This is a genomic window from Nocardioides sp. CCNWLW239 (assembly GCF_037137035.1).
Taxonomy (GTDB): domain Bacteria; phylum Actinomycetota; class Actinomycetes; order Propionibacteriales; family Nocardioidaceae; genus Nocardioides.
This window is the reverse complement of sequence record NZ_JBBBNW010000001.1, coordinates 1-111,596: the sequence shown is the minus strand read 5'-3', so window position 1 is coordinate 111,596 and position 111,596 is coordinate 1. Positions and strand designations below refer to the sequence as shown.

Annotated in this window: 111 protein-coding genes, 1 tRNA gene and 1 riboswitch (1 of these 113 running past the window's edge); of the genes, 60 read left to right on the top strand and 52 right to left on the bottom strand. The window is 69.6% G+C overall.

Annotated elements, in window-relative coordinates:
- The 7 genes from WBG06_RS00565 to WBG06_RS00530 all read right to left on the bottom strand — a co-directional run.
- Nucleotides 1-666 carry the 5' portion of an NAD(P)/FAD-dependent oxidoreductase gene (locus WBG06_RS00565; RefSeq protein ID WP_336734061.1) on the bottom strand. 522 nt of this gene lie to the left of the window's left edge, so only the first 666 of its 1,188 coding nucleotides appear in the window; it begins with the start codon at nt 664-666; the stop codon falls past the left edge of the window.
- Between the two features lie 29 nt (nt 667-695).
- Nucleotides 696-890 carry a ferredoxin gene (locus WBG06_RS00560; RefSeq protein WP_336734059.1) on the bottom strand — a complete coding sequence of 65 codons (195 nt, stop codon included), beginning with the start codon at nt 888-890 and terminating at the stop codon, nt 696-698.
- Complete coding sequence (locus WBG06_RS26490; RefSeq protein ID WP_442945396.1) at nt 887-2,308, bottom strand: fatty acid desaturase; 1,422 nt, start codon at nt 2,306-2,308, stop codon at nt 887-889. Before WBG06_RS26490 ends, WBG06_RS00560 begins: the two co-directional genes overlap by 4 nt.
- Before the next feature lie 86 nt (nt 2,309-2,394).
- A complete protein-coding gene (locus WBG06_RS00545; protein WP_336734057.1) occupies nt 2,395-3,612 on the bottom strand; it encodes a helix-turn-helix domain-containing protein in 1,218 nt (405 codons plus the stop codon).
- 47 nt (nt 3,613-3,659) lie between these two features.
- A complete protein-coding gene (locus WBG06_RS00540) occupies nt 3,660-4,175 on the bottom strand; it encodes a GNAT family N-acetyltransferase (RefSeq protein WP_336734055.1) in 516 nt (171 codons plus the stop codon).
- Between the two features lie 74 nt (nt 4,176-4,249).
- A complete protein-coding gene (locus tag WBG06_RS00535; RefSeq protein ID WP_336734054.1) occupies nt 4,250-4,642 on the bottom strand; it encodes a DUF5615 family PIN-like protein in 393 nt (130 codons plus the stop codon).
- Nucleotides 4,639-4,887, bottom strand: coding sequence for a DUF433 domain-containing protein (locus WBG06_RS00530; protein WP_336734052.1), 249 nt, complete (start codon nt 4,885-4,887; stop codon nt 4,639-4,641). The genes WBG06_RS00535 and WBG06_RS00530 overlap by 4 nt, the downstream gene beginning before the upstream one ends.
- A gap of 240 nt (nt 4,888-5,127) precedes the next feature.
- Between WBG06_RS00530 and WBG06_RS00525 the strand changes: the two genes are divergently transcribed.
- The 3 genes from WBG06_RS00525 to WBG06_RS00515 all read left to right on the top strand — a co-directional run bounded on the left by WBG06_RS00525 (nt 5,128) and on the right by WBG06_RS00515 (nt 9,759).
- On the top strand, nt 5,128-6,804 hold the full coding sequence (locus WBG06_RS00525) for an ABC-F family ATP-binding cassette domain-containing protein (protein WP_336734050.1): 1,677 nt from the start codon (nt 5,128-5,130) through the stop codon (nt 6,802-6,804).
- Between the two features lie 116 nt (nt 6,805-6,920).
- Complete coding sequence (locus WBG06_RS00520; protein ID WP_336734048.1) at nt 6,921-9,254, top strand: molybdopterin cofactor-binding domain-containing protein; 2,334 nt, start codon at nt 6,921-6,923, stop codon at nt 9,252-9,254.
- Between the two features lie 10 nt (nt 9,255-9,264).
- The gene (locus WBG06_RS00515) at nt 9,265-9,759 is read left to right on the top strand and encodes a (2Fe-2S)-binding protein (protein ID WP_336734046.1); all 495 of its coding nucleotides are present in this window, start codon (nt 9,265-9,267) and stop codon (nt 9,757-9,759) included.
- A 14-nt stretch (nt 9,760-9,773) separates the two neighbouring features.
- Here WBG06_RS00515 and WBG06_RS00510 read toward each other — a convergent pair whose 3' ends face one another.
- From WBG06_RS00510 to WBG06_RS00495, 4 genes are read right to left on the bottom strand one after another with little or no spacing between them, the layout of a single operon-like run.
- Nucleotides 9,774-10,343: a TetR/AcrR family transcriptional regulator gene (locus WBG06_RS00510; protein WP_336734044.1), complete on the bottom strand. Its 570-nt coding sequence runs from the start codon at nt 10,341-10,343 to the stop codon at nt 9,774-9,776.
- A 29-nt stretch (nt 10,344-10,372) separates the two neighbouring features.
- Nucleotides 10,373-10,843: a GNAT family N-acetyltransferase gene (locus tag WBG06_RS00505; protein WP_336734042.1), complete on the bottom strand. Its 471-nt coding sequence runs from the start codon at nt 10,841-10,843 to the stop codon at nt 10,373-10,375.
- Entirely contained in the window at nt 10,840-11,289 is a 450-nt protein-coding gene (locus WBG06_RS00500) for a hypothetical protein (protein WP_336734040.1), read from the bottom strand. Before WBG06_RS00500 ends, WBG06_RS00505 begins: the two co-directional genes overlap by 4 nt.
- Nucleotides 11,286-12,716, bottom strand: a complete 1,431-nt coding sequence (locus WBG06_RS00495; protein ID WP_336734038.1) for an MFS transporter — start codon at nt 12,714-12,716, stop codon at nt 11,286-11,288. The genes WBG06_RS00500 and WBG06_RS00495 overlap by 4 nt, the downstream gene beginning before the upstream one ends.
- A gap of 204 nt (nt 12,717-12,920) precedes the next feature.
- Here WBG06_RS00495 and WBG06_RS00490 point away from each other — a divergent pair, with 204 nt between their 5' ends.
- Nucleotides 12,921-13,628: a hypothetical protein gene (locus tag WBG06_RS00490; protein WP_336734036.1), complete on the top strand. Its 708-nt coding sequence runs from the start codon at nt 12,921-12,923 to the stop codon at nt 13,626-13,628.
- Between the two features lie 89 nt (nt 13,629-13,717).
- On the opposite strand, the gene WBG06_RS00485 is transcribed toward WBG06_RS00490, so the two are convergent.
- Together WBG06_RS00485 and WBG06_RS00480 are read right to left on the bottom strand one after the other, a co-directional pair.
- A complete protein-coding gene (locus WBG06_RS00485; RefSeq protein WP_336734034.1) occupies nt 13,718-14,722 on the bottom strand; it encodes a 5'-3' exonuclease in 1,005 nt (334 codons plus the stop codon).
- Nucleotides 14,723-14,769: 47 nt separating this feature from the next.
- Nucleotides 14,770-15,609 carry an AraC family transcriptional regulator gene (locus WBG06_RS00480; protein WP_336734032.1) on the bottom strand — a complete coding sequence of 280 codons (840 nt, stop codon included), beginning with the start codon at nt 15,607-15,609 and terminating at the stop codon, nt 14,770-14,772.
- 77 nt (nt 15,610-15,686) lie between these two features.
- Here WBG06_RS00480 and WBG06_RS00475 point away from each other — a divergent pair, with 77 nt between their 5' ends.
- Nucleotides 15,687-16,490 carry an alpha/beta fold hydrolase gene (locus WBG06_RS00475; protein WP_336734030.1) on the top strand — a complete coding sequence of 268 codons (804 nt, stop codon included), beginning with the start codon at nt 15,687-15,689 and terminating at the stop codon, nt 16,488-16,490.
- A 29-nt stretch (nt 16,491-16,519) separates the two neighbouring features.
- Here WBG06_RS00475 and zwf read toward each other — a convergent pair whose 3' ends face one another.
- Nucleotides 16,520-17,962, bottom strand: coding sequence for a glucose-6-phosphate dehydrogenase (gene zwf / locus WBG06_RS00470; protein ID WP_336734028.1), 1,443 nt, complete (start codon nt 17,960-17,962; stop codon nt 16,520-16,522).
- Between the two features lie 220 nt (nt 17,963-18,182).
- On the opposite strand from zwf, the gene WBG06_RS00465 reads away from it, so the two are divergent.
- The 6 genes from WBG06_RS00465 (at nt 18,183) to WBG06_RS00440 (ending at nt 22,165) form a co-directional block, all read left to right on the top strand.
- Nucleotides 18,183-18,470, top strand: coding sequence for a WXG100 family type VII secretion target (locus WBG06_RS00465; RefSeq protein ID WP_141791345.1), 288 nt, complete (start codon nt 18,183-18,185; stop codon nt 18,468-18,470).
- A 121-nt stretch (nt 18,471-18,591) separates the two neighbouring features.
- Nucleotides 18,592-18,891, top strand: coding sequence for a hypothetical protein (locus WBG06_RS00460; RefSeq protein WP_336734025.1), 300 nt, complete (start codon nt 18,592-18,594; stop codon nt 18,889-18,891).
- Nucleotides 18,891-20,123: a hypothetical protein gene (locus WBG06_RS00455; RefSeq protein ID WP_336734023.1), complete on the top strand. Its 1,233-nt coding sequence runs from the start codon at nt 18,891-18,893 to the stop codon at nt 20,121-20,123. Before WBG06_RS00460 ends, WBG06_RS00455 begins: the two co-directional genes overlap by 1 nt.
- The gene (locus WBG06_RS00450; protein ID WP_336734022.1) at nt 20,123-20,755 is read left to right on the top strand and encodes a hypothetical protein; all 633 of its coding nucleotides are present in this window, start codon (nt 20,123-20,125) and stop codon (nt 20,753-20,755) included. Before WBG06_RS00455 ends, WBG06_RS00450 begins: the two co-directional genes overlap by 1 nt.
- Nucleotides 20,748-21,302 (top strand): hypothetical protein, encoded by a 555-nt coding sequence (locus WBG06_RS00445; protein WP_336734020.1) that lies wholly within the window; start codon nt 20,748-20,750, stop codon nt 21,300-21,302. The genes WBG06_RS00450 and WBG06_RS00445 overlap by 8 nt, the downstream gene beginning before the upstream one ends.
- On the top strand, nt 21,299-22,165 hold the full coding sequence (locus WBG06_RS00440) for a hypothetical protein (RefSeq protein ID WP_336734019.1): 867 nt from the start codon (nt 21,299-21,301) through the stop codon (nt 22,163-22,165). Before WBG06_RS00445 ends, WBG06_RS00440 begins: the two co-directional genes overlap by 4 nt.
- A 245-nt stretch (nt 22,166-22,410) precedes the next feature.
- On the opposite strand, the gene WBG06_RS00435 is transcribed toward WBG06_RS00440, so the two are convergent.
- Nucleotides 22,411-23,334, bottom strand: coding sequence for a hypothetical protein (locus tag WBG06_RS00435; protein WP_336734017.1), 924 nt, complete (start codon nt 23,332-23,334; stop codon nt 22,411-22,413).
- A 51-nt stretch (nt 23,335-23,385) separates the two neighbouring features.
- Here WBG06_RS00435 and WBG06_RS00430 point away from each other — a divergent pair, with 51 nt between their 5' ends.
- From WBG06_RS00430 to WBG06_RS00420, 3 genes are all read left to right on the top strand, one after another.
- Complete coding sequence (locus tag WBG06_RS00430; RefSeq protein WP_336734015.1) at nt 23,386-23,556, top strand: hypothetical protein; 171 nt, start codon at nt 23,386-23,388, stop codon at nt 23,554-23,556.
- Nucleotides 23,557-23,792: 236 nt separating this feature from the next.
- Nucleotides 23,793-24,884, top strand: coding sequence for a TRAFAC clade GTPase domain-containing protein (locus tag WBG06_RS00425; RefSeq protein WP_336734013.1), 1,092 nt, complete (start codon nt 23,793-23,795; stop codon nt 24,882-24,884).
- 70 nt (nt 24,885-24,954) lie between these two features.
- Nucleotides 24,955-25,350 (top strand): hypothetical protein, encoded by a 396-nt coding sequence (locus tag WBG06_RS00420; RefSeq protein ID WP_336734011.1) that lies wholly within the window; start codon nt 24,955-24,957, stop codon nt 25,348-25,350.
- Between the two features lie 45 nt (nt 25,351-25,395).
- Here the strand turns inward: WBG06_RS00420 and WBG06_RS00415 are convergent, their stop codons facing one another.
- From WBG06_RS00415 to WBG06_RS00405, 3 genes are all read right to left on the bottom strand, one after another.
- Nucleotides 25,396-25,956: a Uma2 family endonuclease gene (locus WBG06_RS00415; protein WP_336734009.1), complete on the bottom strand. Its 561-nt coding sequence runs from the start codon at nt 25,954-25,956 to the stop codon at nt 25,396-25,398.
- 75 nt (nt 25,957-26,031) lie between these two features.
- The gene (locus WBG06_RS00410) at nt 26,032-26,937 is read right to left on the bottom strand and encodes an HAD family hydrolase (protein WP_336734007.1); all 906 of its coding nucleotides are present in this window, start codon (nt 26,935-26,937) and stop codon (nt 26,032-26,034) included.
- Between the two features lie 197 nt (nt 26,938-27,134).
- Entirely contained in the window at nt 27,135-27,713 is a 579-nt protein-coding gene (locus tag WBG06_RS00405; RefSeq protein ID WP_336735632.1) for an STM3941 family protein, read from the bottom strand.
- Between the two features lie 374 nt (nt 27,714-28,087).
- Here WBG06_RS00405 and WBG06_RS00400 point away from each other — a divergent pair, with 374 nt between their 5' ends.
- From WBG06_RS00400 to WBG06_RS00380, 5 genes are all read left to right on the top strand, one after another.
- Nucleotides 28,088-29,098 carry a class I SAM-dependent methyltransferase gene (locus WBG06_RS00400; protein WP_336734005.1) on the top strand — a complete coding sequence of 337 codons (1,011 nt, stop codon included), beginning with the start codon at nt 28,088-28,090 and terminating at the stop codon, nt 29,096-29,098.
- A gap of 268 nt (nt 29,099-29,366) precedes the next feature.
- Entirely contained in the window at nt 29,367-29,867 is a 501-nt protein-coding gene (locus WBG06_RS00395; protein WP_336734004.1) for a sortase domain-containing protein, read from the top strand.
- Between the two features lie 72 nt (nt 29,868-29,939).
- Nucleotides 29,940-30,605 carry a TetR/AcrR family transcriptional regulator gene (locus WBG06_RS00390; protein ID WP_336734002.1) on the top strand — a complete coding sequence of 222 codons (666 nt, stop codon included), beginning with the start codon at nt 29,940-29,942 and terminating at the stop codon, nt 30,603-30,605.
- Complete coding sequence (locus tag WBG06_RS00385) at nt 30,602-31,840, top strand: NADH:flavin oxidoreductase/NADH oxidase family protein (protein WP_336734000.1); 1,239 nt, start codon at nt 30,602-30,604, stop codon at nt 31,838-31,840. Before WBG06_RS00390 ends, WBG06_RS00385 begins: the two co-directional genes overlap by 4 nt.
- Before the next feature lie 16 nt (nt 31,841-31,856).
- Nucleotides 31,857-32,519, top strand: a complete 663-nt coding sequence (locus WBG06_RS00380) for an enoyl-CoA hydratase-related protein (RefSeq protein ID WP_336733998.1) — start codon at nt 31,857-31,859, stop codon at nt 32,517-32,519.
- Here WBG06_RS00380 and WBG06_RS00375 read toward each other — a convergent pair.
- Both WBG06_RS00375 and WBG06_RS00370 read right to left on the bottom strand, forming a co-directional pair.
- Nucleotides 32,508-34,124: an ABC-F family ATP-binding cassette domain-containing protein gene (locus WBG06_RS00375; protein ID WP_336733996.1), complete on the bottom strand. Its 1,617-nt coding sequence runs from the start codon at nt 34,122-34,124 to the stop codon at nt 32,508-32,510. The two genes, WBG06_RS00380 and WBG06_RS00375, sit on opposite strands and share 12 nt — an antisense overlap.
- A 251-nt stretch (nt 34,125-34,375) precedes the next feature.
- Nucleotides 34,376-35,026, bottom strand: a complete 651-nt coding sequence (locus tag WBG06_RS00370) for a TetR/AcrR family transcriptional regulator (protein WP_336733994.1) — start codon at nt 35,024-35,026, stop codon at nt 34,376-34,378.
- 38 nt (nt 35,027-35,064) lie between these two features.
- Here WBG06_RS00370 and WBG06_RS00365 point away from each other — a divergent pair, with 38 nt between their 5' ends.
- Nucleotides 35,065-35,859 carry an alpha/beta fold hydrolase gene (locus tag WBG06_RS00365; RefSeq protein WP_336733993.1) on the top strand — a complete coding sequence of 265 codons (795 nt, stop codon included), beginning with the start codon at nt 35,065-35,067 and terminating at the stop codon, nt 35,857-35,859.
- Nucleotides 35,860-35,964: 105 nt separating this feature from the next.
- A complete protein-coding gene (locus WBG06_RS00360; protein ID WP_336733991.1) occupies nt 35,965-36,279 on the top strand; it encodes a hypothetical protein in 315 nt (104 codons plus the stop codon).
- Here WBG06_RS00360 and WBG06_RS00355 read toward each other — a convergent pair.
- The 3 genes from WBG06_RS00355 to WBG06_RS00345 form a co-directional block, all read right to left on the bottom strand.
- Nucleotides 36,268-37,566 carry a cation:proton antiporter gene (locus WBG06_RS00355; protein WP_336733989.1) on the bottom strand — a complete coding sequence of 433 codons (1,299 nt, stop codon included), beginning with the start codon at nt 37,564-37,566 and terminating at the stop codon, nt 36,268-36,270. The genes WBG06_RS00360 and WBG06_RS00355 overlap by 12 nt on opposite strands.
- 113 nt (nt 37,567-37,679) lie before the next feature.
- Complete coding sequence (locus WBG06_RS00350) at nt 37,680-37,994, bottom strand: DUF202 domain-containing protein (protein ID WP_336733987.1); 315 nt, start codon at nt 37,992-37,994, stop codon at nt 37,680-37,682.
- Nucleotides 37,991-38,344: a YidH family protein gene (locus WBG06_RS00345; RefSeq protein ID WP_336733985.1), complete on the bottom strand. Its 354-nt coding sequence runs from the start codon at nt 38,342-38,344 to the stop codon at nt 37,991-37,993. Before WBG06_RS00345 ends, WBG06_RS00350 begins: the two co-directional genes overlap by 4 nt.
- Nucleotides 38,345-38,494: 150 nt before the next feature.
- Between WBG06_RS00345 and WBG06_RS00340 the strand changes: the two genes are divergently transcribed.
- From WBG06_RS00340 to WBG06_RS00320, 5 genes are all read left to right on the top strand, one after another.
- Nucleotides 38,495-39,892, top strand: a complete 1,398-nt coding sequence (locus tag WBG06_RS00340; RefSeq protein WP_336733984.1) for a mycothione reductase — start codon at nt 38,495-38,497, stop codon at nt 39,890-39,892.
- A gap of 339 nt (nt 39,893-40,231) precedes the next feature.
- A complete protein-coding gene (locus tag WBG06_RS00335; RefSeq protein ID WP_336733982.1) occupies nt 40,232-41,086 on the top strand; it encodes a MaoC/PaaZ C-terminal domain-containing protein in 855 nt (284 codons plus the stop codon).
- Nucleotides 41,087-41,182: 96 nt separating this feature from the next.
- Nucleotides 41,183-41,944, top strand: a complete 762-nt coding sequence (locus WBG06_RS00330; protein ID WP_336733980.1) for an SDR family NAD(P)-dependent oxidoreductase — start codon at nt 41,183-41,185, stop codon at nt 41,942-41,944.
- Between the two features lie 163 nt (nt 41,945-42,107).
- Nucleotides 42,108-43,736: a class I adenylate-forming enzyme family protein gene (locus WBG06_RS00325; protein WP_336733978.1), complete on the top strand. Its 1,629-nt coding sequence runs from the start codon at nt 42,108-42,110 to the stop codon at nt 43,734-43,736.
- A 190-nt stretch (nt 43,737-43,926) separates the two neighbouring features.
- Nucleotides 43,927-44,646, top strand: a complete 720-nt coding sequence (locus tag WBG06_RS00320) for a sulfite exporter TauE/SafE family protein (protein WP_336733976.1) — start codon at nt 43,927-43,929, stop codon at nt 44,644-44,646.
- Nucleotides 44,647-44,672: 26 nt separating this feature from the next.
- Here WBG06_RS00320 and galT read toward each other — a convergent pair whose 3' ends face one another.
- Nucleotides 44,673-45,776, bottom strand: coding sequence for a galactose-1-phosphate uridylyltransferase (gene galT / locus WBG06_RS00315; protein WP_336733974.1), 1,104 nt, complete (start codon nt 45,774-45,776; stop codon nt 44,673-44,675).
- 86 nt (nt 45,777-45,862) lie between these two features.
- Between galT and WBG06_RS00310 the strand changes: the two genes are divergently transcribed.
- Complete coding sequence (locus WBG06_RS00310; protein WP_336733973.1) at nt 45,863-46,666, top strand: DeoR/GlpR family DNA-binding transcription regulator; 804 nt, start codon at nt 45,863-45,865, stop codon at nt 46,664-46,666.
- 69 nt (nt 46,667-46,735) lie between these two features.
- Here the strand turns inward: WBG06_RS00310 and WBG06_RS00305 are convergent, their stop codons facing one another.
- From WBG06_RS00305 to WBG06_RS00290, 4 genes are all read right to left on the bottom strand, one after another.
- The gene (locus WBG06_RS00305) at nt 46,736-47,407 is read right to left on the bottom strand and encodes a TetR/AcrR family transcriptional regulator (RefSeq protein ID WP_336733971.1); all 672 of its coding nucleotides are present in this window, start codon (nt 47,405-47,407) and stop codon (nt 46,736-46,738) included.
- 115 nt (nt 47,408-47,522) lie between these two features.
- A complete protein-coding gene (locus tag WBG06_RS00300; protein WP_336733969.1) occupies nt 47,523-47,858 on the bottom strand; it encodes a DMT family transporter in 336 nt (111 codons plus the stop codon).
- A 296-nt stretch (nt 47,859-48,154) separates the two neighbouring features.
- Nucleotides 48,155-48,240: transfer RNA gene (locus tag WBG06_RS00295), tRNA-Leu, on the bottom strand.
- A gap of 113 nt (nt 48,241-48,353) precedes the next feature.
- On the bottom strand, nt 48,354-49,139 hold the full coding sequence (locus WBG06_RS00290) for an SDR family NAD(P)-dependent oxidoreductase (protein ID WP_336733967.1): 786 nt from the start codon (nt 49,137-49,139) through the stop codon (nt 48,354-48,356).
- Nucleotides 49,140-49,254: 115 nt separating this feature from the next.
- Between WBG06_RS00290 and WBG06_RS00285 the strand changes: the two genes are divergently transcribed.
- Nucleotides 49,255-49,863: a TetR/AcrR family transcriptional regulator gene (locus WBG06_RS00285; protein ID WP_336733965.1), complete on the top strand. Its 609-nt coding sequence runs from the start codon at nt 49,255-49,257 to the stop codon at nt 49,861-49,863.
- A gap of 34 nt (nt 49,864-49,897) precedes the next feature.
- On the opposite strand, the gene WBG06_RS00280 is transcribed toward WBG06_RS00285, so the two are convergent.
- Nucleotides 49,898-50,665, bottom strand: coding sequence for a glycerophosphodiester phosphodiesterase (locus tag WBG06_RS00280; protein ID WP_336733964.1), 768 nt, complete (start codon nt 50,663-50,665; stop codon nt 49,898-49,900).
- Nucleotides 50,666-50,763: 98 nt separating this feature from the next.
- Here WBG06_RS00280 and WBG06_RS00275 point away from each other — a divergent pair, with 98 nt between their 5' ends.
- The gene (locus WBG06_RS00275) at nt 50,764-52,086 is read left to right on the top strand and encodes a M20/M25/M40 family metallo-hydrolase (RefSeq protein WP_336733963.1); all 1,323 of its coding nucleotides are present in this window, start codon (nt 50,764-50,766) and stop codon (nt 52,084-52,086) included.
- 100 nt (nt 52,087-52,186) lie between these two features.
- A complete protein-coding gene (locus tag WBG06_RS00270) occupies nt 52,187-55,099 on the top strand; it encodes a M36 family metallopeptidase (protein WP_336733961.1) in 2,913 nt (970 codons plus the stop codon).
- Between the two features lie 83 nt (nt 55,100-55,182).
- On the opposite strand, the gene WBG06_RS00265 is transcribed toward WBG06_RS00270, so the two are convergent.
- From WBG06_RS00265 to WBG06_RS00245, 5 genes are read right to left on the bottom strand one after another with little or no spacing between them, the layout of a single operon-like run.
- Nucleotides 55,183-55,740 (bottom strand): histidine phosphatase family protein, encoded by a 558-nt coding sequence (locus tag WBG06_RS00265; protein ID WP_336733959.1) that lies wholly within the window; start codon nt 55,738-55,740, stop codon nt 55,183-55,185.
- Nucleotides 55,741-55,795: 55 nt separating this feature from the next.
- Nucleotides 55,796-55,978 (bottom strand): DUF5703 family protein, encoded by a 183-nt coding sequence (locus tag WBG06_RS00260; RefSeq protein WP_336735631.1) that lies wholly within the window; start codon nt 55,976-55,978, stop codon nt 55,796-55,798.
- Nucleotides 55,979-56,038: 60 nt separating this feature from the next.
- Nucleotides 56,039-57,397, bottom strand: coding sequence for an MFS transporter (locus WBG06_RS00255; RefSeq protein ID WP_336733957.1), 1,359 nt, complete (start codon nt 57,395-57,397; stop codon nt 56,039-56,041).
- Nucleotides 57,394-58,227, bottom strand: a complete 834-nt coding sequence (locus WBG06_RS00250) for an SDR family NAD(P)-dependent oxidoreductase (protein ID WP_336733955.1) — start codon at nt 58,225-58,227, stop codon at nt 57,394-57,396. Before WBG06_RS00250 ends, WBG06_RS00255 begins: the two co-directional genes overlap by 4 nt.
- Nucleotides 58,224-59,627, bottom strand: coding sequence for a flavin-containing monooxygenase (locus WBG06_RS00245; RefSeq protein WP_336733953.1), 1,404 nt, complete (start codon nt 59,625-59,627; stop codon nt 58,224-58,226). The genes WBG06_RS00250 and WBG06_RS00245 overlap by 4 nt, the downstream gene beginning before the upstream one ends.
- Nucleotides 59,628-59,778: 151 nt before the next feature.
- Here WBG06_RS00245 and WBG06_RS00240 point away from each other — a divergent pair, with 151 nt between their 5' ends.
- Complete coding sequence (locus WBG06_RS00240) at nt 59,779-60,918, top strand: helix-turn-helix domain-containing protein (RefSeq protein WP_336733951.1); 1,140 nt, start codon at nt 59,779-59,781, stop codon at nt 60,916-60,918.
- Nucleotides 60,919-60,945: 27 nt separating this feature from the next.
- On the opposite strand, the gene WBG06_RS00235 is transcribed toward WBG06_RS00240, so the two are convergent.
- Nucleotides 60,946-61,896, bottom strand: coding sequence for an aldo/keto reductase (locus WBG06_RS00235; RefSeq protein ID WP_336733948.1), 951 nt, complete (start codon nt 61,894-61,896; stop codon nt 60,946-60,948).
- Between the two features lie 121 nt (nt 61,897-62,017).
- Between WBG06_RS00235 and WBG06_RS00230 the strand changes: the two genes are divergently transcribed.
- Both WBG06_RS00230 and ilvA read left to right on the top strand, forming a co-directional pair.
- Nucleotides 62,018-62,842 (top strand): undecaprenyl-diphosphate phosphatase, encoded by an 825-nt coding sequence (locus WBG06_RS00230; protein ID WP_336733946.1) that lies wholly within the window; start codon nt 62,018-62,020, stop codon nt 62,840-62,842.
- A gap of 19 nt (nt 62,843-62,861) precedes the next feature.
- A complete protein-coding gene (gene ilvA, locus WBG06_RS00225) occupies nt 62,862-64,118 on the top strand; it encodes a threonine ammonia-lyase IlvA (RefSeq protein WP_336733944.1) in 1,257 nt (418 codons plus the stop codon).
- A gap of 15 nt (nt 64,119-64,133) precedes the next feature.
- On the opposite strand, the gene corA is transcribed toward ilvA, so the two are convergent.
- Entirely contained in the window at nt 64,134-65,114 is a 981-nt protein-coding gene (gene corA / locus WBG06_RS00220; protein ID WP_336733942.1) for a magnesium/cobalt transporter CorA, read from the bottom strand.
- A 65-nt stretch (nt 65,115-65,179) separates the two neighbouring features.
- On the opposite strand from corA, the gene WBG06_RS00215 reads away from it, so the two are divergent.
- Genes WBG06_RS00215 through mshC form a run of 4 tightly spaced genes read left to right on the top strand, consistent with a single transcriptional unit; the run spans nt 65,180 to nt 68,611 of the window.
- The gene (locus WBG06_RS00215) at nt 65,180-65,941 is read left to right on the top strand and encodes an MSMEG_4193 family putative phosphomutase (RefSeq protein ID WP_336735630.1); all 762 of its coding nucleotides are present in this window, start codon (nt 65,180-65,182) and stop codon (nt 65,939-65,941) included.
- Between the two features lie 9 nt (nt 65,942-65,950).
- On the top strand, nt 65,951-66,556 hold the full coding sequence (locus WBG06_RS00210) for a DUF3090 domain-containing protein (RefSeq protein WP_336733940.1): 606 nt from the start codon (nt 65,951-65,953) through the stop codon (nt 66,554-66,556).
- 4 nt (nt 66,557-66,560) lie between these two features.
- Complete coding sequence (locus tag WBG06_RS00205) at nt 66,561-67,346, top strand: SCO1664 family protein (protein WP_336733938.1); 786 nt, start codon at nt 66,561-66,563, stop codon at nt 67,344-67,346.
- Nucleotides 67,347-67,378: 32 nt separating this feature from the next.
- Complete coding sequence (gene mshC / locus WBG06_RS00200) at nt 67,379-68,611, top strand: cysteine--1-D-myo-inosityl 2-amino-2-deoxy-alpha-D-glucopyranoside ligase (protein ID WP_336733936.1); 1,233 nt, start codon at nt 67,379-67,381, stop codon at nt 68,609-68,611.
- Nucleotides 68,612-68,704: 93 nt separating this feature from the next.
- Here the strand turns inward: mshC and WBG06_RS00195 are convergent, their stop codons facing one another.
- Complete coding sequence (locus tag WBG06_RS00195) at nt 68,705-69,553, bottom strand: PAC2 family protein (protein ID WP_336733934.1); 849 nt, start codon at nt 69,551-69,553, stop codon at nt 68,705-68,707.
- A gap of 188 nt (nt 69,554-69,741) precedes the next feature.
- On the opposite strand from WBG06_RS00195, the gene metH reads away from it, so the two are divergent.
- Entirely contained in the window at nt 69,742-73,452 is a 3,711-nt protein-coding gene (metH, locus tag WBG06_RS00190) for a methionine synthase (RefSeq protein WP_336733932.1), read from the top strand.
- Between the two features lie 112 nt (nt 73,453-73,564).
- On the opposite strand, the gene WBG06_RS00185 is transcribed toward metH, so the two are convergent.
- Nucleotides 73,565-74,302: a hypothetical protein gene (locus WBG06_RS00185; RefSeq protein WP_336733930.1), complete on the bottom strand. Its 738-nt coding sequence runs from the start codon at nt 74,300-74,302 to the stop codon at nt 73,565-73,567.
- Nucleotides 74,303-74,394: 92 nt separating this feature from the next.
- Here WBG06_RS00185 and WBG06_RS00180 point away from each other — a divergent pair, with 92 nt between their 5' ends.
- Entirely contained in the window at nt 74,395-74,796 is a 402-nt protein-coding gene (locus WBG06_RS00180; RefSeq protein ID WP_336733928.1) for a TIGR03668 family PPOX class F420-dependent oxidoreductase, read from the top strand.
- Nucleotides 74,797-74,806: 10 nt separating this feature from the next.
- Here WBG06_RS00180 and WBG06_RS00175 read toward each other — a convergent pair whose 3' ends face one another.
- Complete coding sequence (locus tag WBG06_RS00175) at nt 74,807-75,748, bottom strand: hypothetical protein (protein WP_336733926.1); 942 nt, start codon at nt 75,746-75,748, stop codon at nt 74,807-74,809.
- Between the two features lie 128 nt (nt 75,749-75,876).
- On the opposite strand from WBG06_RS00175, the gene WBG06_RS00170 reads away from it, so the two are divergent.
- Nucleotides 75,877-77,145: a PucR family transcriptional regulator gene (locus tag WBG06_RS00170; RefSeq protein ID WP_336733924.1), complete on the top strand. Its 1,269-nt coding sequence runs from the start codon at nt 75,877-75,879 to the stop codon at nt 77,143-77,145.
- A gap of 28 nt (nt 77,146-77,173) precedes the next feature.
- On the opposite strand, the gene WBG06_RS00165 is transcribed toward WBG06_RS00170, so the two are convergent.
- The gene (locus WBG06_RS00165) at nt 77,174-77,815 is read right to left on the bottom strand and encodes a DUF1345 domain-containing protein (protein WP_336733922.1); all 642 of its coding nucleotides are present in this window, start codon (nt 77,813-77,815) and stop codon (nt 77,174-77,176) included.
- Nucleotides 77,816-78,127: 312 nt separating this feature from the next.
- Between WBG06_RS00165 and WBG06_RS00160 the strand changes: the two genes are divergently transcribed.
- Nucleotides 78,128-78,589, top strand: a complete 462-nt coding sequence (locus tag WBG06_RS00160; RefSeq protein ID WP_336733921.1) for a CBS domain-containing protein — start codon at nt 78,128-78,130, stop codon at nt 78,587-78,589.
- 48 nt (nt 78,590-78,637) lie between these two features.
- Here WBG06_RS00160 and WBG06_RS00155 read toward each other — a convergent pair whose 3' ends face one another.
- Nucleotides 78,638-79,060 (bottom strand): thioesterase family protein, encoded by a 423-nt coding sequence (locus WBG06_RS00155; RefSeq protein WP_336733919.1) that lies wholly within the window; start codon nt 79,058-79,060, stop codon nt 78,638-78,640.
- Nucleotides 79,061-79,269: 209 nt separating this feature from the next.
- Between WBG06_RS00155 and WBG06_RS00150 the strand changes: the two genes are divergently transcribed.
- The 6 genes from WBG06_RS00150 (at nt 79,270) to WBG06_RS00125 (ending at nt 87,438) form a co-directional block, all read left to right on the top strand.
- A complete protein-coding gene (locus tag WBG06_RS00150) occupies nt 79,270-80,358 on the top strand; it encodes a cation diffusion facilitator family transporter (protein ID WP_336733917.1) in 1,089 nt (362 codons plus the stop codon).
- Between the two features lie 71 nt (nt 80,359-80,429).
- Nucleotides 80,430-81,482, top strand: coding sequence for a Dyp-type peroxidase (locus WBG06_RS00145; protein WP_336733915.1), 1,053 nt, complete (start codon nt 80,430-80,432; stop codon nt 81,480-81,482).
- Nucleotides 81,479-82,279: a family 1 encapsulin nanocompartment shell protein gene (locus WBG06_RS00140; RefSeq protein ID WP_336733913.1), complete on the top strand. Its 801-nt coding sequence runs from the start codon at nt 81,479-81,481 to the stop codon at nt 82,277-82,279. Before WBG06_RS00145 ends, WBG06_RS00140 begins: the two co-directional genes overlap by 4 nt.
- Nucleotides 82,280-82,287: 8 nt before the next feature.
- Nucleotides 82,288-83,559 carry an MFS transporter gene (locus tag WBG06_RS00135; RefSeq protein WP_336733911.1) on the top strand — a complete coding sequence of 424 codons (1,272 nt, stop codon included), beginning with the start codon at nt 82,288-82,290 and terminating at the stop codon, nt 83,557-83,559.
- A complete protein-coding gene (gene fdhD / locus WBG06_RS00130; RefSeq protein ID WP_336733909.1) occupies nt 83,547-84,374 on the top strand; it encodes a formate dehydrogenase accessory sulfurtransferase FdhD in 828 nt (275 codons plus the stop codon). The genes WBG06_RS00135 and fdhD overlap by 13 nt, the downstream gene beginning before the upstream one ends.
- A 385-nt stretch (nt 84,375-84,759) precedes the next feature.
- The gene (locus tag WBG06_RS00125; RefSeq protein WP_336733907.1) at nt 84,760-87,438 is read left to right on the top strand and encodes a helix-turn-helix transcriptional regulator; all 2,679 of its coding nucleotides are present in this window, start codon (nt 84,760-84,762) and stop codon (nt 87,436-87,438) included.
- 12 nt (nt 87,439-87,450) lie between these two features.
- Here WBG06_RS00125 and WBG06_RS00120 read toward each other — a convergent pair whose 3' ends face one another.
- A complete protein-coding gene (locus WBG06_RS00120) occupies nt 87,451-89,778 on the bottom strand; it encodes an FdhF/YdeP family oxidoreductase (RefSeq protein WP_336733905.1) in 2,328 nt (775 codons plus the stop codon).
- Between the two features lie 237 nt (nt 89,779-90,015).
- Here WBG06_RS00120 and WBG06_RS00115 point away from each other — a divergent pair, with 237 nt between their 5' ends.
- Nucleotides 90,016-91,158: a sterol desaturase family protein gene (locus WBG06_RS00115; RefSeq protein ID WP_336733903.1), complete on the top strand. Its 1,143-nt coding sequence runs from the start codon at nt 90,016-90,018 to the stop codon at nt 91,156-91,158.
- A gap of 9 nt (nt 91,159-91,167) precedes the next feature.
- Here the strand turns inward: WBG06_RS00115 and WBG06_RS00110 are convergent, their stop codons facing one another.
- The 4 genes from WBG06_RS00110 to WBG06_RS00095 are packed head-to-tail and all read right to left on the bottom strand — an operon-like array spanning nt 91,168 to nt 94,277.
- Nucleotides 91,168-91,668: a hypothetical protein gene (locus WBG06_RS00110; protein ID WP_336733901.1), complete on the bottom strand. Its 501-nt coding sequence runs from the start codon at nt 91,666-91,668 to the stop codon at nt 91,168-91,170.
- A gap of 13 nt (nt 91,669-91,681) precedes the next feature.
- Entirely contained in the window at nt 91,682-93,448 is a 1,767-nt protein-coding gene (locus tag WBG06_RS00105; RefSeq protein WP_336733898.1) for an alpha/beta hydrolase, read from the bottom strand.
- A complete protein-coding gene (locus WBG06_RS00100; RefSeq protein ID WP_336733896.1) occupies nt 93,445-93,753 on the bottom strand; it encodes a hypothetical protein in 309 nt (102 codons plus the stop codon). The genes WBG06_RS00105 and WBG06_RS00100 overlap by 4 nt, the downstream gene beginning before the upstream one ends.
- Nucleotides 93,750-94,277 carry a hypothetical protein gene (locus WBG06_RS00095; RefSeq protein ID WP_336733894.1) on the bottom strand — a complete coding sequence of 176 codons (528 nt, stop codon included), beginning with the start codon at nt 94,275-94,277 and terminating at the stop codon, nt 93,750-93,752. The genes WBG06_RS00100 and WBG06_RS00095 overlap by 4 nt, the downstream gene beginning before the upstream one ends.
- Nucleotides 94,278-94,463: 186 nt before the next feature.
- Here WBG06_RS00095 and WBG06_RS00090 point away from each other — a divergent pair, with 186 nt between their 5' ends.
- Nucleotides 94,464-95,138 carry an HAD family hydrolase gene (locus tag WBG06_RS00090; RefSeq protein WP_336733892.1) on the top strand — a complete coding sequence of 225 codons (675 nt, stop codon included), beginning with the start codon at nt 94,464-94,466 and terminating at the stop codon, nt 95,136-95,138.
- Here WBG06_RS00090 and WBG06_RS00085 read toward each other — a convergent pair.
- The 3 genes from WBG06_RS00085 to WBG06_RS00075 all read right to left on the bottom strand — a co-directional run bounded on the left by WBG06_RS00085 (nt 95,135) and on the right by WBG06_RS00075 (nt 99,111).
- Entirely contained in the window at nt 95,135-96,814 is a 1,680-nt protein-coding gene (locus tag WBG06_RS00085) for an L-lactate permease (RefSeq protein ID WP_336733890.1), read from the bottom strand. The genes WBG06_RS00090 and WBG06_RS00085 overlap by 4 nt on opposite strands.
- Nucleotides 96,815-96,901: 87 nt before the next feature.
- Nucleotides 96,902-98,275, bottom strand: coding sequence for an FAD-binding oxidoreductase (locus tag WBG06_RS00080; RefSeq protein ID WP_336733888.1), 1,374 nt, complete (start codon nt 98,273-98,275; stop codon nt 96,902-96,904).
- Nucleotides 98,276-98,337: 62 nt separating this feature from the next.
- Nucleotides 98,338-99,111: an IclR family transcriptional regulator gene (locus WBG06_RS00075; RefSeq protein WP_336733886.1), complete on the bottom strand. Its 774-nt coding sequence runs from the start codon at nt 99,109-99,111 to the stop codon at nt 98,338-98,340.
- A 79-nt stretch (nt 99,112-99,190) separates the two neighbouring features.
- Between WBG06_RS00075 and WBG06_RS00070 the strand changes: the two genes are divergently transcribed.
- The 6 genes from WBG06_RS00070 (at nt 99,191) to ribH (ending at nt 105,902) form a co-directional block, all read left to right on the top strand.
- Complete coding sequence (locus WBG06_RS00070) at nt 99,191-101,344, top strand: malate synthase G (RefSeq protein WP_336733884.1); 2,154 nt, start codon at nt 99,191-99,193, stop codon at nt 101,342-101,344.
- A gap of 196 nt (nt 101,345-101,540) precedes the next feature.
- Nucleotides 101,541-102,200, top strand: coding sequence for a ribulose-phosphate 3-epimerase (gene rpe / locus WBG06_RS00065; RefSeq protein WP_336735629.1), 660 nt, complete (start codon nt 101,541-101,543; stop codon nt 102,198-102,200).
- 50 nt (nt 102,201-102,250) lie between these two features.
- Nucleotides 102,251-102,399, top strand: a riboswitch (FMN riboswitch).
- 92 nt (nt 102,400-102,491) lie between these two features.
- A complete protein-coding gene (gene ribD / locus WBG06_RS00060; RefSeq protein WP_336733882.1) occupies nt 102,492-103,574 on the top strand; it encodes a bifunctional diaminohydroxyphosphoribosylaminopyrimidine deaminase/5-amino-6-(5-phosphoribosylamino)uracil reductase RibD in 1,083 nt (360 codons plus the stop codon).
- Nucleotides 103,574-104,170, top strand: a complete 597-nt coding sequence (locus tag WBG06_RS00055) for a riboflavin synthase (RefSeq protein ID WP_336733880.1) — start codon at nt 103,574-103,576, stop codon at nt 104,168-104,170. Before ribD ends, WBG06_RS00055 begins: the two co-directional genes overlap by 1 nt.
- Nucleotides 104,167-105,420: a bifunctional 3,4-dihydroxy-2-butanone-4-phosphate synthase/GTP cyclohydrolase II gene (locus WBG06_RS00050; RefSeq protein ID WP_336733878.1), complete on the top strand. Its 1,254-nt coding sequence runs from the start codon at nt 104,167-104,169 to the stop codon at nt 105,418-105,420. Before WBG06_RS00055 ends, WBG06_RS00050 begins: the two co-directional genes overlap by 4 nt.
- A complete protein-coding gene (ribH, locus tag WBG06_RS00045; RefSeq protein WP_336733876.1) occupies nt 105,420-105,902 on the top strand; it encodes a 6,7-dimethyl-8-ribityllumazine synthase in 483 nt (160 codons plus the stop codon). Before WBG06_RS00050 ends, ribH begins: the two co-directional genes overlap by 1 nt.
- A 56-nt stretch (nt 105,903-105,958) precedes the next feature.
- On the opposite strand, the gene WBG06_RS00040 is transcribed toward ribH, so the two are convergent.
- Nucleotides 105,959-106,567: a class I SAM-dependent methyltransferase gene (locus WBG06_RS00040; protein ID WP_336733874.1), complete on the bottom strand. Its 609-nt coding sequence runs from the start codon at nt 106,565-106,567 to the stop codon at nt 105,959-105,961.
- 37 nt (nt 106,568-106,604) lie between these two features.
- On the opposite strand from WBG06_RS00040, the gene WBG06_RS00035 reads away from it, so the two are divergent.
- A complete protein-coding gene (locus WBG06_RS00035) occupies nt 106,605-107,153 on the top strand; it encodes a gamma carbonic anhydrase family protein (protein ID WP_336733872.1) in 549 nt (182 codons plus the stop codon).
- 31 nt (nt 107,154-107,184) lie between these two features.
- On the opposite strand, the gene WBG06_RS00030 is transcribed toward WBG06_RS00035, so the two are convergent.
- Both WBG06_RS00030 and WBG06_RS00025 read right to left on the bottom strand, forming a co-directional pair.
- Nucleotides 107,185-107,805 carry a hypothetical protein gene (locus tag WBG06_RS00030; protein ID WP_336733870.1) on the bottom strand — a complete coding sequence of 207 codons (621 nt, stop codon included), beginning with the start codon at nt 107,803-107,805 and terminating at the stop codon, nt 107,185-107,187.
- Nucleotides 107,799-108,056, bottom strand: a complete 258-nt coding sequence (locus WBG06_RS00025) for a helix-turn-helix domain-containing protein (RefSeq protein WP_336733869.1) — start codon at nt 108,054-108,056, stop codon at nt 107,799-107,801. The genes WBG06_RS00030 and WBG06_RS00025 overlap by 7 nt, the downstream gene beginning before the upstream one ends.
- Nucleotides 108,057-108,163: 107 nt before the next feature.
- On the opposite strand from WBG06_RS00025, the gene WBG06_RS00020 reads away from it, so the two are divergent.
- The 4 genes from WBG06_RS00020 (at nt 108,164) to WBG06_RS00005 (ending at nt 111,049) form a co-directional block, all read left to right on the top strand.
- Complete coding sequence (locus WBG06_RS00020) at nt 108,164-108,427, top strand: phosphoribosyl-ATP diphosphatase (protein ID WP_008359350.1); 264 nt, start codon at nt 108,164-108,166, stop codon at nt 108,425-108,427.
- A gap of 9 nt (nt 108,428-108,436) precedes the next feature.
- Nucleotides 108,437-109,300, top strand: a complete 864-nt coding sequence (gene hisG / locus WBG06_RS00015; protein ID WP_336733863.1) for an ATP phosphoribosyltransferase — start codon at nt 108,437-108,439, stop codon at nt 109,298-109,300.
- Nucleotides 109,284-109,736 carry a PH domain-containing protein gene (locus tag WBG06_RS00010; RefSeq protein ID WP_336733861.1) on the top strand — a complete coding sequence of 151 codons (453 nt, stop codon included), beginning with the start codon at nt 109,284-109,286 and terminating at the stop codon, nt 109,734-109,736. Before hisG ends, WBG06_RS00010 begins: the two co-directional genes overlap by 17 nt.
- Before the next feature lie 92 nt (nt 109,737-109,828).
- The gene (locus WBG06_RS00005) at nt 109,829-111,049 is read left to right on the top strand and encodes an SGNH/GDSL hydrolase family protein (protein WP_336733859.1); all 1,221 of its coding nucleotides are present in this window, start codon (nt 109,829-109,831) and stop codon (nt 111,047-111,049) included.
- Nucleotides 111,050-111,596: the final 547 nt, after the last annotated feature.

Sequence of the window (111,596 nt, the reverse complement as noted above, 5' to 3'; positions counted from 1 at the left end):
GCTCAGCTCGACCTTGTCGATGCCGCGGTCCGTCGAGCGGATGCCGGACACCGTTGTCGAGGTGAGCAGCCTGACACCGGCCTCGGCGTGCAGATGCATCAAGCGCGTGGCGGCGCGGGGCCCGACCGCACGGGCGAGGGGTCGGTCGCTCGCCTCGAGCAGCGTGACCTCGATGCCGCGGGCACGGGCGGCCGAGGCGATCTCGGAGCCGATGAACCCGGCGCCGACGATCACCACCTCGCGCGAGCGGGCCAGCGATTCACGTACGGCGAGGGCGTCGTCGTAGCGCCGGAGCACGTGCACCCCGCGGATCCCGGCGAGCTCCGGCACGGTCGTCGCCGTGCTGCCGGTGGCGATGACCAGTGCGTCGTAGCCGATCTCCCCGGCGCTCGTGGTCACGCTCCGGCCCTCGGTGTCGAGGCCTTCGGCCCTCACGCCGGGGAGGTGGCGTACCTCCAGGGTCTCGATCACCTCCTCGGAGCGGAGCCTCGGCACCGCGGGTGGCTCCTCGGCGGAGAGCACCGCCTTCGACAGCGGCGGACGGTCGTAGGGAGCGTGTGCTTCCTCGCCGAGGATCGTGATCGGCCCGGACCAGCCGGCAGCGCGAGCGCCCTCGGCGGCGCGGACGCCGGCCAGCCCGGCGCCGACGATCAGAAGTGATCGCATCTGTCTGCCTCCGTCTCGATGTGCCGCGCTCAGCCGAGGAGGCGGAGCGCGGAGACCGGGCAGGAGTCGACGGCGGCCTTGACGTAGGCGCGATCGGGGTCGGGCACCTCGTCGGCGAGGACCTCGACGAGGCCGTCGTCGCCGATCTGGAAGTACGTGTCGGCCTGGGCCTCGCACATGCCGATCCCCTCGCACACCGTCTTGTCGGCTTCGATAGCACTCATCGCGCGGTCTCCTGCAGATCGTGATCCTTCAGCGGGATGAAGTCGACCTTCTCGCGCACGCCGCAGTCCGGGCAGCACCAGTCGTCGGGGATGTCGCGCCAGGCGGTGCCGGCGGCGAAGCCCTCGAGCTCGTTGCCGACCGCGACCTCGTAGACGTAGCCGCAGCCCGGGCACCGGCCCGCGGCGACCTCGTCGTCGAAGCTCTGCCGGGTCACGTCCTCGAGCTCCTCGACCGCCGGGTCGGCCGGGGGCGGGTACGTGGCGAGCAGCTTGTCGAGCCGGCCAGGTCGTACGTTGGCGAGCCGCACGTCGCCGTCGAAGTGGGCCACCACACGCTTGTCCATCACCCGGCGCCACAGCGGCGGGACCAGGGCCAGGACGATCATCCCGGCGTAGCCCGTCGGCAGGGCCGGCGACTCCCGGTAGTCACGCAGGGTCTGGTAGCGCCGGGTCGGGTTGGCGTGGTGGTCGCTGTGCCGCTGCAGGTGGTAGAGCAGCACGTTGGTGGCGATGTTGTTGGAGTTCCACGAGTGCATCGGCAGCACCCGCTCGTAGCGCCCCGACGTGGTCTTCTGGCGCAGCATCCCGTAGTGCTCGAGGTAGTTGACGATCTCCAGCAGGGAGAAGCCGATGACGGCCTGGAGGACGAGGTAGGGCAGGATCCCGACGCCCAGCCACAGTGTCATCGCGGTCCACAGGACCGCGCTCATCAGCCAGGCGTTGAGGACGTCGTTGCCGAGGTGGAACGGGTGGGTGCCCTTGCGGCGGTAGCGCTTGGCCTCCAGGCCCCAGGCGCTCTTGAGCGACCCGAACACGGTGCGGAACCAGAACCCGTAGAGGGTCTCGCCCATCCGGGAGGAGGCCGGGTCCTCCGGGGTCGCGACCCGGACGTGGTGGCCACGGTTGTGCTCGATGTAGAAGTGGCCGTAGAAGCTCTGCGCGAGCGCGATCTTGGACAGCCAGCGCTCGTGGCTCTCCTTCTTGTGGCCGAGCTCGTGGGCGGTGTTGATGCCGATGCCGCCGATGAACCCGATGGTGAGGGCCAGGCCGATCTTGTGCGCCAACGGCCAGTCCTGGGTCGCGATCAGGTACATCGCGAAGGCGAACCCGGCGTACTGGATCGGGAGGAACGCGAAGGTGATGTAGCGGTAGTACCTGTCCGCCTCGAGCTCCTCGATGACGTCGTCGGGCGGGTTCGAGCGGTCCAGGCCCGCCATGAAGTCGATGGCCGGGACGAGGCCGAGGACGACGATCGGCCCGGTCCACAGGAACACGCCCCAGCCGGTCAGGGCGTAGCCACCGACCGCGATGAAGGCGAAGGACGGCACCACGAGGCCGAGGAGCCACAGATAGCGCTTTCGGTCCCGCCACCTCGTGGTGGAGCTCTGATCGACGGTGCCGCTGGCGTCGAGTGTCATCTGCTGCCTCCTGTGAGGTCGGTTACGTCTCCTGTCAGAATGGACGTACGCAGCAGGGAAGTCTCTGGCCGATCACGCCGAATCGATCACGAGAAACTGTGATTTTTCACAGTCGATGTGGTGAGGAAAGCGTCGTGGTAGTCGAGCGCGAGCAGCAGGTCGCCGGCGCGCTCGCGGACCGGGCGACCGAGGAGTCCCTCGGCCTGGGAGAGGCGGTAGCGGATGGTGTTCTTGTGGATGCCGAGGCGCTCGGCGATCCGGTCCGCGGTCTCGGCCGAGGTGAGCACCTCACGTACGGTCTCCCGCAGCCGGTCGTGGGTCGGGTCGGCCAGGCCACGCAGCGTCGACCGGGTGAACCGTTCGGCCGCGGCCGGGTCGTGCGCCACCAGCACGAGGGCGGCCACGTCGTCGTAGACCGTCACCGCCTCTCGGCGGCCGGGTGCCAGCGCGACCCGTTGGGCCGCCCGCGCGTCCCGGTGTGCCCCGACGAAGCCGTCGAGACCGCCACCACCGACGCCGATGGTCACCCTGACGGCGGTGGGATCGATGCCGGTCCCGTCGACGACGTCGGGCCGTTCGCTCAGGGCGAGCCAGGCCCACACCTCCCGTCCACCCGGGCGCACGAGGACCGACCGCGGATGGCCCAGGTCGCGGGTGACGGTGTGGATCGCGGGCTCGAGCTGCTCGATCGCGTCCGCCGTGAGTGCATGCGCGACGACGGCGACGTGCCCGGCCACGCTGATCGGGTGGCCGTCCAGCGCGGCGGACAGCTCGGCGGGCGCGACGTTCCCGTCGCCGATCGCCCGCGAGACCACCTCGTAGCGGCGCGCGTCGCCACGCTGCCGGATCCGGTCGGTCTCGGTCTGGTACAGCAGCACCGACTGTTCGACCGAGGACCCGAACCACGCGGTCGCCTTCGTCCAGAACCAGACCAGCAGGCCCGCGCGGTCGAGGTCGCTCGGAGCCTCCTCGACGACCTGCACCGCGAAGTCCCAGCTCGCCTGTTGGGCTCGCTGGTAGATCGTGAGAAGCAGCGGGAGACCGAGATGACGGCGCGCGATCTCGAGCGCCACGGTGCGCGCGGTCGGGACCAGCTCGAACGGCTGCTCCGAGAGAGCGAGGCGGTCGAGGAAGGCGTACCAGTGCTCTTCGACGGCCTCCAGGAGAAGGGGCCGGAGATCTGCCAGGTCGATGTCGCCCTCCGCCAGGATCGCGTCGGCGGTCGAGGCTGCCCAGCGGGCCACCTCCTCGGGCTGGCGTTGCTGGGCGGCGAACGAGGTCACCCAGGCATCGAGCTCGGTCATGCGCTCGCCCCCTCTCGACGTGCCGGCGGTGGCAGTTTACAAAGGCCTCAGATCTGCATCCGGAGAACCGCGCCGGGCCAGGGCTCGGCCTGCCCGGTGTCGACGGTGAAGTGGCGCTCCAGAGTGAAGCCGAACCGCTCGTAGACGCGGATGAGTGCCTGGTCGTCGCCGGCATAGCAGTCGAGCCTCATCTGCTCCACGCCTCGCTGCCGGGCGATCTCGATGGCGTCATCGACCAGGACGCTGCCGATGCCGGCCCCGCTCCGTTCGCGGTCGGTGACGAGCAGCTGAAGATAGAGCTCGGGGATCGGTGCAGGGTCGACGTACGGGAGCGGCTCCTCGGCCAGGACGCAGAGACCGACCACCTCGCCGCCCTCCTCGACGATGCGGGCGGTGCGCTCGGAGAGCATCGTCCGGATCTGATCGACGCGGGCATCGATGGTCGAGAACGGGTCCGCGCCCCACTGGCCGCTGCGACCCTGCGCGGTGAGCCAGGCGACTGCGGCGTCGAGGAGTTTCAGGGCCTCTGGGAGGTCGCTGACCGACCCGGTTCTGAGATGCATGGACCGAAAGGTGCCACGACGCCGATCCTCTGTCGAACACTTTCGTCCGACCGTTGGGCGAAGATCGAGCGCAACTACTCCGCGACGGGAGTGGCGATTCCTAGGGGCAGTCGCTGGACTCGAACTGGACGGTCGGGAGCGATGGAGAAGATGGCGTCGCCAACCGATCCAATCGCATCCTGGATCTGTGGAAGGTGTCGAACCAAAGCGCCGGAAAGCACATCTTTCTGAGGCAGGAATCCCCGGAGAATCACCACACTCGGGGCGGATGCCCTGGAGGATGCGAGGAACTTCGTCAGTTTCTTGTCCGCCGTCACCAACACGCGGTCGTTCTCGATGCAGTAATGGAAGATTTCGGGATCGCTGACCTGCTGAAGGTCGACGTCCTCGGTGTGGATGGCGTCCCAGTTGTCGGCGATTGCCTTGGTGATGGAGTAGGGCAGATTCTGGTCCAGAAGCAGTCTCACGCAGATTCCTGCAGTGGAAGGTAGAAGTCACGCTGCGCGAGCGCGGCAGCGTAGGCGAAGACCTGCTGGGCGTCCTCGGGCTCGAGGAACGGAAAGTCCTCGCGGATCTCCTCGAAGGTCATTCCCGTCGCGAAGAGCTCGAGGAGCTGGTCGACACCGAACCGGTAGCCGCGGATGCACGGCTGGCCACCGAGCTTGTCGGGCTCTATGGTCAGCCGGTCGAACCCCGGAACTGTCTGCGTCATGCGGTGAAGTCTACGCCTCTGCGCAGCCCGAGTAATTGCATCGCGCGCGGGGGCTCTACCCGCTATGGTCGTCGGCGATGGGAACTCTGAAGTAAACGATCGGGACGCTGCGTCGAGGTTTCTCCGCAGCGGGTCCTGAGCGACCGCGTCGTCTGCTCGGCGCGCTCGAGGTCCGTTTCCGATCCAGCATCTGCTGATGCGCGTCGCCGCGACGGTCGACCGTCGCGCAGAGGAGTCCTCGTGTTCCCGTCTGCTTCCACCACTGCCACCGTCCGCAGCCACCGCGTCTGTGAGCTGCGTGCGGCCACGGTCCGCTTCGCCGAGCGGGTCGTGCTCGATCGTGTCGACCTCGTCGTCGGCGCGACCGACCGCCTCGCCGTCATCGGCGACAACGGCGCTGGCAAGTCCACCCTGCTCGACCTCATCGCCGGATCCGCGACACCGGTCGCGGGGGAGAGGCGGGTCGCGCTCCCCGGCGGCATCGCACTTGCGTCGCAGGATCCACGGTTCCCGGCCGGCGCGACGGTGCGCGATGCCGTCGACCTCCTGCTCGCGGACCTGCGCGCACTCGAGTCGCACATCCAGCGGTGTTCGGAGCGCCTGGCGGTCGCCGGCGAACCGGATCAGCCGGCGCTGCTCGCGGAGCTCGGAGACCTGATCGACAGGTTCGAGGCCCGGGACGGCTATGGCACGGATCGGCGCGTCGATGCCGCGCTGGATCAGCTCGGACTGGGTGGCCTCGACCGGCATCGTCTCGTCGCGGGTCTGTCCGGAGGCGAGCGTGCGCGGCTCGCTCTCGCCGTCGCGCTGTCGTCCAACGCCGAGCTGCTGCTGCTCGACGAGCCGACCAACGACCTGGACGACTCTGCGCTGACCTGGGTCGAGGAGCGGTTGGCCGGGCACCGGGGAGCGCTGGTCGTCGTCACCCATGACCGTGCTTTCCTCGAGCGCTTCGCCGACGACATCGTGCAGGTGCGCGATGGTGGGCTGCGTCGCTACGGCAACGGCTATGCCGGGTTTTGTGCAGCGCGCGCGACTGAGCGACGCCACCAGGCCGAACGGCACGAGCGCTGGAAGGCCGAGCTGGCCCGCAACGAGGCCCTTGTCGAGGCGAACGCGTTCCGGCTCCAGGCCATCCCGCGCAAGCTCGAGCTCGACGGCTTCGGTCACGGCGCCTTCCGCGCGCGCAGCCGCGACCACGGGGCGAGGGGGCGGATCCGGATGGCGAAGGAGAGGGTTGCCCGGCTGCGGGCAGAACCTGTCTCACCGCCGCCGGAGCCGCTTCGGTTCTCCGCGGGGCTCCGGTCCGATGAGCCGCCGCCCGGGCACTACCTCGCCCTTCATGACGTACGCCGCGAGGCGGGCGCCAGGCTGTGGATGGCGGAATGGACGCTGAGCCCGGGGGACCGCTGGCTGGTGACCGGACCGAACGGTGCCGGCAAGACCACGCTCCTGCGGCTGCTGGCCGGCGAGATCGCTTCCGATGCGGGCGTCGTCGAACGGGGCCCGGGGGTCCGGGTCTCGTGGCTGAGACAGGAGGTGACAGCCCCGCCCGCGGGCTCGGTCATCGCCGTGTTCGCCCGCGCTGTCGGCATCCACCGCGACGACGCCGTCGAGCGTCTGCGCCGCTTCGGGCTGCTGCGCGAGGACGATCTGAGGCGCCCTGTGCGGGCACTCTCGGTCGGTCAGCGTCGCCGTCTCGACCTGGCGATCGCGCTGGCCGACGCTGGTGACGTACTGCTGCTGGACGAGCCGACCAATCATCTCGACCCCGAGCTCGTCGACCAGCTCGAGGACGCCCTCGACGATCATCCGGGCGCCGTCGTCACGGTCACGCACGATCGCCACTGGATCCGGCGTGCCGGTGCCGCGCGGCGGGTGAGGGTGCGGTACGGGCAGGCGGAGGTCGTCGCCTGAACCACCCTCCTTCGTGGGTGGTGGGCGGCTGTGACCGGTGCCACGATGGCGCCTCGGGGAGGGAGCAGAACCTCCGGACGCAGGCGTCCGGAGCCTCGATCTCGGAGGTGCTCCGCATGACAGAAATTCAGGAAGACATCGGCACGGAACCGTCCGCCGGACGGCACTCCGTGGGAAGGCGACGGTTTCTCGGCTACCTGATCGGCGGCACCACCGTCATCGCGGCCGCAGAGCTCGGACTGCTGAGCGGGCAGGCCGCGGCCAAGATACCGAGCGCACCGCAGGTCTTCGATGCCTACGATCTCAGCGACCTGCTCACCCACGCCGCGCAACCGACCTCGAACCTGATCACCGTGACGGTCAACGAGGACGGGACCGCGGGCTTCGCGCTGCCGCGCGCCGAGGTGGGCCAGGGCATCACCACGGCTGCGGCGATGATCATCGCCGAGGAGCTCGATCTTCCGCTCTCCAAGATCGACGTCACGCTCGCGCCGGCCCGGCCGGAGCTGGTCTGGAACCAGATCACGGGCGGGTCCAACACGATCCACGCGATGTACACCCCGATCCGGGTCGCCGCCGCGGTGGCGAAGAAGGCGTTGCTCGAGGCCGCGGCCGCGCAGCTCGACGGCGTGGTCGACGAGCTCGAGACCCGAGACGGCGTGATCACCGACGCGCTCGGCAACAGCCTCACCTACGGTGAGCTCGCCGCGCAGGCGGCCAGCCTGGACACGAAGGCGGTCGAGGTCGATCTCAAGGACGAGGCCACGTTCACCCTCCTCGGCAAGCCGACCAATCGGATCGACGCGCTCGACGCTGTCACCGGCAAGAAGGTCTACACGACCGACCTGGACGTGAAGGGCGCGCTGCCGACGATGATCTGCCGGGCGCCCACGCTCAACGGCAAGCCCACGAAGGTCCTCAACGCCGCTGAGGTCAAGGCGATGCCCGGCGTCACGCATGTGGCGATGGTCCCGACCGGGGTGGCGGTGCGGGCGCGGACCTTCGGACAGTGCATCGATGGCGTACGCGCCCTGCGGGTCGACTGGGAGGACGGCCCGGTCGCGGGCGAGTCGGACCAGGACATCCTCTCCGGGGTGAAGGCGGCCGAGCTGCCGATGCCCTCGCTGCCCAACACCCCGCTCGCCAAGACGATCGCCTACGACTTCACGTTCTGGTTCCGCAGCAACTCGCCGATGGACACCAACAGTGCCATCGCCGACGTACGCGACGACCGTGCCGAGATCTGGTCGGGGCTCAAGAACCCGATCGTCACCCAGCAGCAGATCGCGCTCGAGCTGGGTCTGACGCCGGACAAGGTGAAGGTCAACGTGATGCAGGCCGGAGGCTCCTTCGGTCGCCGGCTCTTCTTCGACGGAGCGATGGAGGCGGCCCAGGTCTCCCAGGCGATGGGCGTCCCGGTCAAACTGATGTGGCACCGGGCCGACGACGCCCGGGCGGGCCGGGCCCACCCGCTGGCCACTTCACGTGTGCGGGCCATGCACGCTGCCGGCGAGGTGCTCGCCTTCCAGCAGAGCCACACCGCTGTCGAGATGGACCTGCGTCACGGGTTCGGCGAGATCGTGACCGCGCTGGCCGCCGATCTGCCCGCCGGTCTGGGCAACCTGGGCTACGCCCAGACCATCTTCGCGCTGACCTCGGGCATCCCGTACGACTTCGGAGTGCTCACCCAGACGCTGAACGAGACCGACACCCGGTTCAACACGGGCGCGATGCGCAACGTGTACTCCCCGGACGTACGTACCGCCAACGAGCTCGTCGTCGACCAGCTCGCCAAGGCGATGGGGAAGGACCCGCTCGCGTTCCGGCTGGAGTTCTGCCGCAACGAGCGTGTCCGCGGCGTCCTGAAGAAGGCCCGCGAGGTCGCCCGGTGGGGCAGGCCGATGCCCGCCGGGACCGCGCAGGGCATCGCCGTGCACACCGAGTACAAGGGCGCGTCCGCCTGCGTCGTCGAGATCGACTGCCGGCCCGAGACGGTCGGGCGGCACGTACGTGACGGGGTCACCGGGCCGCGGGTCATGAAGGCCACGATGGTCACCGACGTCGGTCAGGTGATCAACCCGCGCGGCGTCGAGGCCCAGATGCAGGGGGCCATCAACGACGGCATCGCGATGACGCTGACCAGCAGCCTGCACCTGGTCGACGGGCACTTCGAGGAAGCCAGCTGGGACAACTACTTCTACACCCGGCAGTGGAACACGCCACCCGAGATCGAGGTCGTCATCATGGACTCGAACGAGCCCCCGGGCGGTGTCGGTGAGGCCGGTGTGGCTCCGACCGCGGCCGCGGTCGCCTGCGCCTATGCCCGGGCGGTGGGCAAGGTGCCGACCGAGTTCCCGATCAACCACCGTGACCCGCTCGCGTTCGAGCCGAAGCCACGTACGCCACCGATCCCGCCGTCGCCGACCGACGGCCTGCGCTGGACCTACTGAGGAGATCGAGATGCCTGAACAGACCTTCATCCTGAACGGCGAGCCGGTCACCGTCGACGTCGAGGACGACGTCCGCGTCCTCTGGGTGCTACGCGACATCCTCGGCGTCAAGGGACCGAAGTACGGCTGCGGGATCAACGTGTGCAAGGCCTGTACGTCGCACATCAACGGCAAGGCCTTCAACCCGTGCGCGGTGCCCGTCGGCAAGCTCGGCGCCCAGGACGAGATCACCACCATCGAGGGACTCCCCGGTGAGGTGCCGGAGTCGAAGCGTGGTGAGCACGGCCTGCACCCGATGCAGGAGTCGTGGCTCGAGAACGACGTCGCCCAGTGCGGCTACTGCCAGCCCGGCCAGATCATGGCCGCAGTAGCGCTGGTGAAGAAGGTGCGTGCCGAGGGTCGCACCATCACCGACGCCGACCTGGACGGCATCCGCAACATCTGCCGCTGCGGCACCTACACCCGGATCCGCGAGGCGATCCGCGACGGCGAGCAGCGGATGTGAGCTTCAGGCCGCCCTCACCCCGGGGGCGTGAGGGCGGCCTGGATGGTGCCGTCGATCAGGCCGGCAGCCTCGGCAGCGTCGATCTCGCCGCGGTAGACGGCTCCAGAAGCTGCGTGCAGGACGCTCTGGAGCAGAGTCAGCTGCCACGCGAGCGGCTGGTCGTCGCGGAAGCTGCCGTCGCTGCGCCCGCGCTGCATCAGCGGCTTCCAGCGGTCGACCAGCCCACGGTGGATCGCCTGGAACTGGTCCTGGGGCATGCTCTGCTCGGCGGCGACGATGAGTGCGCCGTACTGCTGCGTCAGCTGCCACGACGCCGCGAGCAGGCGGGTGAGAGCGGCACGGGGATCGCCGTCGAGGTCGATCGCGCCGAGCCGCTCGTCGGAGTGCTGGATCGCGCGCTCGACGACCTGGGTGACCAACGTCGAGCGGGACTCGAAGTGGCCGTAGAGGGTGACCCGGCCGACGCCCGCCGCCTTGGCGATCTCGGCGACGCTGACGTCGGGATCGCGGGCGAGACAGGCGGTCGCCGCGTCGATGATCGACTCGATGTTCTTACGCGCGTCGGCGCGCTTGAGGGTCGTCACGGCCGGAACCTTCCACGAGATGTCGAGCCTCAGGGTATCGGCTGCCGTGCCGCCGGCCACGCGCACATCACCTTGGCGCGGACCGTGGCGCCGAGGCGGCGGTAGAAGCGGATCGCGGCGTCGTTGTCGGGTTGTACGCCCCAGGTGATCGTGAGGCCGCCGGCGCGTTGCGCCAGCGCGGTCATCAACAGTCTGCCGACGCCGGCGTCACGATGGCCGGGGCGGACGTAGAGGTCGTCGAGCGCGACGATGTCGCTGCCCGACCACAGGTGCAGGCGGCGTACGGCCGAGACGTAGCCGACCGGCTCACGGTCGACCTCGGCGAGCAGCACGATGATGTCCGGGCGCTCGAGATAGCCGGACCACTGCGCGGCGGTCACCGTGACGGAGCCGGACTGGGCCTGATGGGCGGCGATCTCGCCGATGAGCGTGCGGACCGTCCCGGCGTCCTCCGGGATGGCTCGGCGTACGACGACCTCCGGGTGGGGGTGGGTGGTCATGCCGGTTCCTGGTCGGTCGCGGCGTGGGCGTGGTGGGCGTGGCTCCCGGAGTACTCGGCGGGTCGCGCGAGCATCGCGGCAAGCATGAAGAGCAGCATGAGTACGTGACCGAGCAGCATCAGGCCGTCCGCGTCGATGGCCCCGAGCCAGAGGAAGGGGAAGAGGACCACGAAGCCGGCGTACATCGCCGCCGACATCTCGATGATCGGGCTCGACCCGTGGCGGCGGAAGCGCATCCAGGCGGCCATCGGGATCACCATCGTGGTGGCCATGACGAGCGAGTCGACGTCGGCACGGTGCACCCACGCGCTCTCCGGTTGCGCGCCGACGGCGAGCTGCCAGAGCGGGTAGAGCACCACCATCCCGACGACCATCGCGATGACCATCTGGAGGTAGTGGAGCGCGAACGAGAGCGCGCGGGGTCTGAGGCGGTGGGTCGTCGTCATGACTGGGTCTCCTGGTGGGGTTCTCCGTGTGCCTCGGTGGATGCGGGTCGCCCGGGAATCAGGGCGCCGGCGACGACGGCGGCGAGCGCTGCGATGACGGCCGCGACGAGATAGGCCTTCTCGAAGCCGTCGGTGGTGCCATCGACGAGGCTGGCCGCGGCGACGCCGGACATGACCGCTGCGCCGAGAGAGGCGCCGAGCTCGTGGAAGGTGCTCAGGATGCCGGAGGCGACGCCGGCGAGCTGCGGCTCGACCTGGCTCAGCGCGGTCGCGGCGGCGACCACGAAGAGGACGCCGAGGCCGGCGGAGCCGACGCTGACCGCGATCACCGTGGACAGCGTGCTCATGCTGATCGCTGGCACGACGAGCCCGGCGGCCGCGATGAGCAGCCCGGCGATCCCGAGGGCGCGAGCACCGAGACGGCCGATGAACCTGCCGGCCAGCTGTGCGCCGACCATCGTCGCGGCGGCGACGGGAAGGAACAGCAGCCCGGTCGTGAGCGGCCCGTGTCCGGCGGAGCTCTGCAGGTAGAACGTCCCGAGGAAGAACACCGCCACCATCAGTCCGGTCGCGACGAACAGCACGAAGGTGCCGGACAGGACCGGGCGGCGCGTGACCAACCCCGGGTCGATGAGGGGATGGCGCGTACGCCGCAACCAGCCGGCCAGGACGGCGTACCCGATGATCCCGGCGACGACGAGCCCGACGGTGCGGCTCGAGGCCCAGCCGTCGTCGCCGGCCTCGATGAAGCCGAGGATCAGCAACCCGGTGGAGACGGTGACGATCAGTGCGCCGCCGAGGTCGAGACGTACGTCGCCGCCCCACGCCGGCAGCCGCGGGAGCAGCCGGGCGAGGAGGATCGCCACGACGATGCCGACGGGCACGTTGATCAGGAAGACCCACTCCCAGCCGGGTCCGGCGGTCAGGGCGCCACCGAGGAGTACCCCGATCGCTGCTCCTCCGGCGCCCAGCGCCGACCAGATCCCGAGCGCGTGGTTGCGCTCCTCACCGTCGAAGAGCCGGACCACGGTCGAGAGGGCGGCGGGGGAGAGCATCGCCGCACCGACGCCCTGCGCGACCCGTCCGCCGATCGCCAGCTCCGCGCTCGTGGCAAGGCCGGTGGCCAGCGAGGCCACGGTGAAGGTCGCGAGCCCGGCGAGCACGACGGGCTTCGGACCGTAGAGGTCGGCAGCCCGTCCGCCGAGCAGCATCAACCCGCCGAAGGCGAGGGTGTACGCACTCACCACCCAGGTCAGTGCATCGCGCCCCAGTCCGAGATCGGTGCCCATGTGCGGCAGCGCGATCGCCACCACGGTGACGTCGAGGATCAGCATGAACTGCGCCAGGCCCAGCAAGCCGAGCAGCCGCCATCGGCGCGGGTCCGCGGTCGGGTCGGCGGCTCTGTCGGCGTTGGTGTCTGAGGTCAAGGCGCGCCTCCTGAGGCACAAGTCGAACATTGATGTTCGAGATGCTAACTCGAACATTGATGTTCGACAACCGGGTTTCTCGGGCGGTCACCTCCTGCACGCATCCGGGTGTGCCGAATACTCGGTACCTCGCCTCGCGGTTTCCCCGCCACGCATGCGCAGGGAGGAACGTCGACCTCACTTCCAGTGCCCAGAGGAGACGCGATGACGCAGGACGCCAACGGGGATACAGGGTCGTCGACCGAGCTCCAGAAACCGGAACCGGTCGAGGAGAGCCCTGACGTGCAGAGCCCGCCACCGGTCGGCAAGTGGCCGTGGCAGATCTCGGCGGCCATCGCGGCTGTCGCCCTGATCGCCGTTCTCGTGGTGCTGGCGCTCGGCTGGGCCTACATCGTCCAGCACAACGAGACGGACGAACGGGCAGACTGGGAGCAGCTGCTCGGCATCATCGACCGGGTCCAGAACATCGCGCTGTTCGTGCTCGGCGCCCTTCTCGGCGTGTCGGTCACCGGCGCTGCGGCGAAGGGCGCCGCCACTGTTGCCGACCAGAACAAGAAGGAGGCCGAGAAGCAGCACGATGCGGCCAAGCAGAACATGCAGGCGGCGGAGAACAACATGAAGGTCGCCGAGGTCGCCGTACGTGACACTCGCGCTGCCACGGCGGAGCTCGCCTCGCAGATCGCCCAGGTGAAGGCGAGCTCGGGCCCGGGCCTCCTCGACCGGATCGGCGCGGACCTCCAGCTCCTCGACCTCTCCCAGACCAGCTCGGCCGACCCGCTGAGCGATCTGGGCCTGAACGGGGCCAACCGCTACGTGGTGCTGCCGGAGTCGACCCTTGACGCCATGGGTGGCGCCCCCGACACGCGCGATGCGGAGAGACTCGTCGCCGAGCTTCGGGACCGGTGGGCGTAGTCCGCCACCAGGCACAGTGTGCACCGATCCGATCGACGTCGCACTCCCGGTGGCGGAGAAGACGACCCCCAGTCTTGGAGCTCGACCGACTAGAACGCTGTCGAGGCGGGATTCGTGCTCAGCACGCGCTGAGCCACCGCAGTGGTCGCATCCACACCGAGGAAACCGACGACCCGGGTGACGCGGTCGATGTCGAGCGGGAGCAGGCCCGGGGTGCCGGGTACGTCCGGGGTGAGGCCGAGGTCGAGGTCGTCGCGGCAGGTCATCATCCGCAGGTTGAAGTCGTAGCGTTCCCGGGCCCCGGGTGCGGAGAGCGCACGGACGACGCGCGCGCCGATGCGACGTACGCCGGTGTCGGCGGCCCACGCGTCGAGGACCTCGGTCACCTTCTGGCCGTGGTTGTCGGCGACGTCGGACCAGACCCCGTCCATCGGGCCGACCTGGTCGAGGAGCGCGGCGGCGGTCTTCTCGCCGATACCGCTCACGCCGGGCAGGTTGTCGCTGGCATCGCCACGCAGGGCGGCGAACTCGAGGTAGCGAGCGGCCGGCACGCCGTACATCGCATAGAGCCGTGCGGGGTTGAGCAGAGGAGAGCCGTTGATGCCGCCGTTGATCAGCCGCAGAACCTTGGTGTGCTCGCTGATCAGCGCGAACGCGTCACGGTCGGAGGTGATGACGACGCAGTCCCACCCGTGGCGGCCCGCCCACGCAGCGGCGGAGGCGTTGACGTCGTCGGCCTCGAGACCAGGGGGAGTGAGGGTCGCGAGCCCGAGGGCGTCGAGCATCGCGCCGGCCCGGCCGAGCTGCTCGACGAGCATCGGGTCCTTCTCCGCACGACCGGCCTTGTAGTCGGGGTAGGCGTCTCGGCGGAGGGACGCAGTGCGGTCGTCGAGGCCGAACAGCACGGCGTCGGGGGCGAAGGCGTCGATCGAGTCGAGGATCTGTCGCAGCATGCCGTGCAGCGCCCAGGCGGGGCGGCCGGCACGGTCGATCATCCGCGTGTGCGCGCGGGCGTGGTGGTTGCGGTGCAGCAGCGACGGGGCGTCGACGACGAGCAGGAGGCGGCGGGGTCTCGGCGAGCTGTTCATCGACATCGCGCCCATCGTAAGGCGGCAGGTCCCGAGGTGTGCGAAGCCCGGCGCTACCTCGGGCGGTCTCGCGGCATGAGGGACGGCCAGGCGGCGTGGTCGATGCCCAGCCAGGGCGCGGCGGCGACACCGCGCGGCGTCGTCCCGACGAGCGAGCGAACGTCGCGATTGAGATGAGGCTGATCGGCGTAGCCCGCGGCGGCCGCGGCCGCAGCAGGCGGTATGCCGGTGGCGAGGAGCCGGGCGGCGCGGTCGAAGCGTACGAGCCGGGCAGCCTGCTTGGGCGAGAGACCGACCTGGGTCCGGAATCGGGACCAGAGCCGTTGGCGGGACCACCCCGTCTCCGCGGCCAGCGAGCGGATATCGGCCCCGCCGTGCCGCCGTGAGGTCTGCTGCCAGGCGTGCGCGACCTCGCGGTCGACCCTCCGGCCGGGGTCGAGGCGCCCGCCGAGAAAGTCGTAGGTCAGGGCGAACCGTTCCTCCCACGACCCGGCGCGTCGCAGGTCGGAGCCGAGACGTCTCGCCTGCGGTCCGAGGACATCCTCGAGGCCGGTGAAGGTGCCGGTGAGGCCTGCGGTGTCGAGGATCTCGGTGGCCAGAACAGGTGAGAGACGCACCTGGAGGCACTCGCCGGCTCCGGACCCGGTCAGGCTGACGTTGCCGGGCAGGAGCCCGATGGCGACGCTTCCCGGCGTATGCCTGCCCGCGTCGTCGCGCGCGGTCCAGCTCTGGTCGCCGAGGTCGAAGAGCAGGGTGACGGCCGGGTGGGCGACCATCGAGATGTCGACCGGACCGGAGCCGCGGTAGCGGAACCCTGCCATGTGGACGCCCGGGACGGGCGCCGCGCGGAGCGACCCTCGAGGGATGGTGACGTCCACCTGCGACCAGTCCACGACCCAAGGCTAGGCCGGTGGGCAAGGCCGACATTCGTCCAAGACGACGTGGCGGGTCGGGCGAGATCGTCGGGTGCATGACGACGTACGACACGACCACCGTCCACGGTGTCCACCTCGAATCGGACGGACCGAGGACCGCACCACCTCTGCTGCTCATCCACGGCTCCGGTGCCGCCGGGGCGACCTGGAAGCCGATGATCCCGGCGCTCGCCGAGAAGTTCCATGTGCTGACGCTCGACCTGCCGGGCTGTGGCAGGTCGGGCACGGCGGCGACCTACGCCGTCCCCGACCAGGCCGACCGGGTCGCCGCCGTGCTGGACGATCTCGGCCTCAGCCGGGACGTGGCGGTCGTCGGCCACTCCAGCGGCGGGTACGTCGCGACCGCCCTCGCCGAGCGGCACCCCGAGCTGGTCGGGCGGCTCGCGTTGATCAGCACCGGCCCGAGCATCGGTGCGCTGCTTCCCGAGCCCGCACTGGTGAGGCTGCTCACCGGGGGAGCCCTGGGCGCGTTGGTGTGGCCGCTGCGTACCGATGCCCTGCTTCGGAAGGGGATCGCCGCCACCGCCGCACGGCCGGTGACCATCGGCGACGACGTGGTCGCCGACCTGAGGCGGACGTCGTTCAGGACGTTCCGGGCGATCATGGAGGCGAACCGCGACTACCTCGTCGAGCTGAGCATCCCGCAGCGGCTGCTCCGGCTGGGGCGGTCGGCGCTCGTGATCTTCGGAGACGCCGACCCGCGGTGGGAGCCTTCCTCCGCGCGTGAGTACGACATCGTGCCGGGCGGACGCGTGGAGTATCTCGCCGGTGTCGGGCACATGGCGATGCTGGAGGCGCCGGACGAGACGGCTCGGCTGCTGCTCGACCTGCTCGGCTGAGTCCGCGGCAAGGAGGGGCTGGAACCGGCCTAGGAGGACCGGTTCCGGCCCAGCCGCCAGCCGCCGACCGGCAGCTCGAGCGCCGACTCCGGCCCCCACGATCCCTGCGGGTAGGGCTCCACGGCCGGTCGATGCTCGAGGACCGGCTGGCAGATCTCCCACAGCCGCTCCACCTCGCGCGCACTGGTGAACAGGGTCCGGTCGCCGTTCATGACGTCGAGGATCAGCCGCTCGTAGGCCTCCAGCGGCCCGGAGTCCGGCGAGTCCTCGGCGAGGTCGAGGCGGAAGACGCCCTCGGTCAGCGCCATTCCCGGACCGGGGCGCTTGGCGCGTACCTCGATCTCGATCCGCGCCTCGTCGCTGAGCTCGATCACCAGCTCGTTGGGCTCCGCCGGACCGGGATCGGCCGGCTGCAGCCACTGGTGGCGCGGGTCGGTGAACCGGATCGTGATCGTCCGGCGTCCGGCGGCGAGCGCCTTGCCGGTGCGCAGGTAGAACGGCACCCCGCGCCAGCGGTCGTTGTCGATCCACGCCTCGATGGCGACGTAGGTCTCCACGTCGGAGTCGGCGGCCACGTCCGGCTCCTCGCGGTAGCCGTCGTACTGCCCGAAGACCACGCGCTCCGGGTCCAGCGGCCGCACCGCCGCGAAGGCGGCGGCCTTGGCTGCCCGGATCGCACCCTCCCGGAAGGCGTGCGGATCCTCCATCGCGACGAACCCGAGCAGCTGGCACAGGTGGGTGGTGACCATGTCGCGCAGGCAGCCGGTGCCCTCATAGAAGCTGCCGCGGCCGGTGACGGTGAGCTTCTCGGGTACGTCGATCTGTACCGACTCGATGCTGTGCCGGTTCCACGCGGGCTCGAAGAGGCCGTTGGCGAACCGCAGCGCCAGCAGGTTCTGCACCGCCTCCTTCCCGATGAAGTGGTCGATCCGGAAGATCTGCTCCTCGTCGAACGCCTCACTGAGCACGGCGTCGAGCTCGCGCGCGGAAGCCAGATCGGTGCCGAACGGCTTCTCCGCGACCAGCCGGCTACGGACGTTGAGCCCCTCACGGGCGAGCATCCCCACCATCGGCTCCACCGCCTGCGGCGGCACGGAGAGATAGAGAAGACGCTGTACGTCGCCCACGGTCTGCCCGCTGTTCAGGGCGAGCCGGTCCTCGGCCTCGTGCACCGCCTCGGCCAGCGCGGTGCCGTCCTCGGCGGAGGAGGCGACGAAGCGGATCCGCTCCAGCAGCGGCCCGGCCACCGACTCGTCGACGTCGTGGACGAACTCCTTCAGCGCCTGGCGCACCTGATCGCGGAACTCCTCGTCGGTGCCGGGCGAGCGCCGTCCGCTGCCGATGATCGCGAGCTGCTCGGGAAGCCGTCTGGCCAGGGCGAGCCGATACAGCCCCGGGAACAGCTTGCGCGCGGCCAGGTCACCGGTTGCGCCGAAGAGGACGAGAACGTGCGGGGCTGGTTTGGAGGACACGGGCCCAGTCTCATCTACTCGCGGCCGGGGTGCCAGACAGCGAAGGATCAGCCCGCTGACCTTGTCGATGCGCGCCGCGCCGGTCTGCCACGATGAGCGCACCCGAAGTCGCCCGACATTTTACCTTTGAAGATGTTTAGAGCTCGATTTCGTGGGTAGGACCACTCTGACGGCGTCGACCGGACGTCGTGCAACGAAATCCGCGGGAAGGCAATGATCGATGAGTGACTTCGGAGCAACGTACGACGAGATGACCGGCACCGCCGACAAGCTCGACCAGGGCAAGGACACGATCGAGTCCGCGCTGGACGAGTGCCAGGGCTACGTCGACGAGCTCGTCCAGGACGGCTTCAAGACGGAGAAGGCCTCGGGCAAGTTCCAGGACGGCTACTCGGAGATGACCACGGGTCTGAAGGACGCCATCGCTGGTGTCGAGGACATGGCGCAGGCGCTGCGTGACATGGCCACCGCCATCCAGGACCTCGACAGCCAGCTCGCGGGCGGCTGAGACCGGAATCTCCGGCTGGTGGGGACGAAACCGTCCCCACCAGCCTCCCTTGACCATGGCGAGGCTGACCGGCAGCCTCGGCGCGATCGTGTAGACCAGCAAGGACCTGGAGGCGTACCTCGTGGCAGACGTGTTGATTCCGTTCGAGCGGATGGAGGAGCTGAGCAACGCGCTCGGCCTGATCATCACCGAGTTCAAAGAAGCCAGCTCCCGCACGGGCGAGCTGGAGAACGCCATCGGTACGCCGCTGCCCGGCTGGACCGCGTTGAAGGATCGAGCGAGCGACTTCGAGTCGAAGTGGGACGACAAGCGTGAGACGTTGCGCGAGAAGCTCGAGGAGATGAAGAAGCGGGTCGACGAGAACCGGCAGGCCTGGGCCGACCTGGACACCGAGCTCGCGCAGATGCAGGAGGGCTCCTGATGACGGAGAACGAACCCAAATACCGCGCTCCGTCGATGCCGGACACGCACGGCGGACGTGAGCTGCGGAAGATCGACGGCGAGGCCGGCGACATCGGCACCCGGGCCGACGCCATCATCGACCTCGGCCAGAAGATGTCGACCGCCGCCGACACGCTGGAGCTCTTCGCCGACGGAGACCTCGGTCGCGGTGACTCCCTGGAGAAGATCCGGGAGCAGGCCAAGGAGGTCTTCGCCGACCTGCGCACCGCGGGGGAGCGTTACACCCCGAGCGGCGAGGCCCTGAAGAAGTACTCGCTGGCGCTCCAGACCGTCCAGGACGAGACCGACAGCCTCGTGACCAACGCCGAGACGGCGTGGGAGTCGGTCAACACCACCTCGTTCGCGCTGCTCGAGGTCCAGCAGGCGCAGGAGCAGCACGACCAGGAGGCCGAGAACAAGCCCGCAGGCGAGGGCGACGGCGAGTCCGAAGCCCAGCGACCCGACGCCTCGGGTGAGCAGGCCGCCTTCGACTCTGCGGTCTCGGACTGGGAGAGCTACTGGGGCAGCTACGACGCCCCTGTCTCGACCTGGGAGGACGCCTACGGTGCCGCTCGCGACGATCTCGAGGAGGTCAACGAGAACGGTGTCGAGGACGGTTTCTGGGACAACGCGATGCCCTTCATCGAGGGTGCGCTGAAGGTGCTCCAGGTCATCGGCTTCGTCGCCCTGATCATCGCGATCTGCTTCACCGGACCGCTCGCAGCGCTCGCCGCCGTCATCGGCGTCATCGCCGGTGTCCTGACTCTGGCGCTGGAAGCATCGAAGTTCCTGGCGGACCGGGGATCCGGGCGCGGCATGGCACTGGCCATCCTCGGTGTCGTGCCGTTCGGCAAGTTCGCCAGCCTCGGGAAGCTCGCCGACGGTCTGTCCGCGCTGAAGTTCTCGAGGATGGCCGGGTCGGCCAGAGCCTGGGGGCAGGCTCTCGACTCTGCCGCGATGAGGAAGTTCGGCATCGAGGGGGCTGACTGGATAGCACGCCACGGGTTGAACACGAGGAACATGCTTCGTGGGTTCACCCTGGTCAGCCACGGCGGCCGGAACTCCTACTCCCAGGCGCTGCATGCACTGTGCGGCTTCTCTCCGGGCACGGCGCCCGCCGGCCTCGCGGAGGCTCTCACCGGGGCGGCACAAGGCGTGGGAACGTCGATCTCCAACATCGTCGGCATGGGCGATCTGATTGCGGGTAAGTGATGGGCATCGCTGACAGTCTCCGAGCCGAGCTCTTCGGCGCGACCACCAAGACTCCTCCCTTCGGTCTGCTCTTGCCCCAAGGGTGGGCGAAGCAGCCGGCCGACCTGGACGCCCTGCGCGACCAGGTCCACGCCGTGATGGGCCGTTCACCCGGCGTCGATGCGATCCGGATGCGGGCCAGCGTCGACGCGATCCTGGCCCAGGCAGCGGACGACGCAGACACCCAGGCACGCGAGCGGATGATCGCGTCGGTCTCCCAGGTGGACGTTCCGGTCGAGGACTTCGTCCCGATGAGCATGGCGTTGGCCTGGGTCGAAGCACCTGCCGGCTCGGCGTTGACCTCGATGGCCAAACAGCTCATCAGCGACCGCGGTGCGGCGCCCCTCGACGACCGCGGCACCATCCTCCGCTGGGTCGACCGCGTCGACCACCCGGTCGACGGAGGCACGGTGCACACGGTGCAGCCGACGTACCTGATCCGCGTGCCACATGCACCGGACACAGCGCTCATGATCCGCACGACCATCCTCGACGGCGGCAACGGCGAGCATGCTGCCGAGCACGACGTCCAGGCGATGACGCTGCTCAGCGACGGGATCGTGGCGACCTTCCGATGGAGGAACGATGCCTGACTTCACCATCGCACCGGACCCGGCGCTCTGGCACGAGGTGCCCGACGCAGCTGGCGAAGCCAAGTTCGTCGCCGAGCGGACCGCCGGGCTCGAAGGGGAAGCCAAAGCTGTCGCCACGACGATGGCCGAGCTCGCCCTCGCCTCCCGGGGCACGACCGGCGACCTGACGTTGTTGCTGCAGGAGCCGGAATCCTCGCTCTACGCAGTGGCCGGTTTCTCGCTCTACTCCGACCGAGAGCCGCCGCAGACCGAGCAGGACGCGCTCGAGCTCGTCACGGGCGGCGACATCGGCCAGTGGGAACCGACGGTGGCCACGGTCGAGCTCGGCGCCGTGCGCGGATTCCGGGTCTCGGAGTTCCTCCCTGCCGCGGAGCAGGTCGGTTCCGACGAGGATCTCACCCACCTGCAGCTCATCCAGAGCACCTACGTCGTCTCCGCGGGTGGGCGTCTCGGCGCCGTCGCTCTGACCCCGGCCTCCTCGCCTGCAGCCGGTATAGTGCTCGCGCTCATCGAGCCCGTGATCGCGACCTGGGAAGTATCCGTATGACCAACACCGACAGCAACGTGCAGGCCGAGATCGCGAAGGCGGTCGAGGCAACGCACGTGAACGATCTGAATGCGGCTCGACTCGACGAGATCGTGCTGGCGGCCACCGACAACGACGAGTCGACGGCCGACATCTTCCGGTCCGCAGAGAAGCTCGAGTTCGATGCTTCCCACAAGGCCTACCAGCGGGACGAAGGCCCGTGGGGTGGTGTTGGTGTGCTCACGGTGATCATCGCCGCGGCCGCCGCCGGTGGCATCTTCGGTAGGTACGGTCAGTCGCCGGCACTGATGTGGATGCCCCCGGTCCTCTCGCCCGTCGTCGCCGTCCTCATCACGCTGATCGCGGTGGCGTCGATGCGCAAGCCGGTTGGACGCAATGCGGCCGGCTCGTGCGTGATCGCGCTGGTGCTGATCATGGCCGCAGGAGTCGTCACGCTGATCGCTCCGGGCCTCGAGACCTGGGAGCAGGTCTCGGTCATCGCCTCGATGGCGGTCGGGTTCGCCGGCGTTGCCTGGATCCAGCTGGCTCGCGCCCGCAACCCCGAGGCCGCCCGCGAGCGCGACCTCGGCCTGTTCCTGGCCCGGCGCGAGGCCCGCGCGGCTCTTGCCGAGGAACGTGAGCGAGCGATTCACACCCTCGACGAGCGGCTCCGCCACGCGGGGGCAGACGTTGGCTCGCTCGAGGCTCTCTGGACGTACGCAGCCGGGTGTGCTGAAAAGCGTGGGGCGAAGGGTCTCGAGCGAGTGACCGGCCCGGTCGGCGCGTCCAAGCTCACCGCCATCCTGGACATCCCGCGCGACCACCACGACATCGCCGGTGAACGGACCGAAGCGGCCTGGGAGGCCAAGCGCCAGAGCTCTTGAGCAGCGCAGCACCAGACCGTTGTATCGGAGCTACGGGAGCGATGACCTGATGCGCTGGTCGCGGTGGTGGCCGGGCTCGCCGGGTTCGTCATCGCCTTCGTTGCTCGCAGCGTGAGAGACGCAGGCGCGCGCCTCGAAGCTCACCTCGATCTTGAGCATCCCACGTGACCATCACGGCGTCGCCGGCGAGAGGGCCGAAGCCGCATGGCGGCCAAATCCAAGAAGGCTTGACGCGACGTGCGGGCTCAGAGGCTTGCGCTTCGGCCATTCAGGTAGCCGACCGCGGAAGACAGGAGGTCCTGGCGTTGCTGCTCAGGATCTCCGTGACGGGGTCGGTGGCGCATCGTGTCGAGGAGATGGCGCACTCGTTCAGGCCGGTCCAGCAGCACGGTGCTGATCAGGATCCCGTCGCGCTCGTAGCGGCGGGGGAGGATCCGGAGCCGGCGACGCGGGGTGACGGCGAGCGAGGTCGGGCCCGCCTTCAACCGGATCAACACGTAGGCGTAGCGGAACGGGATGATGCGCTGGATCCGCACAGTGCGTACGTCCATCTCGACGCTCTCCAGGTCGTCCCAGGCCAACGTGATCCTATCGCTGCCGCGTTCGATGGCCAGGGTCTCAGGTGTGAGGACGAGAGCGCGGCGGCAGCGCCACGTGGTGACCGTCTCGACGATGACCGGGACGATGAGGATCGCGAGGAGGCTGACCAAAGCGCCGAGCAGAGGGTGGCCGGCCTGGATCGCGGCAGCGGCGGTCTCGACGACGAGGGCGAACAGGCAGAGGAAGAGAATCGCGCCGAAGACCTCCGCGGCACGTCTGAGACGGATTTCGACAGCAGGTACGCCGCACGAACGAATCGGGTGACGGATCCGTCGAGCGGCAGCCGACCTTGTCGGACCGATGCCTTTGTTCAGAAGCAGGTTGACTCCGCAGGCGATGACGAAGACGCCGAACGTGATGAAGAAGGCGGGGGAGACAAGGTCGCCGTCACCCGTCGCGAGAAAGCCAACGACGAATGTCAGCCCGAGCGCAACACCGAAGAGTGCCATGACTGACCATCCGAGACGTCCATGCGTGCGTCGCCACCGTGGTCTTGGATCGTCCTCCCCGGGCATGGATTGAGCGTACGGCTGGTCCATGGGGTCAAGCACGTCGGCATGTTTCAGCACGCTGCACCTCACGATGGTCCTGCTCCGCGACGTGAGCGCCTGGAACCTCGCGTGGCCGATCCCGCTCGATCGGATCGGTTGATGCTGGCGGCGTGCGCCACCAGCGCCAGCATCGGATTATGCCGGATCAGCGTCATCGACCACCACCACTTCGAGCCGGACCATCCTGCGCTCGTCGAGCTCCAGAAGACGTACGCAGCGACCCCGGCTCACCAGATGTGAGGTAGGGACAGCCCGGGTCCACTGGGCAATGTCGATGTGCTCTTAGACATGCTCACTCTCGAACTCTTCGCTCGTGCCGAACAGCAGCGGGGCGAATGCTTCGACGCCGTACATGGAAAGCTCGAGTGATGGACCACCGTTGAGCGGCTTGGAAGGGCAGTTGGTCTCCCCAATGTGGTGTACGCCCATGCACGGAAAAGGAGGGGCGAAGATGGTGTTTGGCTACGTTTCGCCGCATGCCCCTGGACGTCAAAGAGCAGGACATCGCGGTCTTCGGAGAGAGCGGCTCAGGAAAGACGGTGCTGGTCTCCTCATTCTTCGGCCCGACGACGGACCCGGCGTCGTCGAATGACCTCTGGGACCTGATCGCGGATAACGCCGGGCAAGGTGCGCGGCTCACCCAGAACTATCTGGGGATGAAGAACTCCTCGCGGACCCCTCCTGCCACCAGGTTCGCATCGACTACGTACTCCTTCACGTTGAGGTTGACGGGTGGGCAGCGCAATCAGCGGCTCCAAGGGCTCAGGCTCGGGTGGCACGACTATCCCGGTGAGTGGTTCCACGAGGATCCGAGCAGCGAGGAGGAGAACACACGGCGTGTGGAGACCTTCCGATCCCTCCTCGGGTCAGATGTCGCGTTCTTGCTGGTCGACGGGCAGAAGCTCCTCGATCACAAGGGCGAAGAGAAGCGGTACCTCAGGGCACTCTTCAGCAATTTTCGCCAGGGCATGCTGCGGCTGCAGGACGAGATCGTCGGCGACGGAGGTCCACTGACTAGATTCCCGCGGATCTGGATCGTGGCTCTGTCGAAAGCAGACCTGTTCCCGGACTGGGACGTACATGCATTCCACGACCTGGTGATCGAGAACGCAGGCGACGACCTCGCGAAGTTTCTCGAGGCGATCAAGCCGATGGTGGCAGCCCCCGAAGCGCTCTCGGTAGGCGAAGACTTCATATTGCTCTCGTCAGCCAAGTTCGAGATCGCGGCGGCTGGACCTGAGCCCGTCGAAATCGATGTGCAGAAGCAGGTCGGCCTAGATCTGATCCTGCCGGTTGCTTTCATGCTTCCGCTGGAGCGGATCGCCTTGTGGATGGAGCAGACTCACATCCCCACAACATTGCTCCGTGCTTTTTCTGAAGGGGCAGGTGGGTTCGCCAACCTGCTGACCGAGAACAAGCACGTGGTCGAGGCCGTGCTGTCGATGATTCCCAGGATCGGGCCATTTCCGCCAGGTCGGCGGCCTCCGCGATCGTCGAGGCGGCCCAGCTCGTCGATGACCATCTCAAAGAGGCGAACGCCCGCGCACGTGAGGCTCGGGACTACCTGACGGCGACGCTGACCCAGTTCAAGATCGATCTGGACAGAGGAAGCGCGGACGGCTTGCTGCGGAGAAAGAAGTGAGCGCGACGGGAGACGTTCCCGAAGGCCTGATCTGGGCGACCCGCGGGCGACTCTGGGGTTTCCGGTTCCTCCTTCGCGGCGGCATGAATGATCCGCTGTTGGAGTACGAACGGGTCTTCGGTGATCTCTCGGAGGAGCCGTTGGCGTGGGGCCGGGGCGGGGCGCAGGGCGGGCTCCGTTTCCCGGATCCGCGGGGTCGGCGCGATGCGGCGGGGCGCGTTATCCCGCACGAGTTCGTGGTGCCGAGCGACGTTGCGGACCGGGTCGGGTCCGCGGCGGAGGGACGTGATCAAGTCTGGCCGCTCGTGGCAGGTGTCTATGCCAACTTCTGGGACGCCGCAGAGCCGCCCGCCGATGCAGACGTCTGCGACGCCTTCCGTCTCGACCACTGAGGACGAGCGATTAGGCCATCAACCTGCGGGTCGCCCGGCTGCGGGTCAGGGGAGACTGATCTCCAGCGGAAATGGCTTGGTGACCTGGAGCGTGCCGCGGTGGATCCCGGTGGGCAGATAGCTGCGAGTCACGGGGTCGAGCTCATAGACGTGGACGACCGCGTGCCCGTGCTCGTCCTCCACGAGCCAGAAGCTCTCGATGCCTGCTTGCGCGTAGCGCGATGGCTTGGCAAGACGGTCGCGTTGGGCGGATTCGGGGGAGACGACCTCGACGGCCAGAGCGACCTCGGCAGCGTGGACGAAGGTGCGGTTGTCATCGATCGGGTCTGTGGTCACCACCAGGTCTGGCTCCGGCCGGGTCCGATCGTCGAGCTTGACGGAGAACTCAGCCATGACTCGCGCCGAATCGTCTGCCTGCTGCAGCAGCGCGAACTCAAGGGTTCGGATCACCCTGTGGTGCCAGGCTCGTTGTGGTGACATGTTGAAGACCAGCGCTCCGTCCCAGAGTTCGGTGTGCCTTGGGGCGTCGGGAAGACGGTCGAGATCGTCCGCGAACCAGCCTTCTGGTCGCGGCGGAACAACCCAGTCAGGAAGCGAGGCCGACATGAGGTCCAGAGTAACAATCCAACGCGCGGCGTGTGGGTAGCGATGGCTCTTCGCGGATTCGCTGGGTCACCGACGTCACTCTGGTGGTCGTTGGTCGCGCCCGCCGCCCGTCTCCGTTAGGGCGGCGACATGTGGTGCCTGTGCATCCATGGGCGGCATCCAGGTTGCTGCGAGATGTCGTAGGACGCCGTCCTCGATGTTCGAGCCGATGATCTCGGTCGCAGCGGTAAGGACCTCCGGGGCGGCGTTGGCGACCGCGTACGCTTGGTCGGCTGCCCGGAACATCGGCAGGTCATTGAGGTTGTCGCCGTAGGCGATGACCTGGTCGACGCCCAGATAGTCGCGAAGCCAGGCGACGGCGTGGGCCTTGGTCGCCCGCGCGGCGCTGAGCTCTAGGTAGGTGTCTTGCGGGTGGTGCGCGTCGACCTGCGCGATGAGGGACAGTCTGCCGTCCGTGGCTGCCGCTATGTCGAGGGTGAGGGCAGCGATCGCCGATGCCTCGCCGATGATCGTGGCGTAGTAGACGCCGTCGCGGGGGAGAAACGCCCAATCCCTCGTCGGGCGAAACCGTCGGTCGCCGACCCGGTCCGCCAGGAACCGACGCATACCCTCGGACTCTTCGCCCTTCACCCAGGTCGCTCGTTCTGCCCTCGGAGTGCCGTTGTAGACGATCGGCGGAACCCGATGTGCCTCACAGAGCCGGATGACGGTGTCCATGTCGTCGTCCGGTATGCGTTCCTCGTTGAGGATCGCGCCCGTCGTCGGGTCGAGCTGGAAGGCGCCACCCGAGACGGTCACCGGGATTCGCAGGTCAAGGCCAGCGGTGACGCGAGCCGCCGAGACGTACGAGCGGGCGGTTGCGTAGGTGAACAGCGTTCCGTGGGCGACGAGCTTGTTGATGCCATCCCGAGTCCGGTCCGACAGCGCCGCTCCCGGGGCGAGGATGGTGCCGTCGAGGTCGGTGATAATCAGGGTGTTCAAGAGTCCCGGTTCTTGTTGGCGATCGGTCAAAGTCGATCGGGGGTTGCGTCCGCGGCCGCCTCGACATCTTCGTTGATTGCTGTCGTCAGCGCGATCCGATTTCTCTGGCGCTCCGCACACTCGAAGGCAAGTGGCCGCTATGGAACTCGACGCACCCGCATGCAGAAAGGCCGCGCCGCCGGGTCAGAGCAGCTTGTCTAGGACCGAGTACGACGAATGTGCCGCTGGCGGTCGATCCAGTGGGCGACCTCGTTGACGTCGTCTTGAAGGTTGGCCGGGAGCGCCAGCGAAGCTGTGCCCTGCATCGCCCGATTTGCACGCATCAGACCGCGCAGGAGCGGACTCCTTCCGGCCAGCCACTCATGTTCGAACTCGTCGGTGATGTAGAGGATGACGAATCTCGTGCCCTGGACATCGTTGGTTCCGGTCCCTTCGATGTGGTTCCACGGAACCAGATCCGGCCAGGAGAACAGCGTGCTGCGCCGCCCACCGACGGAAGGTCTGACCCCATAGGCGTCGACGACAACGACGCTCGATCGCGTTGCCTGGAGAAGCAGCGCCGGAAAAGCGATGACACCAAAGAACACGACAGTTGCCCAGCCCCCCATCTGAGCCTCCGCCGTCGAATCGAAGAGGACCACCCCGAGGCCGATCAAGGCGAAGATCAGACATCCCAGCGTTGCCAGCCAGAACCGCTTGTTGGAGGTAGCGAACTCGACCGACCCGTTAGCCGCCAGCCTCTCGTCCCACAATTTCGGATCGGCTGCATCGCTCATGGCCACCGCGGGAGTATGACGCATGGCCGTGGAGGCGACCAGTGCCCGGCTGCGTTGGCATCCGGAACTTTGGGTACGTCGACAAGGGGTCGGCATCACACCAGATCAGATTGACGCAGCTGGATCGCGCATGAGCCTGGCGCAGTGGGGATGTCCGAATCGCACCCGCCCATCGTCGGTCTCGCATCAGCGTGACGCCGGGGGCCAGATCGGCACGGGCACGGCCCGTGAACAAGCTGGGTCATACCTCAAACCAAGTAACGACCGAATGGGGATGTCCAGGTGATTCGTGCCGTGGTGATGGTGGAGCGATGGACGCATCGCAGCAGACAGCAGACGAACTCGCAGAGCGGCTCTTCAAGTCGCTTCTCGGCATGGTCGAGATCGTCTCGGTGTTCATCGGAGACCGGCTCGGCTGGTATCGCTCGCTGGCGGAGGAGGGGCCGACGAGTGCGGTCGGGCTCGCCGAGCGAACGGGGACGCAGGTTCGCTATGCGCGGGAATGGCTCGAGCAGCAGGCGACGAGTGGGCTGTTGGCCGTCGAGGCTGACGGCAGCTCTGACGAGCGGCGGTTCGCGATCCCGGCCAGCACGGCGGAGGTGATGACGGACGAGACGAGCCTGGCCTACCTGGTGCCCATCGCCCGGATGTTCGGAGCGGTGGGGCCGGTGTTGCCTCGGCTCATGGAGGCGTACCGGAATGGCGGCGGGGTCAGCTGGGACGATCTCGGCGATGACGCGAGGCAGTCGCAGGCGGACGCCAATCGGCCGTGGTACGAGAAGCGGCTCGGGCCGGCGTTGGCCGGCGTTTCGGCCCTCCATGACGCACTCTCCGCGGAAGGGTGCCGGGTCCTCGACGTGGGTTGCGGTGGGGGATGGTCGAGCATCGCCTTGGCTCGGGCCTATCCCGAGGCCACGGTGCTCGGCATCGACATCGACCAGCCGTCGGTCGAGATGGCCGTGGCGAACGCCCATGAGGCAGGGGTCGAGGACCGGGTGCGCTTCCTGTGCCGAGACGCGGCGAGCTTGCCGGACGGGGCGGTCGATGTCGCCTTCGCCTTCGAGTGCGTGCACGACATGCCCCGGCCGGTCGAAGTGCTCAGTGCGGTGCGGAGGACGCTCACGCCCGGGGGGTCCCTGGTAGTGATGGACGAGGCTGTGGCGGACAGGTTCGCTCCGAATGGTGACGAGATGGAGCGAATCATGTATGGGTTCAGCCTGCTGGTGTGCCTGCCGGACGGGCTCTCCTCGCCTCCGAGCGTCGGGACCGGGACGGTGATGCGGCCCTCGACCTTGCAGGGGTACGGCGAGGCCGCAGGCTTCAGTGAGTTCGAGGTTCTGCCGATCGAGGGGTTCGGCTTCTGGCGCTTCTACCGGCTCTCCTGATCACAGCCGGGCCGAGCGGGCTTGTCGCTGCGGCGTACGGTGGAATTTCGTACAGCACCTCGCCCGAGGCGGCGCCATGAAGCTCAGATCATCCCGGGCAGTCGTTGCAGTGTTCGGCGTGCTTGCGCTCGGGGGGTGCGGCACAGATGCCCCGTCGGGGAACGCTACGCCGTCGGCCTTGCCGTCAGCGAAACCTTCCTCGACACTCACCCCGTCGCCGACCGCTACCGCCACCGAGACGGCGCCACTGTCCTCAGACGGGAAGCCGATGCGTGGCGAGCTGTCGATCTCCAGGATCGGTGTCAGGGGCCTGGAGGTGGTGCCGTACCGGGGGTGGACCGATGATGCGCCCGGTACGGAGATCCAGAACGGCGGTGTCGCCGCCAGTCCGTACGGTCCTCGAGGTGGCACCGGGCCGGGCGGGGTCGGCAACTACCAGGTGACAGCTCATCGGCTCTCTTCCACGCGGGCGTTCCTCCGGCTGCCCGAGGTCCGCCGGGGCGACCGGGTGTTCGTTCGGACCGAGGAGGCGATGTACGTCTATCGCATCACCGGGACCAGGGAGACGTCGTTCCGGTCGGAGAGGTCGCTGCGGGCGCAGCGGGCGCCGGTCCCCGGGCAGCCCGGCAAGGAGGCCACCCGGGCGATGATCACGCTGTCGACCTGTGCCACGCCCGAGGATCATGCCGAGGGCAACTTCTGGGCCGACGAGTTCGACAACCCGGAGCACCGCATCGACAAGATCGGGGTCCTCGTCGCGGTGCGATGACGTAGCCGTACGTGACGCGCAGCACAGCTGGAACCGTTGATCTAGAGCATCTGCTCTATTTAAGGTGTCTGCATGTCCCGGCAGCGGCTCCATACGCTCGACGATCTCCTCGATGTGGCTGAGCAGATCGTGACCAGCGGTGAGCCGTCCGGGCTGACGTTGCGGTCGCTGGCGGCTGCGGCGGGGGCGTCGAACGGGACGATCTACCACGCGTTCGGGTCGAAGGACGTGCTGCTGGCGCGGCTGTGGCTTCGGTCGTGGGCGCGGCTCGGGGACCTCATGACGGAGGCCATGTCCGCGGAGCCCGCGGAGGCGGACGCCCGGGGAGTGGATGCGGTCGTCGGCGTGGCGTTGGCCCCGGTCGAGTTCGTACGCAGGTTCCCGGCGAGCGCTCGGCTGTTCTTCGCCCAGCGGCGCGACCAGCTCTTCTCCGGGGACCTTCCCGACGAGGTCGAGGAAGAGATGAACGCCGCGCAGGCGCGTTTCGTCGAGCTGTTGATCAGGCTGGCACGTGGGGTGTGGGGACGCGGCGACCGGATCGCGGTCGAGGCGATCTCGGTCTGTGTGGTCGACCTGCCCGGCGGGATCCTGCGGCGCTGCCTGATCGAGGGCCGCGAGGCCGACGACGCGACGGCGGTCCGGCTGGAGGCTGCCGTACGCGCGATTCTCGGTGTTCCGCTCGAGCCACGACACAGTGAAATAGCAGCCGAGAGCCCCACTCCGAGGAGCAACTCGTGACCCTGACCGACACCACGATCCTGGCCCAGCCGCTCGAGCTGAAGAACGGGTTCGTGATCCCCAACAGGCTCGCCAAGGCCGCCCTCAGCGAAGGCCTGGGGCGTCGCGACTTCACGGCCGGAAGCCGGATCAAGAACCTCTACCGGCGCTGGGCCGGGAGCGGTGTCGGGCTCTCGATCACGGGCAACGTGATGGTCGACCGCACCGCGATCGGCGAGCCGGGCAACGTCGTGGTCGAGGACGACCGCCACATCGAGGACCTGCGGGAGTGGGCGCAGATCGCCCGAGCAGGCGGCTCGAAGGTGTGGGTCCAGATCAACCACCCGGGCCGGCAGACGCCGCGTACGCTCACCGCCCAACCGGTGGCGCCCTCGGCGGTCGCCGTGCCGGGCACGGGCGGCCTCTTCGCCGAGCCCCGGGAGCTGACCAACAGCGAGATCGAGGACCTGATCCGCCGCTTCGCCACCACTGCGAAGATCGTGACCGGGGCGGGCTTCGACGGGGTACAGATCCATGGGGCGCACGGCTATCTGATCAGCCAGTTCCTCTCGCCGCTGTCCAACCAGCGCACCGACGACTGGGGCGGCACCCCGGAGAAGCGGTGCCGGTTCGTGCTCGAGGTGCTCCGCGCCATCCGCGCCGAGGTCGGCGCGCAGACCCCCGTCGCGATCAAGCTCAACTCCGCCGACTTCCAGAAGGGCGGCTTCGGGGAGGACGAATCGCTCGAGGTCGTGCATGCGCTCGCCGAGGAGGGCCTGGACCTGCTGGAGATCTCCGGCGGCACCTACACCTCGGCGGCCATGCTGGGCGTGGACCCGTCGCTGAAGGCGAGCACCCGTCGGCGGGAGGCCTACTTCCTCTCCTACGCGGAACGCGTCCGCGCCGAGCTCCCGGCGCTGCCGCTGATGCTCACCGGCGGGTTCCGCACCGTCGGCGGGATGGTCGACGCCGTCGAGTCCGGCGCCGTCGACCTCGTCGGGCTGGGGAGGCCGCTCACCGTGCAGCCCGACTTCCCCGCGGACCTGCTGGCCGGACGCACCGACGAGAGTGTCGTCAACCCGCGCCGCAGCGGAATCCGGCTGCTCGACAACCTCACCGAGCTGACCTACTACAGCGTCCAGATGTGGCGGATGGCCAAGGGCAAGGAGCCGGCACCCGACCGGCACGCCGTCCTCAACGTCACCCAGTACCTCCTCAACAACGGCATCGAGAGCCTGCGCTCCCCGCGCGGCTGACCCCGGAAGGAACACCATGACAGTGACACTGACCAAGCACGAGGGCGCGTACGTCCTCGACATCGGCGACACCGAGAACCGCTTCAGCCCCGACTGGATGACGGAGGTGAACGATGCCCTCGACACGGTCGTGGCAGCACCTGCGCCGTTGGTCCTGGCCGCGACCGGCAAGTTCTACTCCAACGGTCTCGACCTCGACTGGCTCGGTCAGAACGCCGACCAGTTCGAGGCGTACGTCGCCAAGGTGCAGGCCCTGCTCGCCCGGCTCCTGATCCTCCCGGTGCCGACGGTCGCCGCGATCAACGGGCATGCCTTCGGTGCCGGGGCGATGCTGGCGATGACCCTCGACTGGCGGATCATGCGCGAGGACCGCGGGTTCTTCTGCTTCCCCGAGGTCGACATCCAGATCCCGTTCACGCCCGGGATGGCTGCCCTGATCCAGGCCAAGCTCACCCCACGGGCGGCGAACGACTCGATGACCACCGGCCGCCGGTTCCCCGGCCCCGAGGCGCTCGCCGCCAGCATCGTTGACGGCACCGCTCCCGAGGCCGAGCTCTTCGAGCGGGCGATCGCCCTCGTCGCCCCGCTCGACGGCAAGCCGGCCGACACCCTGGGCACGATCAAGTCGACCATGTACGCGGCGGCGTTCGCCGCGCTCCAGGGCTCCTCAGCTCGATGACCCGGCGAGGTCTCGACGCTGGTGCATCCGACCATCGGCATCGAGCTCGATGACGGTGTCGATGCCGATCCGTTCCAGGAACCCGTGGTCGTGGCTGACCACGAGCACGGCGCCGCGGTAGGCATCCAGGGCCTCGGCGAGCTGCTCGACGCTGGCGATGTCGAGATTGTTGGTCGGCTCGTCGAGGATCAGCAGCTGCGCGGGCGGGTCGGCCAGAAGGAGGCGGGCGAGGGAGACGCGGAAGCGTTCGCCGCCGGAGAGCGTACGCACCGGGCGGTCCACGCTGTCGCCGCGGAGCAGCAGCCGGGCGAGCTGGTTGCGGACGGTGTCGGGCGGGGTGTCCGGTGCGACGGTGCGTACGTTCTGCATCGCGCTCGCCTCGTCGTCGAGTCCGTCGAGGCGCTGGGGGAGCACGCCCACCAGATCGGTGAGCAGGCGGCCGTGCGGTCGCCCCGGCACCGGGTCGCGACCGGCGACGAGATGCGCGAGAAGGGTCGACTTGCCGGAGCCGTTCGCACCGATCAGGGCGACCCGCTCGGGTCCCTGGATCACGACCGTCCGGCCCTCGTCCTCGAGCTCGGCGATGCGCCGGCCGCGGGGGACGCCGGGATCGGGGAGGGTGAGGTGGATGTGCTCCTCGTGGCGTACGCGAGCGCCGGCCGCCTCGACGGCGGCCTGAGCAGCCTTGACCTTGTCGTCCAGCGTCGTGCGTAGCGAGCCGGCGGACGCCTGGGCCTTGCTGGCCCGGTTGCCGGCCAGGATCTTCGGGATCCCGCCGTCCTTCTGGGTCTTCTTCGCCGTCCGCTCGCGGCGGGCGAGCTTCGTCTCCGCCTCGATCCGCTGCCGCTTCTCGACCTTGAGCGCCTGCTGAGCGGACCGAGCCGCTTGAAGAGCTGCCTCCTGCTCCTGCTCCCTGTGCTCCTTCCACGCGCTGTAGGGCCCACCGAACGTGTTCAGCGTCGCGGCGTGCAGCTCGGTGGTGCTGTCCATGTGCTCGAGCAGCTCGAGGTCGTGACTCACGACCACGAGCGTCCCCGGCCACTGGTCGACGAACTCGGCGAGCTTGGCGCGGGTGGCTCGGTCCAGGTTGTTCGTGGGCTCGTCGAGGAGTGTGATCGGCGTGCGGCGGATGCGGAGGCCGGTGATGGCGATGAGCATGCCCTCGCCGCCGGAGATCTCGGCGACGCGACGGTCGAGGTCGGCGGCGGAGAAGCCGATCTGATCCAGTGCCTCGTCGGCACGGGACTCGATGTCCCAGTCGTCGCCGATCGCGTCGAAGTGGCGCTGGTCGACATCGCCGGCCTCGATCGCACTGATCGCCGCGAGGATGCCGCCGATGCCGAGCAGGTCGGCGATCGTCGTGTCCTGCTGCAGGGTGAGCGTCTGCGGCAGATAGCCGACCTCGCCGTTCGTGTCGATCTGTCCGGAGGTCGGGGACAGGTCGCCCGCGACGAGGCGAAGCAGGGTCGACTTGCCGGCGCCGTTGCGGCCGATCAGGCCGGTCCGTTCGGTGCCGAAGGTGCCGTTGACGCCGTCGAGCGCGACGGTGCCGTCGGGCCACTCGAAGGTCAGATTGCGCAGGGTGATGGCGGATGGGGTGGACATCGCGATGTTCTCTCTTCTCGTCCGTCGGTCGCCGAAAGGGAGCGACGGGAAATCGACGAAATGGCGGAAGGCACCGCGACGTCGACCGAGGGGTCGTGGTCACGCGTTCGCAGCTGCGAACGTGCCGGTGAGAGTCACGCAGAGACATCGACGCCCAAGAAGGGCGGGCTCACGCGCGTACGTTCAGGCGCTAGCCACCGGCAGTGCGGCGGCTAGAACTTGTCCACCTCGATCAGTCCCACTCCGCCATTCTATCCCCGAGCGTGCACGGGGCGGACATCGCGGCCGCGGTCGTGCGCGGCCGCGTCGAGCAGCATCTCGAGCGCGGCATCCACGATCTCGAGAAGCCTGTCGCGGCCCGCACCCTGGTTGGACTGCGTCGAGAGCCCGTGCCAGAGCGTCTGCACGAGCGCGGCGAGCGTCGACGGCACGATGTCGGCCCGCAGTTGACACTCGTCACGCGCTCGTTCGATGCGCTCTCGGAGCAGCCGCTCGTTGGAGGCGTGCAGGTCGGTGACGTAGGTCCGCGTGTCGATCGTGTCGGGTGTGTCCGTCATCGCCGCACTGCTGATCAGGCACCCCGGATGCTGCGCGCTGGGTTGAGTGAACTCCTCGACCGAACGACGGAGAAGCAGACCGAGGACGTCGCCGAGAGCCGGCTCCGCGCACGCCTCGACATAGACGGTCCGGTATCGCTCGGCGTACGTGCGGACGGCCTCCTCGAAGAGGCCGGCCTTGCTGCCGAAGGCGGCATAGATGCTCGACGTGGACATGTCGAGGGCGGAGCTGAGCGCGCGCGTGGTCGTGCCGGAGTAGCCGCGGCTCCAGAAGAGGCGAGCCGCCGCCAGCACCGCATCGTCTCGATCGAACAGTGGGGGACGTCCGACGGGTCGGGAACTCATGCCTTGAATTATAGAGCGAGCGCTGCATAATTAGCTTTGTGGAGCGCTCGTTTCAGAAATCGGTGTCGACCGGTGCCAACTGGGTCACTGTTGATGTGTACGGAGAGGGGGACCGGCCTGGGCTGCTCGTGGTGCCGGGTGTCATGAGCGATGCCCGCGGATGGCGTCATGTGGCCCGAGCCACGACCGCCTGGCCATCGGTCACAGTCGTCAACCGGCGCGGGCGGACTCCCTCGGGCCCGCTCGGAGACGACTACTCGATTCGGACCGAGGTCGACGACCTGACCTCCGTGCTCGAGCAGATCGGTGAACCCGCGGCGCTCTTCGGCTGGAGCTACGGGGGTCTCATCGCTCTCCTGCTCGCTTCCGAGCGCCCGGTCGAGCACGTGATCGCGTACGAACCCGTTGCGCCTGGTTTCGGCGGCCATGCGTTGCCATCCCTGCAGGAGGCCCATGAGCGCGGCGACTGGGATCGCAGCGTCGAGATCGTGAACCGGCAGATCTCGGGATTCTCGGCGGAGCATGTCGAGGTCCTCCGGTCCAACAGCGATGGGTGGGTGACGCTGCGCCAGCTCAGCGAACCGCTCTATGCCGAGCTCCTGGCACTCTCGCTGGCCGAGATCCCAGGATCGTTGGCATCACGAGCAGGCCTGGTCGACCTGATCATCGGCGAGGACAACGTCGACATGGCGCCGTACGGCACCTCGTTCGAGCAGATCAGGGCTCGATTGCTGCGGACCGAGGTCCATCGTCTGCCCGGGCAGGGACACCTCGCCCACGTCGAGGCACCTGAGGCGCTCGGCCGGATGCTCAACACCCTGGCCCGATCGTGATGAGGCATGGCTGGCGAGCCGCATAGCTCCTGGGCGATAGGCTGTGGAGGAGGTTCGAGACCGACGGTCCGGGCATGGCGGGGATCGGTCAGGGGAGTGGTGGACATGGTGGCGAGTCGTTCGGCGAGGGAGCGGAAGGCCGCTGTCGAGGCCGGTCCGCTGGCGAAGGTGAAGATCGACGTCGGGGCCGACGATCAGTTCGTCTACAAGGTGAGCTGCACGGTCTGCACGGTGAAGGGCGATCGTCCCTGGTCCGCCTACCGCGCGGGCGAGGACAACGGCTACATGGCCGCGATGGACCGCTGGATCTTCCACCTCAAGGAGAAGCACCCGGACGCCGAGGCACCGTGCCTGGCCTACCTGCCGGCCGCCCAGCAGCGCCTGCACGAGCGCCGGGAAGCGCTCGAGTCACGCGGCTGATCGAGGCTTGCCCCGCCGCGCGGAGTCGATGTGCGCCATCACCGGGGTGGCGAGCACTCCGTGGATCAGCACCGAGGCGACGACCGTGAAGGCGACGGTCGACCACAGCCAGTCCTGGGCCAGCGACTGATCCTCGCCCGCGGCGTAGGCGAGGTAGTAGATGGATCCGACACCTCGCACGCCGAAGAACGCGGTGGCCCATCGTTCACGCTGGCTGAGAGCAGCCGACCCGTCGCCACCCGGCCAGGGGACGAGCGCCACGACACCGGCCAACGGACGCACGACCAGGATCAGCGCCAGCCCGATGGCGACGCCGCGCCAGTCGAGCGCTTCGAGCAGCCCGCGGGTGAGCGCGATGCCGAGGACGAGCAGCACGAACAGGGTCAGCATGCGCTCGAGCCGCTCGGCCACCTCGTGCATGGCCGCGTGGTAGTCGTGCGACCGCTCGGCCGAACGGAAGGAGATCGCGCAGACGAAGACGGACAGGAAGCCGTAGCCCCCGAGGACCTCGCCGACACCGTACGACGCGATCAGCGCCGCCAGCGCGAGCAGCGACTCGCCCCGCTCCGCGACCCGCAGCGAGCGGTTGCTGGACCGGAAGGCGACGTACGCGAGCAGCTTCCCGACGACGACGCCGGCCAGAACGCCGATCACGACCTTGGCCACCAGGTAGAAGCCCACCCACTCCAGGGCCCAGCCCGAGACCGCGCCTTCGGTGGCGAGCAGGATCGCGGCGTACACGAACGGGAAGGCCAGGCCGTCGTTCAGCCCCGCCTCTGAGGTGAGCGCGAAGCGGAGCTCGTCGCGCTCGTCGACCTCGTGGTCGCCGGTCTGTGGTCCGGCCACCTGTACGTCGGAGGCCAGCACCGGATCGGTGGGCGCGAGCGCCGCGCCCAGCAGCAGTGCGACGGCCGGCGCGAGCCCGGCGACCCAACCGAGGGCTGCGACGGCGGCGATGGTGAGCGGCATCCCGATCGCCAGCAGCCGCCAGGTCGACGACCATTGCCGCCAGCTCCGCCGGCTGCGCACCTCGAGCGGACGGTCGAGCGCCAGCCCCACCCCCATCAGTGCCACGATGACGACCAGCTCGGTGGTGTGCTCGATCGCGGCTCGGTTGTCCTGCGGGTCCAGCGGCAGGCCGTCGGGGAGCGGGGTGAGCCCGATCAGCATGCCGATGCCGACCAGCACCATCGGAGCCGAGATCGCCCACCGGTCGAGCAGATCGGGGAGCACGATGGCCAGCAGCAGACTGGCGCCGGCGACCACGTAGGCGAGGTCGGCGGTCATGACTACCTTGCCCCCGATCGTCGCGTTGAAGGGTGCGCTGGACGGTCTTCCCCGTCCAGGTTACGCACCGTTCGCGTCGGACCCGTCCGAGGTGGGGGTCCCGCGGCGTGGTCTCAGCGTGAGATCGCCAGCAGCTCGGTCGCCGCGATCAGAGCCGTGGCGAGAGCGAGCGCTGCCGGTGCCCGGCCGCTGCGGGAGCGGGGGCGCAAGCGGGTGCCGGCGTCGTGGGCGTAGCGCCGGCTGCTCTCCCAGAGGACCCATCCGCCGAGCACGAAGGCCGCGGCGAGCGGGGCCGCACCCCACAGGCCGAGGTCGCCCCAGGTGAGCCTCGCCATGACGGCCGATCCTGCGACCAGGGACAGTGCAGTACGTTGCCAGGCCAGGGCGGTGCGCTCGTTGGAGATGCCGATGTCACCGCGAGGGTTCACAGCCCGACCGCCACCAGCACGATCGCGGTGACCGCCAGGGCCGCCGTGAACAGCGCGCCGACGCCGAAGGCCGGGAGCGGGCGCCGCTTGCGCATCGCGTGCTCGGCGAGGGCCCAGCGGATCCATGCCGCGACCGCGGAGACGAGGCCGAGCACCACCAGCAGCACGGAGAGCCCGTGCTGCAGCCCGCTCGACATGTCCAGGTCGACCACGTCGACAGCGACGCCGGCCGCCAGCAACGCCAGCGCCGTGCGGATCCACGCCAGGAAGGTGCGCTCGTTCGCGAAGCTGAACCGGTAGTCCGGCTCTTCGCCCTGTTCGTACACCCATGCGGGCCAGCGATGTCTCATACCAGCATTCTCTCGCTCGCCGTTGCGAGGCCGGACACGGCCCTCTCGATCGAGGTGCGCCGGATACGACGGGACCGCCGTGTCGGTCTACCAGCCGGTAATGGACAAGAATGTCCCGTCGTATCGGGCGGTCTCGGAGGGGGAGGCAGTATGCGGAAGTTCGATGTGATCATCATCGGCACGGGATCGGGGAACTCGATCCTCGACCACCGGTTCGCCGACCGGCAGGTCGCACTGGTGGAGCGCGGCCGGTTCGGGGGGACCTGCCTGAACGTGGGGTGCATCCCGACCAAGATGCTGGTCTACACCGCCGACGTCGCGGCGACCCCCGCGGCCGCAGGGAAGCTCGGGGTCGACGAGACGCTGGAGGGCGTGCGATGGGCCGAGATCCGGGACCGGATCTTCGCCGACCGGATCGACCCCATCGCTGCTGGCGGACGCGACTACCGCATCAGTCACGATGACAACCGCAACGTCACCGTCTTCGAGGGCGATGCGGTGTTCACCGGCGACAAGCAGCTCACCATCACCCCGAACGACGGCGGTGAGCCCGAGTCGATCACCGCCGACGAGATCGTGCTCGCCGCCGGCGGCCGCCCGGCCGTGCCCGAGATCGATGGTCTCGACGAGGTGCCCTTCCACACCAGCGACACCGTGATGCGGCTGGAGGAGCTGCCGGCGTCGATGACGATCCTCGGCAGCGGGTTCGTGGCCGCGGAGTTCGCCCACGTGTTCAGCTCGCTCGGGGTCGCCGTCACCGTCGTGGCGCGCTCGGGCGCTCTGCTGCGGGCCGAGGACACCGACATCTCACGCCGGTTCACCGAGCTCGCCGGGCAGCGTTGGGACGTACGTCTGAACACCAAGACGCTCCGGGCCGAGCAGCACGGGCGCCTCACACGTCTCGTCGTCGAGGGACCGCAGGGTGCGGGCGTGATCGACAACGAGGTCCTGCTCGTCGCGACCGGTCGCCGTCCGAACACCGATCAGCTGGCCGTCGCCGAGACCGGGCTGGAGGTCGCGGCGAGCGGCCACCTCGTCGTCGACGCCTACCAACGCACCAACGTCGCCGGGATCTGGGCGCTCGGGGACATCTGCTCGCCCTGGGAGCTCAAGCACGTCGCCAACCACGAGCAGCGGATGGTGCAGCACAACCTGCTGCACCCCGACGACCTGATCCCCAGCGATCACCGGTACGTCCCGCACGCGGTGTTCAGCGCTCCACAGATCGCTGCCGTGGGGCTCACCGAGCGCGCCGCGGCCGAGCAGGGGCTCGACGTCGCGATCGCCGTGCAGGACTACGCCGACATCGCCTACGGCTGGGCGATGGAGGACACCACCGGGTTCGCCAAGCTGATCGCCGACCGGCGTACGGGGCTGTTGGTCGGCGCCCACATCATCGGACCGCAGGCCTCGACCCTGATCCAGCCGCTCATCCAGGCGATGAGCTTCGGGCTCGACGTGGCCAGCATGGCCCGCGGGCAGTACTGGATCCACCCGTCGCTGCCCGAGCTGGTCGAGAACGCGTTGTTGAAGCTGGACGTCCGGTAGGCGGGAGATCAGGCTGGGCTGTCCGTGGGCGATGTCTAGCATGCGAAAGCATCCATCAGCCCTATTCAGCTCAGACCCGCTAGGGGAGATCCTTGGACACGGAGTCCTACGTCCTGGACGTCATCGACATCGTCGAGGAGACCTGGCCGTCTGTCTCGAGCCGGTCGGCGCCGGTGACGATAGGTACGTCGGGTGCGATCCGCGACCCGCGGTCCCGCTCACCGGGTGGCGAGGGCCCGGTGAGCGGGACCGCCGCCCGCTCGCGGCCACGCGTCCCAGCAGGATGCGGTCCAGACGCACCGGACCGCGGTCCGGTGACCCGCGAGCGAAAGGAACTCAATGACCTCCCAGTCAGCAGCCGTTCAGCAGCGGGCAGGGTCGCCCGTGGGCGCCCTGCCCGGCCCCGGGGCGCCCGCCGGAGACTGGCTCGGGGTGACGGTCGGCGAACGGACGGTCTCCTGGACCGATCGCGACCCGATCCTCTTCGCGCTCGCCGTCGGTGCGCGGCCCGAGGAGCTCGACCTGGTCTTCGAGGAGCGGCTGCGGGTGCTCCCCGGCTTCGCCCTCACGCTCGCCCAGTGGGCACCGGACGTGCTCGGCTCGGCCGGCGCCTGGGACACGAGCACGGCGCTGCACGGCGCCCAGGCGCTGACCGTCCTGAAACCGCTTCCTCCCAGCGGTGAGATCACGATGGCGGCGCGGGTGACCGGTGTCTGGGACAAGGGCTCGGCAGCGGTGTACGACCTCGCCGTCGAGAGCGACCACTTCGTCGCGACCTGGTCGCTGTTCGCACCCGGCCGCGGTGGGTTCGGTGGCGACCGTGGCCCTGGCCGCGCCGCCGCCCCGGACCAGGAGCCGGCCTGGAGCGTCGAGCTCCCTACGGCCGACAACGCGGCGTTGCTCTACCGGCTGCTCGGCGACCGTCACCACATCCACGTCGACCCCGCCGCGGCAACGGCGATCGACCAGCCGCGGCCGATCCTGCACGGCCTGGCCACCCTGTCGGCCGCCGCGCTCGTCGCTGCGCGCGCCAACGACGTCCACCCGGCCGATCTGACCCGGCTCGAGGGCCGCTTCGCCTCGGCCGTCTTTCCGGGCGAGTCCCTGGTCGCACGCGGATGGGCAGACGGCGCACTCGAGGTCGTCACCGAGCGAGGACCGGCCATCACCGCGGGGCGTGCGCTCTTCGGCTGATCCCGCTGAGCAGGAGCGCACCCGGCCGAAGCGCCGCGCCGCCCACCATCATGTCGGCGGGATCGCGCCGTGCGGTCCGTGGACGAGGAGGGTGAGATGGGTTCGCTGACGGGACAGGTCGCGCTGGTGACCGGAGCCGGCCAAGGAGTCGGGCAGGGCATCGCGCTGGCCCTGGCGACGGAGGGTGCCGACGTGGCGGTGGTCGGCCGTACGGCCGCCAAGCTGGAGACGACCTGCGAGCTGCTCCGCGAACGCGGCGTGCGCGCCGAGCCGTTCGTCTGCGACATCGTCGAGACCGCGACCATCCCGGCCACCGTGGCCGACGTCGTCGCGACGATGGGAGGGGTCGACATCCTCGTGAACAACGCCTACACCGGCGCCTTCGGCCCGCTGCTCAGCATCGAGGACGAGGCGGTGGAGCGCAGCTTCGCCTCGGGGCCGTTCGCGACGCTGGCCTTCATGAAGGCCTGCCACCCGCACTTCGTCGCCCGCGGCGGCGGGCACATCGTCAACCTGGTCACCTCCGCGATGGTGCGCTGGGACCCGACGACCTACGGCGTCTACGCCGCTGCCAAGCAGGCGGTTCGGGCCCTCACCCGCACCGCGGCGGTCGAGTGGGCCGCGGACGACATCCGGGCCAACAGCATCGCCCCGCACGCGTTGTCACCGGGCCTGAAGCGGTGGACCGAGCAGAACCCCGAGGAAGCCGAGGAGTTCGTCGCCGCCATCCCGATGGGCCGGATCGGGGACTGCGAGCAGGACATCGGTCGCGCCGTCGTGGCGCTGGTGGGCAGCGACCTGCGCTACCTCACCGGCGCCACGATCCCGCTCGACGGCGGCCAGGCGTTCTTCGGCTGAGCGCGGGGCCCGGGCGGACGCCACCGAGACGGCCCGCCTCGATGACCGAGATCCGGACTCGTGGCGCCTTCGTCCGTGCCAACCTTCCACTCGGTAGGAGCGGTGAACCTCACGAGGTCGCCGCGGGGCAGACGCAGATCGAAGGACGAGAGGAACAGAGAGCATGATCACCCGTGACGAGGCCGTTGCCCGACTGACTGCGCCCGGAGAACCACTGGAGATCCGGACGGAGGACGTCCTCGGCGAGAAGCTCCCGGTCTACGCGAACCGCCAGCGGTCCCTGCGCGAGCTCCTGGAGAGCTCGCGGGCCCACGGCGACCGGGAGTATCTGGTGACCACCCGGCGACGAGTCGGCTTCACCGAGCACTACGACGAGGTCGCCGCCCTGGCTCGGGTGCTGCGCGAGGAGCACGGTATCGGCAAGGGCGACCGGGTCGGGCTGTGCGCGGCCAACTGCCCGGAGTGGATCGTCGGGTTCTGGGCAGCGGTGTCGCTCGGGGCCATCGCGGTCGGGATGAACTCGATGTGGGCCCGGCGCGAGCTCGAGCACGGCATCGAGCTCACCGACCCGAAGGTGCTGATCGTCGACGCGCCCCGGGCACGGCTCGCCGAGGGCCTGGGCGTGCCCATGCTGACGGTCGAGGAGGACCTGCCCCGGATCGCCGCTGAGCACGCGGGCACGCCCCTGCCCGAGCTGGTGGAGGAGATCACCGAGGACGACCCCGCGGTGGTCCTGTTCACCAGCGGAACCACGGGCCGCGCCAAGGGCGCCACCCACTCCCACCGCAACGTGATCGCCGCGGTCTGGTTCCACCTCCTCAACGACGCCGTCGCCGCGGAGATGGGGATGCCCCAGGCAGACCGACGGTTCCTGCTCGTCTCGCCCCTCTTCCACATCGCCTCGTTGCACAACCTGGCCGTCGTCCGACTCGTCGTCGGCGACACCGCCGTCTTGCACACGGGCAAATTCGACATCGAGCAGGTCCTGGGACTCATCGAACAGGAGCGCGTCACCAATTGGGGAGCCATGCCGACGATGCTCACCCGCATCGTCGAGCTCGGCGACCGGCTGGCCGAGTTCGATCTCTCGTCTCTGCGTAGCATCTCGGTCAACAGCGCTCCGTCGTCTCCTGGCCTCAAGGAGGCGCTGCGGTCGGCGCTCCCGGTCGCCGGCAGGTCGCTCGGCACCACGTACGGGCTCACCGAGTCCTGCACAGCCGCCACCCTCGCCTCTGCGGCCGAACTGGCCGCGGACCCGTCGACGGTCGGCCGCGCCGTACCGACCGTGCAGGTCGAGATCCGCGACGCCGCCGGCGATCCCGTTCCCGACGGAACCGAGGGTGAGGTCCACCTCCGAGGTGCCCAGGTGATGCTGGGCTACTGGGGCGACCCCGAGGCGACGGCGGCGGCCAAGGCGCCGCACGGTTGGCTGCGTACCGGCGACCTCGGTGCTATCGAGGGCGGTCGGCTCCGCATCGCCAGCCGCCGCACCGACCTGATCCTGCGCGGTGGTGAGAACGTCTACCCCGCCGAGGTGGAGCACCGGATCATTGCCCACCCGGCTGTCCGCGAGTGCATCGTCATAGGAGTCCCCGATGCGGACTACGGTCAGGCTGTTGCCGCTGTGGTGGTGTTGCGCCCGGACCAGCACGCCTCCGAGGACGAGCTGCGCGAGCACACCGCCGACGGCCTGGCGGGCTACAAGGTGCCAACTCGATGGCATCTGACCCGCGAAGAGCTCCCACGGAACGCGACAGGCAAGGTCAACCGCCGCGACGTCAGGCTCGGCTGACGCCGTGCTGTGCGCTCGGAGGCTTCGGGCGGGCCGGGTTCGCGACGCAGCGCTGTTCGATAACGTCGAGGTCGTGCTGACCCCCACCCTGTGCATGCGAACGCTTGAGATCTTGTCGTTGGCTGGTCAACTCGAACTAGCTGACCCACGGTTGCGGCGCGCGCCGAACGCCGGCTGATCCGGTCTCGCGTTGGTCGAGCTACTCACTCTCACCGGGGTCGCGCTCCTGGTGTTCGTCGTCGCCGCACTCGTCCAGGCGGTGACGGGTTTCGGGTCCGTCCTCGCCGCCGTGCCCGGCCTTCTTCTGGTCACCGACCCGGCGCGCGCCGTCGTCACAGCGACGCTGGTCAGCCTGATCCTCACCGCAGGCATCGCGCTGCGTGAGCGTGCCTATGTGGACCGGCGAGACAGCCTGGTGCTCACCCTGACCGGGATCATCGGGATGCCGATCGGGCTCGTGCTGCTCGCGATCGCCGATGAGACCACGCTCTCGGCCGGGATCGCCGTGGTGATGGTGGTCCTGGTCCTGCTGATGGCCGCCAAGCCTCGGGTCGGACGCCGCGGTATGCCGGTGGCCGGCATCGTGAGCGGCGGGCTGCTGACGTCGACCGGGATGAACGGTCCGCCGTTGGTGATGGTGCTCATCGACCGTGAGCCGAGGCACTATCGAGCAACTCTGCAGGCGGTGTTCGCAGGTCAGGACCTTGTCGCCGTCGTCGCGTTCCTCGTGCTCGGCCACATCGATGCCGAGGTGTTGCTGCTCGCCGTCGGCGGCATCGCCGGGCTGCCCGTCGGATGGCGGGTCGGGGACGCGCTCTTCCACCGGGTGCCGCCGGCCCGGCTGCGACCGCTCGTGATCGGCACGCTCCTCATCTCAGCGGTCGCGGTCCTGATCGACGCCGTCCTCTGACCTGATCGACCATCCCGCTGCGGGCGTCACACCGGGTTCTCGCGGTCCGCGCGTGCGATCGCCTCGCGGAGCTGCTCGGCCTGGGTCTCGGGCTGGATGTCGCCGACCCAGGCGCCCATGGCGGCCTCGCTGCCGGCGGAGTACTTGAGCTTGTCAGGCCCGCGGCGGGGGCTGGTGAGCTGGAGGGAGAGCCGCGCGCTGTCCCGGTGGGAGTGCACCGGTGCCTGGTGCCAGGCGGCGATGTAGGGCGTCGGGTCGGGGTAGAGGTGGTCGATCCCGCGCAGCAGGCGCAGATAGAGGACCGCGAGCTCGTCACGCTGGGAGGTGGTGGTCTCCGCGAAGTCTGCGACGTGCTCGTGGGGGAGCATGTGCACCTCGATCGGCCATCGGGCCGCGAACGGCACGTACGCCGTCCAGTGCTCGCCCCGGAGCAGCACCCGCTCGCCCGAGCGCTCGTTGTCCAGGATGTCGGCGAACAGGCCCGGCCCGTAGTCGTCGATCGACGCGAGCAGCCGCTGCGTGCGTGGGGTGACGTAGGGGTAGGCGTAGATCTGGCCGTGCGGGTGGTGCAGGGTGACGCCGATGGCCTCGCCGCGGTTCTCGAACGGGAAGACCTGAGCGACGCCGGGCAGCGCGGAGAGAGCGGCGGTGCGGTCGGCCCAGGCCTCGATGATGGTGCGGGCGCGCGAGCGGCTTACCGATCCGAAAGCGCCCTGCCCTTGCGGGCTGAACGCGACGACCTCGCAACGACCGACCGACGGGGCGGTCCGGTTCAGGGCGATGCCGTCCAGCGGAGCGATCGCGTCGCCGGAGGGCCCGAAGGACGGCGACCTGTTCTCGAAGACCGCGACGTCGTAGTTCGAGGGGATCTCCGAGGGGTTGGTCGGGCTCTGCGGGGCGAGGGGGTCCAGGTCAGCAGGTGGGAGCAGCACCCGGTTCTGGCGGGCGGTGGCCACCGAGATCCAGTCGCCGGTCAGCACGTCCTGTCGCATGGTGGCGGTCTGAGGCCGGGGCGGGAGCGTACGCAGGTCGGGGGCGCGCTCCGGCGGTAGCGTCGTGTCAGCGTCGTCGAAGTAGATGAGCTCGCGGCCGTCGGCCAGCGTGTGGACGTGCTTGGCGATCCGTGTCACGGTTCTTGACGCTAAGTGGTTTTCTTTGTGAAAGCAATCTGGCTTTCGGATTGACAACCGTTTGCGTGCTGGCACATCCTCCTGTCATGAGCGCCGATGCCGACAACCTCTCGACCGAGGAGCGTCGAGCACGGATGCTCGCGATCATCGAGACCCATGGGTTCGCGAGGGTCGCCGACCTGAGTCCCGCGTTCGGTGTCTCGACGGTCACGGTGAGGGCTGACCTCGACGCCTTGGAGGTCGGTGGCTCGGTGAGACGCGTACGCGGCGGGGCGATGCCCGCGGGAGCGGCCGGCCTCGCCGAGCGGCCGTTCGAGGAGACCCAGGTCGACGCGGCGCCGCAGAAGGCCAGGATCGCGAGCGCGGCCGCGGAGCTGGTCGAGCCCGGGATGAGCGTCCTGCTCGACGTCGGCACCACCACGGCGGCGGTGGCGCGCGAGCTCGTCCGCCGTGAGGACCTTCGCGACGTGACCATCGTGACCAACGGACTCTCGATCGCGCTCGCCCTCGAGCCTGCGATCCCGCGGATCCAGGTCGTGGTGACCGGAGGCACGCTCCGGCCGCTTCAGCATTCCCTGGTCGCGCCTCTCGGGGACCTGCTGCTCAGCAAGGTCCACGCCGACCTGGCGTTGATCGGCTGCAACGGGGTCGACGCCGCTGCGGGCATCACCAACGTCAACCTTCCCGAGGCCGAGGTCAAGCGGTCCATGGTCTCGGCTGCGGCCAGGGTGGTCGTCCTGGCCGACGGCTCGAAGATCGGCCGAGCCTCCCTGGGCCACGTCGCCTCCGCCGAGGAGATCGACGTCGTGGTCACCGACGTCGGCGCGCCGGCCTCAGCCCGGCACGAGCTCGAGTCGCTCGACGACGGCCCTCGCCTGCTCATCGTCTGAGCAGGTCTCGGGAACGGGGCGACGACGGCGAGTGCCTGGACGAGCTGTTCGAGCGCGCGCTCACCTGGGTCACGGGTTGCGGTCGATGTCGATGTCCACGCGGGCTTGGTCGATGACGTCCTCGGGGATACCGCAGAGGCGGAGACAGGCCGAGGCGATCGAGCGAGTCCGGGAGGAGTCCACGGACCCGGCGGCTCGGAGGCCGGTCATGGTGTCTGCGATCTGGACCAGCAGCTCCCCGAGGGCGTGCACGTCGGTGGTGTCGGCGACTCGCTGCGGCGCGGCACGGATACCGAGCTGGCCGTAGGTGAGGACGAGCTCGTCTCGGAGATCACGGAACTGCTCGAAGACCGGAGACGCGACGACGTCGGGCAGCCGATAGAGAATGCCGACGTTCTGCGGCATGGCGGCCAGAGCGCTCACATCGCTCGCCGCCAAGAGATACAGGCCGGCAGCGGGTGAGAGGCCGTCGACCTCGGTCGCGATCTTGGCGGCCCTCTCGACCCGCAGTTGGACCGAACGGCGCAGCAGCACGACGAGTATCTGCTCCTTGCTGTCGAAGTGGTAATAGATCGACGCCTGACGCATCCCGGCGAGCTCACCGATCTCGCGGGTGGTCGTGCCGGCGTAGCTCTGGTTCACGAAGAGCTCGGCTGCAGAAGCGAGGATGTGTTCTCGTGGATTCGTCACATGCGGTCCGGGCTGCCGTCGGGGACGGCCGCGACTCGGACGCGGCGACATGTGGGACACCGTGCGATCGCTCTTTTCTGTCACGTTGATAGATGAAGTGAGGTGGTACGTGCCTCAGGTGAGCTCTGGCGAGCCGCGTGGCTGACCACGAGCTGCGGCATCGAGGTCAGTCGGTGATCTTCAACCCGACGATGCAGCCGACGAGGCCGACCAGAAGGAGCACACGCACAGCGCTGATCGGCTCCTGGCCCGACATCGCCGAGTAGGCGATGGTCAACGCCACGCCGATGCCCACCCAGACCGCGTACGCAGTGCCGACTGGAAGCGTCTGCACCGCATATCCCAGGCCTGCCATGCTGCCGACCAGCGCCACGAGGAACACCAGGGATGGCATGGGCCGTTGGAAACCCTCGGTTCGACTCAGAGCATTTGCCCAGACCGCCTCGAGAACACCGGAAGCGACAAGAATCAGCCAGGGCAATGCGACCGCCTTTTCTATCATCTGATAGGCACGATGAGGGGGCGTAAGTTTCGCACGTGTTACAGAAGAGTCAAGCCCTTCGGACCGTTTCGCGGGCGTTCTCCCGTTGCGCCGCCTTTGCTGTCGAGAGTCATCGGCACGCCGTGATTGCGTCGATCCGCATCGCGTCGATACGCGGACGCGGTCTGTGGCTGACTGATCACTGAGGAACAACGCGACAGCGGGTCTGTGTGCCGGTCTGCTCGGTTGGCCTGCCAGGCGATCCTGAGGTCTCGTGAAATGCGAGAAACCCCAGGTTTCCCTGGGGTTTCTCTCTGTGCGCGAGGGGGGACTTGAACCCCCACCCACTAATACGTGGACTAGCACCTCAAGCTAGCGCGTCTGCCTATTCCGCCACCCGCGCGCAACAGGAAGAACATTATCAGGACCCCGTCCTGGTGCCGAATCGGGATGCCCTTCAGTGCACTCTCGCAGGTCGGGCGGGGGAAGGGAGTGTGCGGGCGGCGGTGAGGGCGCTCAGAAGTGGGTGCCGCCGTCGATCCGGATCTCGGTTCCGGTGATGAACTTGCCGTCGTCGCTGGCAAGCATCGCGACGACGCCGGCGACGGTCTCGGGGCCGGCGAAACCCTGCCCCAGGGCGGGCATGAGCTTCATGAACAGACTCATGTCGGCGTCCTCGGGGAGGCCGGGACCCTGGCTCTGCTTGCTGGCGCCGGAGCCGTCGGTCATCCCGGAGGAGATGGAACCGGGCTGGACGGCGGTGAAGCGGATGCCGTGCTTGGCGTACTCGGCTGCCAGGGCGTGGGTCATGGACTGTACGCCGCCCTTGCTCGCCGCGTACGCAGCCATGTAGGGGTGAGCGAACATCGCCGAGGTCGAGCTGAAGTTCACGACAGCGGCGCTGTTGCCCTGCAGGAGGGCGGGGATGGTCTCGCGGATCATCAGGAACGTCCCGACCAGGTTGATGCGCAGCACCTGCTCGAAGTCTCCGAGCGTGGTCTGGTCGGTGCGGGAGGAGCGCAGGATCCCGGCGGCGTTGACGAGGGCGTCGAGCCCACCCAGCCAGGCCACGGCGTCGGCGACAGCGGTCTTGACGGAGTCCTCGTCAGCGATGTTCACGACGACGGTGTGCAGGCGCTCGGCGTCGTCGCCGGCCTTCGTGACGGTGTCGGCGAGCCCTGCCTCCGACACATCGGCGGCCACGACGCGGCCGCCCTCGGCGAGCATGCGCAGGACGGTGGCCTGGCCGATGCCCGATCCGCCGCCGGTGACGAGTGCGCGGCGACCCTCATAACGATTCATTGCTTCCAGCCTTTCGTAGGTGCTCGACGTGTCGAGCACAGTATGCCTATCTGGCACATCGTGCCATCTAGGCCAACAGTGGCGTCGGCAGAGTCATTCCCCGTACAGTGCGGGAATGGCTGCCGGACCTTCCCTGACGGAGCGACGCAAGCAGGCGACCCTCCTCGAGATCGCCGAGGCGGCGGCGGAACTGTTCGCCGCGCGCGAGACCAAGGACGTGACGGTGGAGGCGATCGCGGGTGCGGCCGGGGTCTCGATCCGTACGTTCTATCGCTACTTCCAGACCAAGGAGGAGGCGGTGACGCCGCTCCTGGCCATCGGTGCACGGGGATGGCAGACGGCGATCGCCGAGTCGAGCGCGGCGGATCTCCGCGGCGCGATCGGCGAGGCGATCACCGCCACCTTGAACCTCGACAGCGATGAGGACCGCCAGGCGTTGGAACGTACGCGTGGTCTGCTGCGGGCGACGATGCAGGACCAGCGGCTCGCGGCGGTGTGGCGGCGGGTCAACGGAGAGTCCGAGGAGCGGCTGCGCGACCTGATCGCGGCTCGGAAACCCGATGCCGACCCGTTCGCCGTGCGGCTGCTGGCCGCCGCGGCGACCGATGCGATCCGGGTGACGTTCGAGCACTGGGCCGCTGTGGACGATGCCTCGGTGGTCGACCCGGTGACGCGGGCCGCCACCGCCTTCGACCAGCTCTCCGCGGGGATCGACGGTCTCTGACCGTCGGTCTGGGAGGTCAGGGATCTCAGGGAGGTCAGGCCGGCAGGAGGGCCCTGGCGGGGTGGTTGCTGGTGACCATCCAGACGCGGTTGTCGTGCACGAATCGACGCAGCCGGCCCGGGTTGTCGACGGTCCAGACGAGGACCTTGATGTTGCGGCGGTGGGCCCAGCGCAACAGCCAGGCGTCGGCGAGGCGCTGCTCGACGACGACCAGGTTGGAGCGACACCGGCGGATGCGGCTCTCGGGGAAGAACTCGGAGAGCTTCAGCCTGAGCAGCTTGAACGGGTGGTGGCGGAAGTCGACGCCGCCGAGGGAGAGGCCGACGAGCGTGGAGGGGGAACGGAGGTCGGCCCAGTCGCGCAGGACGCGTACGGACTCGTCGACCATGGTGGTCACGATGAAGCTCTCGTCCATCACCTCGAGGGCGATCTCGGCGGCGTCGATCTCGTGCGGGAGGCCGAGGTGGTGGGCGGGGGAGGCGAACTTGAGGTCGATGTGGGCGTGCTTGCCGTGGGCGGCGAGCAGCTCGAGGGCGTCCCGGTAGCGCACCAGGCGGAACGGCACGAGCCGCGAGAGCGCGGCGTACGTCCTGTCCTTGATCGTGATCCGGCGCCCGAGGCGGTCGCGGACATGGCTGTCGTGGTGGAGGACGAGCTCGCCGTCGCGGGTGCGGTGGACGTCGAACTCGACGTAGTCGACCTCCATCCGGACGGCCTCGAGAAGCGACTCCCAGGAGTTGTCACGGTGCCCCGACTGACGCGCCGCGGCGCGGTGGGCGGAGAGGAGGGCACGTTTCTGCACGCGTCCATGGAAACCTGCGCGTCCGACGGCACCGAAATCCTCAGGTTTCGCATAGGTGGACGTCAGGGGTCGGTTCGGTCGGTCGATACGGTGGCCATATGACCAGCGCCGAGACCGAGGTCGTCGACCTCTGCCGTGACCTGATCCGCATCGACACGAGCAACTACGGAAACGACCCTGGCCCCGGGGAGCGGAAGGCGGCCGAGTACGTCGCGGCGCAGCTCGACGAGGTCGGGATCACCTCCGAGATCTACGAGTCCGAGCACGGCCGCGCCTCGGTCGTCGCGCAGTGGGGCGGCTCGGCGGGTGACGGACTCCTCCTCCACGGCCACCTCGACGTCGTTCCGGCCGCGGCCGAGGACTGGCAGGTCGACCCGTTCTCCGGGGAGATCCAAGACGCCCCGGGAGAAGGGCCCAGCGTCTGGGGCCGGGGCGCGGTCGACATGAAGGACTTCGACGCGATGCTGCTCGCGGTCGTCCGCGAGCGCCAGCGCACCGGGCGGGTCCCGGAGCGGCCGATCACCCTCGCCTTCACCGCCGACGAGGAGGCCGGCGGGATGAAGGGTGCTCACGTGCTCGTCGAGGACCACCCCGACCTGCTGGCGCACTGCACCGAGGCGGTCGGTGAGGTCGGTGGCTTCTCGACAACGGTCCGTGGCAAGCGGCTCTACCTCATCGAGGCGGCCGAGAAGGGCATGGCCTGGATGAAGCTGACCGCCCGGGGCACCGCCGGCCACGGCTCCATGATCAACCGCGACAACCCGATCACCAGGCTGTCCGGGGCGATCGCCCGCATCGGTGCCCACGAGTGGCCGGTGCAGCTGACCCCGACGATGCAGACGCTGCTGGCCGCGGTCGGCGAGATCGCGGGGGAGGAGCCGACCCCCGAGAACGCCGAGCGGCTCGTGGAGGAGTTCGGCCCCGCCGCCCGGATGATCGGCGCCACGCTGCGCAACGTCACCAACCCGACCATGACCAGCGCCGGCTACAAGGTCAACGTCATCCCCACCGAGGCCACCGCCCATGTCGACGGCCGCTTCCTGCCCGGTTTCGAGGACGACTTCTTCGAGACCCTGCGCAAGCTGTGCGGCGAGGGGATCGACATCGAGTTCGACCAGAACCAGATGCCGTGGGAGACGCCCTACGACGGGGCGCTCGTCGCCGCGATGGAGCGCTCGCTGATCGCCGAGGACCCCGACGCCCTCGTCGCCCCCTACCTGATGAGCGCCGGCACCGACGCCAAGCACTTCAAGCGGCTCGGGATGAGGACCTACGGCTTCGCGCCCCTACGGCTGCCCGAGGAGCTCGACTTCACCGCCCTCTTCCACGGAGTGGACGAGCGGGTGCCGGTCGACGCGCTCCAGTTCGGGGTGCGTGTCATGGACCGCTTCCTGGATGAGATCGGTCCGGGCAAGGTCTGAGAGGCAAACTTCTCGCCGAACACCCCTTCACCGAGGTCGGTTCCTGATAGGTCTGGGCGGCTGCGAGCAACCGCTCGCCACTCACACATCAGGAGTGACGATGGATTCCTCACGTATTCATCGGAGGGCCTACGGACGGATCGCCGTTGCCGGTGTCACCACACTGGCTGCTGCTTCCGCTCTCGGGTTCACCGCGACCACCGCAACCGCGGCCGGGCCGGGCCACGCCCAACCCAGCGACCCGCTCGTCACCGAGCACCACGACGCCGACCGGCGCGACGGGACTGCCAAGCCGACCGCCCGTCAGCGCTCGGCGGCGGCCGCAGCCCCCGCAGACGTACGCTGGAACGCGCTCGGGACGCCCGCGTCCGTCGGTCCGGCGAAAGCCCTGGCCAGCGGCCTGAGCGGCAGCCCGACCGAGCGCGCACTGGACTATCTGGCCGACAACGACGACCTCTACGGCCTCTCCGCCGCCGAGGTCGCGTCGTTGGAGAAGGTCCTGGTCAAGCGCATCGGCGAAGGGACGGTGGTCACGCTGCGACAGAGGTTCGGTGATCTGCCTGCGGGCCACGACGGCCTGGTCTCGGTGCTGCTGCACCAGGACAAGGTCGTCCGCGTCACCTCCTCCCTCGCGCGGGACACCTCGGCGCCGGCCGCGGCGACCCTCTCGGAGAGCGAGGCGGTCGCCAAGGCGCTCGCCGACGTCGACATGGCCGCGGGCGAGGCCGGCGAGCCGGCGGTGCGCGAGGTCGCGGTCCCGACCGCGGACGGGGCACGCGCTGCGTACGAGGTCGTCTTCTCCTCGACCGAGGGCGCCGAGCCGGAGGCCTACACCTCCTTCGTCGATGCGCGCAACGGTGAGGTGCTGGTACGCACCGACGACGTCGACCACGACTCCGACAACCCGACCTGGTCGGTCTTCCCGGCAACCCCGCCGGCCGACGGCCAGGACACCCGGGTGCAGTGGTGCGCGACGCCGATCGCCGGATGCGCGCGGGCGGTGAGCGAGGCCGCGGGCGGCAATCCCTGGGACCTCGACCTGCTGACCGGCGAGACCACCAACACCACGGCCGGCAACTCGGCCGACAACGTCATCCGGTGGACCGACGCGTCCAGCGACAAGCGTCCGACACCGGCGTCCGACCGCAACTACCGCTACGCGTTCACCGACCAGTGGGCGAAGTCGAAGTGCGACCCGGCGGTGTTCGAGAGCGAGCAGCGCAACGACTCGGACGCGGCGGTCAGCAACCTCTTCGCGATGCACAACCGGATGCACGACTTCTCCTACCACCTCGGCTTCACCGAGGACGCGTGGAACATGCAGCGGGTCAACCTGAGCGGCGCCACCGGCGCGGGCGACCCCGAGATCGGGCGCGCGCAGTCGGGCGCCATCGCCGGGAGCCGCAACAACGCCAACCAGGGCACCGGTCGCGACGGTCTCCCGCCGACGACCAACATGTACCTGTGGCAGCCGATCGCGGGCAGTGCGTACCCGCCGTGCGTCGACGGGGACTACGACATGACCGTCATCGGCCACGAGTACACCCACGCGATCACCAACCGGATGATCGCCGGACCGGACGCCGGCGTCGGCGGTCCGCAGGGCGGTGCGATGGGCGAGTCGTGGGGCGACCTGATCGCCGGTGAGTATCTCTTCGAGTCCGGCTATCGCGCGCCGGGCGTCTCACCGTGGGTCACCGGTGCCTACGTGACCGGCAACGAGGAGAACGGCATCCGTTCCTATGCCTTCGACAGGAGCCCGCTCAACTATTCCGACGTCGGCTACGACCTGGTCGGACCGCAGGTGCACGCTGACGGCGAGATCTGGTCGGCGACCCAGCTTCGGGTGCGCAAGGCGTTCGTCAAGCGCTACGGGGAGGGCTCCAAGGCGCTCAACGAGCAGTGCGCCGCCGGCGAGGTCGAGGCCACCGAGTGCCCGGGCGGGCGACGCTGGGTGCAGCTGATGTTCGACTCGTTCCTGCTGCAGGCGACCAGCCAGCCGAGCTTCATCGACATGCGCGACAACATGCTGGCGGCCGACCTGGTCCGCTTCGGCGGCGCGAACCAGGACATTCTCTGGAACGCGTTCGCCGAGTCCGGTCTCGGACGGGACGCCACGTCGACCTCGGGTGCCGACACCGACCCGGTGCCGTCCTTCGCCTCCTCCTACGCCAAGAACGCGACCGTCCGTCTCCGCCCGGTCGGCAACGTGAACGGCCCGGTCAAGCTCTACGTCGGTGACTACGAGGCCCGCTCGACGCCGGTCGCCGACACCGATCCGGCCACCGAGCTCGGCGACACCTTCTCGATCGTGCCCGGCACGTCGTTCCGCTTCGTCGCGGTCGGCGCGGGCGCGGGAGCGCACCGGTTCACCAAGGCGTTCCCGGCGGGATCGAGCAGCGAGCTCAAGCTGAACCTCCCGCGGAACCTGGCTGCCTCGGCAGCGGGTGCGAGCGTCAGCGGCGACGGGATCAACCTCGACAAGCTGATCGACGAGACCGAGGGCACCAACTGGGCCTCGCGTGACGGCGTCCGGGGCAAGCAGGTCACCGTGGACCTGGCCGGCGCCGACCCGCAGACGGTCAAGCAGGTCAACGTCTCGGCGCTGCTGCGTCCGGCGATCGCGGGCGACGTCGACGACGGCACCCAGAACCGGTTCAGTGCGCTACGGTCCTTCGCCATCCTGACCTGCGACGACACCGTCTCGGACTGTGCGACGGGGGTGGGTTTCGAGGAGGCCTACCGAAGCCCGGCGGACGCGTTCCCGGCCGGCAGGTTCCGGCCGACCTCGCCGAAGCTGAACATGCGGTCGTTCGCGATCCCGCCGACCAAGGCCACGCACGTACGCATCATGGTGGTCGACAGCCAGTGCACCGGCAACCCGCTCTACGCAGGTGAGCAGGACAACGATCCCAACGCCGCGACCGACTGCGGCGAGAACAGTGCGTTCTCCGACTTCGTACGGATCTCGGAGCTGCAGGTGTTCAACGCGGTGCCGAAGCTGACGCCGTAGCGAGACCACTCGTGAGCCGGTCCTGACGTGTCAGGACCGGCTCACGCCGTCTGGTGCTTCTTGAGCAGTAGTCGCCGTTTGGCTCAGATCGGCAGGACGACCTCGGCGTTGAAGGTCTCCACCACGGGCTCGCCGGCGATGTTGGGGCCGATGCTGGTCAGGGTGGCGTTGCCGATCGGGCCGATCCGCATCCAGGTCGCGGTCGGGGCGTTGAGTACCTGGCGTACGAACCAGGAGATCACGAACGCGTGGCTGACCAGCACGATCTCCTCGTCGTGGTGCTCGAACCAGAGCTTGTGCCAGGCGTCGGTGAGGGCGGTGCCGTCGGGGTCGCGCTCGGCCTCGGGGACGTCTTCAAACCACTCCCAGCGGTGCGTCGGGTAGTCGCCGCGCCGCTCGGGTGACGGCACCGGGGTGCGGTCGGCGAGGAGCTCGGAGGGCGTGGCGCCGGCGCCGAGGATCTCGGTGAGGATGCAGGCCGTCTCAGACGTACGCCGGCTCGGGCCGTGCAGGATCTGGCGGACCGGCCGGAAGGCCAGGCGGTTGGCGAGGGCGTGGACCTGGCGGCGGCCGAGGTCGGAGAGACCGGGATCGGCTTGGTCCCCGCCGGCGGCCTCGCCGTGACGTACGAGATGGATCACTCGATCGACCCTAGTTCGCTTTCTCCCGACGTCGGCGATGACGCCCCGAGAGACCTCAGAGGAGCGTCAGCCGCTGCCGGATGATCTTGCGCCGAAGCGTCACCCGGCGGGTGCCGTCGGCAGCGATCCGGACCCGGTCGAGCTCCCAGCCGCCGTGCTCGGCGCGCTCGACGAGGAGCTTGGTGACGATGTTGCGGGAGAACTCACGCGAGAAGATCACCTTGTCGTACTCCCACATCACTCCCGGGCGGGGCGGACGGCGTTCGGCTCGGGCCAAGGCAGCACTCCTTCTGATGGACTACTCAGGAGAACCAGTGTGCCCAACCAGGTGTTCCCGGTCGAGGGTGCAACGTCGCTGGATGAACCAGGCGATGGACATCAGGACCGCTGGCACGGCGGTGAACCCGATCAGCACGGCGTCGACCGCGCCCGCGGTCTGCGGCACGCTCTCCCCGTCGACGGCGGCCGCGAACCCGCCGATGGCGAGGACCGCGGAGTAGACGTAGGGCCCGACCGCGGTGCCGACCGCCTCGGTGGCGGTCCATACGCCGGTGTAGGCGCCGGCGCGGGACTGACCGCGCCGCTCCGCGGCGGCCACGGCATCGGGAACCATCGAGAAGGCCAGCAGCTGCAGGCCGGCGAAGGATGTACCGAGGACGACCACGACAGCCACGGTCAGCGCGGTGGGCAGCCGGTCGCCGGCTGCCAGGGTGAGGGTGCCGAGGACGAACATCGTCTGCGCGAGCAGCAGTCCCTTCTGCTTGCCGATCATCCCGGAGAGCCGCAGCCACAAGGGTGAGGCGACCATGGCCGGACCCAGGAAGGCACCCATCAGGACCGCTGTGATGCCCGAGCTGCCGAGCACGTGCTCGGCGTAGAACGGGACCGCGGCGAGCACCAGGTGGGTGGTGGCGCCGGTGAACAGGTAGGAGAGCACGAGCAGCCGGAAGTCGCGGTCGCCCCACGCCAGCCGGAGGTCGGCGAGGACGGATTGCGAGTGCGCCGCAGGCTCGCGGAACCCGCACGTGGCGTTCAGACGGCGTACGCCGCGGATCGCGACCAGGGCCGTCACCACCATGACGAGCGCGAAGACCAGCGCCATCCGGGTGTAGCTGTCGCGCTGCTCGTCGGAGACCAGGATCGGCGCCACGACACCCGCGGCCAGCAGGCCGACGGTGAGCATCACCATGCGGACCATGAAGACGCGCGTACGCTCGTGATAGCCGACCCGCAGGTCCGAAGGCGTGGTCAGGTAGGGGACCTGGAAGGCCGCGAAGCAGACGTTGCCGACGACGTACCAGACAGCCACCCACAGTGCGGCCGGGGTGCCGTGCAGGCCCCCGGGGACGGTGAACATCGCGACCATGGCGAGCCCGAGCAGCAGGCCCCAGCGCATCACGCCGCGACGGTGGCCGTGCCGGCGGGCCTCGCGGTCCGAGAGCGTGCCGAACACCGGGTGGATCACCGCGTCGATGATCTTCGGAGCCAGCAGCGCCAGGCCCGCCACCAGCGGGGAGACGCCAAGGGTGTTGGTGAGGAAGTAGAGCAGCAGCAGTCCGGGGACGGTGACCCAGGCGCCCATCCCGAGCGACCCGGTGGCGTACTGCAGCAGCGGGCCGCGCCCGGCCCGCGTCGCCTCCAGCTCGGTCGCGGTCACGCGCCGGCCTCGGCGTGACGCTCCACGGCAGGCGCGGCGAGCTCGGCCGTGCCGAACGCCCCGGACCGGATCCGGGACGCGAAGGTGCGGGCCACGATGCGGTCGGTGAGCGCCGGCAGGTGACGCGCGAGGAAGAGCTCCGCTGCTCCGCGCCGGGTGGTGGGCAGGTCACGTCGGGCACGCCGGGACAGCGCGGCCCGCACCACGGTGGCGACGACGCCTTCGAGCGGCTCGTACGAGCTCATCCCCTCCAGCGAGAGGCCGGCCCTGGCGGTGGAGTCGTGGATCGGGCTACGCACGGCCGAGGGATAGACGCAAGTGACGCCCACGTGGGTGCCGAGCTCGAGGCGGAGCGCGTCGGCGTAGGCGACCATGGCACGTTTGGAGGCACCGTACGCCGCAGCGAGCGGGAGCTGCATGACGGCCATCCTCGAGGTGACCATCACCACCCGGCCGCGGGAGGCGACCAGGGCAGGTACGCAGGCCGCGCTGACCCGCCAGGTGCCGAGCAGGTTGATGTCGAGCTGGCGGCGTACCTCGGTGCCCGGGGCGAGCTCGGCGGGTGCCGGGCCGCCGATGCCGGCGTTGTTGATCAGTACGTCGAGACCGCCGAGCCGCTCCAGCGCGGTCGCGACGGCGGCGGGCACGGCGTCGTCGTCGGTCAGGTCGCAGGCGATGACGGGCACGGGGTCGTCCTCGCGGGGCGCGACGTCGAGCCCGATGACGTGCGCCCCTCGCGAGGTCAGGTCCTGGGCGAGCGCCCGGCCGAAGGTGCCGGAGGCGCCGGTGATCAGGACGCGAAGACCGGTCGCATCGCGCAGGCTGCTCATGTCGTGACCTCATCGGTGGTGGTGACGGTGGATGCGGGCCGCGGCTGCAGGGGGACCAGCCGCGACACGTGGGGGGAGGCGCCGGCATCGAGGCGTCTGCGGCCGGCCCTCAGCTCGCCCGGGACCGAGGCGAGGTAGGCGTCGAAGTCGATGCGCATCGCCGGTCGTTTCTCGCCCCAGCGGGCGCGCGCCTCGCGCAGCGCCCGGTCGGCGAGGCGGCGGCGCTCGGCGTCTTCCGGTAGGGCGTACGTCCCGCCGAGATGCGCCGCGACGAGCTTGGCCTGTGCCTCGACGACCGGCAGCGCGGCCCCGGTGGACTGCATCAGGCCGACGAAGGCCAGGGTCGGGTCGTCGAGGTGGAAGACGCGGTGGTGGAGCTGCAGCTTCTCCGGGTCCGCACCCAGCCAGCGCTCGGAGAGGAAGGGGATGGTCACCCGGTAGCCGGTGGCCCACACGATGGTGTCGATCCTGTCGGTGCGGCCGTCGGTGAAGACCACATGATCACCGTCGAGGCGCTCGATCCCGGGGCGGGGGACGACCTCGCCGTGGGTGAGGCGGTGCAGGATCGTGTCGCTGATGGTCGGGTGGTTCTGGAACAGCCCGCCCGCCGGGGCGGGCAGGCCGTAGTCCTCGGGGCGGCCCACAGCGACGCGCAGCATCGTCTCCGCCAGGCGCTGACGCATACGCCAGGGGAGGCCGGCGATGGCACCGCCGGTGGCGTCGGCGGGACGGCCGAAGAGGTACTTCGGGACGATGTGGACGCCGTGACGGGCCGAGAGCAGCACCGGCGCGGCGGTGACGTAGGAGGCGTCGACCGCGATGTCCATCGCGGAGTTGCCCATCCCGACGACGAGCACGCGACGGTCGCGGAAGATCTCCGCGTCGCGGTAGTCGTGGGCGTGCATCTGCACGCCGGCGAACCTGCCGGGATAGCCGGGCGAGGGCCAGCGCGGGTCCCAGTTGTGCCCGTTGGCGACGACCACCGCGTCGTACTGCTCCGAGGTCCCGTCCGCGCAGGTCACGGTCCAGGTGCCGGCGGAGGGGCCGGAGTCCTCCCGCTCGACGCCGACGACGGTGGCACCGAACCGGATCCGCTCGGTCACCCCGAAGGTGTCGGCGTAGTCGGCGAGATAGACGGCCACCAGCTCCGCCGAGGGGTAATCCACCCAGTCGGCCGGCATCGGATGATCGACGAACTCGGTGCGGCCTTTGCTGGTGTTGAGGTGGAGCGAGTCGTAGGCGGGGGAGAGGCCGCTGCTGTTGTGCTGGTTCCACAGCCCACCCGGCCGGTCACCCTTCTCGTACGTCACGACCTCGGCCCCGACGTCGAGCAGGGCCTTGGTGGTGGCCAGGCCGGCGGCTCCGGCGCCGATGACGGCGACGCGGACGGGCTTCGTCATGCGTACGTTCTCCTCGTTATGGCCTCGCGGCACCACGGCCGTGTGGTGGCTGCCACAACATTAGGTCTCCTCGACGATCGTCGGACTGGCGACGATCACCGATCTGACGGCGTGGATTGTGGCCGGCCACAATCCACGCGATGATCGGGCCATGCCCACCCGACCACGTGACTGGGAGCCCGTCGTCGACCTCATCGAACGGGTGCTGGCCGACGACGACCTGCTTCCTGCGGTCGTCGCCGCGGTGCGCAGCCACGTCGAGGAGTCGGCCACCCTGCCCGTCTCCGACATCACCGGCCATACCCGGGTGCTTCTCACCGCTGCCGGCCGCGCCGTGGCCGCTCGCCGTGCGCCGACCGAGGCGGAGCTGACCGTCGTCGAGCAGCTCGCCGTCAACCGGGCGCGCCAAGGCATCCCCATCGACGTGGTGCTCGGCTCGGTGCGCATCTCCGAGCGGGCCATCTGGGCACGCACCCGCGAGCTCGCCGAGGCGGCCGGGATCCCCGCCGACACCCTCCTGGACGCCCGTGAGCTCTATGACGACTGGGCCGATGCCGTACGCACCCGGCTGATCCGCGCCCACCGCGAGACTCCGCGGGCCCATCGCCCCTGGGACCGTGACGCGGAGTCGATGCGACGCCTCCTCGAGGGCGGCTCCGCTGCCGCGCTCACCGCCGCCGAGCTGGGTTTCGCAGCCGGGGCCGGGCTGTGGGTGCTCGTCACCCGCCCCGACGATACCGCGTCCACCGCCGCGGTGCGTCGCCTCGCCGACGGCACCGGTCCCGGGCTGGCCGCCACAGTCGGGGACACCCTGGTCGCGGTGCTGTCGAGCCCGCCGACCTTCCGTCCCAGCAGCACCGATCACCGCAGCCCGGTCGTCGGGATCGCGGGCCCGGTGGCGGCCGAGGAGCTCGGGGTCGCGCACCGGCTGGCCGTCGCCGCCGTCCCGGCGGCCGAGGCGTCCGGCCTGTCCGGGCCGGTCCACATCAGCGACGTCGCGCCGATCGCCGCACTGCTCTCGCGTGCCGATCTCGCCGCCGCCCTCACGGCCCACCACCGCGCCGCGCAGGAGGAACTCGGCGCCACCGCCGAGGCCGTGGCCCAGACCGTACGCGCGTGGCTGGAGGCCGATCGGGAGGCCTCGGTCGTCGCGCGCACGCGATTCATCCACGAGAACACCGTCCGCAACCGCGTCCAGCGGTTCGCCGCCGTCACCGGGATCGACCCGCACAGCACCTTCGGTGGGATCACCGCGTGGTGGCTGTGCCGGGCCTGGACGGCCGACGGCTGACCCGGTGCCTGCGCCTGGCAGGCAGGTTCAGACGGCGGAGACGTCGTCGAGGGCGAGCGCGATCTCGGGCGGCAAGGTGAGCTCGGCGACCTGCAACGCCTCCTTGAGCTGCGCGGCGGTGCGGGCTCCGAGGATCGGCGCGGTGACGCCGGGGCGGTCGCGCACCCAGGCCAGCGAGACCTGCAGCGGCGTCCACTCCAGGCCCTCGGCGGCCTTCGCGACGGCGGTGACGATCCCGCGGGAGCGCTCGTCGTCGTAGGCATCGACCCGGGCCGAGAAGTTCGGGTCGGCACCGCGGGACTGCGAAGGGATGCCGGTGCGGTACTTCCCGGTCAGCACGCCGCCCGCCAGCGGCGACCAGGCCAGCAGACCCATCCCCATCGCCTCGGCGGCCGGCAGCACCTCGTATTCGATGTCGCGGGCGAGCAGCGAGTACTCCACCTGCGTCGAGGCCAGCGTCGCCCGCCCCGGCACGGCGCGCTGCCAGGTCGCCGCCTGGGCGCTCTGCCATCCGCTGTAGTTGGAGACACCGACATAGGCGGCGCGGCCGCTGCTCAGCGCCATGTCGAGGGCCGAGAGCGTCTCCTCGAGCGGCACCTCGGACGACCAGACGTGCACCTGCCACAGGTCGACGTGGTCGACGCCGAGTCGCTTCAGCGAGGCGTCGAGGCCGGTCAGCAGTCCACCGCGGGAGGTGTCCACTCCCCGGTCGCCGCCACGCCAGGTGATCCCGCCCTTGGTCGCCACGACCACGTCGTCGCGGGCGACGACACCCTCGGCGAGGAGCGAGCCGAGCAGCGCCTCGGAGGCGCCGTCGCCGTAGCCCGCCGCGGTGTCGACGAGCGTGCCGCCGGCCTCGGTGAAGCCGGCCAGCTGCTCACGGGCCTCGTGCTCATCGGTCACGCTGCCCCAGGTCATGGTGCCCAGGGCGAGAGACGAGACTCGCAGCCCAGTGGCTCCGAGGAGTCGGCTCTGCATGAGGACAATCTATCCGGGCCCTCCGCGCCGCCCCGGCCGGACACGCTGGCAGTGACGGCCGACACTCCGGCGGGGAGGCGACGGTCGGGCGCTGCGTACATGCCCCTTAGAGTGTCCGCCCGTGGATTATCTGCAGGCGATCGCACTGGGCGTTCTTCAGGCACTCACCGAGTTCCTGCCCATCTCTTCGAGCGCGCACCTGCGCATCTTCCCCGAGCTGTTGGGCTGGGGAGACCCCGGTGCGGCCTTCACCGCCGTCATCCAGATCGGCACCGAGCTGGCCGTGGTGGTCTACATGTGGCGCAACATCCGCGACATCATCGTGACCTGGTTCCGCAGCCTCTTCAACCCGGAGCTGCGCAGCCACACGGACGCCCGGATGGGCTGGTTCATCATCGTCGGCTCGATCCCGATCGGGGTGGCCGGCGTCGTGCTGAAGGACATCATCGAGCACGACCTGCGCAGCCTGTACATCGTCGGAACCATGCTCATCGTCATGGGCATCGTGCTCGGGATCGCGGACCGGATCGGGGCGAACCGCAAGCAGTTCGACGACCTGTCCTGGCGGGACGCGATCCTGATGGGCTGCGCCCAGGCCTGTGCGCTGATCCCCGGCGTCTCGCGCTCGGGGGCGACGATCTCGATGGGACGCGCGCTCGGCTACGAGCGCGCCACGGTGACCCGCTACGCCTTCCTGCTGGCGCTGCCGGCGGTCTTCGGGGCGGGTCTGTTCGAGATGGGCGAGATCTCCCACGGCGCCAACCTCTACGGCTGGGGACCGACGATCGTCGCCACGATCGTCTCGTTCGTCCTCGGCTATGCCGTGATCGCGTGGCTGCTCAAGTACCTCTCCCACCACACCTACACCCCCTTCGTGATCTACCGGGTCGTCCTCGGACTCACGGTTCTGGTGCTTCTCGGCGCGGGTGTGCTCACCGAGTGGTGATCGTGACAAACTCAGGCATGTGTCTGAGTCTGGCAAGAAGCCTGCCGTAACACCCGCTGCGATCGAGGAAGCCGCCGCGCGCACGATCGCCACGCGCACCGCGGTCGAGCGCTCGGTCAGACTCTCGGAGAGGTACGCCGCCGAGGTGCTGCTCAAGCGCGAGGACCTGCAGCTCGGGCGGTCCTACAAGGTCCGCGGCGCCTACAACCTGATGAGCTCGCTGGCCCCCGAGGAGCTCGAGCGCGGCGTCGTGTGTGCCTCCGCCGGCAACCACGCCCAGGGTGTGGCGATCTCCTGCGCTCGCCTCGGCGTGCCCGGGCAGATCGTGGTGCCGACCAACACGCCCAAGCAGAAGCGCGACCGGATCACCGCCCTCGGCGGGTCGCACGTCACGCTGACCCTGCACGGCTCGACCTACGACGAGGCCTCCGCCTACGCCTACGAGCTGGGGCGCGGACTGGGTGCCACCTACGTCTCCGCCTTCGACGACCCGCGCACGATCGCCGGGCAGGGCACGGTCGGCTACGAGCTGACCTCGCAGGTCTCCTCGCCGCTGGACGTCCTCCTGCTGCCCGTCGGCGGTGGCGGGCTCGCCTCGGGCGTCGCGACCTGGGTGCGCGAGGTCTGGCCGCAGACCCGGATCATCGGGGTCGAGCCCGAGGGCGCCGCGTCGATGGCCGCCGCGATCGAGGCCGGTGGGCCGGTGCGCCTGGACACGCTCGACACGTTCGTGGACGGCGCCGCGGTGGCGACCGCGGGGAAGGTGACGTACCCGATCGTCAAGGAGGTCGTCGACGAGCTCGTCTCGGTGCCGGTCGGCGCGATCTGCGTGGAGATGCTCGAGCTCTACCAGACCGAGGGGATCATCGCCGAGCCCGCCGGGGCGCTCGCCGTGGCCGCCCTGGGGCAGATCGACCTGCGTGGCGCGACCCGCGTCGGTGCGGTCCTCTCCGGCGGCAACAACGACGTCTCCCGCTACGCCGACGTGCTCGAGAGGGCACTGATCCACCAGGGTCTGCGCCACTACTTCCTGGTCTCGTTCCCGCAGGCCCCCGGCGCGCTGCGCGGCTTCCTCGACGACGTCCTGGCCGACGGGGAGGACATCGTCGTCTTCGAGTACGTCAAGAAGTCCAACCGCGAGCACGGCCCCGCACTGATCGGCATCGACCTCGACTCCGCCGACGGGCTCGACGGCCTGCTGGAGCGGATGGGCGCCAGCGACCTGCTCATCGAGCGGATCGAGCCGGACTCACCGCTGTTCACGTTCTTGCACTAGGCAGCGACTTCGCACCTAGAACCAGCCGGACTTCCGGAAGAAGACCCACAGCCCGGTCACGACGGCGACCATGAGCAGCAGCGCGAACGGGTAGCCGAACCTCCAGTCCAGCTCGGGCATGTGCGTGAAGTTCATCCCGTAGATCCCGGCGATCAGGGTGGGCACCACGACCAGGGCGGCACCGGCGGAGATCCGGCGCATGTCCTCGTTCTGCTGCAGCGAGAGCTGGGCCAGGTGGGCCTCGAAGGCCGAGGAGAGCAGCGTCTCGAGGTTCTCGATCGCCTCCACGATGGAGGAGAGGTGGTCGAGCACGTCACGGAAGTAGGGGCGCAGATCGGGGTCGATCCCGCCCTCCCCGTTGGCGAAGCGGCGCACCGGCTCACGCAGCGGCATCACCGCGCGGCGTACCTCTGCGATCTCGCGGCGCAGCCGGTAGATCCGGGCGGAGTCGTGGGTGCGCTCGTCGGAGAAGACCGAGGTCTCGACCTCGTCCACGTCCTTGGTGAGCTCGTTCGCGACGTCCACGTAGCCGTCGACGATGTAGTCGACGACGGCGTGGACCGCGGAGTAGGGGCCCTCGGTGAGCAGGTGCTCGTCGCTGGTCTCCAGCAGCTCGCGGGCCGGGGTCAGCCGGGAGCCGCGGCCGTGGCGGACCGTGATCACGTAGTCCGCACCGATGAAGAAGGCGACCTCGCCGGTCTCGACGGCGTCCTCGGCGTCGACGTACCACAGCGTCTTGACGACGAGGAACATCCCGCCCTCGTAGCGCTCCAGCTTCGGCCGCTGGTGGGCGGCCAGCGCGTCCTCGACCGCGAGGGGATGCAGACCGAACGCCCCGGCGACCTCGTCGAGCTCGTACTGGCTGGGCTGATAGAGCCCGAGCCAGACGAAATCGCCCTCGTCCTTCACCCCGCTGCGCAGCGTCGCGTAGTCGTGAGGAGCGCAGTCGGCCTGTTCGCGCGCACCGGCGCGGTAGAGAGCGCTGTCGACGATCACGTTGTCAGGTTAGGGCATGCCGGGGGCCTTCGCGGTTGTCGATAGTCTCGGCCATCGTGGCGACGATGATCCTGGTGAGACACGGCCGTACGACGGCGAACGCATCCGGCATGCTGGCCGGCCGGCTTCCCGGAGTGAGGTTGGACGAGCGTGGCCTGGAGCAGGCACGCACGGCCGCCGATCGGATCGCGCCGGTCCCGCTCGCGCTGGCCGTCACCAGCCCGATGGAGCGCTGCCAGGAGACGCTGTCGGCCATCCTGGACGGTCGCGCGGACCTCCCGCCCGTCGTCGTCGAGGACGGTGTCTCCGAGTGCGACTACGGCGAGTGGCAGGGTGAGAAGCTCGCGTCGCTGGCGCGGCGCAAGCTCTGGAAGACGGTCCAGACCCAGCCCTCCGCGGTCACCTTCCCCGGTGGCGAGTCGATGCCCGCGATGCAGGCCCGAGGAGTCGAGGCCGTACGCCGCCACGATGCCGCCGTCACGGCGGCCCACGGCGACTCGGCGGTCTGGCTGTGCGTGAGCCACGGGGACCTCATCAAGGCGATCCTGGCCGACGCGCTCGGCATGCACCTGGACCTCTTCCAGCGGCTGCACGTCGACCCGGCCTCGATCTCCGTGGTCCGCTACGGCGAGGGGCGTCCCTCCGTCCTCGCCACGAACACCCACGCCGGCGACCTCTCCTGGCTGGCTCCCCAGGGCTCGTCCAAGCGGGCTGCCTCGAAGAAGGGCCGCAAGCCGTCGCGGCGCCGCAACGACGACGCCGTCGTCGGCGGTGGCTCGGGTCCCGAGGACGGATTGGCTGTGAACGATCTGGGCGGTGCTGGATAAGGTTTGAGCATGCCTGTGATGCACGCCTTCGACCCGCCCGAGCGATTCGTCGTCGGAACCGTCGGCGAGCCCGGGTCACGTACGTTCTTCCTCCAGGCGCGTGAAGGAGCACGAGTCGTCTCCGTGGCCCTGGAGAAGCAGCAGGTCACCGTGCTCGCCGAGCGGCTCGACGAGCTCCTCGACGAGGTGATGCGCTCGGCCCCCGCCGTGGTCCCGGCGATCGCGCCCTACGACCTCGATGACAACGGGCCGCTGGAGCAGCCGATCGAGGAGGAGTTCCGGGCAGGCACCATGACGCTGGCCTGGGATCCCGACGTCGACAAGGTCGTGCTCGAGGTCTTCCCGATCAGCGAGAGCGAGATCATCGCCGAGGTCGACGAGTCCGGCCAGCTGGTCGACGAGGACGCGGTGGCGGCCATCGAGCTGGACGAGCCGGAGCCCGACGAGGTGCTCCTGGTGCGGTTCGACCCGGGCAACGCCCGTGCCTTCGTCAAGCGTGCCGAGGCGGTGCTGGGCGCTGGGCGTCCCAACTGCCCGTTCTGCGGCAACCCGATCGACCCCGAAGGCCACCTGTGCGTCCGGGCGAACGGGTTCAAGCGGCGCGACCCGGTCTGATCCGGTGGACTCGGCCCCAGATGTCGCGCCCGGCGTCCCGGAGAGCACCGGGACGCTCGAGCTCGTCGGTCGGCTGACGACGGCCTCCAACGCGACCTTCCTGGCCATGCTCGGCGAGACCGAGGTGGTCTACAAGCCGATCGCGGGGGAGCGGCCGCTGTGGGACTTCCCCGACGGGCAGCTCGCGCACCGCGAGGTCGCCTCCTACCTGGTCTCCCAGGTGCTCGGTTGGTCGGTGGTCCCCGAGACCTGGCTCGGTGAGGGGCCGCACGGCCCAGGGATGATCCAGCGCTGGATCCACGCCGACGAGACCGTCGAACCGGTCACGATCGTGCCGGAGGGGGAGGTTCCGTCCGGCTTCCTGAAGGTCTTCGACGGCTTCGACGAGCACGACCGGGTCGTCACCCTGGTCCACGAGGACACCCAGGTGCTGCGGCGGATGGCCGTCTTCGACGCGATCACCAACAATGCTGACCGCAAGGGCGGTCACATCCTGCCGCTGGCCGACGGGCGCCGCTACGGCTGCGACCACGGGCTGACCTTCCACGACGAGCCGAAGCTGCGCACCATCCTGTGGGGATGGCGAGGGTTGTCCTTCTCCGAGGAGGAGCTCTCCGGAGTCCGGGCGGTCCTCGCCGGGCTGTCTGGTTCCCTGGGGCGGGAGCTGGCCGCATACCTCACCGGGAGGGAGGTCGAGGCGCTCGGTCTGCGTTGCGAGCGACTGCTTGCTGAGGGCGTTTTTCCGCGCCCGGAGCACGACCGCCATGTCATCCCGTGGCCGCCGTTCTGAGACAGGTGAGGTCCGCCAAGTAGGCTGCACCCATGCGCGCATGGTCTGCACCCGATGTCCCAGAACTGTCCGTCAAAGGGCCCGAGGTGCAGCTCTATGACCATCAGCGGGATGCGGTCGTCTCGACGGAGGGTCAGGGCCGCCGATCGCTCTACGTCTGTGGCATCACGCCCTACGACGCGACCCACATCGGCCACGCCAACACCTACGTCGCCTTCGACCTGCTCCACCGGGCGTGGTTGAACGCCGGCTACGAGGTCGGCTACACCCAGAACGTCACCGATGTCGACGACCCGCTCCTCGAGCGGGCCGACAAGGTCGGGATCGAGTGGGAGGCGCTCGCCGAGCGCGAGACCGAGCTCTTCCGGCAGGACATGGAGGCGCTGCGGGTCGTACCGCCGCAGAACTACATCGGCGCCGTCGAGTCGATCCCGCTGGTGGTCTCCCTGATCGAGGAGCTCGAGCAGGCCGGTGCGGTCTACAAGGTCGACGAGGACGTCTACGCCTCGGTGGCGGTCGACGACGCCTTCGGCGAGGAGTCGCGGATGTCTCGTGAGGAGATGCTCGAGCTCTTCGGCGAGCGCGGCGGCGACCCCGAGCGGGCCGGGAAGAAGGACCCGCTCGACCCGCTGCTGTGGCGTGCCGAGCGCCCCGGCGAGCCGGCCTGGCCCTCACCCTACGGTCCCGGTCGACCCGGCTGGCACATCGAGTGCACCGCGATCGCCCTGGAGCACCTCGGCGCCGGGTTCACCGTCCAGGCCGGTGGCTCCGACCTCGTCTTCCCGCACCACGAGATGTCCGGCTCCCACGCCCGCTCGGCGGGCAAGGAGTTCGCCGAGATCTACACCCACGGCGGGATGGTGGCCTACGACGGCCACAAGATGTCCAAGTCGCGCGGCAACCTCGTCTTCGTCTCCGCCCTGCGCAACTCCGAGATCGACCCGATGGCGATTCGGCTGGTGCTCCTGGGCCACCACTACCGCGACGACTGGGAGTGGACCGACGCCAAGCTCTTCGACGCCGTCGACAAGGTCGCCGAGTGGCGCAAGGCCGTTGCCCTCGGCCGTGGCGCGCCCGCGGCCCCGGTCGTCGAGACGGTACTCGGTGCTCTGGCCGACGACCTGGACGCTCCGCGCGCGGTCGAGGCCGTCGATGCCTGGGTCGCCGCCACCCTCGGCGAGGGTGGTCTCGCCGAGACCTCCGACGCCCTCGCCGGCGAGACGATCACCGAGCTCGTCGACGCGGCGCTGGGCATCAAGCTCTAGCCGAGACGTCGCTTAGGTCGGCCGAGGCGTCATCGCATGACGCGTCGGCCGACGCGAGCGACGCTTCGGCCGACGCGGGTGACGCTTCGGCGGTCAGGAGTCGTCGGTACGCCGCTTGAGGTAGCGCTCGAACTCCCGGGCGATCGCGTCGCCGGAGGCCTCGGGGAGGTCGGCGGTGTCGCGGGCCTCCTCCAGGGAGCGTACGTAGTCGGAGACGTCCTCGTCCTCCTCGGCGAGGTCGTTGACGCCGCGCTCCCAGGCTCGGGCGTCCTCGGGGAGGTCGCCGAGGGGGACGGAGCACTGCAGCAGGTCCTCGAGCTGGTTGATGATCGCGAGGGTGGCCTTGGGGCAGGGCGGCGCGGCGACGTAGTGCGGGACGGCGGCCCAGTAGGAGACCGCGGGGATGTCGGACTGGACGCAGGCCTCTTGCAGGACCCCGACGATGCCGGTGGGGCCTTCGTAGGAGGGCGAGTCGAGCTTGAGCCGGTCGACGAGGTCGGGCTCGGTGGCGGTGCCGGAGACCTGGATCGGTCGGGTGTGCGGGGCGTCGGCCAGGAGCGCGCCGAGGGTCACCACGAGCTGTCCGCCGAGCTCGTCGACGCACTCCAGGATCTCGCCGACGAACTGCTTCCAGCGCATGTTGGGCTCGATCCCGCGGACCAGGATGATGTCGCGGTCCAGGTCGGGCGGGGAGCAGACGGCGACCTGGGTGGTGGGCCACGTGATGGAGCGGAAGCCGTTCTCGTCGGTGCCGGTGACCGGCCTGTTGACCTGGTAGTCGTAGAAGTCCTCGGGATCGATCTCGGCCACGACCCGCGCGTGCCAGACCTCCATCAGATGGTCGACGGTGCCGGAGGCGGCGTCGGCCGCGTCGTTCCATCCCTCGAACGCGGCGATCACCACAGGATCGACCAGGTCGCGGGTCTCTTCGATCTCGATCACATCTCCACCCTAGTCATGAGGACCAGCCCGACGGCGTCGTTCACCCGCCGTACACCTCATGAATTCCCACCTGGTGGACCGGCGGTGTCAGGATGCGGAATGAGATGGCGTTGTCCAGACACCGAGGCCGTAGCGTGTCCAGGCAAAGCCTGAGCACACCAGCCTGCCCGCCGGGAGAGGAAACTAGAGTGAGTCTGCGCCCTGATGTCACCGAGACCCTGACTGCCACCCTCGAGGAGCGGATCATGGTGCTCGACGGTGCGATGGGCACGGCGATCCAGCGTGATCGTCCCGACGAAGCCGGCTACCGCGGTGAGCGGTTCAAGGACTGGCACACCGACCTGATCGGCAACAACGACCTGCTGAACCTGACCCAGCCGCAGATCATCGAGGGCATCCACCGCGAATACCTCGAGGCCGGCGCGGACATCATCGAGACCAACACGTTCAACGCCAACGCGGTCTCGCTCAGCGACTACGACCTGGCCGATCTGGCCTACGAGATCAACTTCGAGGCCGCTCGCCTGGCGCGCGCGGCCGCGGACATCTACTCCACGCCCGAGAAGCCGCGCTACGTCGCCGGCGCGCTCGGTCCGACGACGCGTACGGCCTCGATCAGCCCTGACGTGAACGATCCCGGCGCCCGCAACGTGACCTACGAGCAGCTCCGCGACGCCTACGCCGAGGCGACCCGCGCGCTCCTCGAGGGCGGCTCGGACCTGATCTTCATCGAGACCATCTTCGACACCCTCAACGCCAAGGCCGCGATCTTCGCCGTGCAGCAGGTCTTCGAGGAATACGGCCGACGCTGGCCGGTCGTCATCTCCGGCACCATCACCGACGCGTCCGGCCGCACGCTGTCCGGGCAGGTCACCGAGGCGTTCTGGGATTCCGTACGCCACGCCGACCCGCTCCTCGTCGGCCTCAACTGTGCGCTCGGCGCCCAGGAGATGCGCCCCTACATCGCCGAGCTGGCGAGGATCGCGGACGCGTTCGTCTCCTGCTACCCGAACGCGGGGCTGCCCAACGCCTTCGGCGAGTACGACGAGGGCCCGAGCGACACCGCGGGCCATGTCCACGAGTTCGCCACCGCCGGGTTCGTGAACCTGGTGGGGGGCTGCTGCGGCACCACCCCGGCCCACATCGCCGAGATCGCCAAGCAGGTCGAGGGTGTCGAGCCGCGCAACGTCCCCACCGTGGAGCCCGCGCTGCGGCTCTCCGGGCTGGAGCCGTTCAACGTGACCGAGGAGAGCCTCTTCGTCAACGTGGGGGAGCGGACCAACATCACCGGGTCGGCGAAGTTCCGCAACCTGATCAAGGCCGGCGACTTCGACACCGCGCTGTCCGTGGCCGCTCAGCAGGTCGAGAACGGTGCCCAGGTCATCGACGTCAACATGGACGAGGGCATGATCGACGGGGTCGCGGCGATGACCCGGTTCCTGACGCTGATCGCCTCCGAGCCCGACATCAGCCGGGTGCCGATCATGATCGACTCCTCCAAGTGGGAGGTCATCGAGGCCGGTCTCAAGCTCGTCCAGGGCAAGCCGATCGTCAACTCGATCTCGCTCAAGGAGGGCGTCGAGTCCTTCGTCGAGCACGCCGAGCTGTGCAAGCGCTACGGCGCCGCCGCGGTCGTGATGGCCTTCGATGAGGACGGCCAGGCCGACTCCTACGAGCGTCGCATCGCGGTCTGCGAGCGGGCCTACCGGATCCTGGTGGACGAGGTCGGCTTCGACCCCGAGGACATCATCTTCGACCCCAACGTGTTCGCGGTCGCGACCGGCATCGAGGAGCACGCGACCTACGGCGTGGACTTCATCGAGGCGGTCCGCTGGATCAAGCAGAACCTCCCGGGTGCCAAGGTCTCCGGCGGCATCTCGAACGTGAGCTTCTCGTTCCGTGGCAACAACCCGGTGCGCGAGGCGATCCACGCGGTCTTCCTCTACCACGCGATCGAGGCGGGCCTGGACATGGGCATCGTCAACGCCGGCGCCCTGGTGCCCTACTCCGAGGTCGACCCGGAGCTGCGCGACCGCATCGAGGACGTCGTGCTCAACCGGCGCCCCGACGCCGCCGAGCGGCTGCTGGAGATCGCCTCGCGGTTCAACAAGGACACTCCCGAGGCGGAGGCCAAGGCCGAGGCCTGGCGCGAGCTGCCGGTCGGCGAGCGGATCACGCACGCACTGGTCAAGGGCCTGGACGCCTACGTCGAGGCCGACACCGAGGAGCTCCGCGCCGAGATCTCAGCTCGCGGCGGTCGTCCGATCGAGGTCATCGAGGGCCCGCTGATGGACGGCATGAACGTCGTCGGCGACCTGTTCGGCGCCGGGAAGATGTTCCTCCCGCAGGTGGTCAAGAGCGCCCGGGTGATGAAGAAGGCTGTCGCCTACCTGATCCCGTTCATCGAGGCCGAGAAGCAGCCCGGTGACGCCGAGACCAAGAACGGCACCATCGTGATGGCGACCGTCAAGGGCGACGTCCACGACATCGGCAAGAACATCGTCGGCGTGGTGCTGCAGTGCAACAACTACGAGGTGATCGACCTCGGCGTGATGGTGCCGGCGCAGAAGATCCTCGACGCCGCCAAGGAGCACGACGCCGACATCATCGGTCTCTCCGGCCTGATCACGCCGTCGCTGGACGAGATGGTCGGCTTCGCCACCGAGATGCAGCGGGTCGGGCTCGACCTGCCGCTGCTGATCGGCGGTGCCACCACCTCGCGAGCCCACACGGCGGTCAAGATCGACAAGGCCTACGACGGTCCCGTCGTCTGGGTCAAGGACGCCTCCCGATCGGTGCCCACCGCCGCGGCCCTGCTCGACGCCGGCCGGCGCGAGAAGCTGATGGCCGAGATCAAGGACGACTACGACTCGCTGCGCGCGCGCCACGCGGAGCGGCGCGAGCGGGTCTCCCTGACCCACGTCCAGGCGAAGGCCAACAAGCCCGAGATCGACTTCTCGACGCTGCCCGCCGAACCTGCACAGCTGGGTGTGCACACGCTGCTGGACTATCCGATCGCCGAGCTGCGCGACTACATCGACTGGCAGCCGTTCTTCAACTCGTGGGAGATGAAGGGGCGCTTCCCCGACATCCTCAACAACCCGGCGACCGGTGAGGCGGCGCGCAAGCTCTTCGACGACGCCCAGGCGATGCTCGACAAGATCATCGAGGAGAAGTGGATCGAGGCGCGCGGCGTCTACGGTCTCTTCCCGGCGAACTCGACCGGTGAGGACGTGGTCGTCTACACCGACTCCTCGCGCACCGAGGAGCGGGCGACGCTGTTCCAGCTCCGTCAGCAGGGCCAGCACCGAGACGGCATCTCCAACAAGTCGATGGCCGACTTCGTCGCGCCGGTCGGCGCGGGTCCGGACCACGTCGGCGCCTTCGCGGTGACCGCCGGGATCGGTCTGCCCGACCGCGTCAAGGCGTTCAAGGACGACCTCGACGACTACTCCGCGATCATGCTCGAGGCGCTCGCCGACCGCCTCGCCGAGGCATTCGCTGAGCGGCTCCACCAGCGCGTACGCACCGAGTTCTGGGGCTACGCCGCCGACGAGGCCGATGGCGCGCTGACCAACGAGGACCTGATCGCCGAGAAATACACCGGCATCCGACCCGCCCCAGGCTACCCGGCCTGCCCCGACCACACCGAGAAGCAGACCATCTGGTCGTTGCTCGACGTCGAGAAGCAGACCGGCATCGAGCTCACCGAGTCGATGGCGATGTGGCCCGGCGCCTCGGTCTCCGGTCTCTACTACGCCCACCCGGACTCGCAGTACTTCGTCGTCGGCCGCATCGGTCAGGACCAGGTCGCCGACTACGCCAGGCGCAAGGGCTGGACGATGACCGAGGCGGAGCGCTGGCTGTCGCCGAACCTGGGCTACGACCCGGAGGACTGAGTCTCGCTCGGTGCTGAACGAACATTCATTCAGGTTCGCGGCCCGAATGAACGTTCATTCGGGGCTTTGGAGCGAATGAACGTTCGTTCGGGGTGTCAGCGTGAACGAACGTTCATTCGTCGGGGAGAGAGTGCCCGCCGACAGAGCCATCGAGCCACGCCGGAGGTATCTGGCCGATGCTGGCGACGTTCCAGAAGGCCGTACGTCGCGTCAGGATCGTGACCAGGTGATAGCCATCCGGGTGGCGGATGAGCACCCCGGCCACCGGGTCCCGGTCGCGGTTCAGGCCGAGCGGGACCACGTGGGCCCAGGTGTCGGTGGCTGGATACCAGTAGGCGCCGACCGTCGCCGCGTCCCAGGAGCCGAGGGCGGCGTTGGCCTCCGCGACCGCCGGTCGCAGCCGCGCCAGGATCGCCGCGGGCTCCATGCCGGCGCGGTCGGCGTGGTCATACGCGATGTGGAGGCCGCCGACCGAGGTGATCCGCGCGCCCGGGTCGAATGCCGGCGGCACCCAGCTCTGCAGCGCCGTCCGGCACCGCTGGCAGTCCTCGTCACGGCTCCAGTCGACGAACTCGACGTCGTCGACGGCCAGGTCCTCGCCACGGCTGGTGACCAGGACGATCCTCAGCCCGTCGGCATCGCGCAGCGGCAACGGGTTGTGCTCCAAGCCGTCGCTGAAGTGGAGCAGAGCGGACTCCTCGTTGACCCCGATCCGGTGGACGACCGCGCTGCGCAGCCCTTGCAGCTGTGCTTTCGGTGACTCCTGGCGCAGCAGCGCCGGATCGACCAGGTCCGCGAGCCACTCGACCAGGTCGGCGGTCAGCAGCCGCTCGGCCTCAGTGGGCAGCACGGGAGTGGAGGTCGAGAGCCATGCGGACACCGTAGCCGTCGCCCTCGCCGACGCCTACGTCGAGGCAGCCGCGACACCGTTAGGCTCGAACTGTGCGACACGAGGAGCAATGGGTCCGTGACCGGTTCGCGGGAGCCCGGGTGGCTCGCCTGGCCACGGTCTCCGCCGCCGGTACGCCCCGGATCGTGCCGGTCGTGTTCGCCCTCGCCGACGACGCGATCCTCACCGCGGTCGACCACAAGCCGAAGTCGACGACCCGGCTGCGGCGGCTGGAGGACATCGCGGCGAATCCGGCGGTGTCGCTCCTGGTCGATGAGTACGCCGACGACTGGTCACAGCTGTGGTGGGCCCGCGCCGACGGGGTCGCCCGGGTGCACCCGACCTACGACATCGCTCCGCTGGTCGCGAAGTACACGGACTATCGAGCCCAGCCTCCGACCGGCCCGGTGATCGTCATCGAGGTCGCCCGATGGTCCGGGTGGTCGGCAGCCTGAGGTCGACGGATCAGCGTGACTGGCGGCGGAACGGCCGCAGGATCTCCCCACTGGCCGACGGACCGCGCGACCGCATCGGCGGAGGCATCGGGGGAGCCACGGGCGGACGCATCGGGGCTGCGGCTCCGGCCCAGGGGCTGCGTACGTCCAGGACGGTCGCCCACTGCGACGCGGTCGGGCGGAGCCCGGGAGGACCGGCGGCCTGGTCCATCAGCCGGGTGAGCGGGCCGACCAGGATGCCGGCCTCGCCGGCGAAGGAGAGGTCCGGCCGAAGAGCAGGAGCGGCGTTGCGGTCCCCGGTCAGCACGCGGGCGATCGCAAGAGCCAGCTTGAACCGGTCGCTGTCGGCGGTCGGCGCACGCCCGGCGTTGGTGGGGTCCTCCCAGCCTCGGGTGTCGGCAGGCGGCAGCACGCCGTCCTCGCCGGCCGGTCGGATCCCGTCGCAGTCGAGCAACATCACCCGGGGGACCGGCGAGACGGACCACGCGATGTTGCGCGGCGAGAGATCGCCGAGGACGAGTCCCTGACGGTGCAGTGCGTCCATCGCCGCGGCCAGCGCCCGCATCAGCAGCACCCGCTCGTAGATCCCTGGCTGCTGGACGTCGCCCGTGTTCACGAGCAGCCCGAGCTCGGCCAGCGACGTCGTCGGGCCGAACCCGGCCAGGAACGGCTCGTGCACGCGTTGCATCAAGAAGCCCGCCGTACGCAGCCCGTCGAGCACCACCGTGTGCGGCCAGGCGGCGAAGTGGTCCACCTGCAGACCCTCGCTCTCGACGAGCCCACGGATGCGCACCAGCTCCGCCAGGGCCCGGCCGTCCACCAGGCCCAGCTCGCGGGTGCGGTAGAGCTTCGCGACCGTCCCGGGGTGGTCGGCCAGCTCGATGATCCGGCCTTGGGAGCCCTGGGCCAGATGGCGTCCCAGGGTCAGGTCGCTGAGCTGGATTTCGTTCACGGAACCTCCGGCCCCAGTCGTAGGTAGGCAGATCGTACGTGGCTTCGCGATCGCGTGCCGAGTCGACGGCTCAACTGGCGGCACCGTTCTGGTGACAGGATGGGTCCGGGACCGACCAAGGGGGACGTGTGACACGACAGGACGGACGGCTTCAGCTCGCGGCCTGGGCCGAGAAGAACATCAGCCGGCTCGCCGATGACGCCTGCGCCCACGTCGCCGAGAGGATCGCGACCTACTACCGCGACCGGGAGAGCGGCCTGGTCTCCCTCGACGAGCTGCGACAGTCCTTCGCCCACAATCTCCGCGCCGTGGTCGCCGCGATCGGCGACCCGCACGCCCAGCTCGACCTGGGCGCCTCCGAGCGCACCGGGCGGCGGCGAGCGAAGCAGGGAGTGCCGCTCCCGGAGGTGCTGCGGGCCTACCGGATCTGCTTCGCCGCGCTCTGGGACGGCCTGGTCGAGCACGCTCAGCGCACCCGCCAGCCGTCGCTGATCGATGCCCTGATCGCCACCGCCGGTGTCATCTGGCGCTTCACCGACGAGCATGCCGTCGTCCTGACCGAGGCTTACCGGGCGACCACCGCAGAGCTGATGCTCGCCGAGCAGCGGCGCCGCTCAGCCGTCGTCGAGGCGGTGCTCACCGGACGTCCCGGGCCGGAGTCGGGCCCGTGGGAGGCGGCGGCGCTGCTGGGCTTCCCGGCGGACGCGCTGCTGATCGTGGTCGCCGCCGAGACCCACGGGCTCGCGAAGGAGAGCCTGGTCAACGTCGAGCAGCGTCTCGCCGAGAAGGGGTTCGTCTCCGGGTGGCGGCTGACTCCCGCACAGCAGCTCGGCATCGTCTCGTTCCACGAGGAGCGTGAGCAGGAGATGCTGGAGACGCTGCGCGGCTACGCCAGCGCCCGCACCGGCGTGAGCCCGCCCTATGCGTCGCTGCCGGAGACGCCACGTGCGCTGCGTCTGGCACGAGCCGCGCTGGCCGGGCTCGAGCCGGGTCAGGCAGGCCTGCGCACCTTCGACCACAGTCCGCTGGCCGCCCTCGTCGTCTACGAGCCCGCCGAGGGCCGCCGACTGGCCGAGAACGTGCTGGGGGAGGTGTTGCGGCAGCCGGCCGAGGACCGTGAGCTGCTGCTGGAGACCCTCGACATGTACCTGGAGCAGTCCGGCTCCGCCGAGCGCGCCGCCACGCTGCTCTACTGCCACCCCAACACGGTCCGCAACCGGTTGCGCCGGATCCAGGAGCTGACCGGTCGCTCGCTCACCGAGCCCATGCACGTCGCAGAGCTCGCGGCGGCCGCCTACGCCTTACGGATGGCCTCGGCGACGGCGCTGTGGTCCTCGCACCCGCGCAGGCTGCCCGGGGGCACGCTGGTCCACCAGCCTCCTGAGGAGAGCCACTGATCCCGGCCGGCTGACCGATCGGGCCGGATCAGCCGACCGCGATGCCGGCGACCAGGTTGATCGTGCTCGCCAGCACCACCGCACCGAAGACGTAGGACAGCAGGGTGTGCCGGAGCACGACGGCGCGGATCCCCGAGCTGGTCACGTCGGTGTCCGAGACCTGGTAGGTCATCCCGAGGTTGTAGCTGAAGTAGAAGAAGTCGCGGTAGGACGGCTTCTCCTCGGAGTTGAAGTCGATGCCGCCGACGGCGCCGGCGTAGTAGAGGTGCGCGTAGCGCGCGGCGTACATCAGGTGCAGGCTCGCCCATGCCAGGAAGACGCCGACGAGCGCGATCGCCGCGGCGACGCGGCCCTGGGAGGAGTTGCCGACAACCAGCAGCATCACGATCCCGAGCAGCCCGCAGAGCGAGATGGCGACCACGACGAGCTCCTCTGCGGCGGGCCGGAAGTCCTCGCGGCGCGTGGTGGCGCGGGTCGTGTCGGCGTCCAAGGGCCAGAGCGCGAGCCAGCCGGTGGTGACGAACACCGCGTGGATCACCGCAACCCCGAGGAGGGTGCCGATCTGCGGGTCGACGAGGAGCACACCGGCCGCCGCCGCCACCGCCCCGGCCACCAGGGATGCGACCAGCCGGACCCAGGCCGCCGAGGTGAGACGTACCTGGGAGCTCATCGTCGATACCCGTCCTCGATCACGGCAGCAGGTTAACTCCGCGCTGACACCGGACGGCGTCGCCACGGAAGGTGTCCGGGGTGTCGAGGTGGGGCCGCACAGCGGTCGGTGTGCGGCCCGACAACCATCGGCGTACGCCATGGAACGGGCCGAGCCTTGAGGACTAGAACGACGGGAGGGACGGACGACAGGTTCGAAAGGGAGGCATGTGTTGGCCAGAGCGGGCCGAGATCCAGAAAGGCCTGCAGTCGTGAGCGAGACGATGCGCGGACACGACGTGACGGAGAGGAGTTGACTGGGACAATGGGGCCCATGGAAGCCATGGTCACGACCACCGAGGTCGAGTTCGGCGGCGGTCGTCTGGCGTGCGCGCCGGGCGAGGCCACCGTGGCTGATGCCATGATCCACCGGCCGAAGCTGCTCCCGGCGTCGGCGACCGTACGCGACGTGCACGATTTCTTCCGCAACGACCACGTCCACGCGGCGCTGGTGGCCGACGGCGACATGCTGCTGACGGTCATCGGTCGCGACGACCTCTCCGCAGAAAGCGGCGACCGGCCGGCGGCTGAGCTCGGCGCGCTCCTGGGCCGGACCGTCGAGGTGGGGGCGGACCTGTGGTCCACCTGGGCGGCGATGACGGACGCCCGGCGCCGTCGGCTGGCCGTGGTCGACGACGGCGGTCGGTGCGTCGGTCTCCTGTGCCTGAAGCGGAGTCAGCTGGGCTTCTGCTGCGACGCCGGGGTCTGGGCTCGGGCCCGGGCGCGGCTCGCCTGACACCTACCTGAATGCTCCGCCCGAGGCCGACGCGCTCGACGCGGACGTCTACGCGGTGGAGCGTCTCTGAAGCCGGGCCAGGAAGCGGCTCCGGTCGACGACCGCGCGGGTGATCGCGCCACTGCCGACCACCTCGCCCGTGGCCGCGTCGACCCCGACGACCGAGAACGTGACCAGGCTCGACTCCACCTCGGTGACGACCGCGGTCGCGACGATGCGTGCCCCGACCGGCGAGGGTGCCTTGTGATCGACGGCCACCCTGACCCCGACGGAGGTTCGGCCGGGGTCCAGGACGGCGGCCGCGACGGCGCAGGTCGCGGCCTCCATCCACGCGATCAGGCGAGGAGTGCCGAGCACCTCCAGATCGCCGGATCCCTGGACCAGGGCGGTGTCGGCCTCGGTCACGGTGAACTCGAGGACCTGCGCCTGTCCCAGGTCGAACCCGTCCTGCTGGGGATGCTCGTGCGCCACCGCCGGTCTCCCTCCGTGTCACGGCCAGACCCAGCGTACGACCGCCCTCGGCCATCATGCAGCCCGCGACGGCCTCCGGATGCAGGTCCGGCCGCGAACTGTCGGCCGTCACCGTTGGTGCTGTCGTCGCGCCCAAACCTCGGTCGGCCGCGCGGGTCACGTGGGCGGGTCGACACCGGGAACGTCGCCGGCGACCTAGGGTCGTGACCATGGACAGGACCGGCCCGCCAGACGATTCCACCGACCGGTCGCGTGAGCCCGAGGCCGGCCGCAACGAGAGCGCGCTGACCCTGATCATCGCGTTCGGCGCCAACTTCCTCATCGCCGTCGCCAAGACGGTGGCTGCTGCCCTGACCGGCTCGGCGTCGATGGCCGCCGAGGCGGCGCACTCCTGGGCCGACACCGGCAACGAGGTCTTCCTCCTCGTCGGGGCGCGCCGGGCCGAGATCGCGCCGGACGAGCGGCATCCACTGGGGTACGGGCGGGTGGCGTACGTCTGGTCGATGTTCGCCGCCTTCGGTCTCTTCACCGTCGGTGCCGCGGTCTCGGTCTGGCACGGCATCCAGTCGTTGGGGGAGGCGGGGGAGGAGACCGCCGACTACCGCTGGGCCTACGCGGTGCTGGCGATCTCCCTCGTCCTGGAGGGGACCTCCTTCCTGCAGGCCTGGCGCGAGACCCGTGCCGGTGCTCGGACCCGGCGGGTGCACCCGCTGCGCTACGTACGCCTGACCTCGAACCCGATGCTGCGAGCCGTCTTCGCTGAGGATCTCGCCGCCATCGTCGGCATCCTCATCGCCGCTGCCGGGGTGGGGCTGCACCAGCTGACCGGAGACCCGGTCTGGGATGCGGTCGGCTCGATCCTCGTCGGGATCCTCCTCGGCGTGGTCGCGCTCTTCCTGATCAGTCGCAACATCGACTTCCTGACGGGTGAGGAGATCACGCCGCTGGCCCGCAACCGGGTGCTCCAGGCGCTGCGCGACCACGCGGACGTGCAGAGCGTGAGCTATCTGCGCACCGAGTGGATCGGCGCCGACCGGATCTACCTGGTCGCCGCGATCGATCTCGTGGGCGACGCCCCCGAGTCACAGGTCGCGACCCGGCTCGCCGCCATCTCTGGCGCGCTCGAGGAGCGTCCGGAGATCCAGCGGGCGGTGCTGACGCTGAGCCGGCCCGGCGACGCCACCGAGCTGCGGCCCGACGAGCTGCCGGGCTGGTACCGCCGGGAGGTCGAGGACGACTCGTTGGGGGGCCGGACAACGAGACCTATCGTCCCGGACAGGGAAGGCCCGGAAGGGTGAGCGAGAGGCCTCGTCATGGTTATTGTCGGTGATGACGCCGTGACCGTGACGCGAGAAGGCAGGAGACCCAGGTGACGCCTCTGGACCGGGCACAGGACGTACTAGGACCACCCGCGAAGGCGGCCATCTTCCTCACCGTGACGGTCAGGGAGGGCAAGGAGCAGGAAGCGCGCGACGCGCTCGCCGACGTCGCCGGGGTCACCCGCGCGATCGGCTTCCGCATCCCCGAGGCAGCGCTCAGCTGTGTGGTCGGCATCGGCGCGGAGGCCTGGGACCGGCTCTACGCCGCCCCGCGCCCCGACGGGCTGCACCCGTTCCGGCCGCTCGCCGGGGAGAAGCACGTCGCCGTCTCCACCCCCGGCGATCTGCTCTTCCACGTCCGTGCCGGTCGCCCCGACCTGTGCTTCGAGCTCGGCCGCCAGCTGATGGTGCTCTTCGACGGGCTGGTCGACGCCGTCGACGAGGTCCACGGCTTCCGTTACTGGGACGAGCGCGACCTGCTGGGCTTCGTCGACGGCACCGAGAGCCCGACGGCGGCGGCAGAGTCAGGCCTGGCCGCGCTGGTCGGCTTCGACGGGGCCGACCCCGACGAGACGTACGCCGGGGCCAGCTACGTCATCGTCCAGAAGTATCTCCACGACCTGACCGCGTGGGACCGGCTCACGGTCGAGGAGCAGGAGCTGGTCGTCGGCCGCAGGAAGCTCAGCGACATCGAGCTGCCCGACTCGGTCAAGCCCGACGACTCCCACGTCGCACTCAACACCATCACCGACCCCGACGGCACCGAGCGGGCCATCGTGCGCGACAACATGCCGTTCGGCGCGGTCGGGACGGGCGAGTTCGGGACGTACTTCATCGGCTACGCCGCCGATCCGGGCGTGACCGAGGAGATGCTGCGCAACATGTTCCTGGGCCGCGTCCCCGGCCGGCACGACCGCATCCTCGACTTCTCGACGGCGGTCACCGGGTGCCTGTTCTTCGTCCCGCCCGCGGCCTTTCTCGAGGACGCCGAGCCGTTCCTCGCCCGCACCCCATCATCCGAGGAACCGGCGACGGTGGTCGTCGATGGCTCGCTCCGTATCGGCAGCCTGGCGCACAGCGCCGGAAGGAGTGAACACGCATGAGGAACCTTCACCGGGAGCTCGCCCCGATCTCGGAGTCCGCCTGGGGGCAGATCGAGGAGGAGGCACGGCGTACGTTCAAGCGGCTGATCGCCGGTCGCCGCGTCGTCGACGTGGTCGGCCCCTCGGGCAGCGAGCTGGCGGCCGTCGGCACCGGCCACCTCACCCCGCTCGAGTCGCCTGCCGACGCGGTGATCGCGCGCCAGCGGCAGGCCCAGCTCCTCATCGAGCTGCGTGCCCCGTTCCGGGTCACCCGGGCGGCCGTTGACGACGTCGAGCGGGGCTCCCAGGACTCCGACTGGCAGCCGGTCAAGGACGCCGCCACCGCGATCGCGCAGGCCGAGGACCAGACGATCTTCCACGGCTCCGCGGCGGCCGGGATCTCCGGCATCGCCCCGGCCAGCTCCAACGCCCCGGTGCCGCTGCCGTCCGACCCCCGACAGGTCCCCGACGCGGTCGCCAAGGCGGTCAGCGCGCTGCGCCTGGCCGGTGTCGACGGCCCCTACGACCTGCTGCTGTCCGCGGAGGCCTACACGGCCGTCTCGGAGACGACGGATCACGGCTACCCGATCCTGCACCACCTGTCCCGGCTCCTCGACGGCGAGATCGTCTGGGCACCGGCGCTCCGGGGAGCGCTGCTGGTCTCGACCCGTGGCGGCGACCACGAGCTGCATCTCGGCATGGACCTGTCCATCGGCTACTCCTCCCACGACGCCGAGGGCATCGAGCTCTACCTCGAGGAGTCGCTGACGTTCTTCGCCTACACGGCGGAGGCCAGCGTTCCGCTACCGATCGATTGAGAAGGACGGTGACCGCGGTGAGCGCGATCGGCGGGGGCCCGAGCGCGACCGCCGCGTCGACGGGCTCGCGCGCCGACCGCGTCCTGGTCGCGGCCGCATTGGTGGCGGCCGGGTGGGGCGCCAACCAGTTCACGCCGCTCTCGGTGGTCTATCGGCTCGAGGCGGGCTGGTCGACGATGTCGGTCGTGCTGGTGTTCACCACCTATCTGGCCGGGCTGGTCCCGGCGCTGCTCCTCGGCTGCCGCGCCGCCGACCGGTTCGGCCACCGTCGGGTCGTACGCAGCGCCCTGGCCGTGACGGTCGCCGGAAGCCTCCTGCTGACCCTGGCCGAGGTCTCAGGTGGGGCCGTCTTCGCCAGCCGCCTGGCGACCGGGGTCGCGGCCGGGCTGATCGTCTCGGCCGGCGCCGCCTGGCTTCGTGCCCTCTCGCCAGGACAGGACCGCGGCGCCCGCTTCGGGGTGTACGCCACCGGTGCCGGTTTCGCCCTCGGGCCGCTGCTCGCGGGCACCCTCGCCGCCTGGCTCCCGGCCCCGGCGGTGGTGCCGTGCCTGGTGCACGGCGGCTTCGCGCTGCTGGTGCTCGTGCTCACGGCCCGCATTCCGGAGATGTGCTCGATCCCCGGGCCACCGCCCGCCGCACCCGCCGGCGATCGCTGGTCGGCCATCACCCACCCGCGGTTCGTGGGGATCGTGCTGCCGGCCAGCCCGGCGATCTTCGCGGCGGTCACCGTCTCCTACGTCGTCCTCCCACCGTTCGTCCTCGACCGGGTCCGCGACCAGGCGCCGCTGTTCAGCGGCGTGGTCGCGGCGCTCACGCTGCTGGTCGGGCTGGCGGTGCAGCCACTGGCCGCCCGGATCGACCGCCCCGGCAGCGCCCGCGCCACTCTCGTCGCCATGGCCACCGTGGTCGTCGGGCTCCTCGTGGGGGCCCTCGCCATCGAGGCGGTCTCGCCGCTGCTGGTTCTCGCCGCAGCCGTCTTCCTCGGCGCCGGCTACGGCCTGACCCTGGAGTCCGGGCTGGCCGAGATCGGCCGGCTGGCGCCGCCGGGCGCACTGCCGACGGTGTCGGCGCTGTTCCAGGGCGTGGCCCACAGCGGCTTCCTCGCCCCGTTGCTGCTGGCGGTCATGGCCAGGTCCGCCTCGTATCCTGAGCTTCTCGGGGGCCTGGCCCTGATCGGCTTCATACTGCTCATCGGTGCGGCCGTGCACGCGGCCAGGCACGCCCACCAGGATCCGGCACGACCCGACCCCACACCACAGGAGCTGACATGGGACGAGTGACAGTTGGACGGCCCGTGCTGAGGGTCCGCGACGGCGTCATCTCACGACGGCCGGACAAGCTGGCCGCGGAGGAGCCGATGGAGATCCGGGTCAACGGACGCCCGCTGACCGTCACGATGCGCACACCCGGCGGCGACTTCGACCTGGCCGTCGGCTTCCTGGTCAGCGAGGGGGTCGTGCACTCCGCCGACGACGTCGCGAGCGTCCGCTACTGCGCCGGGGCGACTGCCGACGGCGGCAACACCTACAACGTGGTCGACGTCGGCCTGGCCGCCCACGTCCCGCCGCCCGACGCCTCCCTGGAGCGCAGCTTCTACACGACCTCCTCGTGCGGCCTGTGCGGGAAGGCGTCCCTCGAGGCGGTGCGTACGTCCTCGGCCTGGTCGGTGGCCGAGGACACCTTGCGCGTGACGCCCGAGCTCCTGACCGTCCTGCCGGAGCGACTGCGGGAGGCACAGCGCGTCTTCGACAGCACCGGTGGGCTGCACGCCGCGGGCCTCTTCGACGCCGAGGGCAACCTGCTCTGCATCCGCGAGGACGTCGGCCGCCACAACGCCGTCGACAAGGTGATCGGGCACGCGCTGCGCGAGGGCCTGGTGCCGCTGCGCTCCAGCATCCTGATGGTGAGCGGCCGGGCCTCATTCGAGCTCGTCCAGAAGGCCGTGATGGCCGGCATCCCGCTGCTCGCAGCCGTCTCGGCCCCGTCCTCGCTCGCCGTCGACCTGGCCGATGACAACGGCCTCACCCTGGTCGGCTTCCTGCGCGGGACCTCGATGAACATCTACTCCGGCGCGGAGCGCCTGAAGGGCGCATGACGGCAGTCGCGCGCCGGTGAGCGTTCGAGCTCGATTTCCTGCATCCTCGCGCGGTCGTTGTGGCACCCTGTGCCCCGGACGTACGTCCCTGAGAACCGAGGATGTGGATGAGCGGGAGCAGGCGCGGGGGTGCGGATGCCGGGCTCGCCACCCCGGCGCACCGGGTCGTGTCCCCGACGCTCCTGGGCCGTTCGGCCGAGCTGCAGCGGCTCGTGGCCGGTGTCGTGGCCGTGCCGGCGGTGGCCGTCGTCGAGGGTGAGGCCGGCGTCGGCAAGTCGCGCCTGCTCGCCGAGCTGCCAGTCCTGGTCTGGCCGGGCGTCACGTCCTGGTCGGGGGATGTCGGCCCATCCGGGACCCGTTCCCGTTGGGCCCGGTCGTCGAGGCGATGCGCGAGATCGGCCCGCTGCTGTCCGGACGCACGCTGTCCCCGGTCGCGGGCGCGGTGCGTCCGCTCATCCCCGAGCTGAAAGGCGTGCTGCCCGCTCAGCCGTTGCCGCTCGACGACCGCGGCGCCGAACGGCACCAGCTCTTCCGCGGTCTGGTGGAGATCCTGGACGCACTCGGTCCCGCCGTGCTGATCCTCGAAGACCTGCACTGGACCGACGAGCAGACCGTCGACTTCCTCCGCTACCTCCTCAGCGGGCCACCCTCGGGGCTGGCCGTCGTGCTGAGCTATCGCGGCGAGGAGGCGACGGTCGAGCTCCGTGGTCTGACCGCGAGCCTCGACCGGAGGGTCGCGGTGACCCGCGTGCTGCTGGACCCGTTCGACGCGGACCTGACCGGGCAGCTCGCCGCCGCGATCTTGGGGACCGACACGGTGTCGAGCGCGTTCGCGACGTACCTCGCCGAGCGGAGCTCCGGACTGCCCCTGGCCGTGGAGGAGCTGCTCGCGCTGATGCGGGCGCGCGGCACCCTCGTCCTGAGGGAGGAAGGCGGGTGGGCCCGCCGTGCGCTCGACGATCTGGGCGTGCCGAGCGGCATCCGGGACTCGGTTCTGGAACGGGTCGGACGACTCTCGGAGCCGGCGCGCCGCGTCGTGGAGGTGGCGGCCACGCTCCAGACCCCGGTGCCGGTCCCGGCGCTGCTGGGGGCGATCCCAGACCCGGAGGCCGGGTCGGCAGGCGTCGCCGAGGCCCTCGGTTCCGGGCTGCTCACCGAGTTCGACGGCCGTATCGGCATGCGCCACGCCCTCGCCGCGCAGGCGGTCTGCGAAGGACTCGACGTGCTGCGTCGCCAGGAGATGCACGACCTCGCGGCCGGCGTGCTCCGGCGGACGGATCCCGTCCCGCTCGGCCAGCTGGCTCATCATCTGCTGCACGCTGCCCGCTACGAGGACTGGGTGCGGGTCGCCGAGCAGGCCGCCGACCAGGCGATCGAGATCGGCAACGAGGACGAGGCCGCCAATCTGCTCGAGGACGTGCTCGCCCGCACCGATCTGGATGCCGAGACCCGGGGGCGGATCGCGGTGAAGCTCGGCCGCGCCGCCCTCGAGGCCGCCCGTCCGGTGCGCGTCATCCCGCTGCTGACCGAGGTGCTCGAGGGGACCGACCTCCCGGCACCCCTGCGCGGCGAGCTGCGCTTCTGGCTCGCGATGCTGATGTATCTCACCGGGGCGGACGAGCAGCAGACCGGGCTGTTCACCCAGGCGGTCGAGGACCTCGCGGACCGGCCCGACCTGCGCGCCTGGGCGATGGTGAACCTGGGCATGCCGGTCGTGCCCGGCGTACCTCTGGCGGAGCACCTGGCCTGGCTCGGCCGCGCGCAGCCGGCGCTGGATGCCGTCCAGGACCGCAGCCTCGCGGTCTTCCTGCTCGGGAAGGTCGGCATGGTGCGCACCGCGGTCGGCGACCGGGCCTGGCGCGAGACCTATGACCGGATCCTCGAGCTGACCGGTGGACGCCCACGGGGGCGCCGCGAGGTGTCGGCGTTCGACTCGATCAGCGCAGACGCGGTCATCGTGGGGCACCACACGCTGGCCACCGGTCTGGTGCGCGCCGCGCTGGCGGGTGCGGCCGAGCTGGAGAGCCGCCGGCCGGTGCTGTACGCCCGCTCGCACCAGGCGCTGGTCGACTACTGCACGGGGACGTGGCGAGACCTCGACCAGCACGAGCTCCTGGCGCTGGCCGAGGAGCAGCGCGACGTCCTCGACATCGTGCTGACCCTCCACATCGTCGCTGGTTCCCTGGCGCTCGTCCGCGGTGAGCTCGACGAAGCCCGCCGGCTGCTCGGCGACGCTCTCGCGGCGGCTCACCGCCGTGGCGGGTCCGCCGACCTGGTCCCGCTCCCGGCCTCGGCGCTGATCCGGCTGCACCTCGCCGAGGGAGACCCGGCAGCCGCGGAGGCGGAGGCCGCCCGGACCATCGCGCTGCTGGAGGCGGACCAGATCTGGCCGCCGGCCGCGCGGGCGCTGCCTGCCCTGGTCGACGCGCTGAGCGCGGCCGGCAACCTCGCCGGGGCCGCGGAGCTGACGGCGCGCTTCGGCGCGCGGGTGCGGGATCTCGACGCCCCGTTCGCGGGGGCCGCGCTGCCCCATGCCCAGGGTGTGCTGGCGGCCGCGGACGGCCGGCTGGAGGACGCAGCCGGCCTCTTCGACGCCGCCGCCGGAAGGTACGCCGCCCTGCCTTCGCCCTACGACGCGGCCCAGGCGCACGAGCAGGCCGCACGCTGCCTGCTCGAAGCAGGAACCGGCGACGGCGCCGGGCGGCTGAGGGCCGCCATCGCGGCGTACGAGGCTCTGGGTGCCCGCTGGGACCGTGACCGGGCCGCCAACCTGGCCCGCGCGCACGGCGTCGGGCTGCCCTCGCCGCACCGCCGCGGCTCCCGTGGGTACGGCACCCAGCTGTCGCCTCGGGAGAGCGAGGTCGCCCGGCTGGCCGGAGCGGGGCAGCGCAACCAGGAGATCGCCGACCGGCTGTTCATCTCGATCAACACGGTCAAGAAGCATCTGGCCGCCGCGATGCGCAAGCTCGAGGTGGGATCTCGCACCGAGCTGATCCGGCTGATGACCCATCATCCTGCCGCCGGTCCGGCTGGGTCGCCGGACGACGGCCGGTCCCTGCGGTGACGCCTGGCGGACCTATGCCTCAGGGGAGGACGGGGTCACCCGGACCTTCACGTTCTTCATCAGCGGCTGGTCGCTCTGGACGCTGTAGTCGGCGGCGCCGATGAGCACGTTCATCTCCGGCATGTAGCCCGCGGCGCTGCCGCGGGGGAGGTCGTAGCGCAGCGCGCGGTAGCCGCGCAGCTCGCGGACGCTGCCGTCCTTCGAGGTCGCGATGATGTCGACCAGGGAGCCCTCGGCGATCCCGCGCGAGCGCATGTCGTCCTCGTGCATCAGGATCAACGTACGCAGGTTCTTGACGCCTCGGTAACGGTCGTCGTCGGAGTAGATCGTGGTGTTCCACTGGTCGTGCGAGCGCATCGTCTGGAGCACGAGCACGTCGTCGTCGGCCGGGATCACATCCGGCAGCGGGGTTGCGGCGAACTCCGCCCGCCCCGACGGCGTGTGGAAGACCAGCTCCCGGGCGGGCTGCTTGAGCCGGAAGCCAAGCGGGAGACGGACCCGGCGGTTGAAGTCCTCGAAGCCGATCAACGCCTTGGCCATCACGTCGCGGATCCGGTCATAGTCCTCCACCCACGACTCCCACGGGGTGGCGCTGTCGGGCAGGGTCGCCCGCGCCATCCCGGCGATGATCGCGGGCTCGGAGAGCAGGTGGGGTGAGGCGGGACGCTTCATCCCACGGGAGAGGTGGACCATGCTCATCGAGTCCTCGACGGAGGTCTCCTGGAGGCCGCCGGCCTGGTGGTCCTTCTCGGTGCGGCCCAGGCAGGGGAGGATCAGCGCCGTGCGGCCGTGGACCAGGTGGCTGCGGTTGAGCTTGGTGCTCACCTGGACGGTCAGGTCGCAGTTGCGCAGGCCGCTGGAGGTGTAGGGCGTGTCGGGGGCGGCCATGACGAAGTTGCCGCCCATGCCGACGAACACCGTGACCCGGCCGTCGTTCATCGCCCTGATCGTCCCGACGGTATCGAGCCCGTGCTCGCGCGGCGGGGTGATGCCGCAGACCTCGCCGAGCCGGTCGAGAAAGGCGTCGGTGGGCTTGTGGTCGATGCCGCAGGTGCGGTTGCCCTGGACGTTGCTGTGGCCGCGCACGGGGGAGGGGCCGGCGCCCTCGCGACCGAGGTTGCCGCGCAGCAGGAGCACGTTGACGATCTCGCGCACCGTGTCGACGCCGTGCTCGTGCTGGGTCACGCCGAGACACCAGCTGATCAGCGTACGGTCGGAGGCGGAGTAGACGGCTGCGGCCTTGCGGATGTCGGCCTCGCTCAGCCCGGCCTGATGGGTGAGGTCGGCCCACGAGGTCGACTCGACCAGGTCCCGGTAGGCCTCGAAGCCCGTGGTGTAGCGCTCGATGAACTCGACGTCGAGCGCCTTCGGGTCGGTGCGGTGCTCCTCCAGGAGCGCCTTGGCCATTCCACGCAGCAGGGCGAGGTCGCCGCCAGGCCTGACCTGGAGGTTGAGGGTGCTGGTGCGGGTGGCCTTGACGAGCGCCATGTCGACGAACTCGTGCGGGATGATCGCCTTGCGGGCGGCCGCCTCGACCAGCGGGTTGATGTGCACGATCTGGGCGCCGCGGTCATAGGCCTCGGTCAGCGCGGTGAGCATCCGGGGCGCGTTGGAGGCGGCGTTGACGCCGAGGATGAAGAGCGCCTCGGCGGTCTCCCAGTCCTCGAGGTCCGCGGTTCCCTTGCCGGTGCCGAGCGCCGCCTGGAGCGCACGCCCGGAGGCCTCGTGACACATGTTGGAGCAGTCGGGCAGGTTGTTGGTGCCGAGCTCACGCGCCCAGAGCTGGTAGAGGAAGGTGGCCTCGTTGCCGAGCCTGCCGGAGGTGTAGAACGCCGCTTCGTCGGGCGACTCGAGGGCGCGCAGCGTCTCTCCGACCAGCGCGAACGCGTCGGCCCAGGAGATGGGCACGTAGCGGTCGGTCGCCTCGTCGTAGACCATCGGCTCGGTCAGTCGCCCCTGGTCCTCGAGCTCGAAGTCGGACCAGGTCTCCAGCTCGGAGACGGTGTGGGCGGCGAAGAAGTCGCGGTCCACCCGCTTGCTCGTCATCTCCCAGACGACGTGTTTCATCCCGTTCTCGCACAGGTCGAGCTTGAGACCCTTCAGGTCGTCCGGCCAGGCGCACCCGGGACAGTCGAACCCGTCGTTCTCGTGGTTCATCTTGAACATCGCCCGGGTCCCGGAGGCGATGGCGTGCTCGCGGGAGAGCACCTTCATGACCGAGGTCGCCGCGCCCCAGCCGGCTGCGGGATGGTGGTAGTCCTTCTGTGACCACTTCCCTGTGGGCACGGAACCCTCTCCGCCCTGTGGGGCCTGGATATCAGGGGTGTCCTGGTCAACCATCGTGAGAGCTCCCTGCACTAGTCGTGAATGCTCACTGAGGCGCCGCCTGTGTCGCCGTCATCGACGCTATCCCTGTCTGTCCCGTGTCGCGAGCAGCGGCGCGGCGCCTGGGAAGAACGTGTCGGCGGCGACAGCCCGATCGGTGGGCATCGACAATCCATCCCGTGACGCCAGCCACAGCCACGATTGAGTACGTGGGCTCAGGCCGAGCCGGTGGAAGCCCGCAAGACTTCTGTCATGCCCGAGACCGTCACGCGCCGTCCGCGCCTCCCGCTGCTTCGCCACCACCTGCTTGCTCCTGCCACATCCTGCTTCCTGGGTGTCCTGAGCCTGGCCACGGTGCTCTGCTTCCACTTCCCGGAGCTGCTGACCACCCGCGAGTTCCGAGCCGTCTACACCGAGGACTTCGCCCGTACGCTGCTGCTGGTCGGTCTGGCGGCGGCGTTCTTCGCGGGCACGATCGCGGTGCTTCGCGACCAGCACAAGCGCCTGGCTCTCACCGGTGTCGGCACGGCGACCGTGGCCGTGCTGCTCGGCGGCACCGAAGTGCCGTTCGACGGCACGGTGGCGGACACGCCGTTCTCGCTCGGCCTCGACTGGTTCGTGCTCGCGCTCTTCTTCTCGGCACTGGTCTTCATCCCGCTTGAGCACGCTTTCGCCCGCCGTCCGGTGCCGGTCTTCCGGCCCGGCTGGCGCACCGATGCCTGCTACTTCTTCATGAGCCACGTGCTCGTCCAGCTCATCCTCATCCTGGTGACCACCTCGACGTCACTGGTGGTGTCGGCGGTGCAGGTGCCGAGCGTGCAGGCCTGGATCCTGGAGCTGCCGTTCGTGGTGGCGTTCCTGCTCGCGGTCTTCCTCGCCGACCTCGCCCAGGCGGTGCTGCACCGCTGCTACCACCGGATCATGGTGCTGTGGCGCTTCCACGCGGTGCACCACTCCAGCCCCGAGCTCGACTGGCTGGCCGGCTCCCGCGTGCACTTCGTCGAGACCGTGCTGACCCGCAGCATCGTGCTGCTCCCGCTGCTGTTCCTCGGCTTCTCGACCTCGGTCGTCAACGCGTACGCGGTGCTGGTCGGCATCCAGGCGGTCGTCGCCCACGCCAACCTCGGCATCCGGTTCGGCTTCCTCGAGTACCTGATCGTGCTCCCGCGCTACCACCACTGGCACCACGCCCGGCACCTCGACTACTGGGACCGCAACTACGCGATCCACCTGCCGGTGATCGACATGCTGATGGGCTCCTTCAAGCTGCCTCGCGACGGCAGCTGGCCAGAGGAGTACGGCGTCCTCAAGCGCGAGACGGTCCCGGTCGGGATCGTCGCTCAGCACGTCGCCCCGTTCCTCGGCCAGCGGACCTTCGACGAGTACGTCCGCTGACCGTGGCGATCAGGAGGGCTCGATCGGCTCGGGCTCTTCGGACATGGACGTGGCCCATCCGTCTGGTCCGGTGATGCATTCGCCGCGGATGCTCATGGTGACGACCTCGGGCGTGAGCTTCTCGACCTGCACCGTGAGGAGCAGGTCGTCCTGCTCGAGCTGAGCCCACGGCGGCTGCGACATCTGCTTGCTCGTCGTCCAGCCGTTGCTGCTCAACGCTTCGGTGATGGCCGTGACGGTCGCGGCAGGAGTGGTGCCGGCAGCCGGCGTGACCGTGGCGGAGGCGAGGTACTCCACCCCTTGGGTCTCGAGGCCGCACAGGTTCCAGCGGCCATCTCCTGCCACCTTCGACGCGTGCTCACCGGCCGTGGTGAGTGCTGAGCCGAAGGTGCGGTGGATCGCTTCGCGTTGAGCCTCTGCGTCTCCGTCGGGGTCCGAGGATGTTCCGGAGCACCCGAGAAGCATCAACGGTGTGACGGCGAGGAGAGACAGGGCGAGGAGTCGTTTCATCAATTTCCCAAGGTCAGGTGGCATCGGGGCCGGTGTCGGATCGTCCGGGCTCGTTCGCTGTGGGGTCGCGGTCCCATTCGGGGTCGACCGCTCCGCTGTACCACGGGTCGTACGACTGTTCAGCCTTCTCGACGTCGTCGCCGTGGCCGTCGACGATCTTGCCGATGTTGTAGAGGGATTCGGTGTCATCGTCAAGGTAGGACCCGTGCGCGTCGCCGAAGTTCGGCAGGCTGCTGCGGTCGACGTCCTCGGCCTCGAAACGGGTCGCACCGAAGTCTTCGGAGGACGGATCGGTTCCGAGGCCGACAGGGCCCTTGCCGACCCACCCCTCGTCGCCGAGCATCGCTACGCCGTCTCGGCTGTCGCGTCCCACGTAGACGTGTCCGGAGCCCACGGAGAGCTCGTCCGCGTTCTCGGCGGGCCCGGCGCCGGGGCTGCCGATGAGGACGACGTCGTCGGCCGCGAAGTCGTCCTCGGAGGCGGCGTACGCGGTGGTGGTGGAGCCATAGCTGTGACCGATGGCGGTGAGGTGGGGGTCGTCCGGGCGCGATGCTCGCAGGCCGTCGAGGGCGTCGGAGAGACGGCGCCCACCGTCCTCGGCACGACCCTCGGTCAGGGTGGCCGGGTCGGTCGGCCCGCTCGGCGCGTCGTAGCCGAGCCAGAACATGGCGGCGACGCTGGAGCCGTCGCCGTTGTAGCGGGCCGATTCGTACACGTTGGTCATCTTGTCGGTGTAGAAGTCGGTGTCGGTCATCTCGGACTTGATGCCCGGCGTGAACACGGCGACGTCGTCGGCCGTGTCCATGTCACCGACGGCGACCGCGACGCGCCCGTCGCCGTCGAAGGCGGTCGGGTCGTAGAGCCAGAGCGTGCCGCCCGGCTTCTCGCCGGTGGTGGGGTCGACGTAGTTCTCGGCACGCTGGAGACCGTCGCGGGCAGCGCGTGCGTTGGCGAGCTGCTTCTTCTCGTCGGCCGTCAGAGCGCCGTCGGCCTCCTTGTCTCCCAACGTCGCAAGGTCGTCGTCCAGCAGGATCCTGTTGGCGTCGTCGCGTGCGCTCGCAGGCAGCCCGTCCGCGGAGCCGATGGTCTCGGGGTACGCCGCCGTGACGGCCGCACGCTCCTCCGCGGAGAGACCGTCCCACCAGGCCTTGACCTCTTCCGGTGTCGACCCGCTCCCCGGTGCGCCGGGCCTGTTCATGGCGTCGGTCGCGTCCTGGGTGGCACCGCCGGTGGCGGAGAGCGCGCCCTTGAGCCCCTTCGCCGAGGCGAAGGACTGGCGCAGCTGGTCCTCGTTGTCGGTGACGCGGCGGCACCAGGAGTCGTGATCGGTGATCAGGTCGCGGTATCGGGCGGTGAGGTCTCTTGCGCGGGCCTGCAGGTCAGCGATCGCGGACTCGCTCGGGTCTTCTGCGGCCTCGATGTCAGCGAGAAGACCGGTTCGGTCCGCGTCCAGGCGTTGTTTGCGGTCGCGGAGGTCGTCGCGGTCTCGCTTCAACGTCTGAAGCGTGTCGGCGTAGTAGGTCACCGCGCGGGCGACACGGCGTACGGACTGGTGCATCGCCTCGTGCTCGGGTCCGGCGCTGCCCGCTGCGTCTCGGTAGGCCTCGTACGCATAGCCCTTCCACCCCGAGATCAGGCGCCCGTCACTCGCCCGTTCACCGAATGCCTCGAACGGCGTCGCCGCCTTGTACAGACCGGCGGCGAGAGCCTCAGCGCCTCCAGGGTCGCCATGGAGCTCGGCGATCTGCGGCTCGGAGGCAGGGACGGCGATCGTTGTCATCGGGTCGGCCCGAGGTGTCCGTCGAGGCGGTCCAGCCAGGACTTCGAGACCTGGTCGGCATCGTTGATGTGGTCCGCGGTCGTGCTGATCGCGTCCGCGAAGCCGGAGGCGATGTCGGCGCTCTCGTGCGCGTAGCCGGACCACGCTTCCATGAAGGAGGAGGCGACGTGCTGCACCGAGGGGGCGAGCCCCGACACCGAGAGGCCAGCGAGCTCCTTGGACGTCTTCTCCATCTCATCGGCCTGCTCGCTCCATGCAGTGCTCGCCGAACGCATCTGGTTGTATTCGATCCCGGTCACGCTCATGACTCGTCACCTCGGCTCGAGTCGAGAGCCGTGGGCGCCTCCCCGGCGACCGACCTCAGGCGGAGTACGAGCCGTTGCCGGTCCGGGACCGCCAACAGCAGCACGTCCTGTCGAGCCGGACCACGCCCGATGTGGCCGGCGACCCGGGGCATCCCCGTCGGGGGCACGGCGACGGTCCAGCCTCGTTCCCGGAGCCATGCCGATGCTGCCGTCAGCCGCTCGCGGGCGTCGGAGTCCGTGATCCCGTCCAGCGTCCAGATCCGCTCGCGTCGAGCGAGGTCGTGCCCAGGGAGCTTCGACCAGCTGACGTGCGGGGTCGGGGCCTCGCGTTCGCCCAGCAGCTGGGCGGCGCTGCGCTCGGAGAGCGCGTCCGGTCGAACGGTGGCGACCTCGGCAGCCGAACGTTCCGGTGGTGCCTCGGCAGGAAGCACGATCAGATCGGCATCGGGATGACGTCGCCTGACCGTGGCCCAGAACGGGTCCAGCCTCTGTTCGTCATCGCGCACGACATCGGTGCTACGCATCTACTCAACCCCCCGGACGGTAAATCGCGCGTTCCGTCGAGTATGTACGAAATCGATCGAGATCGCCCGCACAAGCCCGTGTCGGGATGAGAACAGCGCCCTTCTCCGCCGGACTGGTCAATTCTCGAGACGCCGCTGGGCACGCCGGATGACCTCTGGGCGCCGTGGTTTGGGAGAGTGGCGCACATGGATGAGCACATCGCGGTTTCGGGAGAGCAATCTGCCCTGAAGGCCGTCCTGTGGGACATGGACGGCACCCTGGTCGACACCGAGCCCTACTGGATCGCGGCGGAGTACGCGATCGCGGAGCGGTTCGGGGCGACCTGGTCCGAGGAGCAGGCGATGGAGCTGGTCGGCAACGCGCTGATCGACTCGGCGCGCTTGGTCAAAGCGGGGATGGGCCTCCCGCACGAGCCCGAGGAGATCGTCGAGATGCTTCTCGACGGCGTGGTGGAGCAGGTCGAGCGCGAGATCCCGTGGCGACCGGGCGCGCGCGAGCTGCTCACCGACCTGTTCGAGCGGGGCGTGCCGTGCGCCCTGGTGACGATGTCGTACGCCCGGTTCGTGGGCCCCATCCTCAAAGAGCTCCCCGAGGGCACGTTCAAGGTGATCGTCACCGGTGACATGGTCCGCAACGGCAAGCCCCACCCCGAGCCCTACCTCACCGCGGCGGCGGCCCTCGGCGTCGCCGCCGAGGACACCATCGCGGTGGAGGACTCCAACACCGGCGCCCGCTCCGCCGAGGCCGCCGGCTGCACCGTCCTCGTCGTCGAGAACCACGTCCCGGTGGCCCCCGGCGGGCGCCGGGTCTTCCGCGACACGCTCGAGGGGATGACGTACGGAGACCTGGCCGCCCTCTAGGGCACCATCCAGCCCAGGATCGGTGTCGCCTGGAGGCCTACCAGGGCACACATGAACACGAGCATCAGCAGGCTCCAGCCGAGCACCTTCCGGAAGATCTCGCCCTCCTTGCCCGCCATGCCGACCGCGGCCGCGGCGATGGCGAGGTTCTGCGGGCTGACCATCTTGCCGAGCACCCCTCCCGAGGAGTTGGCGGCGGCCATCAGCGTCGGGTCGAGCCCGGCAGCGGTGGCGGCCTTGACCTGGAGCGCGCCGAAGAGTGTGTTGGCGGAGGTGTCCGAGCCGGTCACCGCGACGCCGATCCAGCCCAGGATCGGGGAGATGATGGCGAACGCCTTCCCGGTCTGCGCGAGCAGCTCTCCCAGCGACCCCGTCTGACCTGACAGGTTCATCACGTAGGCCAGACCGAGCACGGCCATCACGGTGATGATGGCCGACCTCAGCTCGACATAGGTCCTGGCGTACGTCCTGAGGGCGGTGGTCGGCGAGACCCTCAGGATGAGGGCCGTGATGATGCCGGCGAAGACCAGCAGGGTTCCGGCGGCCGGCAGCCAGGCGAAGCCGAACGTCATGAAACCCGACGGAGTGCCGTCGGGGTTGGCGACGTCGAGCCCGGGCCACTGGAAGCTCAGCGTCCATGGCGACTGCGCGAGTGCCTCCTTGACGGCAGAGATGTTGGTGAACGCGAAGATCGCGATGATGACCAGGTAGGGGGCGTACGCCTTGACGACCTCGGCCCTGCTGTCACGGACCTGCGGCGACCCGTTGCCGGTCGCGGTGAGGACGGCGGATGAGCCCGCCGAGCCGACCGTGGTGCCTGCGCCGGCCGAGGTGGCGGTCGCGGTGATCTGCTCCTGCGGCTGCCACACGCGCAGCAGCCCGACGACCGCGGCGGTCGCCACCAGCGAGGCGACGATGTCGGCGAGAGGGACCGAGATGTAGTTGGCGGCGACGAACTGCGCGAGGCCGAAGGCGATACCGCAGACCAGCGCGACCGGCCAGGTCTGGCGCAGACCGCGCCGACCGTCGACGACGAGCACGAGGATCAGCGGAACGAAGACCGCGAGGACGGGAGTCTGGCGACCGACCATCGCACCGAGCGTCTCGGCGTCGATCCCGGAGGTCTTCTCCAGCCCGGCGATCGGCGAGGCCATGGCGCCGAAGGCGACCGGGGCGGTGTTGGCGATCAGGGCGACCGTGGCGGCCTTGATGGGCTTGAAACCGACCGCCATCAGCATCACCACGGTGATCGCGACCGGTGTGCCGAAGCCGGCGAGGGCCTCCAGGAGGGCGCCGAAGCAGAACGCGATGATGAGGGCCTGGATGCGCTGGTCCTCGCTGATGGACCCGAACGAACGTTTCAGGACCTCGAAGTGGCCGGTGGCGACCGTCAGGTTGTAGATCCAGATCGCGTTGACGACGATCCACATGATCGGGAAGAAGCCGAAGGTCGCGCCTTCCGCGCCTGCCAAGACCGCTTGGCCGGCCGGCATCTTGAAGAAGGTGACGGCGACGAGCAGGGCGACGACGAGCGAGATGAGACCCGCCTGCCAGGCCTTCATCTTCAGGCCGCCGAGAAGGACGAAGAGAGTGAGCAGCGGAATCGCGGCGCACAGAGCGCTCAGGGCGAGTGATCCGCCGACAGGGTCGAGGTCTTGCTGGAACGTCTGGAACATGGCGTACTCCCGGGAGGTGTGGCGCTTCGGTTCGTTTCACGTACGAGCTGTGGGGGTGTTCCGTGATTCGCTGGGCGCGACACCGGGTCAGAAGATGACGCCGGGGTTCAAGATCCCGTCGGGGTCCAGCGCCCGTTTGATCCGCCGGTTGAGCTCCATCGCCTCCTCTCCGAGCTGGTCGGGCAACCAGGCCTTCTTCAGCCGCCCGACCCCGTGCTCGCCGGTGATGGTGCCGCCGAGGCCGATCGCCAGCTCCATCACCTCGCCGTACGCAGCGCGGGCACGTTCTGTCTGCTCGACATCGATGGGGTCGAAGACGATGAGCGGGTGCGTGTTGCCGTCGCCGGCATGGGCGACGACCGCGATGTCGACGTCGCGTCTTGCCGAGATCGCAGCGATCCCCTCGACCAGATCGCTGAGCTGGGGGATCGGGACACCCACGTCCTCCAGCAGCAGGGATCCCCGGCGCTCGAGCGCCGGGATGGCGGCGCGGCGGGCCGCGACGAAGGCCTCTCCCTCCTGGGGATCGTCGGTGTGGAACACCTCGCTGGCACGGTGGCGTGCACAGATGTCGCTGATCGCCTCGAGCTCGGCGAGCGCGAACTCGGCGGGCTCGTCGGACTGGATGACCAGCAGAGCGGCAGCCGAGCGATCCAGGCCCATCCGGGTCATGTCCTCGACCGCGTTGATCGAGGCCCGGTCCATGAACTCCAGCATCGAGGGACGCATCGTGCGGGTCATCTCGCAGACCGCACCGGTGGCGTCGGTCAGCGAGCCGAACGTCGCCACGAGGGTGGACGGCGGCCGCTGGGTGGGCAGCAGGCGCAGCACGACCTCGGTCACGATGCCCAGGGTGCCCTCGCTGCCGACGAACAGCTTGGTGAGCGAGAGCCCGGCGACGTCCTTGATGCGCGGCCCGCCCAGCTCGACCGCGGTCCCGTCCGCGAGCACAACGGTCATCCCGAGCACGTAGTCGGTGGTCACGCCGTACTTCACGCAGCACAGCCCGCCGGCGTTGGTGGCGATGTTGCCGCCGATGGAGCAGATCTCGAAGGAGGAGGGATCGGGGGGATACCACAGCCCGTGCTCGGCGGCGGCTGCCTTCACCTCGGCGTTGAACAGACCGGGCTGTGCTCGGCAGGTGCGGGTGAGGGGGTCGACCTCGATCCGGCGCATCCGCTCGGTCGAGATCACCACACACCCGTCGGCAGCGGTGGAACCGCCCGACAGGCTCGTGCCGGCGCCTCGGGTCACGACCGGGACCCGGTGTCGGGCGGCGAGCCGCATCACGGTTTGGATGTCCTCGGTGGAGGAGGCCCGGACCACGGCGAGCGGCATGCCTGCCGTCGGGTCGTTGGCTCGGTCCCAGCGATAGCCGGCCATCCGGTCGGGATCGGTGAGCACCGCGTCCGGCGCCATGGTGGGGGAGAGATTCTCGAGCTCAGCGACAAGACCAGGCATCGTGATCTTTCATTTAGCGGAACATGTGTTCCACGTCACAATGGAGGTCGGCCGTGTCGGTGTCAAGAGTCTGTCTTGTTGGTGGCCAGACTCTCCGCGAGCCGCCGCGCGCCGCTGTGCAGCAGCGGGATCGCGCGCTGCACGAGCTCATCGCTCATCCGCGGCAGCGGTCCGGAGATCGACAGCGCCATCCACGGCAGCTCGTCTCCGACGGGGGCGGCCACGCAGCGTACGCCGATCTCCTGCTCCTGCTCGTCCAGTGCGAAGCCGGCCTGTCGGATCCGTTCCAGCTCGGCCTCGAGCGCGGTCGCGTTCGTGATCGTGTGCGGCGTGCGCGCGACCAGCGGGCGCCGCACGATCGCCTCCACCGTGGCACGCGGGAGCCGCGACAGGAGCACCTTCCCCACGCCGGTGCTGTGCAGGTCCACCCGCCGTCCGACCTCGGTGAACATCCGCATCGTGTAGCCGGAGGGGACCTGTGCGACGTACTCGGCCTGATGTCCGGCCAGGACGGCGAGGTTGGCGGTCTCGCCGGTCTCGGCGACCAGGTCGGCCAGGACCGAGGTGGCATCGACCCCGATGAGCTGGTTGGCCGCGTTGCCGAGCGGCATCAGCCGCATCCCCAGGGTGTAGCGCCGGTCGGCGAGCTGACGCATGTAGCCCCGGTCCACGAGGGCACGGCACAGGCGGTGCACCGTGGGAGCGGGAAGCCGGAGGGCCGCCGCGATGTCGGCGATGGACATGTCGCGACCGGCGGACTCGACCGCCTCCAGGACGTCGAGCGCCCGGTGGACCGTCTGGGCTCCGCCCGGGGAAGCGTCCGGGGACCTTGACATCGAGGCCACCCCTCCTTGAGGATTTCGTCATACGACTCGTTGATTCCACTATATAGAACGGCAGGCCCAGATGGTGGCGGTGCAACTGAGCGGACTCAGCGTCGCCGAGCAGCTCGTCGACTTCGTACGTGAGGAGGCGCTGCCCGGCACCGGCATCGACGAGGCCGACTTCTGGTCAGGCGCCGCAGCCATCATCGACGACCTGGGCCCGCGGGTCCAGGAGCTGGTCCGGCACCGCGACGAGCTGCAGCAGTCGATCGACGCCTACCACCGCAGCCACCCCGGGATCCTGCAGCCGGACGACTACGAGGAGTTCCTCCGTTCCATCGGCTACCTCGCCGACGAGCCGGAGCCGTTCACGATCTCGACCTCGGGCGTCGACGCGGAGATCTCCAGCATCGCGGGGCCGCAGCTCGTGGTGCCGCTGCTCAACGCGCGGTTCGCGGTCAACGCCGCCAATGCGCGCTGGGGTTCCCTCTACGACGCGCTCTACGGGACGGATGTCATCGACGAGGACGACGGCCGGGGCAGGGAGGGCGGATACAACCCGGTTCGAGGCGCGGCCGTCATCTCCCGCGGGCGAGCCTTCCTCGACCAGCACTTCCCGCTGGCGGACGGCTCGCACGCGGATGCACGGGCCTACCGGATCGTCGACGGAGCGCTCGTCGTCGAGCTCGCGTCGGGGGAGGGCCGGCTCGCGGATCGCGAGCAGCTGGCCGGCTTCCAGGGGGAGCCGGGGGAGCCGCGCACCGTCCTCCTGCGACACCACGGTCTGCACGTCGAGATCCGGATCGACCGGTCCCACCGGATCGGCCGCGACGACAGCGCGGGCGTGTGCGACATCGTGCTCGAGTCGGCGCTGACCACGATCATGGACCTCGAGGACTCTGTCGCTGCGGTCGATGCGGCCGACAAGGTCGACGGCTACCGCAACTGGCTGCTGCTGATGCAGCGACGGCTCGATGCGGAGGTCACCAAGGGCGGCCGGACGTTCACCAGGACCATGGCCCCCGACCGCGAGTACGTCACGCCCAGCGGCGACACGCTCACCCTGCCGGGTCGCGCGCTGCTGCTCATCCGCCAGGTCGGCCACCTGATGACCAGCGACGCGGTGCTGGATGCCCGCGGCGAGCCGGTCTCCGAGGGCATCCTCGACGCACTCTTCACCGGCCTCGGCAGCCTGCACGACCTGCGCGGCGCCCAGGCGGGCGGCAACTCGCGTACCGGCTCGGTCTATGTCGTGAAGCCGAAGATGCACGGGCCCGACGAGGTAGCGCTCGCCTGCGAGATCCTGGGCCGGGTCGAGGCACTGCTCGGACTCCCCGAGCTGACCATCAAGATCGGCATCATGGACGAGGAGCGCCGTACGTCTGCGAACCTCAAGGCGTGCATCGAGCGTGCCCGCGACCGGGTCGCCTTCATCAACACCGGGTTCCTGGACCGCACCGGCGACGAGATCCACACCTCGATGGAAGCCGGACCGATGGTCCGCAAGGCGCAGATGAAGGCCCAGCCGTGGATCGCGGCCTACGAGGACGCCAACGTCGACATCGGGCTGGAGTGCGGCTTCCAGGGGCGGGCGCAGATCGGCAAGGGCATGTGGGCGGCACCGGACGACATGGCCGCGATGCTCGAGCAGAAGGTCGCCCACCCGCAGGCGGGAGCGAGCTGCGCCTGGGTTCCCTCGCCGACCGCGGCCACGCTGCACGCCACGCACTATCACCAGGTCGACGTCGCGGCGCGGCAGCGCGAGCTCGCCGGTGGCAGGAGGGCATCCCTCCGGCAGCTGCTCACGCTGCCGCTGGGGGACCCGGCCGGTTGGAGCGCCGAGGACCGTCAGGCCGAGCTCGACAACAACCTCCAGAGCGCGCTCGGCTACGTCGTGCGCTGGGTCGATGCCGGGGTGGGCTGCTCCAAGGTGCCCGACCTGAGCGGCACCCCGTTGATGGAGGACCGCGCCACCTGCCGGATCAGCTCCCAGCATGTGGCCAACTGGGTGCGTCACGGTGTCATCACCACCGAGCAGGTCGAGGAGTCGCTGCGCCGGATGGCGGTCGTCGTCGACGAGCAGAACGCCGGCGACCCGGACTACCTGCCGATGGCTCCCGGCTTCGACACCGACGCGTTCCTGGCCGTCCGTGACCTGGTCCTGCTCGGCGTACGGCAGCCCTCGGGCTACACCGAGCCGATCCTTCACGCGCGGCGGCGGGCACACAAGAGCACGGGGGCCTGATCCTCGTCGTTCGTCGTGGATGTTCGTCTAGGTATGTAGGCCAGTCGTCACTCCCCGCGCGGAACTCCGCCAGGGGAGGGACTGTTCGGCTGCATACCTAGACGAACATCCACCCGGCTTCCGCCGTTCGCGGGCCCATCGGCCGGAGTGTGCCCTCAGCTGCCCGGCCGGGACCAACTAAGGTGCTCGCGTGAGCATGCAGATCACCCCGTCGATCCTCAACGCCGACTTCGCCGCCCTTGGGGCCGAGGTCGCCAGGATCCCCAGCGCCGACTGGATCCACGTCGATGTGATGGACAACCACTTCGTGCCCAACCTGACCTTCGGACCGACGATGGTCGAGGCGATCGCACGGTCCACGGACATACCGCTGGATGCGCACCTGATGATCGAGAACGCCGACCGTGAGGCCCCGGCCTACGTCGAGGCCGGCTGCAGCTCGGTGACCTTCCATGTCGAGGCGACCAAGGCCCCGGTGCGGCTGGCCCGCGAGATCCGGGCCAAGGGCGCCCGCGCCTCGATGGCGCTCAAGCCGGCGACCCCGATCGAGCCCTACGAGGACATGCTGGCCGAGCTCGACATGGTGCTGCTGATGACCGTCGAGCCCGGCTTCGGCGGACAGAAGTTCCTCGACCTGGTGCTGCCGAAGATCCGCCGGACGCGTTCGCTGATGGACAAGCACGGCGTCGAGACCTGGCTGCAGGTCGACGGCGGGGTCTCGCTGGAGACCATCGAGCGCTGCGCCGAGGCAGGGGCCGACGTCTTCGTCGCCGGCTCCGCGGTCTACTCGGCCGCCGACCCGGACGCGATGGTCAACGCCCTGCGGAACAAGGCCGTCTCAGCGGTCGACGCCTGATCCGGCCTCGAGCCACCGGTGTGGCACACTGGTCTCAGACGAGCTTGTGCTCGCGTGCTCTGGGGTCGGTGAAATTCCGAGCCGGCGGTGACTGGATCGACAGATTCAGAAGTCCGCGACCCGATGGCAGCCAGTCATCGGTTGAGCAGGTGAAACTCCTGCACCGACGGTTAAAGTCCGGATGGGAAGACGCACGCAGCCCGATTCGTCGTGACCGCCCTGATTCCACAGGCTGCGGCGCGATGTCTCGGCCTGACCCCGGAGTCCGTGAGACGGACCAGAGGGGATCAGATGAGAAGCGTGGAAGAGCAGGACCCGGTGCCGGGAGCGATGCGTCGCGCCCTGGACCTGGCCGCTGCGATCGGCGCCCCAGGGCCTGCCACCTATCCGAACCCTCGGGTGGGCTGCGTACTCCTCGGGGCGGACGGGTCGGTGATCGCCGAGGGCTTCCACCGCGGGCCCGGCACCCCGCACGCCGAGGTCGACGCCCTGGCGAAGGCGGGAGAGGCCGCCCGCGGGGCAACGGCGGTGGTCACCCTCGAGCCGTGCAACCACACCGGCCGCACGGGCCCGTGCTCCCAGGCGCTCATCGAGGCCGGCGTCGCCCGCGTCGTCTACGCCCAGTCCGACCCCAACCCGGTCGCCGCCGGCGGTGCCGCCACGCTGAAGCAGGCGGGGATCGAGGTCGAGCAGGGCCTCTACGCCGCCGAGTCCCGTGAGCTCAACCGCGTCTGGACCCGGGCGGCCGAGCTGCAGCGCCCCTACGTCACCTGGAAGTTCGCCACCACCCTCGACGGACGCAGCGCCGCCGCCGACGGCACCTCGCGCTGGGTCTCTTCCCGCGCCGCGCGCCTCGACACCCACGAGCTGCGAGCGCTCGCCGACACGATGCTGGTCGGGACCAACACGGTCGAGGTCGACGACCCCGCGCTGACGGTCCGCGACGCGGAGGACCGACCGGTCGGCGTACAGCCTCTGCGGGTCGTCATGGGATCACGCGACCTTCCTGCGGACCGGAGGATCTTCGACGGCCAGGCGCCGTCGCTGCACCTGCGCACCCGCGATCCCCACGAGGCGCTGGCCGCCCTGTGGGAGCGCGAGCGCCGCCATGTGTTTCTCGAGGGCGGGCCGACGCTGGCCGCGGCCTTCCTGGAGGCGGGACTCGTGGACGAGATCGTCGTCTACGTCGCCCCGTTCCTGCTCGGCGCCGGCCGCTCGGCCGTCGCCGACCTCGGGATCACCACCATCTCCGATGCCTTCCGGCCGCGAGTGCGCTCTGTCGACGTGCTCGCACCAGCCGCTCCGGGCGAGGAGCCGAATGTGCGGTTCATTCTGGAACCACCCCAAGAAATTCACTACAGAGGGGAGCAGTGATGTTCACCGGGATTGTTGAGGAGCTCGGCACCGTCGCCGGGATCGAGGACCAGGGCGACGCCGTGCGCCTGACCATCTCCGCCACCACGGTGCTGTCGGACGCCGAGCTCGGCGCCTCGATCGCGGTCAATGGCTGCTGCCTGACCGTCGCCACGCTCGGGGAGAACGAGTGGACGGCGGATGTGATGCTGGAGACGCTCAAGCGGACCAGCCTGCACGCCGTCTCGGTCGGCGACCAGGTCAACCTGGAGCGCGCGGTCACTCCGGCCACCCGCCTCGGCGGTCACATCGTCCAGGGACACGTCGACGGGGTCGGCCGGATCGTCTCCCGCGAGCCCAGCGAGCACTGGGAGGTCGTCACGATCTCGCTCCCCGAGGAGCTCGTCCGCTACGTCGTGGAGAAGGGCTCGATCGCGGTGGACGGGATCAGCCTCACCGTCGTCTCCGTGACCGAGGACGCGTTCACGGTCAGCCTCATCCCCGAGACTCTGGCGCGTACGTCGCTGGGGTTCCGGGCCGTCGGCGACGAGGTCAACCTCGAGACCGACATCATCGCCAAGCACGTGGAGAAGCTCCTGGGAGGGGTTCGGCCGTGAACATCGACAACAGCACCGAGCAGTACGCCGGGGTCCGGCTGGATCCGGTCGAGAACGCGATCGCCGACCTGGCGGCCGGAAAGCCGGTCGTGGTCGTCGACGACGAGGACCGGGAGAACGAGGGTGACCTGATCTTCTCCGCCGAGCTGGCGACCCCGGAGGTGATGGCGTTCGCGATCCGCTGGTCCTCCGGCGTGATCTGCGTGGCGCTGCCGGGGGAGCGGCTCGACGCTCTCGAGCTGCCCCCGATGACGCGGGTCAACGAGGACCGCAAGCAGACGGCGTACGCGGTCTCGGTCGACGCTCGTGAGGGCGTCTCGACCGGCATCTCGGCGGCCGACCGCGCGCTCACGACCCGACTGCTGGCAGGCCCGTCCTCGGTGGCCGGCGACCTGACCCGGCCGGGTCACGTCTTCCCGCTGCGGGCGCGCGACGGGGGAGTGCTGGTGCGGGTCGGCCACACCGAGGCCGCCGTCGACCTGACCCGGCTGGCCGGCCTGGAGCCGGCCGGCGCGCTGGTCGAGCTGGTCAACGACGACGGCACCATGCAGCGCGCGCCGCAGCTGCGGGAGTTCGCCGACGAGCACGGTCTGGCGATGATCTCGATCGCCGACCTGGTCACCTACCGGCGGCGTACGGAGGTGCTGGTCGAGCGTCGCGCCGTGACCCGGCTGCCCACCGAGTTCGGCGAGTTCACCGCCTACGGCTACCGCACCACCGACGACGGGGTCGAGCACGTCGCGCTCGTCCACGGTGACGTGTCCGGCTGCGACCCGGTGCTGGCCCGGGTGCACTCGGAGTGCCTGACCGGAGACGTGTTCGGTTCGCAGCGCTGCGACTGCGGGCCGCAGCTGCGCGAGGCGCTCGGGCGGATCGCGGAGGCGGGCTGCGGCGTGGTGGTCTACCTGCGGGGCCACGAGGGTCGCGGGATCGGGCTGCTCGCCAAGCTGCAGGCCTACCAGCTCCAGGACGGCGGTCGCGACACCGTCGACGCCAACCTCGACCTCGGCCTGCCGGCCGACGCGCGCCACTACGGTGCCGCCTCGCAGATCCTGCGCGACCTCAAGGTCGACTCGGTGAAGCTGCTCACCAACAACCCTGAGAAGGTGAGCCACCTGGAGGCGTACGGTGTCGAGGTCGCGGAGCGGGTCCCGCTCACTCCACGACCCAACGAGCACAACCTCGCCTACCTGCTGACCAAGCGTGACCGGATGGGTCACGCTCTGCCCGATCTGTCTGAGGAGAACTGATGAGCGGCAAGGGAGCCCCGACCCCTGAGATCGTCGACGCGAGCGATCTGCGGGTCGCCGTGGTGGCGTCGCGCTGGCACGACGAGGTCATGACCGGCCTGCTGAACGGCGCGGAGCGGGCGCTGAAGGAGGCGTCGGTCGGCGGCCTGACGGTGGTCCGGGTCCCGGGCGCCTTCGAGCTCCCGGTCGCGGCGGCCGCCCTCGCCAAGTCCGGCTACGACGCCATCGTCGCGCTCGGGGTCGTGATCCGCGGTGGCACCCCGCACTTCGACTACGTCTGCTCGGCCGCCACCGACGGACTGAACCGGATCGCCATCGACCACATCATCCCGGTCGGCTTCGGCCTGCTGACCTGTGACAACGAGGAGCAGGCGCTCGACCGGGCCGGGCTCGAGGGATCCAGCGAGGACAAGGGCTACGAGGCGGCCGCTGCGGCCATGGAGACCGCGCTCGCCCTGCGCGACTGCGTACGTCACTACTGACCGACCCCGCCGCCGAGTCGGCTCGTCATGACGAGCCGACTCGGCGAGACGATGGGTCAGATGGCCAGCGTGGCGACGAGGTCACCCTGACGGCGGCGCGCTCCCGGGTCCTGCCTGGACGAGGCCCGCTCGATGCTGAACCCGTGCGGGGTGAGCAGGTCGGCGAGCGCCTCCGCGGTCCAGTAGTAGGCGGTGTGCACCGCGTGGTCGAACGCCTCGCCGGGCTCGCCGTCGAAGAAGCCGATCAGCGCCGAACCGCCGGGTGCGAGCACGCGGGCGAACTCGTCGAAGATCGCGGGCAGGTCGGCGGGCGGCGTGTGGATGATCGAATACCACGCCAGGATGCCTCCCAGCGACCGACTCCTCATCGGAAGGGCCGCGAGATCGGCCTGATGGAACGTCCTGTCGGGGAGACGCGCCCGCGCGGCTGCGACGAACGCCGTGGACGCGTCCACGCCGACCACGTCACGCACGCCGTTCATCGCCAGCTCCTCGGTCCAGACCCCTGGGCCGCAGCCGGCGTCGAGGAGGCGGCCGGTCGTGGCATCCCGCCAGGTGGTGATGGTCTCGCGGTCACGGTCGGCGAGCTTGTCGATCGTGCCGAAGAGGTCGATGTACTCGGTGGCGCGGGCGTCGTAGGCGGCGGCGATCTCGGGGGCTGTCATCGGGCAGTGACAGTAGCGCCTTCTAGGCTCTGTGCCGATGAACATCTTCGAGTTCGACGGCAAGAGTCCGCAGATCCATCCTGACGCCTGGGTGGCGCCGACGGCGACGCTGATCGGTGACGTACGCCTCGGTCCGAACGCGAGCGTCTGGTACGGCGCCGTGCTGCGCGCCGACATCGGTCCCATCATCATCGGCGAGGGCTCCAACGTGCAGGACAACTCGGTGCTGCATGTCCGCCCCGGGTCCTCCCTGGAGATGGGGGCGCACAGCACGATCGCCCATGGCTGCGTGGTGCACGGCGACCGCATCGGCACCGGCTCGCTGATCGGCAATGGCGCGGTGGTCTCCGATGCCGTGGTCATCGGTGACGGATGTCTGGTCGCGGCCGGCGCGATGGTGGTCGAGGGGACCGAGGTGCCCGATCACAGCCTGGTGATGGGCGTGCCCGCGAAGATCCGCGGCACGATCGAGCCCGGCACCAACCCGGCGGCGATCCTGGAGCTCAACGCGCCGGGCTATGTCGCCCTCATGAAAGAGCACAGTATGAAGGTCCGCCCTGCGACCGCGCCCCCGGTCAAACCCTGACCCTGAGGTTGAGGGTGAGGCGGTCCAGCAGTCAGTCCGCGCCGCAGGCCACGCAGTGCAGCGAGCCGACCCGGCGGTCGGCCTCGCAGGTCGTGCACGGGGCGATGGTCTCGCGGCCGCAGCCCTCGCAGTGCTTGCCGCGGACCGGATAGCCGCAGTAGGGACAGTCGCCCTTGCGTACCCGCATGGCGGGGATCCGCTTGGCCAGGAGCCGCTGGACAGCGACGAAGACGCCGACGGTCGCTGCCGCGCCGAACAGCGACAGGATGAGCGGGCCGAAGTCGGCGTACTCGAAGGTGTAGTGGAACGCGAAGACCAGGGCCATGATCACCCCGGTCGCGGCGAGGGCGAAGCCGAGCGGGAGGAAGCGGGAGCCGCTGCGGCGCAGCCGGTAGAGCACCCAGAACCCGACCGCGCAGAGCAGGATGATGAAACCGAGGCGGAGGCCGATCTGGATCGCCTCGTGGCCGGGGATCTCGCACGGCGACACGCCGTCGTTGCACTGGTCCCAGTCCATGTGGAGCGGCCACCAGTCGGCGATCTTGACGTAGAACCAGACGGTGCCGACCAGGAGGAAGGCGGTCAGCGCGACCGCCAGGAACCGCTCGCTGCGGGTCGACTCGACCTCGTCGGCTGAGATGGGCGTCAACATGTCGTGCTCCTGTGGGCTCGGGTGCGGGCGTGGAAGCCGACCTCGAGGCGGCAGTCGAGGGCGGCGGCCACCCGGAGAAGGGTGTCGATCTTGGGTGGGCGGGATCCCGACTCCAGCCGTGCGATCGCCGACTGGGTGGTCCCGCAGAGCTCGGCGAGCTCGCGCTGCGACAGGCCTCGCGCGACCCGGTGCTCGGTGACCTGCGCGGCGATCCCGGCGTAGAAGGCGGTGTCCCCGTCGGGGGTGCTCATACTGTCGAAGATATCGCAGTTCTGCTATGGCTGGCTATAGCAGAACTGCTATCGAATCGGTGAGACGATTCGGGGGCGGGGTCGCGTACGGCCTAGGCTTGACGCTCGTGAAGACGTTCGACGAGCTCTGGGCCGAGCTGAGCGAGAAGGCCCGGACCCGACCTGAAGGATCCGGCACCGTGGCACAGCTCGACGCCGGGGTCCATGCGATCGGGAAGAAGCTGGTCGAGGAGGCCGCCGAGTCCTGGATGGCGGCTGAGTACGAGGGCAAGGAAGCGACCGCGGAGGAGATCTCCCAGCTGCTCTACCACGCCCAGGTGCTCATGCTCGCCAGCGGAATCTCGATCGACGACGTCTACTCACACCTGTAGGGAAACGCTATGACCACCGATGACAAGCTCCTCCGGATCGCGGTGCCCAACAAGGGCTCGCTGTCCGTCGCAGCCTCCGATCTGCTGCGCGAGGCGGGCTACCGCCAGCGCGACGACTCCAAGCGCCTGACCCTCATCGACGAGGAGAACGGCGTCGAGTTCTTCTACCTCCGCCCCCGTGACATCGCGCTCTACGTCGGCGAGGGCACCCTCGACATCGGCATCACCGGCCGGGACCTGCTCCTCGACTCCGGCGCCAAGGCCGACGAGGTCGTCGGGCTCGGCTTCGGTCGTTCGCGGTTCCACTTCGCCGGTCGCGCCGGCGCATTCACCTCGATCGAGGAGCTGCGCGGCAAGCGGATCGCGACCTCCTACGTCGGCGTCGTCTCCGCGTTCCTGGAGCGCGAGGGGATCGACGCGAGCGTCACCCGCCTCGACGGCGCCGTGGAGACCTCGATCCAGCTCGGCGTCGCCGACGCGATCGCCGACGTGGTCGAGACCGGCTCCACGATGCGCCAGGCCGGCCTGGAGATCTTCGGCGAGCCGATCATGCACTCCGAGGCCGTGGTGATCACCCGTTCCGGTGCGCAGCTCCCGGCGGCGTACGAGACCTTCCGCCGCCGCCTCGACGGCGTCCTGATCGCGCGCAGCTACGTGATGATGGACTACGACATCCGCGCCGAGTTCCTCGCCGAGGCCTCCGCGATGACCCCCGGGCTCGAGGGGCCGACGGTCAGCCCGCTGCACCGCGAGGGCTGGGTCGCGGTCCGCGCGATGGTGCCGAGCAAGGGCTCGCAGAAGCTGATGGACGACCTCTACGCCGTGGGCGCCCGCGCCATCTTGCTGACGGAGATCAATGCCTGCCGGATCTGAGCTGCCGGTCGAGCTTCCGCACACCTGGCGCCCGCTCGGCGCCCGCGTGATGGGCTGGTTCCTCGTGGCCGCTCTCGGGGTGATGTGCACGATGGTCTGGGTGGGGTTCACCCCCGAGATCAAGGCTCAGGTCACCACGTTCGAGCGGCTCACCTTCGGTGCCGTCGGCCTGGGGATCGTGGTCTGCGTGCACGCCCTGACCCGGTCCCGGGTGGTCGCCAGCGAAGCCGGGCTGAGTGTCGTGAACGGCTACAAGCGCCGTGACCTGGAGTGGGCGGAGATCCTCGCGATCAACTTCCCCCAGGGTGCGCCCTGGCCCAACATCGACCTGTCCTCCGGGCACAACATCTCCGCGCTCGGGATCCAGGCCGCCGACGGGGCCTCCGCGAAGAAGGCCGTACGCACGCTGCGTGAGCTCGCCACCGCGCTCTCCTGAGAGGTGACCTCCGAGCGAACCGCGCACGACGCTTCGCCCAAACCTCACCGAACCGGCTGACCGGGCGCAGGTCGAGGTCCTAACGTGCCGGGGTGATCTCGCCTCGTCTCGCCGCTCCGGGCCTCGCTCTGGCCGCCGTCCTCGTCATGGCCTCGGCCATGCCCGCACACGCTGCGCCGGTCCATCCGGTCGGCACCTGGGGTGCTTCGGCCGACAGGGTGGGCGGCGCGACCGGCACCACCGGTCTGGCCGACCGGTCGGTGCGCAACCTGGTGCACACCTCGCTGGGTGGCTCGGGCGTGCGCATCACCCTCTCCAACGTCTTCGGCGACCGCCCGGTGACCTTCGCCTCGGCGCACCTCGGGTTGGCCGGGGAGGGAGCCGCGGTCGTGCCCGGGACCAACCGTCCGGTGACCTTCGCAGGTGCCGACGAGGTCACCGTCGCCCCCGGTGCCGAGGTGCTCAGCGATCCGGTCGACGCCACGGTGCCTGCCGACACGACGCTCGCGGTCAGCTTCCACGTGGTCGGCGAGAGCGGCCCGATCACCGGCCACAACGTGGCGATGCAGACCTCGTACGTCTCTGGATCGACCGGTGTGGACGTGGCCCGCGAGGAGTCCGGGGCGGCGTTCACGACACAGATCTCCAGCTGGTACTGGGTCGAGAGCGTGGTCGTCGAGAAGCCACGCCGGGTCAAGACCGCGGTGCTCTTCGGTGACTCGATCACCGACGGGAACGGGTCCACCGTCGGCGCCGACCGGCGCTGGCCGGACGTCCTCGCCGACCGGGTTGCGACCAGCCGGTTCGCGGGCCGGTTCGGCGTGATGAACGAGGGCATCTCGGCCAACCGCGTCCTCGCCGACGGGACCGGAGGCCAGCGCGGTCTGGACCGTTTCCGGCGTGACGTGCTCGACCAGCCCGGCGTCTCCACCGTCGTGCTGCTGGCCGGGATCAACGACATCCGCTGGGACATCGCCGACGAGGCCTCCGACCTGATCCTCGCCTACCGCGACCTGATCGCACAGGCACACGCCGAGGACGTGTGCGTCGTGGGCGCCACCCTGACGCCGTACGAAGGCGGCAGCCGCTACACCCCCGAGCGCGACCAGGTGCGCGCCGCGGTCAACGAGTGGATCCGCACCTCCGGCGAGTTCGACGGCGTCGTCGACTTCGACGCCGCCACGCGTGACCCCGATCGGCCGGCGCGGTTCCTGCCTGCGTACGACTCGGGGGACCACCTCCACCCGGGCGACGCCGGCTATGCGGCGATGGCCGAGGCCTTCGACCTGTCGCTGCTCGAGTGTGATCGCTGAGTGCTGCGGGGGAGCGGGCAGTCATCGTCCTGACGTCGTCGGCCATCCTGCCGTCACGGCTGTGAGAGCGTGTGCGTGGATGTTTTCGGGGTTGATGTCGCGTCGTGTTTTGGGGGTGGCCTCTGCCGCCGACCCTCGTTCGAGGGTCTTCTCGACGTGCCCCGGAGTCAAGGACGGCCTTTGGCCGCCGGCTTCGCCGGTCGCCTTCGGCGATCCTTGACACCGGGGCCCGTCGAGAAAAACATGGCTGGCTATCGGGTCGGCGGCAGGGGTGTGGTGCGGAGAATCGGGTGGGGTGCGGGATGGGGTCTGGGGCTGAACGAACGTTCGTTCAGCCCCGACCGTGCCGGGCTGGGGAACTACGGGTTGGCGGGGTGAAAGAAAGTTCTTCTTTCACCCGGTGGATGGGGCTCTCTTTGGGATGAACGAACGTTCGTTCAGCGCGAAGGGTGCCTGTTCTGCGTGACAGTGTGCCTCCCGGCCACACCGGGGCCGCCGTCCCGATAGCCAGCCAAATCTTTTCTCGATCAGGCCCGGTGTCAAGGAC

Excerpts from the sequence above, each read along its gene's own strand:
- WBG06_RS00450 (WP_336734022.1), top strand. The coding sequence starts at position 20,123 with ATGGGCATCGCTGACAGTCTCCGAGCCGAGCTCTTCGGCGCGACCACC.
- WBG06_RS00150 (WP_336733917.1), top strand. The coding sequence starts at position 79,270 with ATGGACAGGACCGGCCCGCCAGACGATTCCACCGACCGGTCGCGTGAG.
- WBG06_RS00235 (WP_336733948.1), bottom strand. The coding sequence starts at position 61,896 with ATGCAGAGCCGACTCCTCGGAGCCACTGGGCTGCGAGTCTCGTCTCTC.
- WBG06_RS00165 (WP_336733922.1), bottom strand. The coding sequence starts at position 77,815 with ATGAGCTCCCAGGTACGTCTCACCTCGGCGGCCTGGGTCCGGCTGGTC.
- ribD (WP_336733882.1), top strand. The coding sequence starts at position 102,492 with ATGAGAAGCGTGGAAGAGCAGGACCCGGTGCCGGGAGCGATGCGTCGC.
- WBG06_RS00405 (WP_336735632.1), bottom strand. The coding sequence starts at position 27,713 with ATGAGCGATGCAGCCGATCCGAAATTGTGGGACGAGAGGCTGGCGGCT.
- WBG06_RS00310 (WP_336733973.1), top strand. The coding sequence starts at position 45,863 with ATGAGCGCCGATGCCGACAACCTCTCGACCGAGGAGCGTCGAGCACGG.
- WBG06_RS00340 (WP_336733984.1), top strand. The coding sequence starts at position 38,495 with ATGCGGAAGTTCGATGTGATCATCATCGGCACGGGATCGGGGAACTCG.
- WBG06_RS00440 (WP_336734019.1), top strand. The coding sequence starts at position 21,299 with ATGACCAACACCGACAGCAACGTGCAGGCCGAGATCGCGAAGGCGGTC.
- WBG06_RS00325 (WP_336733978.1), top strand. The coding sequence starts at position 42,108 with ATGATCACCCGTGACGAGGCCGTTGCCCGACTGACTGCGCCCGGAGAA.
- WBG06_RS00210 (WP_336733940.1), top strand. The coding sequence starts at position 65,951 with ATGCCTGTGATGCACGCCTTCGACCCGCCCGAGCGATTCGTCGTCGGA.
- WBG06_RS00080 (WP_336733888.1), bottom strand. The coding sequence starts at position 98,275 with ATGCCTGGTCTTGTCGCTGAGCTCGAGAATCTCTCCCCCACCATGGCG.
- WBG06_RS00245 (WP_336733953.1), bottom strand. The coding sequence starts at position 59,627 with ATGACGAAGCCCGTCCGCGTCGCCGTCATCGGCGCCGGAGCCGCCGGC.
- WBG06_RS00520 (WP_336734048.1), top strand. The coding sequence starts at position 6,921 with ATGACAGAAATTCAGGAAGACATCGGCACGGAACCGTCCGCCGGACGG.
- WBG06_RS00360 (WP_336733991.1), top strand. The coding sequence starts at position 35,965 with ATGGTGGCGAGTCGTTCGGCGAGGGAGCGGAAGGCCGCTGTCGAGGCC.
- WBG06_RS00035 (WP_336733872.1), top strand. The coding sequence starts at position 106,605 with ATGAACATCTTCGAGTTCGACGGCAAGAGTCCGCAGATCCATCCTGAC.
- rpe (WP_336735629.1), top strand. The coding sequence starts at position 101,541 with ATGCAGATCACCCCGTCGATCCTCAACGCCGACTTCGCCGCCCTTGGG.
- WBG06_RS00110 (WP_336733901.1), bottom strand. The coding sequence starts at position 91,668 with ATGAAACGACTCCTCGCCCTGTCTCTCCTCGCCGTCACACCGTTGATG.
- WBG06_RS00250 (WP_336733955.1), bottom strand. The coding sequence starts at position 58,227 with ATGAGCAGCCTGCGCGATGCGACCGGTCTTCGCGTCCTGATCACCGGC.
- WBG06_RS00370 (WP_336733994.1), bottom strand. The coding sequence starts at position 35,026 with ATGAGTTCCCGACCCGTCGGACGTCCCCCACTGTTCGATCGAGACGAT.
- WBG06_RS00400 (WP_336734005.1), top strand. The coding sequence starts at position 28,088 with ATGGTCGAGATCGTCTCGGTGTTCATCGGAGACCGGCTCGGCTGGTAT.
- WBG06_RS00345 (WP_336733985.1), bottom strand. The coding sequence starts at position 38,344 with ATGAGACATCGCTGGCCCGCATGGGTGTACGAACAGGGCGAAGAGCCG.
- ribH (WP_336733876.1), top strand. The coding sequence starts at position 105,420 with ATGAGCGGCAAGGGAGCCCCGACCCCTGAGATCGTCGACGCGAGCGAT.
- WBG06_RS00100 (WP_336733896.1), bottom strand. The coding sequence starts at position 93,753 with ATGAGCGTGACCGGGATCGAATACAACCAGATGCGTTCGGCGAGCACT.
- WBG06_RS00120 (WP_336733905.1), bottom strand. The coding sequence starts at position 89,778 with ATGGTTGACCAGGACACCCCTGATATCCAGGCCCCACAGGGCGGAGAG.
- WBG06_RS00330 (WP_336733980.1), top strand. The coding sequence starts at position 41,183 with ATGGGTTCGCTGACGGGACAGGTCGCGCTGGTGACCGGAGCCGGCCAA.
- WBG06_RS00390 (WP_336734002.1), top strand. The coding sequence starts at position 29,940 with ATGTCCCGGCAGCGGCTCCATACGCTCGACGATCTCCTCGATGTGGCT.
- WBG06_RS00445 (WP_336734020.1), top strand. The coding sequence starts at position 20,748 with ATGCCTGACTTCACCATCGCACCGGACCCGGCGCTCTGGCACGAGGTG.
- WBG06_RS00305 (WP_336733971.1), bottom strand. The coding sequence starts at position 47,407 with ATGTCGCCGCGTCCGAGTCGCGGCCGTCCCCGACGGCAGCCCGGACCG.
- WBG06_RS00540 (WP_336734055.1), bottom strand. The coding sequence starts at position 4,175 with ATGCATCTCAGAACCGGGTCGGTCAGCGACCTCCCAGAGGCCCTGAAA.
- WBG06_RS00465 (WP_141791345.1), top strand. The coding sequence starts at position 18,183 with ATGAGTGACTTCGGAGCAACGTACGACGAGATGACCGGCACCGCCGAC.
- WBG06_RS00415 (WP_336734009.1), bottom strand. The coding sequence starts at position 25,956 with ATGTCGGCCTCGCTTCCTGACTGGGTTGTTCCGCCGCGACCAGAAGGC.
- WBG06_RS00085 (WP_336733890.1), bottom strand. The coding sequence starts at position 96,814 with ATGTTCCAGACGTTCCAGCAAGACCTCGACCCTGTCGGCGGATCACTC.
- WBG06_RS00380 (WP_336733998.1), top strand. The coding sequence starts at position 31,857 with ATGACAGTGACACTGACCAAGCACGAGGGCGCGTACGTCCTCGACATC.
- WBG06_RS00055 (WP_336733880.1), top strand. The coding sequence starts at position 103,574 with ATGTTCACCGGGATTGTTGAGGAGCTCGGCACCGTCGCCGGGATCGAG.
- WBG06_RS00075 (WP_336733886.1), bottom strand. The coding sequence starts at position 99,111 with ATGTCAAGGTCCCCGGACGCTTCCCCGGGCGGAGCCCAGACGGTCCAC.
- WBG06_RS00290 (WP_336733967.1), bottom strand. The coding sequence starts at position 49,139 with ATGAATCGTTATGAGGGTCGCCGCGCACTCGTCACCGGCGGCGGATCG.
- WBG06_RS00125 (WP_336733907.1), top strand. The coding sequence starts at position 84,760 with ATGCGCGAGATCGGCCCGCTGCTGTCCGGACGCACGCTGTCCCCGGTC.
- WBG06_RS00300 (WP_336733969.1), bottom strand. The coding sequence starts at position 47,858 with ATGATAGAAAAGGCGGTCGCATTGCCCTGGCTGATTCTTGTCGCTTCC.
- WBG06_RS00355 (WP_336733989.1), bottom strand. The coding sequence starts at position 37,566 with ATGACCGCCGACCTCGCCTACGTGGTCGCCGGCGCCAGTCTGCTGCTG.
- WBG06_RS00010 (WP_336733861.1), top strand. The coding sequence starts at position 109,284 with ATGCCTGCCGGATCTGAGCTGCCGGTCGAGCTTCCGCACACCTGGCGC.
- WBG06_RS00240 (WP_336733951.1), top strand. The coding sequence starts at position 59,779 with ATGCCCACCCGACCACGTGACTGGGAGCCCGTCGTCGACCTCATCGAA.
- fdhD (WP_336733909.1), top strand. The coding sequence starts at position 83,547 with ATGGGACGAGTGACAGTTGGACGGCCCGTGCTGAGGGTCCGCGACGGC.
- WBG06_RS00285 (WP_336733965.1), top strand. The coding sequence starts at position 49,255 with ATGGCTGCCGGACCTTCCCTGACGGAGCGACGCAAGCAGGCGACCCTC.
- WBG06_RS00040 (WP_336733874.1), bottom strand. The coding sequence starts at position 106,567 with ATGACAGCCCCCGAGATCGCCGCCGCCTACGACGCCCGCGCCACCGAG.
- WBG06_RS00030 (WP_336733870.1), bottom strand. The coding sequence starts at position 107,805 with ATGTTGACGCCCATCTCAGCCGACGAGGTCGAGTCGACCCGCAGCGAG.
- WBG06_RS00395 (WP_336734004.1), top strand. The coding sequence starts at position 29,367 with ATGCGTGGCGAGCTGTCGATCTCCAGGATCGGTGTCAGGGGCCTGGAG.
- WBG06_RS00215 (WP_336735630.1), top strand. The coding sequence starts at position 65,180 with ATGATCCTGGTGAGACACGGCCGTACGACGGCGAACGCATCCGGCATG.
- WBG06_RS00560 (WP_336734059.1), bottom strand. The coding sequence starts at position 890 with ATGAGTGCTATCGAAGCCGACAAGACGGTGTGCGAGGGGATCGGCATG.
- WBG06_RS00140 (WP_336733913.1), top strand. The coding sequence starts at position 81,479 with ATGAGGAACCTTCACCGGGAGCTCGCCCCGATCTCGGAGTCCGCCTGG.
- hisG (WP_336733863.1), top strand. The coding sequence starts at position 108,437 with ATGACCACCGATGACAAGCTCCTCCGGATCGCGGTGCCCAACAAGGGC.
- WBG06_RS00505 (WP_336734042.1), bottom strand. The coding sequence starts at position 10,843 with ATGACCACCCACCCCCACCCGGAGGTCGTCGTACGCCGAGCCATCCCG.
- WBG06_RS00335 (WP_336733982.1), top strand. The coding sequence starts at position 40,232 with ATGACCTCCCAGTCAGCAGCCGTTCAGCAGCGGGCAGGGTCGCCCGTG.
- WBG06_RS00545 (WP_336734057.1), bottom strand. The coding sequence starts at position 3,612 with ATGACCGAGCTCGATGCCTGGGTGACCTCGTTCGCCGCCCAGCAACGC.
- WBG06_RS00455 (WP_336734023.1), top strand. The coding sequence starts at position 18,891 with ATGACGGAGAACGAACCCAAATACCGCGCTCCGTCGATGCCGGACACG.
- WBG06_RS00500 (WP_336734040.1), bottom strand. The coding sequence starts at position 11,289 with ATGACGACGACCCACCGCCTCAGACCCCGCGCGCTCTCGTTCGCGCTC.
- WBG06_RS00090 (WP_336733892.1), top strand. The coding sequence starts at position 94,464 with ATGGATGAGCACATCGCGGTTTCGGGAGAGCAATCTGCCCTGAAGGCC.
- WBG06_RS00375 (WP_336733996.1), bottom strand. The coding sequence starts at position 34,124 with ATGTCCACCCCATCCGCCATCACCCTGCGCAATCTGACCTTCGAGTGG.
- WBG06_RS00160 (WP_336733921.1), top strand. The coding sequence starts at position 78,128 with ATGGAAGCCATGGTCACGACCACCGAGGTCGAGTTCGGCGGCGGTCGT.
- WBG06_RS00490 (WP_336734036.1), top strand. The coding sequence starts at position 12,921 with ATGACGCAGGACGCCAACGGGGATACAGGGTCGTCGACCGAGCTCCAG.
- WBG06_RS26490 (WP_442945396.1), bottom strand. The coding sequence starts at position 2,308 with ATGACACTCGACGCCAGCGGCACCGTCGATCAGAGCTCCACCACGAGG.
- mshC (WP_336733936.1), top strand. The coding sequence starts at position 67,379 with ATGCGCGCATGGTCTGCACCCGATGTCCCAGAACTGTCCGTCAAAGGG.
- WBG06_RS00530 (WP_336734052.1), bottom strand. The coding sequence starts at position 4,887 with ATGACGCAGACAGTTCCGGGGTTCGACCGGCTGACCATAGAGCCCGAC.
- WBG06_RS00485 (WP_336734034.1), bottom strand. The coding sequence starts at position 14,722 with ATGTCGATGAACAGCTCGCCGAGACCCCGCCGCCTCCTGCTCGTCGTC.
- WBG06_RS00095 (WP_336733894.1), bottom strand. The coding sequence starts at position 94,277 with ATGCGTAGCACCGATGTCGTGCGCGATGACGAACAGAGGCTGGACCCG.
- WBG06_RS00475 (WP_336734030.1), top strand. The coding sequence starts at position 15,687 with ATGACGACGTACGACACGACCACCGTCCACGGTGTCCACCTCGAATCG.
- WBG06_RS00270 (WP_336733961.1), top strand. The coding sequence starts at position 52,187 with ATGGATTCCTCACGTATTCATCGGAGGGCCTACGGACGGATCGCCGTT.
- WBG06_RS00425 (WP_336734013.1), top strand. The coding sequence starts at position 23,793 with ATGCCCCTGGACGTCAAAGAGCAGGACATCGCGGTCTTCGGAGAGAGC.
- WBG06_RS00115 (WP_336733903.1), top strand. The coding sequence starts at position 90,016 with ATGCCCGAGACCGTCACGCGCCGTCCGCGCCTCCCGCTGCTTCGCCAC.
- WBG06_RS00105 (WP_336733898.1), bottom strand. The coding sequence starts at position 93,448 with ATGACAACGATCGCCGTCCCTGCCTCCGAGCCGCAGATCGCCGAGCTC.
- WBG06_RS00260 (WP_336735631.1), bottom strand. The coding sequence starts at position 55,978 with ATGTGGGAGTACGACAAGGTGATCTTCTCGCGTGAGTTCTCCCGCAAC.
- WBG06_RS00515 (WP_336734046.1), top strand. The coding sequence starts at position 9,265 with ATGCCTGAACAGACCTTCATCCTGAACGGCGAGCCGGTCACCGTCGAC.
- WBG06_RS00025 (WP_336733869.1), bottom strand. The coding sequence starts at position 108,056 with ATGAGCACCCCCGACGGGGACACCGCCTTCTACGCCGGGATCGCCGCG.
- WBG06_RS00275 (WP_336733963.1), top strand. The coding sequence starts at position 50,764 with ATGACCAGCGCCGAGACCGAGGTCGTCGACCTCTGCCGTGACCTGATC.